The organism is Pedobacter sp. GR22-10 (assembly GCF_026239715.1).
Lineage (GTDB): Bacteria > Bacteroidota > Bacteroidia > Sphingobacteriales > Sphingobacteriaceae > Pedobacter.
Genome location: NZ_JAPIVR010000001.1, coordinates 1,384,116 through 1,499,458, shown reverse-complemented (window position 1 = coordinate 1,499,458; position 115,343 = coordinate 1,384,116). Strand labels below are relative to the sequence as shown.

Here is a 115,343-nt window from a genome sequence, read left to right as displayed (position 1 = left end):
CATACAAAATTGGACGTTATATAATGGATAAAAAAGGTCATTTTGATGGCAATATTGGTCTAAAACAGGCGCCTTACCAATTCAATTGGTAAGGCACTATCCCAACGGAAGGTCAATGAAAGCTTAGCAGAAATGTGGGGTGCTGAAAAAGTAAAATAAACTAACAGGCATTTGGCAAAAAAGCGGGTTCGGTGGTTAATTGAACATTCTACCTCGTAGCAACTCTTGTGCTGGGTTGACAGTTTTGTGCTTCGAAATCCGCTTCTTCGCCAAGCGCCAAAACATTACTAGTAATTGCCCGACCAAAAACACAATGGTTAATGAAAGGCAAGATTGACCTATCGTAAACTGCTGACCAAATGGGCGAAATTTCTGGTAGACTTAAGAAAAAAAACATACGTAAAATCGGCGAAAAAAACTTTCTGACCTAATAAATCGCATTCCGAAATTGGGGTTTCAATTGACCTAAAATTGCAATGACAGGATAATTAAATAATCTTTAATGCTGACCTAAAAAATCCAGCAAATATGGGGAAATCGACCAAAATTATCATAGTCTGAAATCAATAAAATATCGCAAATACTGAGCAATGAGATCAATAACAAAGTTCCGGCCATTGCAACTACTCGTAACCGCAGTTTTAAAAATCTTTTGGCGACGGGCGCTTTGCGGGTTTAGGTATTTATTATTAAGTTAGTGCTGTGGATTATTGGTGCAGGTAAACCAAAAATTCGCAAAGCTGCAAGCCGTTAGCGATAATTGCAAGACAACTTTCTGCAAATAACAGAGACATAGTTGACAACAAAACAAAAATGATAAAAACATTAGGTCTTGACCTAACAATTAGGAGACAAACTATATAAATATGAGTTATCTATCTATTGAGCCGTTTATTCCTTCGGGACAAGACTTTGACAAATCAAAACAGCTATTTCAAGAACTGGGTTTTGAAATAGAATGGGACGGCGGAGACCTTGTTGGTTTCAGAAATGGCAACTGTAAATTTATATTACAACAATACGACAATAAGGCGTTCGCCGAAAACCTGATGGTATCTGTTAAGGTACCAGACATAAATGAATTTTGGAAAAATATAAACATAAATGAATAGTAATCTATTGACGACTTTAGTTATAAACGCATTATTATGGCTAATTGGAAGAACAAAAATAGTAGTCCCGAGAAAGACCTTTCGTCAATAAGCGCAATGTTCGAAACCAACAAAATCAAAAAGATATACGATATTTCTGAGTTGTACCCAACTAAGATAATCAAACTTTTAGGTATCAATTCAGAAAGGTATTCTGTGAAGTTAGCTGACCCTGAAAAGTTTACCGTTTCCGAAGTGTTGCGCTTAGCTTACATACTTAATATTGACCCAAACCTGATCATCAATGTGATACAGACAGAAACCGAGAAGAAGATTATAAGCAAAATCAGCATAAATAAATCTAAGCACAGCAAATAGTGCTTAAGTTATACACTAAACGACTGATAATAAAACCTTAAAATCTGAATTTTGCAGATAAGTTATTTGCAAAGGCATTTCACTAATTAAAAGATTCTTAGTTTCATATAATGGGAAACAAAATAGTTTGTTTAGACTGTCAGAAATCCTTTAACCAGGGGAGTGACTTTAAAGATAGAAGAGAGGGCATTTGCCCAGAAAGAATTATAGAACAAAGTGATAACACACAAAAATGAGCAGGCCTGTAAAAATAGTGGTTATCGAACCAGTTGAATGGAATGCCGGCAATCTCTTTGGTGAAATCATTTCTGAACGTGATGGTAACAAGCTTAAGGTTCGGCTTACTCGAAGAATTAAAGGAAAAAGATTTTTCAGCGATATCTTGATGCTAACACCAAGTATTGAGAACGAAACCTTTAAACCATTGCATCAATATTATACTGTGCGTGTTAACGGAAGCATATTTGATGAGCAGACCAACGAACAAGAATGTGTATTTACAAGTAATATAACCTATGACTAATTTTCCCCACAAGGTTATTTCAACTTACAGGGTCTTGATGAAAAAGGCTTTTAACGAGGACATTGATGAGGGCTGGGTCGATTGGGCTTTAGAAATGATCCAAGCAGGCTACGAATCAGATAATCTATATATTCTTGCAGGAATAACCAGGCCTTATCATCAGTTTGAACTTCAAAGACTAACAAATAAAGTTTTGGCTGATCTTGATCTCGACTATGAAGATAAGCCGCAGATGATTAGGAATTATATCTATTACATTATTTCGTCTACCAAAAATGAACCGTCGAAGTACCTTTCGACCTTAAAAGATATTAAGGACATATGTATAGCACTGGATATGGAACAAGAATACATGGACTTTTATTTGCTGTATTTTGCAAAAGATGACCTTAATAGGTCAGAGGTACAATGGTACTGGGATGGTGCAGACAGGACAAATATCGACCGAATAATTGAGGAGGTATTTGAGAATTATCTAAATAGTAATAATAGCAAATAGTAAAAATCGGAAATTACACTCCGTCAACCGCAACTCATTTTGTCTTTTGAGCCAATTAAAATACTTCATATCTTAAGTTGCCGATTTGGTACCTTAAGATAAGATAGCTTATCACGAATTGTGATAAGCTATCTTGTGCAAATCTAGCGACTCATCCCTCTGCCACGGTCATTTTTCTGGCTATTTTTTGCTTCCTGAAGCTTACGGTATAATTCCCTGCTTTCTAATAGACGGGTATATTCATGTACCGCCTTTGAAATACTTCCCTGCACATCCCGCCATTTTAGCTTTGTGTCTATTAGTTTTACTGGAACATTAAAGTCGATATCGTTATGGTACATTAAGACGACTTAGCAGTGTTAGGATTTACATTGGGTATTTTTGGCAGTAGTAATCAAATATTTCATTCAAAGGCATTTCCATTAACAGGTAATGCATATCGATAAAATCCTTGATCCTTTGTCCGCTATTCACAATTGCATTGATTTTCATGGCCGATATATCCTGATTGGACATCATGCTTATGCCTTCGATTGTTTCTATTCGCCTGAGAGACGGGTACTTGTGCGGGATAAAATCAAAATCAACTTTGCCAATGCTAACACTTACATAGTTGCCCTTGTGGCGTTTTACATCTGCGCCATAGGTGTTCCTAAAATGTACGGCGAGTCCGTCACCATCAAAGTCCGATATCCATGGATTCCCTATGGCCAATCCTTAAAGATAGTGCGGCACCTCCAACAAGGTAAAAGGAGTTGAGCTGATGGTCTTGCATCAGTGTCTGGATCAGATCCAGTGTCCCTGGTGTAACTGTTTCTTTGTGTAACATCTGAGTTTTTCTTTGCTCAACTGAAAATATTTACAAACGGCCTCCATGGCCATATCAGAAAGATAGGTGATGTCTTCTTTGAGGGCTCGGATTACGTTTTCTCTACCATAAAACCTGATCATCACCTCCCAATCCATTGTATCGCCTTTATCAAGCACCCGTTCGATAACTGTTTTGTAACTCCTGCTCCAGTCCAGTTTCTCGAAATCAAAGTCCCAGAACAGTACCTTTGGAAGGTCTGGTCTTCTGACCTTTTGTATCAGGGGCTGTCTTTCAATTTTGATTTCATCGTTTCCACAGCTTTCCGGCAAGGTGCTTATTGCCGGCCTTTGGCTCCGGTGGTTGGTTGCGGTTGAATAAATGTCGTGTAAATGGTATTTCCGGTGCCAACCATAACTATTCATTTCTTTTGCTAAAAAGATAATTTTGCCATGCCATATCTGAGGGCAACATTGTTGCGTCTATTTCGTTTGTATCCATGATGTTAAAGGATGTCACTGGCATGCATCAATAGAATCTCAGTATTCAAAAAAGATAATTTGTGGCGTGGCCATCAGTCTTCTAAAAATATATGGAAAAACACGGGAACAGTAAACATATCGACGGTAAAGGCCTTAAACCAAATCTTTCCAGGATCGTTTTGGTTATGGCGGCTTCCTTGTTAATTATGGCCATGATCATTTGCTTTAGTTCCGGTTTTCGGACAGCAGTGCCGGAAATTATTGTTGCCTTATTATTCCTGACGATTGGCTTTAGGAATTTTACCTTATTAAAGGGCTTTAGTTTTACATTGCTGATCTGTGCAGCAGTGACGACATCTTTAAGTTATCCTGACTATTTTATCTCATATCACGGTTTTAAATTTGCATTGCTCATTACTCCCTTGATCCAAATCATTATGTTTGGTATGGGGACATCTATGCATGTGAAAGATTTTGTAAACGTATTAAAAATGCCTAAAGGAGTATTCATTGGTGTTTTCAGTCATTTTTTAATCATGCCCTTACTGGGGTTGACCTTGGCCAGTATAAGCGGGTTTAAGCCTGAGATTGCTGCCGGGATTATTTTAATTGGGTGTTCGCCTAACGGAATGGCCTCAAATGTGATATCATACCTGGCAAAGGCCAATCTTGCCTTGTCGGTTACGATCACAGCCGTTTCAACATTACTGGCACCATTGATAACGCCATTACTGATGAAAATGCTTGCGGGAGCATTTATTGACATCAATGTTGAAAATATGATGTTCGATATTGCCAAGATGGTGATTGTACCGATTGTTTTAGGTTTAATATTTAATCGATTATTGCGGCATAAGCAACAGTGGGTTGAAAAAATTATGCCTTTAATATCTATGTCTGGGATTGCGTTTATCATCATGATTATCACAGCTGCAGGGCATAACAGTTTATTGGATATAGGGTTCAAATTAATATTACTTGTACTGATTCATAATCTGACCGGATATGTTTTAGGTTATTGGTCAGGGAGGTTATTTAAAATGGAGGAACGTGACTGCAGAACTATGGCTATTGAGGTGGGCATGCAGAACGGCGGGTTAGCATCGGCCATAGCCAAAGAGATGGGCAAAATGGCCACTGTTGGACTTGCTCCTGCAGTATTCGGTCCTTTAATGAATATTACAGGTTCCTTGCTTGCTTCTTATTGGCACAGGAAACCAACTAAAGACGAGGTTGCTTATACGGCACCTTCACATTAGTTTTTAGTTTCTTTGAATGGAAACCAGACAATACTTATTTACCTGTAATTTTCTTAATTGCTCTGCCGTTTTTCCTGAATTTCCAGTTGCCTCACCGAGACTTATGGCTTGCCCGTAGCCATTTAATGCCAATTCGTATTACCTATTTGTATGATAGGCTTTCCCAAGACTATCGAATAGATTGGCATTATTGGCGAACTCTTTATTGCCAATACGGAGTTTGTCATCTTCAATGATTTAACTATATTTTTAATCACAAATTCCGCAAACGGTATTCCGCTTGCCTTTTCAATTATTCTTGCTTTTCTGTTCACATATCTTCCGTGAAAGAATTTGTTGTCGTATGATCTCCCGTACTTTGGGAGCCGTAGATACTTTATTAAAAAGGATTTGATAGATGCTGAATTTAGAAGAGTTGTAGCCAACTGATGCTTCTTTTCTGACCTATCCCTTTCGTATCCATCTATGGTTGCAGTTATCGAGGTCATTCCTGCTGGTTTGCAAACAATTTTTTGATTTTTAATTGTTCCTCAAAACATTTTTTCATCTTTGAATATGCTTCCGATTATTTTTTATAAACAGCCAACTAAAATATGACCAGTGAGCAAAAGGCATGGGATGAATTTCGGTACGGTGATGAGCGTGCGTTGAAATTTATATTTGATGCTTATTACGAATTGCTCTTTAATTATGGTCATAAATTTACACCAGACGATCATCTTATAGAGGACATTATACAGGATCTGTTTGTTAAGCTTTGGATTGACAGAGAAAAAATCAATGCTACAAATTCTGTAAAAAATTATATTTATAAGGCTTTCAGAAGGCGTTTAATCCGAAAATTGGATTATTTACCAAAGATTATGGCTTTTCCTGCGACAGAAGAAAAAATAGCCTTTAATATTGAACTGGGCCATGATCATCGCATGATCAGTGCTGAGCGAACCAGGAAGATTCAGGAAAATCTTGCAATTGCACTTGATAAAATGACGCCTCGCCAGCGGGAGGTTATTCACCTTCGTTATTTTGAGGAAATGGATTTTAATGAAATTGCGGATGTGATGCAACTTTCTACAAAAGCAACCTACAAACTACTTTACAGGGCGATTGATTCGCTAAAGCAACACCTGCCAAGGTTTGATTACTTACTGATACTTTACCTGCTGAATCTCTCCAGAAAGTAACTGCACTTACCAGCTCTTTTACTCCACTCAAAAAATAAATGAGTTGCTTGGGGTAAAATGTGAATTCTATGTGTATATAACATTAATAAATCATGAATAACTTGAAAGCAACTGATTACAGCAGCTATAGTGCGCTGGATTTCTTTGACGATGAAAACTTCATACAATACGTTTTGCATCCTGACCAAGCCAGTAAAATGCTTTGGCAAAAGGTAGTATCGGCACATCCCGACAGGGAAAAAGAAATGGCAGAAGCGGAAAGTTGGATACTGATGTTACATGGTCAGCAAATATACACTGCTCAAAATAGTGCTGAATCCATCTGGGGACAAATCAGCGAAAGGATTGCGAGACACGATCATTTGGAACGTTCTTATGTGATGCCGCTTAAACGTGCAGGCAAATGGATGTCTGCCATCGCTGCAGGCTTAGCCGTTTATTTTACTATCGCTGAACTGATGCAGCAAGGAAAACAGGTGGTCCGATCTGATTACGGAGAATTGCGCAGTGCGACACTTCCCGATTCATCTGATGTGATGTTAAACGGTAATAGCCGGATTCACTATATACGCAACTGGCGTTCTGATAAACCTAGGGAAATATGGCTGGAGGGTGAAGCTGCATTTGCAGTGAAGCACGTGGCGCTAAAAAACAGATTTCAGCAGGCCGACTCATTTAAGGTTCACGTAAACGGTTTAGAGCTGACTGTATTGGGTACTAAGTTTAACATTAAAGATAGACGAGGTCGTACGGAGATCGCTTTGCTGACTGGAGGCCTGAGAATTGAAAAGAAGGGACCATTTGCTTTCTCCAGGATCATGAAGCCGGGCGATGTATTGGTATACGATGGCAAACAGATTCTTAAAGAAACACAAAAAGTTGCGGCTGCAAGTGAGTCCTGGACAAAAAAAGAGCTCAATGTGGAAGGCTATACGATAAACGACATTGCCGAAATACTCGAAGATACCTATGGTTACGAGGTGACCATACATGCTGATGATCTCAAAGGTAAACGACTTTCGGGCGCAGTCCCTTCAGGTAGTGCAGAAGACATCCTTTTTGTAATTAAAAAAGTATTTGATGTAAAAGTTATCATCAATAAAAATCAACTCCTGATTACGCATGAGTAGACATAGACCTTACCGTATGAAATAGATTAACCTCAACAAACTAAACCAAACCAAACTAAATGAAAACAAAACTACTATTTATCCTGGGCTTTCTGCTCATTGTAACCTCCATGCGTTCTGTATTGGCGCAGGAGCAAATGACCCTGCAGAAAGCACTTTCTGAAGTTCAGAAAACTTATGGCACTAAATTTTCTTACCAGGCAGGCCTGGTGGATAACAAGATGGTAAGCCTAAAACTTCCCCTGGCAAAATCGAAAACTGTGGATAGCGTACTGAAGGCGATACTTTACCCCAATAAATTGCTTTTCCTGTATGTTCAGGAGAATTATTATACCATTGTCAGGGATTTACGGGAAGACGAAAAGCAGTTAGAAGCTGCCAGGCAAAAGATACCAGCGCCTAATTACAGAATTATAACTGGAAAAGTTACAGATCAAAATGGAAAGCCACTGATTGGGGCAACAGTGTTTCCCGAAGGAATGTCAGTAAGGGTGGGGGTAATTAGCAGCAGTGATGGAAGTTACACCTTGCGTTTACTTGAAAAAGCCGACGCCATTGTATTTACCTATGTGGGCATGCAACCACAAAAAATGACGTTGGGAAAAGGTAATGTAGTAAACGCCGTACTTTATAGTGAAAATAATACACTGGATGAAGTGGAAGTAGTGTCTACCGGGTATACCAAATTACCTAAGGACCGTGCGACTGGTGCTTTTGAGGTGATTAAAGCTAAAGATATAAAAAAGGTGCCTTCCGTGAATATCCTTGAAAAACTGGAGGGAATGGCACCAGGCGTTCAGGTTGATCTTAGAACCAATAGCATTAGTATTCGTGGCAATAACAGCTTCGGCAATTTATCTCCAAAGAGTCCTTTAATTGTAATTGATGGATTCCCTTTAATGGAAAATGAGGACAGCCGTGGTGAGTTATCGAAGGTCTCTTCAGGAAATGGTACCAGTGCAGGGGCAGTACTGAACAGGTTCAACCCTGATGATATCGAAAGCATTACGATCCTTAAGGATGCTGCAGCCTCATCAATATGGGGTGCCAAGGCGGCTAACGGGGTAATTGTGATTGAAACTAAAAAAGGGAGAAATACACCCCCTTCAATTAATTTTAGTACCAACCTTAGTGTTTCGTCTCCCGCTGATCTGAACAATATAAAGACAATGAACAGCGCGCAGTATATCGATCTGGAACGTGAACTAAAAGGGCTGGGATTTATCCTGGATCCGGCCGATACGCCAAGCTGGATGAGTTTTAATAACAACGCACCGCAAAGCGAGGCCTTAGAGTGGATGTTTAAGGTGGACCGGGGAACGGCAACGGTGGGAGAACGTGATGCTGCGCTGGCTGCGCTCGGACAGATTGATAATAAAAGCCAGATCAGGGATTTCCTGCTGCAAAGGGCGGTTTCCCAGCAATACAACCTGTCTTTATCAGGTGGAGCCAATAAAAGCAGTTATTATGTATCGACCAACTACACTAAAGATGTGCCTGTATTTAGAGGAAATCAAGCAGAGAGTTTCTTTGTGAATTCCAATCTGAGCAATAAATTGTTTAATGACAGGGTGAACCTTACTTTCGGGTTGAATTATAACTACTCCAGCACACTAAACAATCCAGCTGCGCAGAACGCAATGGGGAATGGAATGAAAGGATTAAAGCCATACCAGTTACTTCGCGACGCCAATGGAAATAACATTGCAAGATCCATCAAATATAGGGATGAAGTCATGCAGGACTTTTTAAATAAAGGTTATCTACCATGGACATATTCTGCTTTGGACGAGTTGGATAAAACGCACTACAATACGCAATCCAACCGCTTAAGGTTCAATATGGGTGTCGACACAAGAATTGTTAATGGAGTCAACTTCGCCGTATCCGGAATGTTGCAGCGTAATATCGAAGATACGGAAAATCTGGACCGGGCAGATAGTTATGACGTTCGTGATCTGTTAAATTTTGCAACAACCATCAATGATGAAGGAAAGCTTGTATACGGTATTCCTTATGGCGGAAAACTGGGGCTTATCAATTATAATTCCTGGGAATATACATTGAGGTCTCAGCTGAATGTAGACCGGAACATTAGAGACCTTTTGAACATTGCTTTCCTGGGAGGGGCAGAGATCCGGCAGAACAGCTATCAGTCTTCTGAGCAGTACCGTTACGGATTTAATGAGGATATTTATCAGGATAAGGCTTTTAACCCAACTGTGCCCTACAATACAGTTGAAGATTACACGAACACAATTAATGCTGATAATCCGTTGAAAAAGGGTATTAAGAGGGCATTGTCCTATTATTCGAACGTTGGACTGTCTTTTCTGAAAGGGAAATATGTAGCATCGGGAAGTGTTCGCTTTGATGATTTTACGATTACGGGAGCTGCACGTAATCAGCGGGCAAAGCCACTTTGGTCTACCGGTATAAAATGGAATGCCAAAATGGAGAATTTCGTTCAGGACATTAGTTGGCTGAATGCTTTGGATTTCAGGTTAACTTATGGTGTGGGCGGAACTTTACCTACCGGATCAGGTAACGTTGTGGTGATTAATACCAGCACCGACAACCAAACAAATGAGACGATTGCACAGATTTCAAGTCCTGCAAATAACCAGATCTCCTGGGAGAAAGTGAAGTCCCTGAACTTTGGGGTGGATTTTGCCCTGCTACAAAACCGCCTGTCCTTTAGCATCGACGCTTATAATAAAAACACATCAGACATTTTATATACCTTTCCTTACAACTCAACCTATGGCTGGACTTCTTTGCAATTCAACAGTGCAAGTATGAAAAGTCATGGTTTTGAATTAGGCATGCAGGTGAATGTAGTTAGCCAAAGGGATTATTCATGGAATTCGGTTTTTAATTTCTCTTATAATACAAATGAAGTTACGGACAACAGGCTAAAAAAGGCTGTAACCAGTAACCTGGTTGGTTCTTCTACGCCTACGGTTGGTTTACCTATGGATTATATGTATGCTTACAGATGGGCTGGACTGGATGACAAAGGTCAGTCACAGATCTATAATAAAAATGGAGACATCATCGGCACTGACATCGGAAACAATAAATTAACTGCGGATGACCTGGTATACATGGGCAGGACTACACCTCCTTATTTTGGCGGTTTTAATAACGACTTTAGGTATAAGCAGTTTACGTTGGGTGTCAGAATTGCTTATTCGATGGGCAACGTGGTTAGAAAACCGTCTGTAGAAGGCTATCCGGATTATTCACCTTACCAGGGATCCATAGGCATGCAGTCTGATCTGGCTTTACGCTGGCGTCAGCCTGGTGATGAAAAGCTTACCAATGTTCCGGGCTTGAAAGACATTTCATCCAATAGTATAGACAGGTATAAAAACTCAGATATTTTGACCATGAGTGGAAGCTATATTCGGCTTCAACAGGTCTCATTAGGTTATTCTTTCAGGAATGAACTGTTGAAAAAGACACCTTTTAAGTCGGCTTCAATCAATGCAAGTGTCAGAAACTTGGGGTTGATCTGGCGCAAGAACAAATACGGAGTTGATCCAAGTTATTTGGCCAGCAGCAATTACAATAACCTGGCTCCTGCGAAAGCATTTTTTATCAGTGTAAACACATCGTTTTAACAAACGTATCAAAATATTTAAAATGAAAGCATTAACTTATCAAATCTGGGTTGCATTGTTTATCCTAACAGTCAGCTCATCTTGCAGAAAGTATGTTGAGGTAGAACAATTCGGTCAGCGTACCTTAAAATACACAGATGATTTTCAATTCGTCATGAATGACAGGTCCACTATGGAGAAGTCTTATATTCTTCCATTTGTGAGCAACGATGACATGGCGACTACTGATGAAAACCATCAAAACTCTTTAAACGCTGAATTTAAGGCCGCCTATGTATGGGGATCAAATTACTATGGTGATACCCAGACAGACATTGGCTGGGGCAATTTATATAAAACCATATACACTTGTAATGAAGTTATTTACAGTGTAATGTCTAGTCTTAAAGGGACTGAAACGCAAAAGAAACAAATCTATGCAGATGCTTTAGTTCAAAGGGCGTTTGCGTATCTGATGCTGGCGAATCAATACGGCGAGGTTTATGATCCGTCGAAAGCTCAAACCCAGGTCGGGATTCCTTTATTGAAAACCCCGGATCTGTTCCTAAAGTTAGACCGGAGCAACCTGGATATTGTCTATAAGCAGATCTTATCAGACCTTCAGGAGGCTATCCCGTCATTGCCCGCTACGGCAACGAATAATGGCCACGCCGCGAAAGTTTCTGCATATGCCTTATTGTCAAGAACGTATTTGTATATGAGAAACTTCACGCTTGCAGGAGAATATGCTGATAAAGCCCTGGCGATAAACAGCTCACTCAAGACGCTGGAAAATTACATTGGTAATACAGTAAGCTTTCCAAGACGATTGGATGATCCGGAAATTCTTTTATCGAAGATTTCTGCCGGTACGTTTATGTCTGAGCTGAACCCGGAACTCCTCAGCTTGTTTCCTTCAGGAGATGCAAGGTTGGAACTGTTTACCGGTACCAGTAATGATGTGCCGGGCATTGCATACATCCGTCCGCAATTTAACGAGTTTTCTTGCCAGACCGGTCTGTCTGTACCAGAAATGATGCTGATCAATGCAGAAGTATATGCCCGGGCGGGTAATACCTCCAAAACGCTGGAGTGGTTAAACAAACTTAGAAAAACGAGGATAAAAGCCGCAGATTACCAGGATCTGGTGATCTCAAATCCTGCTGATCTTCTTCCGGCTGTCATCAACGAACGCCGGAGGGAATTTATGGGAATGGGGTTGCGTTGGTTCGATCAGCGCAGGTTAAACCTCGACCCTGAGTTCGCAAAGCCTTATGTGCGTACCTTCCAGGGGCAGCAATATACTTTAAGTCCGGGTAGCAACAGATTTATATACCCGATTGCCCCTGCTGTGCTTAATCTCAATCCTGAAATACAACAAAGTCCCAGATAAATGAAAAAAACACTTTTTACTGCTTTATTAGCCCTGTTTGCCATATTTACTTATGCACAACAGGGTAATGGTTTAACATTAAGCCCTGCTGCACCTACTGCAGGTAAACCCGTATCTATAAATTATAGTGCCAAAGGAACCGACCTTGAATTTAGTGATGAAGTATCGGCCGTAGCGCTTCTTTTTCAAAATGCTTCGCAATGGAAAGCACAGCCGCTGACGCTTAAAAAAGTAAACGGGTCCTGGACAGGCAGTTTGCTATTGCCTGCAGAAGTTTCCTTTTTCGCCTTAAGATTTTTTCAGGGAAGCGCAGACCATCCGGATGCGAAAGATAATAATAACGGAAAGGGGTTCTTTAGCCGGGTTTTGAGTCCTAAAAAGAAAGTTGTGCCAGGTAACTACCTTGGAGAGGCACTGCTCTATATGGCCGAACAGGAATTAAGCCCGTTTGCTAGTCCTCAAAATGATGCTGCAACCGTCGAGGCTTTATTGAAAAAGGAATCACAAATTCCGGGCGCAAAGCTTAAGGAGGATCAGTTGTCCAACATTCAGCGCTATTATCAGTTTATAGCTAAGGACGAATTGCGGTCTGAACAACTGAAATCGGAGATCCTAAGCCGTTTCCCGAAAGGTAAAATGGCAAGGTTTATTCGCTATCAGCAGGCTTTACAGGAACCCGATAAAGCAAAAATGACAGGGGCCTTAGAGCAATTTCTGGCAGAATTTCCAATCGTGGAATGGCGCAAAAATCCGGACGGGCAGGCTTACATTTATTATGAGGTATACCGTGGATTAGCAACTGCTTATTTTAGGCAGAAAGCATACGATAAATTTCTTGCCTTATTTAATGATTTCGATTTTAAAACCGCAAATGAGGTTTACCGCTTCAATGTAACCAAGATGGAAATGATAGGTTCTGAGGCTGAGAAGAAAGCTGTTCTGCCTTTGAGCCGGAAGATTATGCCTGTGCTGTTTAAATTAAAAAATGATGGTTCTTATGCAGAAGATTTTAGCGGCAATGACTCCCTGATCAATAACAATGTAGCGCAGCAATTGAGCGAACGTATATTCAGCCATGTGTCCTTGTGTAAAGCTGCTGGTGCTTACGATGAAGGGTTGGAATATATTGGATATCTTTCAGATCAGAAACGTTATGCCAGTGCAGAACTAAACGAGATCCATTTGTATCTTCTTGACCAATTAAAACAGACAGATAAGATTAAACCCTTACTGGAGGCCAGTGTGAAAAACATGGCTGTAACCCCGCTGATGTTTGATCGCCTCAAGACAATCTATTTGGCAGAGCACAACGGGAGCACTCAAGATTATGACAAATACCTTGCTTCATTAAATTCTTCAGACGCCGTGGATGCAATGCGCGTTCACGTAATGGAAAATATGGTAAAGCATCCGCTGATTCCTTTTTCCCTGGAGAATGCTGAAGGCAAAATGGTCAACTCCAGCGATTGGAAAGACAAGATCGTGGTAATCGATTTTTGGGCTACCTGGTGTCGTCCGTGTATTATGGCTTTTCCGGGAATGCAGTTGCTGATTGATAAATATGCGAAGGACCCGTCGGTTGCCGTATACATGATTGGCACCATGCAATTTGGCGACTACAAAAAGAAATCAGTTGACTTTGTTAAGAGCCAGGGTTTCCGGTTTAACTTATTACATGATGCCATTGGTGAAAATGGTGAGCAAAATAAGGTATTTAGAAGTCTGATTCCTTTGTTCCAGTCATCCGGGATTCCCCGTAAGATCATTGTGAAAAATGGTGAAGTAAGGTATAGCTCCGAAGGCTATTCGGGTAGCCCTAGTCAGCTCATGGATGAGTTATCAATGGCTATTGAAATCATAAGAACAGAAAAATAAGCAAATGAACAAGATACATAAAATAGCGCTGGCAGTAGTAGTCGCTTCGATAAGCCTGTTACAGGCGCAGGCGCAGATGAATCCAAAAGTAAAGCTTCAGGAAGCCTTAAAGCTTATTCAGGATAACTATGTGGATCCTGTTCAGGATGAGAAAATTGTAGACGTAGCAATCAAGGCCATGATCAGCGACCTTGATCCGCATTCAAGCTACATGAGTAGGGAAGAAGCAGAGGAGATGAATCAATCTATGTCGGGTAGCTTTGCTGGAATAGGGATTACTTTTGCGATGGTTAGCGACAGTACTTTTATCACTGCTGTAAACCCGGATGGGCCTGCATTTAAAGCAGGACTGCGTCAGGGTGATCAAATCATCAGTGTTGATGGTCAGCCGATCTTAGGTAAAGGTTTAAAAAATCAGCAAGTAATGCTGTTGCTCCGCGGCGAAAAAGGTAAGCAGGTGAGTCTGGGAATGATGCGTGGCAATACTACAAAACCAATGCTGATTAAAGTCACGCGTGAGCAAATTGCAGACTTGTCTATTCGTGCCAGTTACATGGTAAGCAAGGAAATTGGTTACATTTCGCTTGCGATATTTAGTGAATCTACACGCAGGGAGATGGATGCTGCCCTTAAAGCTTTAAAAGCAAAAGGCATGAAAAAACTGGTTTTAGACCTCCAGGGTAATGGTGGAGGATATGTAGAAGCGGCAATTGGTGTAGCAGATGAATTTTTGCCGAAAGAAAGTACTGTGTTTTATACCATTGGTCATGACGGCGGTAAGGATTATTTTGGCACAGGTGGCTTTGGGCAGTTTATGACCGGAGACCTGGTTGTGTTGATTGACGAATCAACGGCTTCCTCAAGTGAGATTGTAACCGGCGCATTGCAGGATTGGGATCGTGCAGTAGTTATCGGGCGCCGTAGTTTTGGTAAAGGGCTTATGCAAAAGCCATTGGTTATGACAGATGGTTCGGTGCTACGCCTAACCGGTGCCCGATACTATACACCTTCCGGAAGATCCATCCAGAAACCTTACACCAAAGGAAAAGCCGACTATTTTGAAGACTTTAACCGTAGACTGGCTTCAGGCGAACTAAAAGAACCCGGTCATTTCAATTTTCCGGATTCATTGAAGTTTAATACCTTAAACAACAAGAGAACTGTATATGGTGGCGGAGGAATCATGCCAGACCGTTTTGTGCCGATTGATACAAATTTATACAGCAACTGGATGACCTTAATCATGAACAGTGGAATGACAACTAAGGTAGGCTTTGATTTTGTACAGCAAAACAGGACTGCTTTATTACAAAAGTATCCCGATTTTCAAGCGTTTATTAAGAATTTTAAAGTAGATGATGCAGTGCTTGACAAGTTTATGGAGCAAGCGAAGGAACATATTAAAAATATGCCGGGGAAATCTGATACTGCAGCCCGGAAGAGCCTTGCGGTAGAACTTGAGTCGGAAATTGCCGCCCTGCTGTATGAAGGGTCTGACTATCAGCTGCGCGTACGTAACGAAGCGAATGAAAGCCTAAATGCGGCAGTTGAAGTTTTAAAAGACCAGTCCTTATATAATCGCCTGCTAGGTAGCTATGGGAAATCTAAAAAAGAGAATAAGAAATAGTAGTACATCATTAACAAATGAAAAAATGAGAAAGATAATTTTATGTTTATTGACAGGAATAGTGCCTTTTTACCTTAAGGCGCAAACGGGATACACCATTAAGGGGCAAATAGGAAAACTAAATGCTCCGGCGAAAGCTTTTTTAATGATTAAGTATGCTGATCGTATATCAACAGATTCAACAGAAATAGTTAACGGAAAATTCGAATTTAACGGAAAAATGGAATCTCCAACGGAAGCACGTGTAAGGGTGAAACATGATGCTACACCGGATAATCCTGCAAAAAGGTCTGGTTATGACATAAAGCCTTTATTGTTGTTTAATGAATCTATTATACTTACAGCTAAAGATTCTATTTCTAAGTCCGTAATTACAGGATCGGCAATCAATGCAGAAAATGATAAGGTAACGGCTTATTTGAAACCGATATACGATAAATACAAATCGTTAGACGCAGAATATAATGCACAACCAGAAGCAAAAAAGCAGGATAAGGCATATATTCAGACCTTAGAGACACGTGCAAAAGCTGTAGAAAAGGAAATTTTTGAAGCGAAGATGTCTTATATTAGCAAGAACCCGGATAAATATATGGCCGTAATGGCACTTAATTCATTGCTCGGGCCGGATTTTGATGCTTTGGCCATGGAGAAAACGTTTTTAAGTCTTAACGAGGATTTAAGATTATCCTATCTCGGAAAAGAAGTGGCAGCAAAAATTGCAACTGCAAAGAAAACACAGGAAGGTGTTGAGGCTACGGATTTCTCTCAACCTGACGTAGATGGAAAGATGGTAAAGCTATCTGACTACCGCGGGAAATATGTGCTTGTAGATTTTTGGGCCTCATGGTGTGCACCTTGCAGACGGGAAAATCCAAACCTGGTGAAGAACTATGAGCAATACAAATCAAAAGGTTTTGAAATTTTAGGCGTTTCAATGGATAAAGCAGCAGATAAAGCCAAATGGCTAAAGGCTATTGAAGATGATAAACTGATTTGGAAACAAGTTGGTGATTTAAAAGGCTGGGAAAATGAGGCCGGAGTACTCTATGAAGTTAAAGCCATCCCTACGAATTTTCTTGTTAACCCGGAGGGAAAGATCGTTGGAAAAGACCTGCGCGGAGAAGAACTTTCAAAGAAACTGGCTGAAATCTTTAAAAATTAATGGCAGTAGAAATTAAAGATAACAAACCGACTTCAACACCTTCAGTTAAATGGAACTTAAAATTATGAGGGTTTTTCACCCAATTGGACAGGGTGCGTTTTATTCCGAAATGCATTCCTGTCCGACTGGCTGTAAGCTACCCTGTTTTTCAGACCACTCAAAAGTATAATTTGTCCTCAAATTTCCTGCAATAATTGATTGGAGATTTGAAGCATATTAATCTATTTCTTCCCATTCAATTTTTTTGTTTTCTATACTCGATGGGATTTGGATGAGTATAGTTTCCTCGGTCATCTAGTTAAGACTTTCGACACACATTTCGTAGGTATGCAATTTAATTGATCCTTTTTTTTAATGGTGAATATAAGGATGCGAACCTGAAAGTAATGAATTTGACGATTTATTGGATCAAATGACTGCTGAAAGCAAAGACAAACCTGATCAGAAAAATGATAATACCGAATTTTTCCCACCGGATGGGAATAAAAATTAACAAAAAGTTAATCTTTTGCTTTTTATTTTCTGCTGGTTCAGGATGACATGATCGATGTCAGTTACTGCACAGCGGGTACCTGCTGATCTTTTACGATCTTGCGAATTCCAAAAAACGAGATCAGGCCTATTGTTACGCCTACGATGATTGCTGCTTTAAATGCCATAGCTAATAAACATGATTAAAGACCAATTGTTTGTTAAATTGATAATCAGTAAGAAAAACGGGGGGCATTGGGTTTCAGTTTATAGCTGCTTTCTTTTTTAGCCTATTTTTTTTACCTTGGAATAAAAAAGAACAGTATGTCAGATCATCAAGTTTCCAATAGCAGTCCAATACAGCATTTCGTTATGTTTTGGCTGAAGCCACAATTAACAAAAGCTGAAATAGAAAATTTCAAAAATTTCTTTGAGCACCTGCGTGCAAGTAAATATGTAAAAACGCTAAGTTATGGCCTTGCGGCAAATACCCCAATACGTCCTGTTACCGATAACTCGTTTACCTATTCGCTAACGGTCACTTTTAACAATATGGAAGATCATAATGCTTACCAGGAAGATCCGGTACACCTGGCCGCTATTGAAAAGTTTTCTGCAAACTGGTATAGGGTAGTGGTTCACGATACCGTGATTTCTTAGATCATTTTCTATGCCTTACAACCTGAATTCGATTCATATCTTGAGCATTTACTCCGATACAAAAAAAATGTAGGAGGGGCATTGATTCACGCATGAGCAAGCTAAGTTCAATTATGAATCGAATTTTTGTTTAATGTTTTAGTTCAAATAAAAGGCATGGATTTCATTTATTTGGCAAAAATAACTATCCAAATTATATTCTGATACAGTACATAAGTTTAAATTAATCAAATAGTTAAGTGTCATAGCCTAATATCTTTAAACAGATAAAAATTCAGATTTATATTATTTTATATCGCAAAAGCCAAATTAAATTCTGAAACAAAAAATAAAATACTATAATTCAGTGAGTTAAGACGATGATTTGATTAGAATTGATGTCTGTTATAAGCTGAAGTAAAATCACTTCTCATGAGCTTAAACCGGTTGATCACGGTAGTGATAAATTCTTCATCTAAAATCTCAAATACATCGTTTACGCCGCCACCGCTCAGATCAACTTCTGCCAGTTTATAACTTTGTTCAAAGGTACCTTGCTCAAATTTTACAATATACTTTTGGTTCATCGAAAAGATGGTGATCTTACATTCTGGATGTGGTAACTCTGCAATAACTCTCATTGGATTTAATTAGTTTAATGATTTAAATGATGGAATGGCTGATATTCATGTACTGATTTTCCGTTAAAAACACCTTCCATCTTCAGGATTTCAAAACGTGCAAACAAGTCTTCAGCATACCAATTTCTTTCTCTGGTAAGTTTGATGATATCAGCATGGTCAAATGATTTATAGGCATAATCTTTCATGCTTTCTGCATTTTCCCAAATAGAAAAGGTGGCCTGATCCAGGAAAGGATTTTCTCCCACACCGGCTGATAGAATAAAACCTTCTGATCTCCTCATTTGATCGGCAGCTCTTTTAATGTTTTGCTTAAACTCTTTTAATTTACTAAAACGAATCTTTGCCCTTGTAATGACGGCAATTCTACCCTGATCAATTTTATGATTCATACTAGACTTAAAAGGTTCTTTACCTGACCATAAACCATGGCTACTTAAAGGCTTTAATAAAATGGTAAATTCTTCATATCCAAAAAACCTAAACCATTTTATCGGAAAAGAACAGGCATAAAATTGATCGCAAAGTTCTTCGTCATCCCAGGTGGTGATGATGGCCCAGTGCCTGTAATCCGTAGCAAGGTCTACCTGCGCGTTTTTGCCACTCCCCATTAACTTCCAGAACCTGCAATTTCGATTGAGCCAAAGCGGCAGCCGGAGTATAGCCATACCGAGAAATGCAAATGGAATACTAAATCCGCGGTATTTGGTAATGGTTAAAGCTGCAATCATGTGATCAGGTGTTTAAGGCATCAAAACTAATTAATTTAACAGGATCATCACCTTCAATTTAATGTCATTATCAAATTATTAAATTAAAATGAATTAAATCCTGTTTAACTTTGGTACATGGCAGAAGATTTAACGATAGACAGGGCAATTCCAAAAGAAAAGCAATACCAATCACTTATTCCTCAAATAGAAGGTTTATTGTTTGGAGAAACAGATTTTGTAGCCAATATGGCTAATGTTTCTGCGGCACTGAAAGAACAGTTTAACTGGTTTTGGGTGGGTTTTTACCTGGTGAAAGATGAAGAACTTGTATTGGGGCCATTTCAGGGACCGGTGGCCTGTACCAGAATTAAAAAAGGAAAAGGGGTTTGCGGATCAGCATGGTTGCAACAAAAAACTTTAATCGTACCCGATGTAGATGAATTTCCAGGGCATATTGCCTGTGCTTCAGCATCTAAATCAGAAATCGTATTGCCATTGATTAAAGATAACCAGGTTATTGGCGTATTGGATGTAGACAGCGAGTTTCCTGATCATTTCGATAGTATAGACCAGGCTTATTTAGAGCAAGTTATTCATTTTTTGCTAAACAAATAATTTAGATTGATATTGAAATTAACGCCGGAATATTATCAGAATGAGGACGTAATTGCTTTGGCAAAAGACTTGCTGGGTAAAGTTTTATATACCCATATTGATGGTCAGATCAGTGCTGGCATTATCGTAGAAACAGAAGCCTACTATGGCATCAAAGACAAGGCATCACATGCCTATGGCGGCAGAAGAACCAATCGTACAGAAACGATGTACAGCGCGGGTGGTGTGGCCTATGTGTATCTTTGTTATGGCATGCACCATCTTTTTAATGTTGTAAGTTCGGTGAAAGATGATCCGCATGCGGTGTTGATCCGGGCTGTTGAACCCTTGATAGGGAAAGAACTTATGGAAGAAAGAAGGGGGATGCCAGTCTCCAGGCCTGCTGTTTCATCAGGACCGGGTTCTGCCGCGAAAGCATTGGGCATCGATCGTACTTTTAACCAGAAAGACCTGTCAGGCAATGAAATATGGATCGAAGATCACCAGATCCGCTATATGGATGAAGAGATTATTGCCTGCCCACGTATAGGTATTGCCTATGCACAGGAACATGCCTTACTACCCTGGCGTTTTTTTGTTAAGGGTAATCCCTATGTCAGTAAGCCAAATAAGGTGTAGTTAGTCAAACATTTTAGGGGCTATCCTGTTTTTCAATAAATACCAAAGCAATGAAAAACGAGAAAAACATATCGATTTTAAAAGAAATGGCAGAAAGTGTACGTACCTGTATGTTCACTACTTTTTCTGCAAGTGACGAGTTGGGCAGCAGACCAATGGGTACGGCCAAGATTGAAGAAGATGGCAGCATTTGGTTTTTTACCAATGAGTATTCGTTAAAGTCAAAAGAGATTTCGAAGGAAAATAATGTGTTACTGGCTTACAGTGACCCTTCAAAAAATACTTATTTAACGGTAAAAGGCAAAGCAGAGCTGGTGGATGATCAGGTAAGGAAAGAAGCTTACTTTTCGCCTTTTGTGAAAGCCTGGTTTCCGGATGGCGTAGAAGACCCCAGGTTAATTTTAATTAAGGTGACACCTGAGGAAGCTGAATACTGGGATGCCTCATCTTCAAAAATTGTAGTCCTGTTTAGCCTACTCAAAGCAGTTGTTACCGGCGATACGCCGGATATGGGAAAACATGATACGATGAAATTCTAAATCATAAATAAAAAACTATTTTTAAAAAGCAGGATTGGAAACAATACCTGCTTTTTTTGTAATATTGGCTAATGAATTTTGAAAACAATTTAGCGTTTGCTCAAGCGCAGGACCAGGCTGATGTATTAAAAGGTTTCAGGCAGCAGTTCTTATTTCCTAAACATCATGATCAAGAATTTATATACCTGTGTGGAAACTCGTTAGGGCTGCAACCTAAAGCAGCATTTCAGGTATTGAACAGGCAGTTATCCAACTGGGCAAATCTGGCAGTAGAGGGTTGGTTTGAAGGGGATCAGCCCTGGATGTATTACCATAAAGAATTAAAAAATCTGATGGCTCCTTTGGTTGGTGCTTCACCAGCTGAGGTTTGCCCAATGAATACGCTGACCGTAAATCTGCACTTGTTGATGGTGAGCTTTTATCAACCCAAAGGCAGACGTGTTAAGATTATTATGGAGGGTGGCGCTTTCCCCTCTGATCAGTATGCCTTGGAAAGCCAGGTCAGGTTTCATGGCCAAAATCCGGATGATGCTATCATAGAGGTTTTTCCAAGGGCAGGTGAAGATACACTCCGTACAGACGACATTATAGCTAAGATCAATGAAAATGCTGAAGAAACGGCATTGGTATTGTTTGGTGGCATTAATTATTATACTGGTCAATGGTATGATATGGAGAAAATTACGAAGGCAGGCCATGCCGCCGGTGCAGTGGTAGGCTGGGACCTGGCACATGCCGCGGGAAATGTTCCTGTAAAACTTCATGACTGGGACGTTGATTTTGCCTGCTGGTGTTCTTACAAATATCAAAATTCTGGTCCTGGAGGGATTGCCGGTATATTTGTTCATGAAAAGCATTTCCAAAACCAGGAACTCAATCGTTTTGCCGGCTGGTGGGGCTACCAGGAAGATAAACGTTTTAAAATGGAAAAGGGATTTATGCCTGAAGCTGGTGCTGATGGGTGGCAGGTGAGCTGTACACAGGTAATGCCTATGGCCTTGTACCACGCATCGCTGCAAATATTTGAGCAAGCTGGTTTTTTAACTCCGTTAAGAAATAAAAGTATTCATTTAACGGGTTATCTGGAATATATTATAAATGAGGTTAATAAAAATATTGGAAAGGAGCAATTTAAGATCATTACGCCAGCGAATCCACTGGAAAGAGGTGCGCAACTTTCTATTATTGCCGCTGAAAAAGGAAAGGCCATATTTGACGGACTGGTTGCCGAACACATACTCGGTGACTGGCGTGAGCCGGATGTGATCAGGCTTAGCCCGGTGCCTTTATACAATTCCTTTGAAGACATCTATCTGGCTGGTGAGGCCTTGCTGAAGGTGTGCAAAACTGTATTATAGTTCGTTTATTATGATCAATTACAATCCAAAAGACTGGTTTACCTTTATATTTCATTTCCATAAAGGCGATACACTTATTAAGCTTTGGCCGCTGATGATTTGTGTTTCAGTGGTTTCTGCAGGTATTGCATTCCTGGAACTGAACGTTTTTAAACTGTCAAAAAGCGATTACGTGAGCAATATTGGTATGATGCATAGCCTGCTGGGCTTTGTGATTTCTATGTTGCTGGTATTTCGCACCAATACCGCTTATGATCGCTGGTGGGATGGCAGAAAACTACTGGGCACACTAACTAACGTGAGCCGGAATTTTGCCATGAAAATTAAGGCATTGAAATTACCGGATGAACATTTACGTTTCTTTGAATACGGCATCCCAAAATATGCCTTCGCCATGAAAGAACACCTCCGCGAGAAGAAGTATTTTGGGAAAAACAGTTTTCTGATAGAAGTAAAAGACGGACAGCATATTCCCAATCAAATTGCCAGCAGTTTAATCACCCACCTTTATGATTTAGTGCGTGAAGGGCTGATCTCTCAGGAACAATTGATTGTTTTAACTCAGGATGTAAATCAGTTTACTGATATCTGCGGAGGCTGTGAAAGGATCAAAAATACACCAATTCCTTTCTCGTACAGTGCCTTCATCAAAAAATTTATCTTTATTTATGTGCTGACGATTCCCATTGGCTGGGTGTTTAGTTTGGGTTATTATCTGGTACTTATTGTTCCCTTTATCCTCTATGTATTAGCGAGTTTAGAACTCATAGCTGAAGAGATAGAAGATCCGTTTGGTTTAGATGCCAATGATTTACCCGTTGATACCATCTGCAATAACATTGAAAAACATGTAGAGGAGATTTTAAGCTGATGATCAAAATAGCTTATCATCATTTATACGCACATCCCTTACCCGAAGGACACCGTTTTCCGATGTTGAAATATGAATTAATTCCGGAACAACTGTTGCATGAGGGAATTATTGCCCCGACAAATCTTTTTGAACCAGAACCTGTAAGTGAAGAGATTGTGTTATGGACCCATCATCCTGACTACTGGATACAGCTCCGAGACCTGACGCTACCTGCAAAGGAACAGAGAAGAATAGGTTTTCCGCTAAATGCGCAATTATTAGCACGAGAACTGAGGATTACCCAAGGCACCATTGATGGTGCCAGATATGCCATGCAAAATGGAATTGCTTTTAACGTAGCAGGTGGCACTCATCATTCTGGCAGTAATTGGGGTGAAGGATTTTGCTTATTAAATGATCAGGCGATATCGGCTAATTACCTATTAAATAATAATTTAAGTAAGAGTATCTTAATTGTCGATTTAGATGTACACCAGGGAAATGGCACCGCAGAAATTTTTAGCAAAGAGAGCAGGGTGTTTACTTTTTCCATGCATGGTGATAAAAATTTTCCCTTCAGGAAAGAACAGTCTGATCTGGATGTTCCGCTTGATGATGGTGTGGAAGATGAAGAATATTTAGATTTATTGCGTAATCACCTTCAAATGGCCTTTGACCAAGCTAAGCCGGATTTTGTTTTTTATCTGTCAGGAGTAGATGTATTATCAACCGATAAGCTGGGCAAAATTGCGCTCAGCAAGGCTGCCTGTAAAGAAAGGGATCGGATGGTCATTCAGGCTTGTAAAACTAAGGGATTGCCTTTACAAATCAGCATGGGCGGGGGATATTCTACCGCTATCCGGGATATTGTTGATGCACATTGCAATACATACAAAGTTGCTTTCGATCTTTACCATTAAGGAAAGCCCTAAAAATTTGTCATGTTTGGAAGATAATCTTCTTCAGGGCTGTATTATCCGCGCCAGATCATTTATCTTCGCGGCCATATGCTGGAGATTATTTACGAAGACGATCATTTAATTGCCATTAACAAGCCACACGGCTTGCTTGTTCACCAATCACCAATTGCCAGAGATGCTACGGAATTTGCTTTGCAAATGCTTCGCGACCAGGTAGGCAGGCATGTGAGTCCGGTGCATCGTTTAGACCGAAAAACCAGCGGAATCTTATTGTTTGCTTTTGATAAAGAAACTGAAATTGCTATGCATCAGCAGTTTATGAATACGCAAACGATTAAAAAATATCTGGCTATTCTACGGGGTTTTGCACCAGAAAGCATGGATATTGACTATCCACTTGCGAAGGAAAACGGAACGATACAGGATGCTTTTACTTCTTTTAAAACCTTGCAGCATGCTGAGGTAAATGTTCCTTTCGGAAAACATGCCACTTCCAGGTATTCCCTGGTGGAAGCAACACCTAAAACCGGTAGAATGCATCAGTTAAGAAGGCATTTCAGTCACATATTGCACCCCATTATCGGCGACCGTACCCATGGATGTAACAAACAAAATAAATTTTTCCTGGAGCGGTGGAATATGTCTACCATGCTTCTTCATGCATCAGAATTAACATTTACGCATCCCGTTACTTCCGAATCCATTCACTTAAAAGCAGCACTGCACGACGAATTTAAAAGGGTAATGGACTTTATGAATATTCACCTTTAACACAATTTTTGCCTGAAAAATCTGTTTATTAAAAGATCTATGCTTAAATATTTACGTTTTATCCTTCCAATACTGGCGCTTTTTGCTGCTAGTTGTTCTTCTGTCTACATGCCGAATGTGCCCAATACCCCGATGCTAAGTAAACAGGGTGAATTTAGTGGCGGCGGACATATCTCCTTAAAAGGAAATGCCAGCATCAACGGGGCCTATGCAGTATCCAATCATATTGGCGTACTTTTTAGCGGTTCTGCCATGAACAACGATCGCCGGAGCAAAGATTTTGGCCATAAGCTTATTGAAATTGGCGGTGGTTATTATGATACTTTTGGGCCAGACAACAACAGGATCATTGAAATTTATGGTGGCGTAGGAAAGGGCTGGAGTGATATCACCTACAGGGATTATAAAAACGATGTACTGATCAGCAGTGAACTGCAGGAGGTTGATTACAGAAAATCCTTTTTGCAGGTCAATTATAGTTCAAAAAAGAAGAATAATCTCCGCTTATTCGGTACAGATTTCCCCATTAACTATGGAACAGCATTGCGCATAAGCCATGTGAGAATGGATCGTTTTTTTCTGAATGGTGTGGTGCAGCCTAAGGAAGATAACATTTTCTTTGAACCGATTTTCTTTACCAGGATGGCACTGAGTAAGGTGGTTCAGCTTCAATATACCACCAGCAGTAATATCGGCTTGAAAAGCCGTAAATACATGTCGGCCGGTAATTCTATCTTCACTATTGGTGTCGTGGTGAATGTGGGTGGAAAATAATACTAAACATCTTACAGATCAGCTGCCTAACCTGAACTGGCAGCTGATCTAAATATGATCCTTATGATGAGAAAGGTTCTGGTTTCATGCTCAGGGATTTGGTTTTATTCTGAAATCTTAAGAACAATAGGATAGAAGCTGTTAATAAACCTAACGTTAATCCGTACCAGATGCCATTTACGCCTAAGCCAAAATAGAAGCCTAAGAGGTAACCCACAGGTATTCCCACTACCCAATAGGCCAGAAAAGTAATGAAGGTTGGCATATTGACGTCACCAATTCCCCGCAGGACACCTAAGCCTACTACCTGCGTACCATCAAACAGCTGAAAAAATCCTGCAATGATCAGTAATTGCGAGGCAATAGCCACTACTTTTAAATCACTGGTATAAATAAAAGGCATCAGGTTGTTGGCCAGCATAAAGATAATGGCAGTGCATGACATGAAAAGTAGGATCACATGATAACTGGCTATGGCTGATTTACGTAAATCAGCAAAGTTGTTTTTACCAAAGTTGTTTCCGGTTTTAATGGTGGCTGCAGAAGCTATCCCGCTGGCCATCATATAAGTCATTGCGGCCAAACCAATGGCAATCTGATGCGCAGCCTGTTCTACGGCACCGATGGTACCAATCAGAATAGCTGCACCACTGAATGCACTGATTTCGAAAGAATATTGCATCGCCACCGGCGCACCGATTTTTATGATTTTTCCGGCTCTGATTTTATCAATGAAAGTGGCTTTGAAGCTAGCCAGGTATTTTTTAAAATGCTTTGACTTTAAAACATAAATAGCCATAACTGTAGCCATTAAACTTCTGTCAATTAAAGTACTTAAGCCAACGCCACTTACACCCATTGGTTTAATGCCGAACATGCCTTTTACAAAAATGATTCCGAGGGTAATATTTAACAGGTTTCCCCAAATGGAGACAAACATGGCCTGCTTGGTAAATCCCAAACCTTCAGCAAATTGTTTAAAGGTCTGAAAGACCAGCAAAGGTACAATAGAAGCTGAAAGTAAGCCCAAATAAGGTTTAGCATAGGCCACAACGGCAGGCGTTTGGTCTAAGTGATCGATGACCAATAACACACCAAAATGGACCAAAGCATACAGGAAAATACCTATAATAATATTTATAATTAAACTGTTGGATAATAGCTTTCCACATTCTTCATGATTTTGCCGGCCGTTTTCCTGCGCAATTAAAGGCGTTAAACCATAGGAAATCCCTAACCCAATTACCATGATCAATATAAAAATACTATTCACCAATGAAACGGATGCCAGCTGAGTGGTATCTGTAAAATGACCAACAATTACACTATCAGCCATATGAACCAAAGTATGTCCGACTTGTGAACCCACAATTGGCAGGGCTAAAAGCAGATTTTCTTTATAATATGGCTTGTATTTGGCGTAGATTTTAGAAAACATCGTTCGCAAAGGTCGGGTTTTTAAATCTCAATCAAAGCAGGTAAAATAAATTTTAATTCAGGTGAGTCGTCAAAAGCAATTCATCGTAAACCGTCATGGCGAACCGAAGTCTCGGGCGGAGCGATGGCGTGAAGCAATCTTTATCATGAAAACAGATTGCTGAGTTGGCTGAAAAAGCCACCTCAGCAATGACGGAGAAAGATTAACTGTTCAAAACTACACTGATTTCACCGCCGTAAAATACTCTTCTTTTTCAGTCGTATGGATCTTAATCACGTTCGTAATAATCAGGTCGACAAGTATTTTTTGTGCCTTCCGGTAAGAACAACGTAATAATTTACTCAGTTCTTTGAGGGTAATTCTTTCTTTGCGGTCCAAGTATTCCAGCAGTTTTTTTTCATTATCTGAATAGGAGATCAGCACCCCCTTGTCTTTATGGCTATTCTTTAAAACCTCCACAATGATCTTGCTGGCGAGTACACTTTTATCATCAATGCGGATGTAGGCCCACCACTTTTTCTGGTCATCGAGAGCATAATGAGGTTTGGTATCGCTTTCGGGGATGTTTACCACCAGAACCAGCTTATCATCCACATAGATTTCTTCAAAGGAGGGCTCTATTGCCGGTTTACACAACTGGTGTGCAGCAGTTAAGATCATATATTTTTCCTCTTCTTCTGACTTTACTCCTTTAATGCGACCATCATCGGCTACACCAATAAGAAGTTGCCCCCCTCTGTTGTTTGCAAATGCAACCAGGCTTTTTGCAATTTTTTCTGTATTGGTAATGGTTTTTTTAAAGTCGAGCTGAACGCCCTCACCCTGAAAAATCAAACTTTTAATGCTCGGCATATCATCAATTAATAAGCAACGGTAGGCCATTCGCCCTGATGCAGGTTTCGGATATAAACTTCATTCATTACGGTGGCACATAACTCACCTTTTTTATTGGTAATTTCCATCGGGTAGGCTTTTACAAACTTACCTGCTGTTCTTAAAGCCTGTTCTGCTTCAGCAAGCATATCATCGGTAATTTCAATGGTGAAATATAAGTGAGATCGGCCAGGTTTCAAGTAGTGAATGGAGGCACTTTTTAACCATACCCTGACTTTAAATCCTTTGCGCTGCATCAGCTGATCAAATAACAAGGCGTAAAAAGGATCTGTAGCAGCGTAAATGGTTCCGCCAAAAATAGAGCCATTATAGTTTTTATTCAGAAAACTCTTATTAATTTTTACCGTACAGCTTCTAAAGTCATCTCCGAATTTCTGAACCCAAATGCGTTGAAAGAACAATGGTGGATAAAGGCGCATTACCCATTTAAGGGTGTTTGGAGAAATTATCATATATCACTAATATCAGAAAGTTTTATCACCTTTTAAAGTTTTCAGGTGATGTTTTAGTCATATTTTATTTGCTTGATTCAACAGCTGTAATTATTTATTTTAACAGGGATTCATTAGACAGGAGGAATTTTAATATCAGTAAAATAATTATTGCCCTAGAGGTAATTTTGAAGGTAACAATCTTGTTTTAGATACCGTTTTACGATAAAAATAAATGTATTAGTGTATGTTTTACACTCAAAAAATCGAGATTTTAATTGATTTAATATATTGATATACAGTTTTTTGAAAAAAAATATAACTATTTTGAGCCAAAAAATAAAACCAAATGGTAACATCATTGTTAGAGATTACAGATAACAATAAGAAACTATGAAAAAAATAATCTTAAGTCTTGCTTTTGCTGGTACGATCATGATTGCCACTTCAGCATGCAATTCGTCTAAAAACATGGCTGGTTCTTCAGACAGTACAAAGATGGATTCAACTACAACGACTCCAATGGATACAACAAAAACAACTACACCTCCGGATACTTCAAAAACAACACCACCGGATACAACAACAAAAACACCTCCAATGTAGGAGAGATAAAAGCCATCCCAAACCGGATGGCTTTTATTTTTAATTTCTGTTTTTTTTATTTGGCCTAATTTGTACTTTCAGCAATTAAACCAAATAGCTAAATGGATTCCCAAACCAAATCAAACAACCGAAATGTTATCTTCCTAGTTATAGTAGCCGCCCTGGGTTATTTTGTTGATATCTATGATCTCGTTTTATTTTCAGTAGTCAGGCTAAAAAGCTTTTCAGATATTGGTGTTTCACCAGAACATATGCGAACTGATGGCGAGTATGTCATCAATATGCAGATGTTTGGTTTGCTTCTCGGTGGATTATTATGGGGCATTATCGGAGATAAATTTGGCCGGATTAAAGTGTTATTTGGTTCCATCTTGATGTATTCTCTGGCCAACATTGCGAATGGTTTTGCCACAGATGTGCACACCTACGCCATGATCAGATTTGTTGCAGGTATTGGCCTGGCAGGTGAACTGGGTGCCGGGATTACTTTGGTTACTGAAACCATGGATAAGGAAAAGCGTGGATATGGCACCATGGTGGTTGCCGGAATTGGCTTATTAGGGGCTGCCGCTGCCGCTACTATCGGTAAGCACTTTACCTGGCAAACTTCTTATTTCGTGGGTGGCGGTATGGGTTTATTACTGCTGCTGCTTCGTGTCGGAACATTTGAATCAGGAATGTTCAAACATGCAGAGCAATCTGCACATGTTTCAAAGGGAAATTTCTTCATGTTGTTTTCAGACCGGAAAAGGTTTCTGAAATACCTGGCCTGTATCTGCCTGGGTTTACCGCTTTGGTTTATTGTGGGGATCCTTGTGACACAATCACCAGAAATTGGTAAGGCATTGGGGGCTAAAGAAGTGCTGAATGCAGGTACGGGCATTATGTATACTTATTTTGGGATTGCCATAGGGGATGTGGTGTGTGGTTTCCTGGCTCAGATGCTCAGATCACGCAAAAAAACAGTGCTTATTTTTCAAAGCTTATCTGTGGTTGCTGTTATAATTTACCTCACCAGCAATAATCTAACAGAAAGCAGCTTCATTCTCATTTGTCTGGTTATGGGCTTTGCGGTGGGTTACTGGGCTACTTTCGTCACCATTGCTGCTGAGCAGTTTGGTACCAATATCCGTTCTACCGTAACCACTACCGCACCCAATTTTGTACGTGGTGCTTTGATACCCATTACCTTGATTTTTGAATTTTTTGTTCATCAATACAGTATTGTGACGGCAGGATTTATCGTCATGGGAATGGTTACCATTATTGCGATGATTTCTGTCGCATCTCTGAAAGAAAGCTTTTACAAAGATTTGAATTACCTGGAAGAATAACTGTGTCAATAAAATGTACTATCTGCAGATAAATCAATATCACTGACTGAATAGCCTTAAGTTTGTAGTAAAGGTAAATACGATCATGATATTTAAAGAAGAGGTAGCATCGCGTTATAGGCAGATTCAGGATGAAATTTGCAAAGGATTAGAGATGGCAGATGGCAAAGGAAAATTTGAAGAGGAATTATGGGAGCGAAATGGTGGGGGAGGTGGCCGTACCCGGATCATGCAAAATGGCTCTATCATTGAAAAAGGTGGCGTAAACTTTTCGGCTGTTCACGGCAAATTACCTGAGCCGATAAAAAAGGCTTTTAAAGTAACGGAAGATGATTTTTTTGCCACAGGAGTTTCCATTGTGATTCATCCCAATCATCCGCTGGTTCCCATTATCCACATGAATATTCGTTATTTTGAACTCAATGAAGAAACCCGCTGGTTTGGTGGCGGAATAGATTTGACACCTCATTATGTGTTCGAAAATGATGCAAGGTTTTTCCATCATAAATTGAAAAATGCCTGTGATGAATTTAATCCTGAGTTTTATCCAAAATTTAAAGAACAGGCCGACAATTATTTTTTTATCAAACACCGGGAAGAAACACGCGGTATTGGTGGCATTTTTTACGATAGACTAAAGCCCGAAAATACAAACTTATTCTGGAATGGTATTTTAGATTTCTCTGCCAATATTGGTGAAACTTTTCTACCTATCTATACCGAGTTGCTGGAACGGAACCGTGATAAGGAATTTACGGATATTCAAAAGGAATGGCAGTATCAACGAAGAAGCCGGTATGTGGAATTTAACCTGGTGTATGATTCAGGAACTAAATTTGGTTTAGAAACCAATGGCAGAATTGAATCGATTTTAATGAGTTTACCACCACAGGCCAATTGGGGATATAATATTCAGCCAGAAGCTGGCTCCGAAGAGTATCAAACTTTACAGTTGCTCAAAAAAGGCATCAACTGGATTTAAAACAGGGTAAGGGGCTGGTGTTGAATATGATGGCCAGCCTTTAATTTACCTGTCCTGAAATCGTTTACAATATCATGAATCAACCGGGTTGGTTCTGGTATTCTGTAATTTCCAATACATTTTTTAATTACGGCCAAAGCCTGTTCATTGGTAATTAAGTGCCCTGCAGAGATATAAACCGGTTTGTTATTATCTTTGGTTCTTAAAGCATAGCCCAATAATTCACCATGACTTTTAATTTCTGCCGTACTGAACTTAGATCTTTCCGGTAAATGGTTGTCGCCATATAAAATACTCTTGGCACAGCCAATGGTGGGTTGACTGGTCATCACGCCAAAATGCGAGGCAACACCCATTCGCCTGGGATGCAGAATGCCATTACCATCTAGCACCACAACATCAGGTTTTACCGGAATCAAATCCCATACTTTTAAGAGCGCAGGTACTTCTTTAAAGCCCAAATATCCAGGTTGATAAGGAAAAGTAGTTTCATAGGTTTCGAGTGCGTATGATTGAATCACCATTCCCGGGAAACTTAAAATGACTATTCCGGCATACATGGTTGAACTGCCTTTATCAAAAGAAATATCAGCACCCGCAATGGTATGAATGGCTTGAAGAGGTTTAAAAATAAGTTGCCTGGATAAGGCGATCTGTAAAGCATCAGCTTCAGGAAAGGTGAAATGATCATACATGTTAGCACAACAAAAAATGAAGTATTTGGTTGTACAAATCTGCTAAGATTGCGTACGGAAAGTTTCGGAATGTTTATCACTGAGCAGCTTTAAATATTAAGACTGCTCAGTGATAAACTAATTACGGAATTTTATTCTACCCAGGCAATGGGAACATAAACGGTTACATAACCATCGGCGTCAATCATTTCCGGAGATAAGGTTACGGTGACAGATCCATAACCCGTCCAGTTTCCTTGGCCACGTTCAGCTGAGAACTCATAGGTTCCCTCAGGTAAACCAGTCATTATCCCCGGCAATTGATAAGGTAAAAATGTGCCGAATGAAGATGGTCCATTTTCACCATAATACTCATCACCACTTTCCTGGTTATAAGCAGTAAATCCTGGCGATTCTGTGGATACTGAAGTGGTTAAGCTGCCATCAAGATTTCTGTAGCCTAAACGGATGTTGTAAGTGGTTACTTTAGCTTTAGTAGTGCTAACTGGTTTTGGTACTTCTGGTGTAGCGTAGGTGGTTAAGGAAACCATACATAATACCAGCATGCAGATTGAAATGATCTTTTTCATAATAAATGGTTTTAGTTTATCATAAAGATCATAAAAAAAATCTTTTTATCTATTAATCCAGGATTATTAAAGTATTAATAAAAGACCTTGAAGTATGTTTAGTTTAAAGAAGTGATGATGTTCGAACAGACAATCTAATAAATAATAATACTAGTCTCATAATTAATATTATGTTAAGTTAGTATTTAAAGGCTTCCTCTTTTCTTGCGGTTTGAGTCCTATTATAATTCCTGAAGTTTGCGGTTTAGTTCCTGTACTTTGTCCGTATCTTTTTTACGGGAATAGATATCTGCCAATAGCTGAACCGTTTTTTTATCGTTGGGATTAATTTCATTTGCCCGCTGCAAAGCAAACTGTGCACGGTTGATTAATGAATTATATTTAGCTGCTTTTTCAGGGTCACTTTTTTTCAAAGTTTCATTAGCCGTATTGATATATGCCAGGCTTAACTGATACAAAGCATCAAAGTAATTTTGATCTGTAGCCAGCGCTTTGTCATAAGCCAGGATTGCAGTCGAATTATTTCCACCGGCCTGTTGTAGATATCCATATAAGAAATAAAGCAGTTTGTTCGCCTTTTCAACTTTAAGGTTGCCTTCAATCAAACTGGTTGCTTTGGCGTAATTTTCTGTATCTAAAAGCAAATTGATATACTCATTGGTCAGATTATGATGAAACGGATTTTTCAATAACCCCTCTTCAAGGGTTTTAATGGCTGTTTCATTGTCGTATTTTGATGCATATAACTGAGCCAGCTTTTGAAACATTGATGCATTGCGAATGCCGTTATCCTTAGCCCTTTTAAAATAGTTAATCGCCTCATCATAATTTTGAATATTCAGTGCACAAATGGCTGTATTTAAGGCCAAGGTAGTATCGGCAGGAAAACTGTCGCTAACCTCTTTTAAATCATCATAAGCTTCCTTAAAATCATTATTGAAATAAGAAGCATTGCCCAGCTCCTGTTTTTTGATCAGGATATTGTGGTTGGAAGCCTTAATCAGACCAGAATTATCTTCATATTTATCTAAACCTCTGGCCTGTTTAATGGCAGCATTTGCGGCTTCGTAAAATTTATCTGAATTGGCAGCATCGGTATCAATAATTGCGGCATAAGATGTCAGGTATGATTTCAGTGACCAGGTTTCTGCCCAGTTTTTTGTTTTATTATCCTTTTCTGCAGATTCAATAGCTTTTAAGCCTTCCGCAACAATGGAAAGTTGTTTCTTCTCATCATCCTTATTGGCTATGGAAGCCTGAAGTTTCCCAACCGAATTTCGGGCAATGAGAATCTGACTTTTCTGTGCAAAAGAATGTAGTGAGGCGGAAACTAGAATTGCTGTGAATAGCTTAAAACCATTATGCATAGTAAATCAAATATTGATAGGTATAAAAAATGCTAGTTCGGTAAAATTAAGCAAAAAAAAAGAGTCCCGACTTAAATCAGGACTCTTTTTTAAATTTTAGCTTTCAACTATTGCTTTGGCAAGGCATCTAATTTTGCCTTTACATCATTATAGTTTTTAGTATCGTTTCTAAACGCATAAATGGTTTTTAACGTTTCTAAAGCACCAGCATTTTTCGGATCGATTTCCAAGGCCTTTTTATAAAATGGCAATGATTTATCCAGTAAGCCATTCATTTTAGTGGTGATTTCGTTAAATTCTTTCACCTTTTTCTGGTCAATTTTATTCCGGTCTGCCTGAAGTTTCAATGCTTGAGAGAAATAAATATTTCCCAATAAAACCTGATAGCTGGCATTATTTGGTTCTTTTGTGGCTAAAGTATTTAACATCTGCTCAGATTTCGCTACATCTCCCCTGTCGATATAAATCTGTGTTTCGGTTTTGATCAAATCAGCATTATCAGGATATTTGGCTACTGCTTCAGCAATTAAAGCCAGCGCAGCGGTAGTATCCTTTTGTTTTCTTAACGTGACATCAACCAATTCATTGTACAAATCTTTAGATTGTGGAGAGTTTAAAGAGATCACCTTTTTAAACTGTTGAATCATGCCTGGATAATCTTCCACATTTCTTGCAGCAATTCCCGCATTCAGGTACATAGAAGTATCTGCAGGATTGATTACAGTAGCCTGAACAAATTTAGCATAAGCCGTTTTATAATCTTTTTTATTATATGCCAATACACCGGCATTTCTTACCGCATTTGACACATTGGTTTCTGCAAGTGTAATGTTTTCTTTTTCTGAGCCTTTGGTATCCAGCTTTTTAGCTTCTACCAATGCATCCTGAGCGATTTTTAAATTCGCGTCTGCATTAGCTGCATTCACGGTATCTAAAATGGCAGCTGAAGAAGCAAATAATGCACGATATGTCCAGGCTTCAGGCATTACTTTAGACTTTTCATCTGCAATGGCTTTATCTGTATGGGCTAGACCGGTTTTAATTGATTCTAGTTTTTTATCTAAAGGTGTTGCACCTTGTGTTGTTAACTGAAAAATTCCCCATGCTTTTTTAGCTTCATTAACCTCACTTTTCTGAGCAAATGCAGCGCTTACCGCTCCTGCTAAAATTATACCTAGAAATACTCTTTTCATAATTTTTATTCTAATTTTTATTTTAGTTAAACTTATTCTTCTGTTGTTTCATCGGCATCATCTTCGTCCTCTTCCGTTTCTTCAGCAGCAGGGTCAGCTTCCAGTTCTTCACCATCAACAACCAGTACGCTGTCTAAATCAACTGTTTCTTCTTCATCCTCTTCATGATCGATCTTTGTTACTGATGCAATCTCATCATCACCCTTCAGCGAGATTAATCGTACCCCTTGCGTGGCACGTCCCATTACCCTTAATGCTGAAACAGGGATCCTGATTACAATACCTGAACGGTTAATGATCATCAGATCTTCGCTATCTGTAACGTCTTTAATGGATACTAATTGCCCGGTTTTCTCGGTAACATTGATCGTTTTTACACCTTTACCACCACGATTGGTTACGCGGTAATCTTCAATGTCCGTCCGTTTTCCATATCCCTTTTCTGATACTACTAACACCGTAACTTCCGGATTGTTTACAGCAATCATGCCAACAACCTCATCTTTATCGTGCGCAAGCCTTACACCACGCACACCAGTTGCTGTTCTGCCCATCGGACGAACTGTACTTTCATTAAAACGAATGGCTCTGCCAGAGCGTAAAGCCATGACAATTTCACTCTGTCCGTTAGTTAAACAAGCTTCTAATAATACATCTCCGTCATTAATATTGATGGCATTAATACCATTTACACGCGGACGTGAATAAGCTTCAAGAGAAGTTTTCTTAATGGTACCTTTTTTAGTACACATAATAATGAAATTGTTCTCCAGGTATTCCTGATCCTTCAGGTTTTTCACCTTAATGTAAGCCTTGATTTTCTCGTCTTTCGGAATGTTGATGATATTCTGTATCGCCCTTCCCTTACTGGTTCTGGAACCTTCCGGAATTTCGTAAACCCTCAGCCAGAAACATCTACCTGCTTCGGTAAAGAACAACATGTAATTGTGGTTGGTGGCCACCAGCATATGTTCAATAAAATCTTCATTTCTGGATGTGCTTCCTTTCGATCCTTTTCCACCTCTACCCTGCGCCCTGAATTCAGTTGCAGGCGTACGTTTTACATAACCTTCATGAGATATGGTAATGACTACCTCTTCATCATCAATGAAATCTTCCATGCTCATATCTTCGGCAGAGTGAACAATCGTTGTTCTACGCTCATCGCCAAATTTTTGTTGAATTTCTGCCAGCTCATCTTTGATAATCTGCATCCGCAAACCTTCATCAGCCAGAATAGATTTCAAATACTCGATGGTTTTCATTAATTCTGCATATTCTTCCTTGATTTTATCACGCTCTAGTCCTGTTAAACGACGAAGCGTCATATCCAGAATGGCACGTGCCTGAAGATCACTTAGACCAAATTTCTCCATCAAGCCCAAACGAGCCTCTTCCGGAGTTTCTGATGCACGGATTAATTTAATTACTTCATCTAAATGATCTAAAGCAATTAAATAACCTTCTAAAATATGTGCCCGTTTTTCAGCCTCAGATAATTCATATTTGGTACGGCGAATAATCACATCGTGTCTGTGATCCACAAAATGTACAATTAAATCTTTCAGATTTAACATTTGCGGACGCCCTTTTACCAATGCAATGTTGTTTACACTGAAAGAAGTTTGTAGTGCAGTATACTTATATAAGTTATTTAAAACGATTGAAGCATTGGCATCACGTTTAATTTCGTAAACGATCCGGATACCATCTTTATTGGATTCATCTTTAATGTTCGAAATACCTTCCAGTTTTTTCTCGCCAACCAATTCAGCCGTACGCTCAATCATCTGTGCTTTGTTTACCTGGTAAGGAATCTCGGTTACGATGATCACCTCACGGTCTTTAATGCTTTCAATTTCGGCTTTGGCACGCATCACGATACGTCCACGACCTGTTTCAAAAGCTTCCTTTACCCCGGTATAGCCGTAAATGATCCCGCCTGTAGGAAAATCAGGGGCTTTAACAAACTTCATCAACTCCTCAATCGTGATATCATGATTGTCAATATAGCCTACAACGCCATCTATTACTTCAGTTAAGTTATGCGGTGCCATGTTCGTGGCCATACCTACTGCAATACCTGAAGATCCGTTTACCAGTAAATTAGGGATTTTAGCAGGTAATACTGTTGGTTCCTGTAAGGTATCATCAAAGTTCAGCTGGAAATCTACTGTATCTTTATTAATGTCAGCTAGCATTTCCTCTGCAATTTTAGAGAAACGGGCCTCTGTATAACGCATTGCAGCTGGTGAGTCACCATCAATGTGACCAAAGTTTCCCTGTCCGTCAACCATCGGGTAACGCAAACTCCAGTCCTGAGCCATACGAACCATGGTGAAATATACGGATGCATCACCATGTGGGTGATACTTACCTAACACTTCACCAACAATACGGGCAGATTTTTTATGTGGTTTATTACTGGTAACGCCCAGATCAAGCATGCCATATAAAACACGGCGGTGTACCGGTTTCAATCCATCACGTACATCAGGCAAAGCCCTTGATACGATTACCGACATTGAATAGTCAATGTAGGCCGATTTCATCTGCTCCTCTATATTAATCTGGATGATTTTGTCGTTTTGTTGATTTTCTAAATCTTCTGCCATAAATTATTATTCTCGTTATCAAAAACGATGTTTCAAAAAGCTATTCTTATAACCTTGCGAATTTAGCAAAAATATGCCGAAATAAGGCATTGTGGAAAAGTTTTGGCTGTAGCTAAAGGTTTTTAGATGAAAGTTTTTTTTGGTGTTCTTACAGTCGTATTTAAATAAGTTTTTTTTTTATGCAAGCCATTTAATTTATTTTTCCTCATTAAAATGATAACACTTAAAAGATTAACTTCAAAATTCTATTTTTGTATATAATGCAAACTTATGGCTAAGCAGAAACAATCGGCGATGATCTTCATCATGATTACGCTTTTGATTGATTGTACAGGATTCGGAATTATTATTCCGGTGCTGCCAAATTTAATAAAGGAATTTACCGGCGGAAGTACAAGTGTTGCTGCAGATTATGGCGGCTATTTAATGGTGGCTTTTGCACTGCCTCAATTCATCTTTTCTCCCATATTGGGCGGCTTGAGTGATCAGTATGGCAGGCGGCCTGTATTGCTTTTTTCTTTGTTTGGTTTAGGAATCGATTATTTATTCCTCTCTTTCGCCCCATCTATTTTTTGGTTTTTTATTGGACGAATTATAGCCGGAATTACCGGAGCGAGTTTTACAACCGGAATGGCCTACATTGCCGATATCTCTACGCCTGAAAAAAAGGCACAGAATTTTGGTTTAGTTGGTGCGGCATTTGGCCTGGGTTTTATTTTGGGATCAGTAGGCGGCGGTTTGCTTAGTCAGTTTGGTTTACGCGTTCCTTTCATGGTTGCGGCAGGCTTGTCATTGATCAACTGGTTATATGGTTATTTCATCTTGCCTGAATCTTTATCAAAAGACAAAAGAAGAAAATTTTCTTGGAAACGTGCCAATCCTGTAGGTTCATTTATCAATGCATCAAAATATCCTGCCATTTTAGGCCTGCTTGCTACGCTGTTACTTCTTTATATCGCCAGTCATTCCGTACAATCAAACTGGTCATATTATGTGATTGAAAAATTTCAATGGACACCAACCATGATTGGTTATTCGCTGGCAGTGGTTGGAATAATGGTTGCGCTGGTTCAGGGTGGATTGATCCGGATTATCATTCCAAAAATCGGGAACAGAAAAGCGATCTATTTTGGGTTGATGCTTTATGTAGTAGGTTTCGTATGTTTTGCTTTTGCCAAAAATGGAACCATGATGATGTTATTTATTATTCCATATTGCCTCGCCGGAATCGGCGGACCAGCGATGCAAAGTATTATTTCTAACCAGGTGCCTGAAAATGCGCAGGGCGAAATTCAGGGAATCACCACCAGTTTGCAAAGCCTGGCAGCGATTATCGGTCCTTGGCTGGCCAGCCATATCTTCGTCTATTTTATTCAGGACGGGACTCCCCTCTATTTTCCAGGAGCACCTTTTATCTTAAGTGCATTTTTAACTATGATCGGACTCTTCATTGCGATTCGTGCCTTGCGGAAATATCATTAATAAATTATTCCCGTAGTTCATTCAGGGGCGTCATGGCAAAGAGAAACAACGAATTAATTTTCTCTTAAATCATATCAGACACAAAATTGCCTCAATCGATTTTATCGGTTAAGGCAATTTCAGCAAATGGATTTATTAAAATTTATACTTCGTTCAGCAGGCAAATTAACCTTGTGGGATGAAACTTTCTGCTTTTTCCAGTACCGAGGCTAAGCCTGCAGGGTTTTTACCACCGGCAGTAGCATAAAACGGCTGACCACCGCCTCCTCCCTGAATTTCCTTTCCTAATTCACGAACGATATTGGATGCATTCATGCCTTGTTTTACCAGTCCATCAGATAACATCACCGTAATACCTGGCTTGCCGTCAATTTCGGTCGTAAATACCAAATAAAGATTATCAACCATATCCTTTAGTGAGAAGGCGAGATTTTTAACCGCATCAGCACTTTGTAAATCCAGGTGCCGGGCAATCAGGTTTACCCCGTTTATGCCCCTCACATGATGCACAATTTCATTCTTTAAATTGCCAACGCGCTCTAAAGTGGTTTTTTCTATTTCCTTTTTTAGCTTAGCATTTTCATCCAGCAAAGCCTGAACAGCGGCAGATAAATCCTTTGAACCATTTAATAAGGCCTTTAAATGGCCAAGTTCTTTACGCTGATCTAAAAAATATTGTTCGGCTTTGTCGGCAGTAATGGCCTCAATCCGGCGTACACCTGCTGCAACTGCACTTTCAGAAACAATTTTAAATGAACCGATTTGCCCGGTTGCTTTTACGTGGGTACCACCACAAAGTTCTTTGGAGAAATGGTCATCAAACGTAATCATCCTAACAAAATCACCATATTTTTCACCAAATAATGCTGTAACGCCACTTTCAATAGCATCTTGGTAAGGTACGTTTCTTTGTTCTTTTAGTTTGATGTTGGCCCGGATCTTCTGGTTCACAATGACTTCAATCTGCGCCAGTTCTTCATCGGTTACTTTAGCAAAATGAGAAAAATCGAAACGTAAGTAATCGGCATTCACCAATGAACCTTTCTGGTTCACATGCTGACCTAAAACCTGCTTTAAAGCCGCATGCAACAAATGGGTTGCGGAGTGATTATCTTCAGTGAGCACACGTTTATCTTCATCTACCACTGCCCAGAATTTCCCTTCCAGGTTATCGGGCAGGATATCTGCAAAATGCACCGTTAACCCATTTTCTTTTTTAGTATCTGTAATGTCTACCCAAAATTGGCGGCTGTGATCCTCTAAGCGGCCTGTATCGCCCACCTGACCGCCACTTTCAGCATAAAAAGGTGTCTGGCGCAGTACAATCTGGTATTGCGCCTTCCCTTTTGCTTTAACCTTGCGGTATTTTAAAATTTCTGTTTCAATTTCCAGCTCATCGTAACCCACAAATTCACTTTGATCATCGGTATTCACAATTATCCAGTCACCAGCATCAATGGCTGTGGCTGCACGAGAACGATTTTTTTGTTCACCAAGGTACTTATTAAAGCCTTCCATATCGACACTCCAATTTATTTCTCTAGCCATCAGCTCTGTTAAATCTATTGGAAACCCGTAAGTATCATTAAGTTCAAATGCAAATAATCCAGAAATAACCTTCGATTCATGATTTTTTACTTTTGTTTCATCTACAGGATATTTTTCAGTGTTTGGACCAAGAAAACTTACGATACCCATTTTTTGTATGGGATTAATATATTCAATAAATCTTTTTATACCTGCTGATAAAGTTCTCAAAAAAGAAACTTCTTCTTCCAAAACCACTTTTTGCACAAAATCCTGTTGTGCAACCAATTCATCAAAAACACCTTTAAACTGTTCAGCCAGCAGAGGTACCAGTTGATTCAAAAATGGCTCTTTGAAATTTAAAAAGGTATAGGCATAACGAACTGCACGACGTAAAATCCTGCGGATCACATAACCCGCTTTGTTATTGGATGGCAACTGACCATCGGCAATCACAAATGAGATCGCACGAATATGATCGGCCATTACACGCATGGCGATATCCGTTTTTTCATCAGCACCGTATGGAATACCTGATTTCTCCGCAATAAACTGAATCATTGGCTGGAAAACATCCGTATCGTAATTGGAATTTTTTTGTTGTAAAACGCGTACCAAACGTTCGAAACCCATTCCGGTATCAACATGTTTTGCGGGTAAGCTTTGCAACGAACCGTCTTTCAGGCGGTTAAACTGCATGAATACATTGTTCCAGATTTCTATGACCTGCGGATGATCGGCATTGACCAAAGTAGCGCCACTGACCAATGCTTTTTCCTCATCCGTACGGCAGTCTACATGAATTTCAGAACATGGTCCGCAGGGACCGGTTTCACCCATTTCCCAGAAATTGTCTTTCTTATTCCCGGGTAAAATATGGCTTTCATCCACGTATTGTTTCCAAAGGTCGTAAGCTTCCTGATCTTTTGCTAAACCCTCCTTTTCATCACCTTCAAAATAGGTCACATATAATTGCGCTTTAGGTATTTTATAAACTTCAGTTAATAATTCCCAGCTCCAGGCAATGGCTTCCTTTTTAAAATAATCGCCAAAACTCCAGTTGCCCAGCATTTCGAACATGGTGTGGTGATAGGTATCAATCCCTACTTCTTCCAGATCATTATGCTTTCCTGATACCCTTAAACAACGTTGTGTGTCTGTAACTCTTGCATATTTAATGGCAGCCTCACCCAAAAACAAATCCTTAAACTGGTTCATCCCGGCGTTGGTAAACATTAAGGTAGGATCGTTTTTAACCACTATGGGTGCCGACGGAACAATATGATGTTGTTTCTGTTCGAAAAAATGAAGGAAGGCTTGTCTTATTTCTTTAGCTGTCATTATTTTAAATGTTGGAGGAACAAAATTAAAATTTTATTGCGTTAATCAGGAAAAATCGAGCTACATTTGAAAGCTTTAATTAATCGATGTAAACCCTTAACAATCAAGCACAAGTTATGCCGTACAAAGAAAGAGACATTAATAAAATGTATTATACGATGGGCGAAGTGACTGAAATGTTTAATGTTAACGCCTCTCAAATCCGCTTTTACGAGAAGGAATTTGATATCCTTCAGCCCAAGAAAAACAAGAAAGGCAACCGGCTTTTTACACCGGAAGACATTGAAAACCTTAAAATCATCTTTAATTTAGTGGATGAAAAAGGCTTTACCTTAAAGGGCGCTAAGGAACATTTAAAGCACAATAAATCAGATGTGAAGGAAAATCAAAAGATTATTGATTCTTTAGAAAAACTAAAGGGCTTCCTGGTGAATTTGGCAAAAGAACTTTAGCCATACGTTAAGATTTTAATTTTCTCCTGTTTAAGTTTTTGGGTAGTATTTTGATAAAAGCCGTTTTATATCGTGCAAGCAGATCCCAAACCCAGCGATTACTGTCTACACTCCGTTCCCCGCAGTCTACTACCTCGGCACGTTCCAATAACTTATTGACCAGATTTTGAATGTATTTAATTTTCACAACACGATTAAATCTTAAACCAATATAATCACAATACACGTGAACCAGAATCTCTACAATCAGAGAATCGTTGCTGATCTTTAATGCTTCCCCGTAATGTGTCAGGTAATCTGCTTTAATGGTTTTTACTAAAATCTCAAATCGTGTACCTGTATCATTTTCCAGGAATGCCCAAAGTGCAGCATCACTAAATACCCTGACTAACCTTGGTTCAAAATGGACCAGAATTTCATGATTAAATAGGTTATACTGTTTTTCCATTCATATGCTAAGATTAATAAGGCTCACAATTGTTACTAAAAATATATGGGCCTAACACGCAAAGCAGCAAAATGTTTAGTGCACAAGACTTTACAGTGTGAGTAAAAAATTAAGCTGCTGATGACTTATTTTAGCGATATTTGGGGTTTGAAAAATAAGCCCCATTCATGAAGATTGTAATTGCAGAAAAGCCCTCTGTTGGTCGTGAACTTGCTAAAGTTTTCGGGGCCACTACCAGAAAAGATGGATACATTGAAGGTAAAGGATATTCTTTTACCTGGGCTTTTGGGCATTTATTACAACTGGCCCCACCGCAGGATTATGGCTTTATTGGCTGGAGAAGGCAGCATTTACCGATGTTACCGGCAAAATTTAAACTGGCTATTCGCAAAATCAAAACCAAAGATGGTTTTGTAGAAGATCCGGCGGTAAGAAAACAGTTGGATACCATTAAAAAACTTTTTGATGAGGCCACTGAGATCATTGTGGCAACGGATGCCGGACGCGAAGGCGAATTGATTTTCCGTTACATCTACTACTACCTGAAATGTAAAAAGCCCTTTAAAAGGCTTTGGATTTCCTCACAAACTGATGAAGCCATTAAAGATGGATTCAGGAATTTAAAGCCTGGAACGGATTATGACACATTGTTTAATTCTGCACACTGTCGTTCCGAATCAGATTGGCTGGTGGGCATGAACGCCACGCAGGCGCTCAGTATTTCGGCCGGGAACAGAACGGTTTTATCTTTAGGAAGGGTACAAACACCCACTCTGGCCATGATTTGTGCCCGCTTTCTGGAAATTAAAAACTTTATACCGCAAACCTACTATCAAATCAGTATTCTGCTGGTGAAGGATGAACAGGTTTTTAAAGCGGTTTCAACCACCAATTATAAAGAGAAAGAAGAAGCTGAAAAATTATTTTCGCTTGTGGAAGATGTTCCCTCAGGCTTTCCTGCTGGTGGAAGAATTACGGCTGTGGAGGCTAAACCCAGAAAAGAACCGCCCCCGTTGCTGCACGACCTCAGCAGTTTACAACAGGAAGCCAATAAAAAGAAAGGTTATACTGCCGATCAGACACTGGGCATATTACAAAATTTATATGAAAGCAAACTGGTTTCTTATCCGCGTACTGGTTCGAGATATATTGGAGATGACGTATTTGCAGGCGTACCGGATTTAATTGATAAATTCACCAATCATCCGGATTTTGGTAAACAGGCACAGTTTTTACAAACCATTAAACTCAATAAACGAAGTGTAAATGCAAAGAAGGTGACTGATCACCATGCGGTTTTACCTACTGGTGTAGAAGCTTATGGATTAAGTAGCGACAGGCAGGCCGTTTATGATATGGTGGTAGGCAGAATGATTGAGGCCTTTCACCAGGAGTGTCTGAAAGAAATTACTAAAATTACCATTCAGTCTGGATTAACTTTTCTGGCCAACGGAACAGTTATACGTTCAGCAGGATGGCGTGCTGTTTTCAATGAAGCAGACGATGATAAAAAGGATGAGGATAATGCGGCCCTGCCGAAGGTAGCTGTAGGTGAAGAATTGCCCATCACTGAAAAATCTTTACTGGAAAAACAGACTAAACCAAAGTCTATGTACAATGAGGCATCTCTGCTTAAAGCGCTGGAGACCTGTGGTAAAGAAATTGAGGATGAAGAGCTGCGTTATGCGATGAAAGACAGTGGGTTAGGTACGCCGGCAACACGGGCATCCATTATTGAAACGCTCATTACCCGAACCTATATTACACGTGAAAAAAGAAACCTGGTCCCTACTACCAAAGGATTAGCCGTTTACGAGGTAGTAAAAGACAAGCAGATTGCACAGGCAGAACTTACCGGTCAGTGGGAAAAAAGACTGGAGGAAATCAGGTCCGGCTCATCTGTCAAAGATTTTAAAACTGAAATTACGGAATATACCAAAATGATTACCAATGAACTGCTGATTGCCGGTGCTTCCATTTCAGGAAAACTGGAAGATCAAAAGTTAGAAGTTGTTGGTTAACACTTCATTCAGTGATGTCGCTATATTGTTGTCTTTTTGGATATAACCGATAGCACCGGCATTGCGATAAGCCTGTTCGAGTGTGCTTTTATCATTGCCTGAAAACATGCAGACTTTAATATTCTGCTGTATGGACAGAATTTCTCTTACAGTATCCGGATTACTATCTCCTTTGGGCATGTTGATATCTAATAGAACAAAATCGAAATCCTTTTTGGCAAGGAGGTTAAAAGTTTCTGATAAATCAGGCGTTTCAGAAATTTCGAATCCAGAAAGAAACTTCTTTAAAAAACCTTTGATAACCATTCGCATTAATTCGCTGTCATCCACAATTAAAATTTTCAGGCCTTGATTCATTGAAACAGATTATTTAGATGCTGTGATATTTAAATCCCCGAACGCGGATTCAAATGGATTACAATCAACCTTACTTTGCCTTAATGTATAAAATCCTAATGAATTGAAATCCAGCGTAATCAGTTCAAAAATAATAATTTACGACTATAAAAAAATGACATTATGCATAAATCTTCTTATAGGTCCATAAATTCCCATGCACTGGAATAAGCATTGCGTTTTTCGGTATAATTTATAAAATCTGCATAAAATTTAGCCTTCGACAGTGTAGAGCTGTCGCCAATCACGATTAATTTCTTTTTAGCCCTCGTCATGGCTACATTCATTCTTCTGGTATCAGCTAAAAAGCCGATACTTCCTGCTGTATTGCTCCTGGTTAAACTAATATATACCACATCACGCTCCTGCCCCTGAAAACTATCAATGGTGTTCACCGCAATCTTATGCTGGTATTTCAAAAATAATGTTTCTGTTGAAAGTAATTCTTTCAAAACCTGGATCTGCTGTTTGTATGGAGAAATGACCGCAATGCTTGGAAAATCTGGGATAGTATAATTAGTTTCCAATCGGCTGAGCAGATGAATCAGTTGTCTGACCAAAAATGCGGCCTCATCCGGATTGATGGTACTGGTGCCTTCCAGCTTTTCGTCATAGCTGCAACCCGCAGTATCAATAAATTTTATCGGCTCGTCACCATCAAAAAGCAATTGGCCAGAAACGGACGGGTGTGCAGTTAAACGGTCCTCGTAAAATACTTTTGATGAATAACCCATAATGCTGTTGTTCATTCGGTATTGTTCATTTAAAAGCACAACAGATTCAGGGTGAAGACTTACCATTTTCTCCAGCAAAGTATTACTTAATCCTTTTCTTCCTGCCTCTGTAGATTTTATGGTTGGTGGTAATTGAAAATGATCTCCTGCTAAAATTAATTTTTTGGCTTTTAAAATCGGAATCCAGCAGGCAGGTTCTAGTGCTTGTCCTGCTTCGTCAATCACCACGGTACCATACTTAAGGTGTCGAACTGTATGGTGATGGGCACCTACTAATGTAGCTGTAATGACTTGTGCTTTATTAAACAGCTGATCCATCATGTAGGCTTCGGTCTTTTCTACCTCTCTGCCAATTTTATGCGCTTCATCAAAAAGTGCCTTTCGTTGGTCACGCTCAGCCTTTCCAAAACTGCGCTTATACTTATGTGCCATGTTCTTATATTCATTGGCCTGTTTTTTCAGCGCTTTGATCATTTTCATTTCCGGATGATCCGCCATTTGATGATCTAAAGTTGCTGATAGCAGTTTTTCTGAAACCCGTGCCGGATTTCCTATGCGGATTACATGTAAACCCTCAAGTACTAATTTTTCCGTCAGTAAATCTACTGCCGTATTGCTAGGGGCCACGACCAGAATTTTTTGATTATGGTGTTTGAAAAGTGACTTTATCGCCTGAACAATGGTAGTGGTTTTGCCTGTTCCTGGCGGACCATGAACAATAGCCAGGTGATCTGCAGCTATAATCTGATGTACAGCACGTTGCTGCGAGGCGTTAAGCAAGTTTGGAATGGTGAATTTTACTTCCTGTTCAAATGAAGGTTTTTCACCAAGCGTGATGATTTTAATGAGCTTATTTTCAGCAGTTTCATCTGTAAGGTTTGTAGCCTGCTTCAATGCATGTTGCATTTCATCATAGCTATTATTATCAAAAAGTAAGTCAACACCCAGTTTACCATCCCTCGTCCAGTCTGGCAGTTCATCTATCCGAAAACTAACTTTCATCCTGTTCCCGCTTTGATGGGTGACGATGCCTTCCACCTGGTCTGCTTTCGGATCATGATTGGAAAATATAACCACGGCAGCACCAAACCGGAACTGATGAGACAGCTCCTGATGCGTGGTACGTTCCAGTTCTACTGATAAATAATCACCTTTTCCAATTTCTGTATTCCTGATGGCTATGGGGTACCAGGTTAATCCGAGGGCTCTCCGGTCTGCAGCTGAGGTATTTTGAGTAAGTTTTAAATACGATTGTAAATCTTCTTCACGCTCCATATGAAGCAAATCCTGAAGGTTTTTGAAATATTCTTTTGACAAGGGAATGTGCTTAGGTATAATAGATTTATTAATGCGGAAATTAAAGTACCAGCTCCTGATGTAACCTGATCATGGTTTCTTCCGCATCCATACAAAAGCCAGGATGAACTTTTGAACATTGAACCACTGTACTTCTGGTGGCTGTTAACCAGCGAAACCTGGAAGCCTGATCATATTCACCGATTGGACCTGATCCTTTTGCGCCCACGCTGATTCTTTCGAAAGCAGTTAAGTTCGCAGATAATTCTTCAAAGTCAATTTTTTTGCAAAATGTCCTGACCTTAAGTTCGTCCAGAAAAAAGATGCTTTTTAAAAACTTTTTCTTTGCGCAGAACAAAATGACGCCCACATTCAAAAATTCTTCGCGTTCTACCCTTGGCATCACACGGATCACAGCATACTCAAATAAGAATCTCTCTGGCATGCTGTGCTTCTTTTAAAAACATTTGCGAATTATTCAGACGGGTTTGCAGGAAATAAGCATAGGCTTTTCTATGGGCCTCTTTAGTCGGGAAATTGCTTTCCCCCTCCAGCCACTCATCAGGAATTAAATCTATGATGGCGGCAATTTTTTCTGCGTTAATAATAGCGTGAAATTCCTGGTCAACCAGTTCCAGTTCGGATGCCCATGGAAGCAACACATGATCCTTTATTAAGAAAAACGGCCGGATGGCCTGCTCCTCCCAGTTTTGCCAGGAATGGTGAAAATATAGAGATGCACCATGATCAATTAACCAGAGTTCTTTGTGCCACATCAACATATTGGTATTGCGGCAAGTCCGGTCCATGTTCGTGAGAAAACAATCCAGCCACACAATTTGAGAAGCCAGCTTAGCATCAACAACAGTTACCGTTGGATCAAAAGTAATGGCACCTGAGAGGTAATGTAAGGCCAGGTTTAAACCTACGCTGGCCTTCAGTAAATCCTGAATTTCTTCATCTGGTTCTGTGCGGCCAAAGGCCTCATCCAGCTGAGCAAAAACCAGTTCTGGTACCCGAAAGCCAAGTATTCTGGCTATTTCACCACCAATCAGTTCTGCAATCAGCGCACGTGGCCCTTGTCCGGCACCACGAAATTTCAATACATATAAAAAACCGTCATCTGCCTCAGCAATGGCCGGCATAGAGCCACCTTCGCGCAGAGGCGTAACGTATCTGGTTACATTAACCGTTCGGAGTTGAAAATCGTTCATAAGTGTAAGCAGAATCGGCATCTATCGATCTGCCTGATTTCTAAACTTAGCACAAATCTAAAAGATTTAATCTATAAATCGGTTTAATTTCATACACCCGGATCCAGTTAATCGTGTCCCAAATAAGCAATTCCTGCAGGTGTTATGGTTGCTGCCCATTGTGCGGCATCCCTGTTAATGGTAATTAATCCCATACTTTCCAGTTCCTGATAATCGTCGTCCCGGCCACCCAAAACTGAAGAACTCACCTGTTGATTGATTACTTCCAGCAGGTCTAATATTTCTGATCTTTCCATTATATTTTAATATTGATTAGCTGATTAACAATGGAGGGATAAAAATGTTTAATACACGCATTAAACATTTAATCAATTTTCAGGTTATTATTATTGAAATCGTTTACCGCGAAACTATTTACCCCTTATGGAATCACCTATTTATTACCTTTTCGTACTGGCTTTACCGGTTGCCTGTATTGCCTGGACCGTTACCAAAGAAGAAATATTCCGGGAGGCCAGAGAATTTTGCGTTGACCGTTCTAAAAACTGTAATCGCCTGGTGAAAAGAAAGTTTTTCTATGTATTTACTTGCGAATATTGTTTTAGTCATTACGTTACCCTGATCATCCTCTTTATCACCAAATATACCTTGATTTATCCAGACTGGCGTGGTTATATCGTTTCTTTTTTCGCTATTGTATGGATCGCTAATGTGTATATGAGTTTATATAACATCATCAGGATAGACCTGAAGAAAGAAAAGATAAGGGCAGCTAAAGAGGAATCTGAGCTGCACGCGAACGATTAATTAAAAGGTTAATAATGCCATCGTCCGTAATCAAATATTTTAGCTAACAGCCAGCATTAAAATTACTCACCATCACATTTGTAACAGGATTGGTTTATCAGTACCTGGATGTTCCGGAAAGAACTTTTAAATTATTTAAGGCAGCCACATCTAAAGGGCGATATTTCAACTATCACATTAAGAAAAGATTTAAGTTTGAAAAAGTTGAGAATTGATCTCATTTCTCCAATCTCATTTAGCTTTAGAGATTATCTAGTCATAGACCATTTATAACCATAATGAAAAAATTGGTAGGGTTTATTTTGAGTAAGATAAAAAAAATGAAGCTTAAGCTAAAAAAAATATGACTATTATTTATTTAATAACTCGCTAATTAATAAATGGTTATATCATATTAACTTGATCTTAATATTTTTTTATATAATCTTAAAGTAAAAGAAATATTAAATCATTTGGAATTATACAGATTCTGAACGTATATTTGCTGCCGAGAGCGTTAATTTAGATACGGGTATATGGCTTAGGCTGTATGCCCGTTTTTATTTATATTCTATTGCTACATGCTCAATGACCTTATCCAGGCATATTTTTAACCAGGGTGTATAAGCGTCGGGATGATGAACCAATTCTTCTTTGAGCAGTTCTAAATTAATATACCTGAAGTTTTCCACCTCATCCTGATTTATCACCGGAAGCAGGTCAGATTGTCCAAAAAAAACATGATCCAGCTCATACTCTGTTAAGCCACTTTCAAATTCGGCACGGTAAATAAAATTAAACCCATAATTTAAATTGGCTTTCAGGCCCATTTCTTCCATAAGTCGGCGGTTGGCAGCATCAAGATTATCTTCACCCGGCCGTGGATGACTGCAGCAGGTATTGGTCCATAAACCTCCGGAATGGTACTTATCTAAGGCACGCTGCTGTAAAAGCAATTCTCCTTTTGTATTAAATATAAATACAGAAAAAGCACGGTGAAGTACACCTTTCTGATGGGCTTCCAGTTTTTCCATTTCCCCTACCGGAAAATCATTTGCATCGACAAGAATAACCTGTTCTTTCATGAATTTTAAATCACATTTAATTTATGTCTGATCATGGAATCAAACATTAAACCGATTTTAAGATGGTTCGAAATTCTGATCCGTTCCATCATGATTTTCTCTGCACTTAAACCTTTAATTTTAGAAAATAACTTTTTGTAGTAGACGTAGGAAAGATAAACGCCATTTCTGGAATTTGCAGGCAGCATCTTAATTCCAATCAGCGCATTGGCAAATTCTGCTTCTATTTCTTTTTCAATGGCCCTTTTATCAAGGTCACAGAACTTGTTGAGGTTTACATCCGGGAAATAGCATCTGTTTAAACTTTGATAATCAGCTTTCACATCCCGCAGGAAATTAACTTTCTGAAATGCAGAGCCTAATTTCATTGCATAAGGTTTTAGCTGCTGATATTCTATTTCATCACCACTTGTAAAAACCTTTAAGCACATCAGGCCTACCACTTCAGCAGAGCCTAAAATGTATGTTCCGTATAACTCTGGTGTATAGGTTTTTTCCAGAAGATCCATTTCCATACTGTTTAAAAAGAGTGAAATCAATTCATGATCAATCTGATACTGATTCACCACTTTCTGAAAGGCATTTAAAATGGGATTTAAACTGATTCCCAGCTCGATAGCTTCAAAAGTGTCCTGTTTAAATTTATCCAACAAATATTTTTTATCAAAATCATGAAAGCTGTCTACTATTTCATCGGCCAGGCGCACAAAACCATAAATGGAGTAAATGGGCTGACGTAATTCCTTACCCAGGAAATAAATGCCTAATGAAAAACTGGTACTGTAACGTTGAGTAGTGAGTTTACTAAAGTCGTCAGATAGCCGGTCAAATATTTCTTTCATGTAATGATGCTGCGCTTTGGATGTGTTATTAAAATACACCAAGAGGTTTAACACAATTGATGCGGCTGATGTTTTTTTATACTGAGATAATGCGATTATTCCTGATCAGAAAATAAGTAGAATTAACTACTCACCTCTTGCAATAAAAGTATACTTCATTTTTGCTTAAATATATTTAATAAAACTTAAACATGAAATAAAATCAGGTTCTAAAGAGGTGCTGAATTGTTTAAATATTGTGACAATAGGATAAAGTAACTCTATATCAGCTGAAAAGCTAAAATAATTTTACCAGAATAAACAGATATAAAATTTCACCTACAAAATAAATCCCTATCTGTCAAAACTTACAGGAATGCTTATTTGTTTTTATCATTAAATGGTTAGAAGCAGAATGATCTGATGTAAGAAATAATGACAGGTGATATCATAACCGTTTATAAGATCGTTTCCGTAAGCAATACCCCACGTTCACCGTTTCCGGTTTCAATGGAATGTACATTTTTATAACATTGTCCAAAGAAGTCGAAGCCATGTTCCAGCATTCGGATAGATACACTGTTAATGGTATGATGGGTATTGGTTTGCATGCAGAGTAAGCTTCCGTTTGCAAGTAAGAGGAAATCACAGTCATATCCGCGCTCCTGAAGTTCAATTACCTTATTGGTAATGGAAATATTTAAAAGATTAATTTTGTTTTTCATGGGATTAGGTAATTGATTAAAGCCTGTTGATTATATAGGTTATTTTAAAGTTAAAATATTGTATTTCAATATATTAAATATAGTTATTTTATTTATTTTCGTATAGGATTATTTAATCTGCTTATCATTCCGAATGTTGTGTGTTATTCATCCACCCAATATGGAATAGTCCTGGCTGTTATTTTCTTTTCCTGCCAAAACATTCTTAGCGAAAAATTGTATTAGCATAGTCCAGTTACTTATTAATCCGATTACCCATTTTGAAAAGAATTTTAGTTGTAGATGATGATCCTGATATTTTGGAAGTCTTTCAACTTGCATTAGAGGCAGAACAATATGATGTTTACCCTTTATTATCACCCAGGTATATATTTAAAACGATTAAAGAATACCAGCCCGATCTGATTATATTAGATATCATGTTAAACGGAATGGATGGCCGTGCGGTATTTAAAGAGCTCCGCTTAAATATGGAAACTGAAAACATACCAGTCATATTAGCATCAGCACGATATGATGAAAATTATATCACTTCGCAACAGTATCACCCGGATGATTACCTGGAAAAACCGTTTAACATGACAGACATGTTGCAAAAAGTAAATAAACTAACAAATAACTAATATATGAAAATCAGATTTTTAACACCGATCATAATGCTGTGTGCCGCATTATCTATGAATGCGAGTGCACAAACGGGCAGACCAGACAAGCTTTACAGCATGAGTGGTATTGGCTTTGCCTTTCCTATGGGACAGACCTCAGATTATTTTAAGCCTAAATTTTCCACCTCACTGGGGATCAATCTGGGTTTGGGTGATAGCGGACTTTTTCTTTACCCTAAAGTGAGTTTGCATGCTTTTACCTTTAATCAGATTACACCAGATCCCGGATATACCTATACCATCCAGAAAGGCCGGTCGACTACTTATCTGTTAAATATAGCCCTGGGTTATCGTAAAATTGTAGATAAGTGGGCTTTTTATGGTTTTGCAGGTGCCGGCGGAGGTTTTATTCTTACCCCACAGGCTGCGGTGAATGCGGGAACATTGCAGGTAGAAATGAATAACAGATCAAATAGTTTAGGGATTGCCGAAGGTGGTGCAGGAATTGAATATAATATTGGCGGGGCAAATTTATTTGTTGAGGCAGGTTATATGTATGGATTCAAAAAGATTCAGGACAGAACTTTCAATACTGTTCCCATTTCCATTGGTATTAAGCCCAATCTGAGTAAATTATTAAATAAACTTTAACAGTCAGAAAATAAAATACGGGCGGCTATACAGTATGTAGCCGCTTTTTTTATGCGCAATAAAAAGCCCAAACATTGGAATACTAATTATTTTAGTATAAATTTGTATTTCAATCAAGCCTAAATGTTATACGCAGTTGTAGATATTGAAACCACTGGTGGCCATGCGTCAGCAAATGGGATTACAGAAGTTGCCATTAATATTCATGATGGCAATCAGGTGGTGGAATCATTCAGCACACTGATTAATCCTGGCATTCCTATCCCTGATTATATTACTGCATTAACGGGAATAGATGCTGAAATGCTGGCTGATGCACCTGCTTTCGAAGATGTTGCCTTGCAAATTTATCAGTTGTTGCAGGATAAGGTTTTTGTTGCCCATAATGTGAATTTCGACTACTCTTTTCTTAAACATCATTTGGATAAAGCAGGTTTTGATTTGCAGTGCCGAAAATTATGTACGGTAAGGTTAAGCCGGAAACTAATACCCGGAAAACCATCTTACAGCTTAGGTAAACTGTGCAGCAGCCTGAATATCCCCATTCAAAACCGCCACCGCGCTGCGGGTGATGCCGATGCCACGAGCATTCTTTTTAACCTGCTTCTGGATCACGATCAGGAAGGCGTGATTGGTGAGATGCTTAAAAAAACATCTAAGGAACAGATTTTACCACCAAACCTTAATAAAGCCTCTTTTTTACGTTTGCCCAATCAGCCAGGTGTGTATTATTTTAAGGATGCTAAAGGAAAAATTGTGTATGTAGGGAAAGCCAAAGACCTTAAAAAACGGGTGGCCAGTCATTTTTCAGGAAATAAGGCCAATAAGCAAAGGCAGGATTTTCTGAAGAATATTCACCACATTGATTATGTACGTTGTGGTACCGAATTAATGGCTTTAATCCTGGAGGCTAACGAAATCAAACGGCTCTGGCCAGAAAATAACAGGGCCATGAAACGTTATGAGCATAAATTTGATTTATGTGTTTTCGAAGATCAGAACGGTTACCTGCGCCTGGGGATTGACAAACATCAGCCAAACCGCAAAGCCATACAAAGTTTTAACAGTTTATTGGATGGTTATAATTTTTTGAACCTGATGATCGAAAAATATCAGCTTTGCGACCGGCTTTGTTACCTGCAGAAAACAGCTAGCAGGTGTAAGGCTCATGAAAATGGTCAGTGTTTTGGTGCTTGTAGCAGCATAGAAACTGTATCTGTTTATAATAAGAAGTTAAATACTGCACTGGAAGAAATTCAGCAGCTGCAGCCCAGTTTTGTTTTGGTAGATGAAGGCAGAGAAGAAGATGAAATGAGTTGTTTACTCATTGAAAAAGGAAAATTTTATGGCATGGGCTATTTCAGAAATAAAAATTTCCTTTCAGATGGTATCGATCCGCTTAAAAATGACCTGGCTGTTTACCAGTCAAATAGTTACATTTTAAACCTGATCCTGAATCATGCCGAACAATTTCCGCAAAAGTTATATCAATTATAATTTAGATTTGCCTTTTAAGTTTTGTATAATGTAAAAAGTTGATTTAAACAGATTAAAAGCAGATCATTCTGCTATACATGAATTTTATATACCATGAAAATATCAAAATTGATGTAAGTTTGCCTAATCAAATCCGAATACCATTCTATTGATCGATTAAATTAAACCTAATAATATGACACCAGATTCCTTCAGAGATCTTGCGCTATCATTTGAAAATGTTGCTGAAGCACCTAACGCAAATAAAAACTCATTCAAAGTAGACGATAAAATTTTTATCACCATTGATAATTTAAACTTAAAGGCAGTATTCAGGTTAACGCCTAAAGACCAGAATAAATTTTCTGATTTAGATCCTTCAGCCATTTATCCGGCCCAGGCTGGATGGGGTAAACAAGGTTGGACCATTTTTGAAATTAAATTTATTGAACCGGAAACATTAAAAGATGCTTTAACCAAATCATATTGCACGGTAGCTCCGGAAGAATTGAGCAAAAAATATAAAAAGAAAGCGACCAAAAAATAAATATAATAAAGCTGTATCATAATCATTAATTTAGATTAATATTTATCATGTTGATCTTGTCGAAACACCGTTAATGGTAATTTTTCACAAATCCTTCCACAAGCTCATGATGATATTTCAAATTTATGATACAGCTTCCTCCATCTCAGTTAGATTATTTATTAAAGCCAAAATACCATGATCAGATCAATCTGGATTAATTTGCCCGTTAAAGATGTGCATAAATCAAAAGCTTTTTTCACGCATATTGGCTTTACACCCAATTCCAGTTATGGTGTCCGCGATGATTCCGCTTCTTTCCTGGTAGGTGATGGTCAACTGGTAGTTATGCTTTTTGAAAGGTCTTCTTATGAGGGTTTTGCCGGGGTGGATCTTCCAGCCCACCTGAATGGTGCAGAAGTTTTATTTTCAATCGATGCCGAAAGTCCTGAAGAAGTAGATGAACTCGCCAGAAAGGTAATTGAAGCCGGAGGTTCCGTTTATGGCGAACCCGCTTATAAAGATGGCTGGATGTACGGTTGCGGGTTTATTGATTTAGATGGCCAGCGCTGGAGTGTGCTCTATATGGATACCAGTAAAATGCCTTTGGGTTAAGTGTAAGCAATTGAATGTCTGGATTATTTTGCAAATTGATCTTTAAGCATCCGGGCAACCACCTGGTCTGTTTTAAAAGTAATATCATCTATTACCAGATCTGCAATGTTTACCCAGCGAAAAGCCTGTAGAATTTCACCTTCCGAATCAAAATCAAAAACTTTAGTTTTAAAAGCGAGCTGCAATGGTGCTTTTTCCTGAACAAGGTAATAAATGCTGATTAGCTGACTATCATTAAAAGAAGATTTTTCATAAAAGTCGGTGGTGTAAAAATGACGGATAATATCAATTTCTGCCTGACATTCTTCCATAAATTCCCGTTTAAGTCCGTCTAATAAACCCTCACCCAATTCCAGTCCACCGCCCGGGAATTTGCTGAAACGAACACCATACTCCTCTTCATCACTCACGAGGACTTCGTTTTGCGGATTGATCAGTAAACCATATACCCTGACGTTAAAGTAACTCATTTTCGAAGTGTTTTTTATTTTTAATTACAATTTCAGGTGTCCATACAATTTCGTGCTTAAAAGCCTCTGCCCTCACCTTACACTCGCTCATATGGCAATAGTGGCAACATTCGGGTAAACAAGGGTCAGCATGAATAAACAATTCAGCCTTTCTGAATCCGTTTTTATTGATTAGTTCATCTATTTGTGAGATCTCACGATGAACCTGGTTTAAGTCGAAATAGTAAGGCAAAGTAACGTGGCAATCAATATGAAACTCAGGACCATATTGCTGGGTGCGGAGGTTATGTACGTCAATCCACGGATTGTGCCTGTTTTTCTGCAAAACATCAACAACCTCTTCCACCAAAGTAAAATCACTTTCATCCATCAGTCCACCAACTGAGCCGCGGGTAAGCTGATAGCCCGAATAGATAATATAAAAGCCAACCATTACCGAAAGCAAGCTATCCAGCCAGATAATATGGGTCAGCTGAATCAAAATTAGGCCGGCTACAATGGCCGCACTGGTATAGGTATCGGTTAATAAATGTTTACCATCTGCTTTAAGTGTTACAGAGTGCTCTTTTTCACCAATACTGATCAATTTTAAGCCTACAATCATATTAATTAAACCCGTAATACCGATGATAAGCGTACCTTCCAGGAGTTTACCAACTGCGTGGGGATAAATCAGGTTATAAGAAGATTTAAAGATAATGATTACCCCTGCAATCAGGATTAAGATTCCTTCTACAAAGGCTGAAAAGAACTCTACCTTACCGTGACCATATGGATGATTTTCATCCCGGGGCTGGGTGCTCAAATAAATACTATAAAATGCAAAGCTACCTGCTATTACATTCACAATACTCTCGGCTGCATCTGTTAAAATAGCGTTAGAGCCTGTAATGAAATAGGCTACAAATTTAGCCAACATTAATAATACACTCATTGCAAGTGAAATGGCTATTGCTTTTTTCTTAATGGTCACGATTTTTTTTGACAAAAATACGTTTATCACTTAAATTAAATGATAAAAAGATGTGATTTTTAGTGCAGAATAATATTTGGTTTATATATTTGCCTGTAAAGTAATTAACCATGAGCACCTTATCCAGAAGAATCAACAATCTGTCAGAATCTGCAACCCTTAAAATGACGAAACTTGGTCGCGAATTAGCATCCAAAGGCATTAACATCATTAGTTTAAGTGTTGGTGAACCTGATTTTAACACGCCAGATCACGTAAAGAATGCCGCTAAACTAGCATTAGACGAAAACTACACCCGCTACTCCCCTGTTCCAGGTTACCCTGACCTGCGCCAGGCAATTGTTAAGAAGCTGAAGACAGAAAATAATCTGGATTATGACATCTCACAGATTGTAGTTTCGACGGGTGCAAAACAGTCCCTTTCAAACGTGATCCTCACATTGATTGATCCTGAAGATGAAGTGATTATCCCTACCCCTTACTGGGTTTCTTATTCAGAAATGGTAACACTTGCCGAAGGAAAATCGGTTTTTATTGATACAGATATTGAAAGTAATTTTAAAATAACCCCTGAACAATTAGAAGCAGCCATTACGCCCAAATCTAAATTGTTTATGTTTTCATCACCCTGCAATCCAACCGGTTCAGTATACAGTAAAGATGAACTTGCCGCATTGGTGAAGGTTTTTGAGCAGCATCCTGAAATCTATATTTTATCAGATGAGATTTACGAACACATTAATTTTGTAGATAAACATGAATCAATTGCCCAGTTTAAAAGCATTAAAGACCGCGTGATTGTGGTAAATGGTTTCTCTAAGGCTTTTGCCATGACGGGCTGGAGATTGGGTTATATTGCTGCAAATAAAGAAATTGCAGCAGCCAACGATAAATTACAGGGACAAACTACCTCGGGTACTTGTTCCATTGCGCAACGTGCAGGCATCGTAGCTTATGATCAGGGTTTGGAAAGTGTAATGCAAATGAAAGAAGCTTTCCTGCGCAGAAGAGAATTGGTATACAACCTGTTAAATGAGATTCCCGGCGTAAAAACCAATCTTCCTGATGGCGCATTTTACTTTTTTCCGGAAATCAGTGCTTTTTTTGGAAAGAAAGATGCTGATGGAAATGTAATTAAGGATTCTTCAGACCTGGCCTTATATTTACTAAACGTTGGTCATGTGGCAACAGTGGGCGGCGATTCATTTGGCAATAATAATTATATCCGCTTATCATATGCCGCATCTGATGAAAGCCTCGTTGAAGCTTTAAGAAGAATTAAAGAAGCATTGGGTAAATTGGCCTAAGCCATCTTAGTTGATTGCAAATTATATCAAAACCCTGATTAATTCATTTTAGTCAGGGTTTCTTGTTTTATATCGAAAAAGCATCATTAATAATAAACAGCAAAAAATCATGAGGCACAGCATAGCTTTTTGAAAATGGAAGCCGGTATTTCATCGAATCTTGCAGCCCTCCTTTCCGTTACAAGTCCGCACCTGATGAAAGATCAGGCTTGCGGGCTTTCCACTTCAATAAGGTTTATGAACAAAGATAAATGCGGTATAAAAAGTAAACTAACTTCTGATCGCTTCAACCGGGTCCAGCCTGGATGCTGAATAAGCCGGCCAGAATCCGGATATGGTACCAATGATGATGGAGATTCCGATACCCAGAATAATATTGTTTAATCCTAAAATGATATTAAAGCCTGTAGCCAAACCAATTAATAAGGCCAGCAGATATACCAGTATCAAGCCTAATAAACCTCCGAGAATACAAAGTGATATCGACTCAAAAATAAATTGCAGTAAGATAAAATAATTCTTAGCACCTAAAGACTTCTGGATGCCGATGATATTTGTTCTTTCTTTTACCGATACAAACATGATGTTCGCAATACTAAATCCGCCAACGAGAATAGAAAAACCACCAATGATCCATCCTGCCCAGTTCACCATGGTAAACATAGAATCTAATTGATTGGAAATAATAGTCGTCTTATTTAGCGCAAAATCATCTTGCTGGCCAGGTCTGATCCGGTGGATTGACCGCATTAAGCCCTGAAGCTCGCTTTCAATTTCTTCAAGCGATACCTGGTCATTTCCACGAACGGTAATCTGCGGATTATAACGTTCATTCTGAATGTCTAAGATCCCCTTGGCAAAGTTTACCGGAACATTCACATTTTTATCCAGGGTCGTTCCAAACATATCTTCCCCCTCTTTTTTAAATACCCCAATAACGGTTAGCCGACGGCCTAAAATCTGCACTTGTTTCCCAATCGGATCTTCTGATCCAAATAAGCCTTCGGCAATATCCGCGCCCATTAATAAAACCGGGGAACCATTATTGCTCTCACTTTCGGTAAAATAGCGACCAGCCTGCAGTTCAAAATTCCAGGTCTTGTCAAAATCGTGAGAAGCGGCTGATACCGTAATGCCTTCCACAGAACTGCTCCTGTATTTGATGGTTCTATCGCTTGTTGATATTTCAAAGGTAATTCCCTGGGCGTTTTCCATGCGTGTTCTTAACATTTCAAAATCACGTAATGAAGGCTGAGGGCGATTCATATACTTCCACCATGGGTAATTGTCGCCAAAACTCCATGGCCATTTTTGTATGAAGATGGTATTGGAGCCCAGTTTATCTACGCTTGACTGAAGTTTGCCGCGAAAAGTATCTACTGCAGAAAAAACAGTGATGATGGTAAAAATACCAATGGTTATCGCTAACAGGGATAACATGGTACGCAACTTGTTCTGGCGCAATGCATCAAATGCAAAACGGAAACTTTCACCTATTAGCCTAAAAATAATCATAATTGTTAATTAGATGCTATAGACTATAAAAGGTTACAGCAGAATATCAAATCTAATGAATTTTGTTTAAAAGGATTTCCAAATCAGTGCTGAAAGTAAATAATAGCTGCTCAAAAACATAATATACTTAATTGCGTTTGATAAAATACGGAAAAGAAAAATTAAATTCGTATTTTTGCACCTCAAAAAATTCATCAAGAATGAAATTATCACAATTCAAATTCAACTTACCAGAATCATTAGTGGCCAACAATCCGGCTGAACAACGCGATGAAGCCCGCTTAATGGTCTTACATAAAGACAGTGGTAAAATTGAACATAAAATTTTCAAAGACGTACTCGGTTATTTCGATGACAAAGACGTTATGATATTAAATAACACCAAAGTTTTCCCTGCCCGTTTATACGGAAACAAAGAGAAAACCGGTGCTACAATCGAGGTTTTTTTACTACGTGAATTGAACAAAGAATTACGTTTGTGGGATGTATTGGTTGATCCTGCACGTAAAATCCGTGTAGGTAATAAACTTTATTTTGGCGATGACGACTTATTAGTAGCTGAAGTAGTAGACAATACTACATCACGCGGACGTACCATTCGTTTCTTGTTTGAAGGAACAGATGAAGAATTCAGAAGAAACGTAGAAATTTTAGGTGAAACACCACTACCTAAATACATTAAACGTAAAGCAACTGCTGAAGACAAAGAACGTTATCAAACCATCTTCGCGAAACATGAAGGTGCTGTAGCAGCGCCAACTGCTGGTTTACACTTTAGCCGCGAGTTGATGAAACGCCTTGAACTTAAGGGTGTTGAGTTTGCAGAAGTTACTTTGCATGTTGGCCTTGGTACATTCAGAACGGTTGAGGTGGAAGATTTAACGAAGCACAAAATGGATTCTGAACAGTTTATCATTGAGCCAAAAGATGCAAACATCGTAAATAAAGCCCTGGAAGAAAAAAGGAAAATCTGTGCGGTGGGAACCACTTCCATGCGTGCCATTGAATCAGCTGTTTCAGCTAACCGGACTTTAAAATCAGCTAATGACTGGACCAGTAAGTTTATTTTTCCGCCTTATGATTTCAGCATTGCCAATTCAATGATTACCAATTTCCACACCCCGGAATCTACTTTGTTAATGATGGTTAGTGCATTTGGTGGTTATGAAAATGTAATGAACGCTTATGAGGTGGCCGTAAAAGAAAAATATAAATTTTACAGCTACGGCGATGCCATGCTAATTATCTAGATTTGAGTAATGAGATATGAGATTTGAGTTAATCAGATCTCCTATCTCATATCTATAATCTCATATCTTAAAAGATGAAATACTACGCTATTATTGTAGCAGGCGGTTCTGGCAATCGGATGCAGACGGAAACCCCGAAACAATTTTTACTGCTAAAGAACCTCCCGGTTCTGATGCATACCATTAAAGCTTTTGCACAAAGCGATACACAACCTAAAATATTACTGGTTTTAAACAAAGAACAACAGGCATACTGGAGGAGGCTTTGTGAAGAATTCAACTTTCGTATTCCACACGAGATCATCGATGGCGGCATTGAACGTTTCTATTCTGTTAAAAATGCAGTTGATTACATTAAGGAGGAAAGCTTTGTTGCCATTCACGACGCTGTACGTCCTTTAGTTACAAAAACATTAATAGATCACTGTTTTAGACAAGCTGAAGAAAATGGAAATGCTATCGCATCCGTGAAATCAAGCGACAGTGTGAGGATGCTCAGGAACAATCAATCATCTGCTTTAAATCGCGATGAAATCTATCTGGTACAAACACCACAAACCTTTAGCTTAAGAACACTGAAGACTGCTTATGAGCAGGAATTTTCTACGCGTTTTACTGACGATGCCAGTGTGGTCGAATCGCTTCATGAAGAAATTCATATTGTAGAGGGCGAACGAAACAATATTAAAATCACCTATCCTATTGATCTGGAATTAGCGGAACTGTTACTGAAAAAATAAAGTTACAAAAAAGGCATTCCATAAAAATGAAATGCCTTTCTTTAATTTATCCTATCTAATTGATTAGAAAAAGGTAAATATTTCTTCATGTATCTTAGGTTGCTCTGCCAATGACTTTTAGCAAGATTGCAATTACTGCGATGACTAATAAAACGTGGATGATGTTACCTACATCTCCGAAGCCGTGGAATAAAAATCCGATGACCCATAATATAACCAAAACGACTGCGACTAAATACAATAAATTTCCCATAGTGTTAATTTTTTAAGTAAATGTTGATGTATTAACACGGTGGCTATAATTTTGTTTAAAAAATGTAAATAATTTTTAAAATCACAACCCTAATACTTGCTTTTCAATAGTTAAAGTATTCGTAATCTCTTGAATCAGGAGACTAAAATCTGGTCAGATTTGACAGGAAGACATAAGTCGTAAAAAACTAAACCTACAAAAAAGCCGCTTCGTATGAGGAAGCGGCTTATATTCTTTTAATCCTAGTATTCGTCTTCATTAAAGAAGAAGTCTTCTTTAGTCGGATAATCCGGCCAGATCTCTTCTATCGTTTCATAAGGCTCACCATCATCTTCCAGTGCCTGTAAATTCTCAATTACCTCTACAGGGGCACCAGAACGGATACCATAATCAATTAATTCATCTTTAGTTGCAGGCCATGGTGCGTCTTCCAAGTGCGATGCTAATTCTAATGTCCAATACATATCTTCAATTCAATTAAATTCTTATTCTTTATAATGCGCAAAGTATATTAAAATTTTTGAGCAAAACAAACTTATTTTTCCACTTTTAAACACGGGGAATCCAAATATTTTCTTCCGCTGCAAAATCCATATTCAGTTTTCGTGCCAAAACAAACAAATAGTCACTTAAACGGTTTAAATATACGGTAACACGCTCTTCTACAAAGCTGTCTGCTGCAAGTGCTACTGTTAACCTTTCTGCTCTCCGGCATACACACCTAGCAATATGGCAGTAAGAAACGACAGTATTTCCACCTGGCAGCACAAAATGTTTCAGGGCGGGTAAGATTTCGTTCATCGCATCTATCTCATTTTCCAACAATACAATGTCGGCGTCATGCAAATCAGGAATTTTCATTTTTGATTTTTCAGGATCTGCAGCCAGTGAGGATCCAATGGTAAACAAGCGATCCTGAATTTCTTTTAACAATAATTTATGTTGCGGATCAATATCCTGGCACATGATTAATCCCACGTAGGAATTCAATTCATCCACGGTGCCATAACTTTCAATGCGCAAATGGAACTTAGGCACCCGGGTACCACCTATTAATGAGGTTTGCCCCTTGTCGCCGGTTTTAGTGTAGATTTTCATACCACTGCTCTCCCCTTTGAGGGGAAATTATTTTGTGAGTCCTAAGTCCTCTTCAGGGGATTTAGGGGGTTAATTAATTTTTTCCCAGTCGCTGCCGCTGTCTTTTAGGGCTTGTAAACGAGGTGAAACATTTTTAACGTCAGTATTCAGGTAATCATTTTCAATTAAACCATCACGCATACGCACTATTCTATGCGCATGTTGCGCAATATCTTCTTCGTGGGTAACTAAAATAATGGTATTTCCTTTACTGTGAATTTCCTCCAGCAGGCCCATAATTTCAATAGAGGTTTTGGTATCCAGGTTACCAGTAGGCTCATCCGCAAGAATAATGGAAGGATCATTAATCAGTGCCCTGGCTACGGCTACACGCTGGCGCTGACCGCCTGACAATTCATTGGGTTTATGGTCCATCCGGTTGCCCAGGTTTACATTTTCAAGTGCTTTGGCTGCCCTCTTTTGGCGGTCTTTCTTGCTGGTGCCGGCATAAATGAGTGGCAGGGCCACATTGTCTAACGCAGTAGAACGGGGAAGTAAATTAAAGGTTTGAAACACAAACCCTATTTCTTTATTTCTGACTTCTGCCAATGCATCATCAGTCATCTGACTTACATTGGTTCCATTCAAAATATAAGTGCCGCTTGAAGGTGTATCCAGACAGCCCAGAATATTCATTAAGGTAGATTTACCAGAACCGGATGGACCCATTAAAGCTACGAATTCCCCTTTATTGATATCCAGAGAAACCGATTTCAGGGCATGGATAACTTCAGATCCGATGACATACTTACGCCCGATTTCTTTAATGGTAATGAGTGGTTTCTCCATGTTTTTTCTTTTTTAGACAGGATTTAGGGCTAAGATGTTACAGGATGCATTAAAAAATACGAAGCACCTGCAGAAACGAACTTCTATAAATGACTTTAAACCTTATTTTTCTATAATTTTCGGAACCATAAAAAACTGATCAGTATGCTTGGCCGCATTCTTTAATCCGTCAGCAGTAGAAATTTCCTGTTTAACAGTATCTTCCCGCCAAACATTGGTAGATTCATTCAGGTATACCAATGGTTTTACGTTAGTGGTATCCAGCTCATTTAATTTTTCCATGAAAGATAAAATCTTATTCATTTCCGGAATAAGGGTATCCACTGATTTTTCATCAATATGGATCCTGGCCAGATCGGCAATCTTGTGTATGGTTTGGGCGTCTAAATTCATTTTACTAATTTACTATCTATTAAATGAAAAACCTGCTCTTTTAAAACATCAGCATCATCTATCACAAGAGCAGCGGTGTTAATGGGTTTATGGACGTAAATATCGCAAATTCCGGGCTTACTTCCATACTGCGAACCATCATCCCAGCTAATTTTCCATACATTGGTAATGCTCACCGGAACCAATGGGATATTTTGGTCAATGGCCAGACGAAAGGGACCGTTTTTAAATTCGCCCAGTTTAGGCGGATAATGCACATCTATTTTGCCTTCCGGGAAGATCACCAGGCTCATTCCTTTTTTTAAATTTTCACCAGCCTTTTTAAATGCCCGGAAAGCTGAAATTTTACTGTCGCGGTTCACGGAGATATCAATTGTTTTAAAAAAGATGCCCAGTACCGGGTTTTTGAGCAATTCATCTTTTCCCATAAAATGATATTTCCCCTGCCCCATGATACAGAAAATTATGATATCAAGGTTGGAACTGTGGTTGGCGCAGTAAATATAGGTTTGGTTTTTATCAAGCTTTTCTTCGTAGGTAAAAGAAAAAAATATGCCTGACAGGCAACTGGATAAAAAACTATTGATCTTCCGGCAAAAATTAAGTATTCCATAATACTTTTCATTTCTGGAAGTCAGGTAATAAAGTGGATAAAACAAGGCAAAGAAAAATACAATCCAGAAAAGATACCATATTCTGTGAAATTGCCTTAAAAGTTTAATCATAAGCTTCAAAAATATAAAATAGCCAGACAATTACAATTGCAGAAGCTAATTTTTAATTATGCCGGTGAGATTTAATGGCATATAGCGCATTTGAAATAATTAAACCCTGTGGATATAAAATTGACCCGATGTTGTACATTGCTTGGTTTTTATTTTTAATTTCGTGCCATTATGAAAGAAACCGTGGTGAGTGGCATCAGGCCAACAGGAAAGCTACATTTAGGAAATTATTTTGGTGCGGTAACCAATTTTGTAAAAATGCAGTATGATTATAACTGCTATTTTTTTATTGCCGATCTTCACTCTTTAACCACGCATCCCACTCCTGGCGATTTACATGGTTATGTACGCCACGTTTTGGTAGAATACCTGGCCTGTGGCATTAATCCGGAGGAAACAACCATTTATGTGCAAAGTGATGTACCTGAAGTTTCAGAACTTTATTTATACCTGAATATGAATGCCTACCTGGGCGAACTGGAACGCAGTGCATCTTTCAAAGAAAAAATCAGATCGAACCCGGATAATGTAAATGCTGGTTTATTAACCTATCCCACCTTAATGGCTGCTGATATTTTAATTCACCGCGCAACCAAGGTTCCGGTAGGTAAAGATCAGGAACAGCATCTGGAAATGACCCGTAACTTTGGCAACCGTTTCAACAGAATGTACCAGTCGGATTTTTTTCCTGAATCTTTTGCCTTCAACTATGCCGAAAACCTGGTCAAAGTACCAGGCCTGGAAGGAAAAGGAAAAATGAGTAAATCAGATGGTGATGGAAATTGCATTTATCTGTCAGACAGTCCGGAGGTTATCCGTAAAAAAGTTGCCAGAGCGGTGAGTGATAGTGGCCCGACAGAGGAAAACCAGGAAAAGCCGGAAGCCATTCAGAATTTATTTGATTTAATGAAGATTGTTTCTACAGCTGATACACTGGAGCATTTTGATGGTTTATATAATAAAATGCAGATCCGTTATGGCGACATGAAAAAGCAATTGGCCGAAGATATGATTGTTTTTAATTCACCCATCAGAGAACGCATTGAGGCACTATCCAAAGATGATCTTTACCTTAGGCAGGTAGCCAAACATGGTGCGTTAAAAGCACGTGAAAGCGCACAGCATACCATCAGGGAAGTTCGTAAATTAATTGGTTTTAAAAGTTTTTAACTGGCGTTAGGTGCCATGCGGTTAGCGTACATAACGCTCGTCACATCGCGTTCACCGCAAAACATAATAAAAAATGCACATTGCAATTGTAGGAAATATCGGTGCCGGAAAAACAACACTCACAGGTTTACTGGCCAAAAATTACGGATGGGAGGCGCTGTATGAAGCCGTGGATAACAATCCTTATCTGGAAGATTTTTACAGCGACATGAAGCGCTGGAGTTTTAACCTTCAGATTTATTTTCTGAACAGTCGTTTTCAGCAGATTACCGATATCGAGGTAAATAAGCGCAATGTAATTCAGGACAGGACCATTTATGAGGATGCGCATATTTTTGCAGAAAACCTGCATGATATGGCATTAATGACCACCCGCGACCACGATAATTACAGGGCCATTTTTGATAACATCACTTCCTTTATTAAACCACCTGATTTATTGGTTTATTTAAGGGCTTCCGTTCCTACTTTGGTTAATAACATCCAACGCCGCGGCCGTGAATATGAAGCAGGCATCCGGATTGATTACCTATCCAAGCTGAATGAAAAATATGAAGCCTGGATTAAAGGTTACAACTTAGGTAAACTTTTAATTTTAGACAAAGACAAATTAGATTTCACCAATAATCCTGAAGATCTGGGTACGGTAATCCAGTCGATAGAAGCAGAAATAAACGGGCTGTTTTAACCCGGCCCCCTGAACGGAGGCTAAAGGCAAGAGGGAAAAGCAAAGTTGTATAAGAATGTTTTAATGTGCTGAGATTTTAATTAAATCCTGGTGTGAAGGCAAAGATTCTTTAACACTGTTTCAATTTTTTAAAAACGATATATGAACAATGGAAAGGAAAAGTCTCCTTTAGTGGATTTGAGGGTAATAGGCATCATTCCTGCACGTTATGCTTCTACCCGGTTCCCGGGGAAGCCATTGGTTGATATTGCAGGTAAAACAATGATTAAGCGGGTGTATGAACAGGCTTTAAAAGCAAAAAGCTTATCGAAGGTGGTTATCGCTACTGATGATGAGCGGATTGCGGATGAAGTAAAAAAGTTTGGCGGTGAATTTGTTTTTACATCGCCACAACACCAGAGCGGAACAGATCGCTGTGCGGAAGTGAGTGAGCAATACCCCCATTTTGATATCGTGATTAACATTCAGGGTGATGAACCTTTCATCGAGCCTGATCAAATCGATTTATTGGCGAGTTGTTTTCAGGAGGAAAAAGTTCAATTGGCTACACTGATCAAACCCATTCAAAGCCAGGAAAGTATTTATAACCCGAACAGCCCCAAAGTGGTGATTGATGTAAACGGCAGGGCCATGTATTTTAGCCGCAGTCCGATTCCTTTTATCAGAAACGGCGAACCCGGTGTTTGGGCAGAAAAGCATCAGTTTTATAAGCACATTGGCATTTATGGTTATCGGAAAGAAGCTTTATCGGCCATTACCAAATTACCACCGTCATCTCTGGAAATTGCAGAAAGCCTGGAGCAATTGCGCTGGATTGAAAATGGTTTTTATATTCAGACAAAAGTAACTGATTTTGAAACTGTTGCGATAGATACACCAGACGACTTATTGAAATTAAATCATCTGCTTGAAGCCTTAAAGTTAAAATAATTAATCCACTGGTTTATTAGCGGTTTCATGATTTAAAAGGACAATCTTATTCCGATTATTTTAACACCAGTTCCATCTGAATATTACACCGGGCATAAGGTGTGGGTTTGCCAGCTACTTTTTTGAAACCGAGTTTATGGTAAAGATTTATTGCTGGTTTCAAAACCGTATTGCTTTCCAGGTAAATTTTTGAAGCATGCAAAGATTTTGCCCGTTCTATGATGGCAGTAGCCAGAAGGAACCCGATATTTTTGCCTTGAACTGCGGGTGCAACCGCCATTTTAGCCAGTTCGAAATCATATTCCCCGTCGCTCATTTTAATTAAAGCGCAAACACCTGAGAGCACACTGTTGTAAACGGCCACCAAAATATAACCACCCTTATCTAAAATATAACTTTGTGGATGATCAAGCACTTTGTAGTCAGAATCCTCCATTGTAAAATGAGTCGAAATCCATTCCTCATTTAATGATTTGAATGCTTCCTGATGGGCTGGTTTATAATCTACAATTTCAACCTGTAAATTATTGTATTTTTTGTGTGCTGTCATAACTTGTTTGAATCTGATTTCGATGTAACTTCCCATATGGACCAATGTTCATTGGTAAAAGACCGCATAAATGTAATGTGCTAATGTTTAATTTCATAAACCATGCAAATATTTGTATCATTCAACGGCAATATTAAATCATATCAATTTAAATAAATAAAATAAGTAGCTAATCAGGATTTAAGTATTTAACAGAAGCTTAAAATTTGTATTTTCGGAAATGAGAAAATTATTGCTCCTGATAACCATAAGTACCTTGTTTTTGGCTTGCCAACCAGGCAACAAAGCTAAAGACGATGCTGTTAATTTTAAGAATGTGAATCAGCAAATGACCAAATCATTCTCTGATTTAAATGCACAAGATACCTTCAAAATTGAATTAAACGGAAGAAAGCCTGAAAACATGGTTTTGGTGTTTAACATTAAGAAAGCAGGTGGGAAGGAAATTTATCATGTTCAATTGAAGGGAAGTGATCTAATTGGAGATACTGATCCCAATCTGGATCTTTCTAAAGAAAAAGATCAGATGACTTTTTTAAAAACGATTGCTGATAACTTTTTTGCGGAGGACAATTTCCTGGAACCTGCCGTGTTACCTGAAGATAAGGCAGATAACTATGTGCCAGATAAGGCTTTATATGAGGAACTCAAAAAATCCCGGTTAAATGGTTTCAAGTATCGCTTAGGCAAAGAAAACAACGTGTATATTGCCTGGAGCGAAAAGGAGCAGAAAGTGAAGATCTATTATAAATGTTGTTAATCGACTTTCTTAAAACCCACTTATATTAAAGTGATCAGACATCTTACCAACGGTATTTCTATTGTATTTATTTCATGGATTATTGGAATGATAATCAATGCCTTTCTGATCAAAACAACACGCTATCAAGAAAAATTAACAAATTTAAATTTTATTAAGAGCAAAAAAATCAACAAACTTATCGGAATTGTTTTGATTAAATGGACTGTAAAAAATACTTTCTTCAAATTCTTCAATCCTAAGCTTAGGATAAATAATAAAGTTGAGCCAAATGATTTGAATATTTTGCGTAACGAAATGACACTTGCAGAAATCAATCATTTAATTGCATTTATTGCTGTGGCTATTTTTGCTTTATCTATGGTTTTTAAGGGGAAGTACTTACCGGCATTCATCATGATGATGTTGAATACATTGATGAATTTATATCCCTCATTATTACAGCAAGAAAATAAAAGACGGATTGATAAATTAAAGAAAGTATTTACCAGGAATCATGTTAGTGTTACCGCAACTGATGTATAAAGCTTATAAATGAGTTAGCTAAACCTGGTTGGAGCGATATACTTTTTTGTTGCAGTATTTATCATTCAGTGCAACTGATCGCAAAAAAGATTTAGCGGAAAAGGACTAACATTCAACCTTTACACCGGTTTTGCTTTTCACAAAACAATAAATAAATCTTAAATAGCAGCTAATTTTCTGATAAACATTACATTATCATTTTTAAAATATCTAAACATTAAAACAGCAAAAACGAGGAATTTTCATACCTTTGTATCCCGTACAAAAAGCGGCAATATTTACCATTTGCCGTAAAAAATCACAAACATGACTAAGTATATTTTTGTTACGGGCGGTGTTACTTCCTCATTGGGTAAGGGCATCATTTCCGCATCTTTAGCTAAACTTTTACAGGCACGTGGCTACCGTGTAACCATTCAAAAATTCGATCCGTACATTAATATCGATCCGGGAACATTAAATCCTTATGAGCATGGCGAATGCTTTGTTACTGAGGATGGTGCCGAAACCGATCTGGATCTTGGTCATTACGAACGTTTCTTAAATGTTCCAACTTCTCAAGCCAATAACATCACAACTGGTCGTATTTATCAAAATGTGATCAGCAAAGAGCGAAAAGGTGAATATTTAGGTAAAACGGTTCAGGTGGTACCGCATATCACTGATGAAATTAAACGCAATATGCGTATTTTAGGGGATAGCGGCGACTATGATATCGTAATTACCGAGCTTGGTGGTACCGTTGGTGATATTGAATCACTTCCTTTTATTGAAGCTGTACGTCAGTTTAAGTGGGAAGAAGGAAGCTCAAATGCCATTGTGATTCACTTAACCTTAGTGCCATACCTGGCCGCTGCAGGTGAATTAAAAACCAAACCTACTCAACACTCGGTTAAAGCTTTATTAGAGTACGGTATTCAGCCTGATATCCTCGTTTGCAGAACTGAGCATCACCTGGGTCAGGATCTGAGAAAAAAAATCGCCTTGTTTTGTAACGTTAACATCAATGCCGTAGTCGAATCGATGGATGCATCCACTATTTATGATGTGCCATTGCTGATGTTAAAGGAACAGTTAGACAAAACGGTTTTAGCCAAATTAAAATTACCAACCAAGAATGATCCGGATATGGAAAGCTGGAAAGATTTCCTGGGACGATTAAAAAATCCAACAGCCGAAGTTAAAATCGGTTTGGTGGGTAAATATGTGGAATTACCTGATGCCTATAAATCAATTATCGAATCTTTCGTACATGCAGGCTCTAAGAACGAATGTAAAGTACGGGTAGAATATATTCATTCAGAAAGCATTTTCCCTGATAATGTACAGGAAAAGTTAGGGCACTTACAAGGTGTTTTGGTGGCACCTGGTTTTGGAAGCCGAGGCATTGAAGGTAAAATTGATACCATTAAGTATGTACGTGAACATCAGGTGCCCTTCTTTGGCATTTGCTTGGGCATGCAATGTGCAGTGATTGAGTATGGCCGTAATGTTTTAGGACTGAAGGGTGCACATACCACAGAAATTGATCCTGAAGCTGAAAACCCGGTGATCAATATGATGGAAGAGCAGAAAAGCATCGTAAACATGGGTGGTACCATGCGTTTAGGCTCTTACCCATGCGATATTAAAAAGGGTACCAAAGCTTTTGGCATTTATGGTAAGGCACATATTAATGAGCGCCACCGCCACCGTTATGAGTTTAATAACGACTATTTAAAGCAATACGAAGATGCCGGTATGATGGCTTCAGGAATTAATCCTCAAACCAATTTAGTCGAAATAGTGGAACTTAAAAATCATCCGTTTTTTGTGGGCGGACAATTTCACCCAGAATTAAAATCAACAGTTGCTAATCCTCACCCACTTTTTGTTAAATTTGTCGCCGCTGCGATGGAGTTTGCGAAAAAGAAAACGAATTAAAAGCAGTACAAACACGTATAATGGATAGAAATACCTTCACAGGATTGTTCCTGATCATGATCATTTTGGCAGGATCATTTTATTTTTTAAGGCCCAGCGAGGCTGAAATTAAAAAAAACAAAGAAATCGAACGTTTAGATTCTTTGAAAAAAGCCGGTGTTGCGCCTGCTGTTAAAGATACTGTCGCCAAAACTGCAGTTACCAATAGTCCCGTTGTAGATTCGCTTGCGTTAAAAGGTCCGTTTGGTACTGCATTAACCGGAACGGCATCCACTACTACATTGGAAAATGAAAATCTATTGATCACTTTAAGTAATAAAGGCGGCCGGATTTCTTCCGTTCAGGTGAAAGGGCAGAAAACTTATACCGGAAAGCCCCTTATTTTATTTGATGGCAACCAGAATAAGTTTGGTTTAAATCTGAATGCTGCCGGAAAAATCATCAATACCAATGATTTATATTTTACCGCCAATAAAACCGGAAATACGGTAACTATGCGTGCCGATTATGGTTCTGATGCATATATAGAATATGTATATAACCTGAAAGGCTTAAGCAATAAGGTCGATTTTAAAATTAACCTGGTGGGTTTACAACAAGTAATTGCAGGCAATACCATCGGTTTGAACTGGCAGACGACCCTGTTACAGCAGGAAAAATCAATAGAAAGCGAACACCGCTATTCTGCTCCGTACTACAAATATGTTGATGGTGATGTTGACCACCTTAGCGTATCGAAGGAAGAGAAAGAAGAATTAACCAAAGGTAAAATCCAGTGGTTCTCTTTTAAACAACACTTTTTCTCTGCTTCGCTGATTGCCAAGCAACCTTTTGAAAAAGGCAGTTTGGAAGTAAAGATTCCAACGGAACCTGGTTTGGTGAAGTTTTATGATGCCAATATGCAATTGCCATATGCCCATACGGCAAATCAGGCATATGATATGGAATTTTATTTCGGTACAAATAAATTCTCTGCTTTAAAAGATCAGGGTTACGATCTGGAAAAACAAGTGGATTTAGGTTACTGGCCTTTAAAATACATCAACCGTTTTATTGTATTGCCGGTATTTAATTTCCTGAATAATTTTGGCTGGAACTTTGGTTTAATCATCCTGGTATTAACCATCTTGTTAAAAGTGGCCTTATCTCCGCTTACCTACAAGTCATATCTTTCGATGGCTAAAATGAGGGTTTTAAAACCTGAAATGGATGAAATTAAAGCAAAGGTTGGTGAAGATAATCCTACCCTGGTACAACAGGAATATTTAAAACTATATAAAAAGGCAGGCGTAAATCCTTTGGGTGGATGTTTACCTATGGTTTTACAATTACCACTGGTGATGGCTTTCTTCTTCTTCTTCCCGAATTTATTTGAATTGCGTGGAGAGAGCTTTCTCTGGATGAAAGATTTATCTACTTATGATGAGTTTATCAAATTTGGTGTAAAATTACCTTTTATTGGTGATCACTTAAGTTTGATGTGTGTATTGATGACCATCTCTACGCTGATTATGACTTATTTTAATAATCAGACCTCGGGTGCTACCGGCCAGATGAAATACATTGGTTATGTCATGCCGGTAATCTTCCTGGGTGTTTTGAATAGTTATCCGGCGGGTTTAAATTATTATTATTTCCTGGCTAACTTAATGACTTTCGGTCAGCAGATCTTAATTCGTAAAATGGTTGATGATGATAAAATTCATGCTTTAATTCAGCAGAATAAAGCAAGGCCGGCAGATGAGAAAAAGAAAAAATCTAAATTTCAGCAGCGCCTGGATGACTATATGCGCCAGCAGCAGCAAGCTAAAAAATAAAAAAAAAGGCACCTGAAAAACGGTGCTTTTTTTTGACTTCAATTTTAACATAACATTTTCGTTACGTATATTCATCCCATTAAAAAAATACTGCAATCAAAATGAAATTGCCTAAATTTATTGTGCTACTGCTATTCAGTCCTCTTATAGGCTTCGCGCAAAACCAAATGATCGATACTTCGAAATTTACCTATTCACCGGCATTTGAACTTTTAAGGTCTACACATGGCAATCTGTTTTATGCCTCATCATTAAAAGTGAATTATTTATTGGAAAATGGCTTGGAGCCAGGTTTTGGTGTAGAATATTCCGCTACCCGCATACATCATGATAACGGATATACCTTACATAAGCTCTGGTTTATACCTGTTTATGCAAACCTGAAATATCAATTTAGCCCTTCTAAGAAAATAAAACCATTTGCAGAAACTTCTGTTGGTGTATCCTTTAACAAATACCATATTGCACATGATGAAAGACCAGACAAAATTTCACGTAACCGAGAGCGGGGAGTATATGTTTACCTGGGCTTTGGGGCGAAATATGCGCTGAGTTCCAGCACCAGTACTTTTGTAGGTATCGGCTTTAAGGGTTATAAAATGAGTACCAATGCCATGGATATTAACCCCCATGGCTTATCCTTCATGTTTGGTTTTACTTTTATTTAATAGGATGAAAAATAAGCTGCTTCTTTTAATCGTATGTTTAATCTTAAGCAGCTGTGCCCTATTTAAGCGCAATAGAATCAGTGAAAATAAGGGAATTGAAACCATAGAATTTAACCTGCCTGTTTTTCTGTATCCCGCTCAAAAATTACCTACAAAAAGACTGCTAATATTTTTTTCGGGAGATGGTGGCTGGATGAAATTTGAAGATAGCTTATCCTTAAAGTTTGCAGAAAATGGTTTTCAAACCATTGGCATTAATTCACGGAGTTATTTCTGGAAACAGAAAACACCTGAACAGACTAAACAGGATGTGCTTCAACTCATCAGAAAATATGCCTTTAAATATCATGCCCACCAGGTTTACCTATGTGGTTATTCTTTTGGGGCAGATGTGATTCCCTTCATTTATAACCGACTGCCTTACCGCGCCAAAAAGCATATTAAGGCTTTAGAAATGCTCTCGCCTTATACCACAACGGATTTTGCAGTTCATCTTTTTGACCTCACAAATATTTCATCAGATCATTATCGTTATAAGGTTGATCTGGAAGTACAAGAAATCACCATTCCGGTATATTGTTTTTATGGTAAAGCTGAAAATGAAAAGCACCTGAAAAATATTTCCCTTCCTAATTTTCAGCTGGACAGCCTGGAAGGCAATCACCATTATGAAGAAAGCAGTTATGATAAAATTATTTCTGCGCTTCCCATTCAAAAGTAATCAACAAGCCATGCGCCATTTTTCATTATTGATCCTGCTGCTTATGCCTGCATTTATTTTCGCTCAGGATATATCTCAATACCCATTAAGCGGCTCTGGTAAAGGCAATGCCAAAACATTGATTTTCTACATTAGCGGAGATGGTGGCATGAACAGTTTCTCTCAAAAAATCGTAGATGAAATGGTGCAGAAAAATTATTCAGTGGTAAGCCTGGATAGCCGGAAATATTTCTGGGCGCAGAAAAGTCCTGATCAAACGGCTCATGATTTTTCAGAAATCATTCAGCACTACCTAAAAGCCTATGGTAAGGAAGAATTTAGTTTGGTAGGTTATTCCTTTGGTGCGGATGCGGTTGCTTTCAGCGTCCCAAGATTGCCGAAAGAGTTGTTTAAAAAGCTCAGGTCATCTGTTTTACTGTCGCCCTCATCTTCTACTGATTTTGTGGTGAGGGTAAGCGATTTAATAGGATTTGGAAGCAGAGAGGCCAAATACAAAACCCTGCCTGAGTTGTATAAACATACTTCTACAACGTACTGCATTTTTGGTAAGGAGGAAGACAGCGAATTTTATAAACTGCTGAAAGACCGTAAAAACCTGAATAAAACCTTAATACCCGGGTCACACAAATATGATAATGATATCCACAAGGTAGTAGCTACCATTTTAACCGGAATCTAAATTTAGCTACCTTCTGAAATTCTTTTTAATGCACGCGGAACCTGTAATAAATGATAATGGTGACTGTAAATCAAATATTTCTTTTTCCAGGTAGGATAAAATTTTTCTTTATAACGGCGCAAACCTTTAAACTGGGCAAATATCTTTAAATGATCATAAGCGTATTTAATGGTTTTTTGCGTTACATCAACCCCGTCAATGCCTGATAATGGTGCCAGTCCCATGTTTACACTGGAATAACCTTGCTCCTTAAGGTATAAAAAAGTTTTAGCCAGCAGCATATCCAGAATGCCGTTCGGGGCATCTGTTTCTTTCCTGATCATATCATAGGTGGCTTCTCCCGGGGCATAATCAGGAACCAGGTTTAAGAAGGCGTAAATTTTTTCTTCCTGATCCTCGATGGTTAAAATGGTTTGATTTTTTAAAATGTTCTTATCAAATATGCCCTGTGTAAAGGCTACCTCTTTCTGATTCAGTTCCCGGAGCCAGTGATCAGATACAGTTTGTAATTTTTGTAACAGCCCCTCCTTTTGCGGTCCGTGATAAACCTTAAAGATAAAACCCTCTCCACCCAAACGGTTAATGGCACTTCGGGTGGTTTTCATTTTGCCTCCATCAATAGTAAAGGTTTCCAGGTTTAAAATGGCCTCCTCGCCCACCGGGATAGATTTCTTTCCTATGGATTTATAGAAAGGCAGCGACTCTTCCGGAACACGGTAATAAGCAGCAATAAGGCCATTTTCTTCACAACGCGCCTCAAATTTCTTAATCATCTCCAGTTTCTGTTCTACTGATTCAGCAACCGGATCTTCCAGTACCATAGCAAAATGACGGGTAATTTTAAAACTGATAAAGGCCGTCCGGTCTTCATTGAAATAAATAAACTTATCCGGGTAAGTTTTAAAGTAATCCAGGGCCGATATACCTTTCTGCTGCAGCAGGCTTTCGGCATCTGCAAAATCCGCTTCAGAATTGTATGGCTTAAAGAAATAAGGTTTAAACAAATCGAACACAATAAATAAGATTACGAGCCCGCTTGCACAGTAAATGGATTGTTCAAAATGTGATCCGAACCTGGTTAAAGGATGCAGCGCTTTATCATCTATAAAAAATATGACTTTCAACACGGCTTTAACCGAATCTATAAATTGAAATTCCACACCAAAATGGCGCTTATCAATAAAATAAAAGCCAATGACACCGTAGGCAAAAACAGCTAAAATGGCAAATAGAAATATTGGATAACCTACCTTTATCAATTTGGAATGTGTTTTAAGCTTGTAATTGGCACGGGTGTAAAAAAGGGATAAAAAAGCCACTAAAGCTAAAATGGCTTCTTCATAATCTGCAGCTTTAAATAAATGTCCTAAAACAGAAATCAATGTTAATGACACGGCTACGTACCAGGCACGTTTAGAACCCTGGAGTAAGAAAATGCTGATCATGACCAGGATAAGCCCGAATATTAAAACAATGGCATTACTGGTCACAATCAGGTCTTCCGGAAAAATATTCTTCACTAAACGAAGTCGGGCTGGTATCGCCGGACTGATAGATGATATAATATTAACTACGCCCAAGATCAGGATAATAAATGCAGGCATGATTCTTAAAACAATGCTGTCTTTTCTGGTAATGAAGCTGATGATACCTCCGATCAGCGGAAGCCAGAATTCGAAGAACCTGAACATTAAGGTAATGGTAGCAGCAGCAATTACCGGAAAGCCAAACTGACTCAGGATAAATGTTAATGAAACTTCTATGGTACCCAGGCCACGTAGAAAGGGAGAAGCAATCAGCAAAATAACCATTACAATATATCCGATGATGGCCGCAGGTATACTGGCATGAAAGCCCAAAGCAAGCATGCAGATATAAAGATGTATAATGCCAATAAATTCTATTCCGATGGAGGTGAACAAGGTTAGCCAGAAATGTTTCCGGCTGATCCGTTCATCGATCATATCATCCAATACAGTTGATAAAGATGGTCTTAACTTCGAAAGCCATTGATATGCCCAGCCTTTTTTAGATATGGAATATATCACAACAAATAAAAATACCGTCAGTAAAAGCAGAAAGGCAAAACTTAAAATTTCTACCAAACCGAGTTTGGTGCTTAAAATTGCGATCCCCAATACAGGTATAGCTACGATAACGACTGAAAGAATGCCACAGAAGGCGAAAAGCGTTGAAGAAAGGTGGATTTTGGATTTAGAGATGCCCTCTTCTTCTATTCCTTTGGTAAAAAATACCAATGATGAAAACCCTCCTGCCGGGAGAAAAATGCTGATCAGGTTCCGCTTCAGAAACAGTATAATGGCATTTTGCAAACGGATAGGCACGTTCAATGCTTTAAAACTATACACGTACATTTGTCCTTGTGCAACGACGTATAAAATAGTAAGTAGTATGCCAATAGCAATATAAACCGGCACGGCTGTATTTAACTGCGCCCTGATTTGTAAAACTTCCACATGTTGTGCACGGATAAAAAAAATAGCGGTACCCAGCATAAAAATAGCCAGGAAAAACTGCCAGAAAAACTTATTGTAAACTAACCGGGATAAAAACGACTTCGCTTTATACATAACAGGTACGGAATCTGAAAATAACTATAACACAGAAAAGTTGCGTTTTAATCATTTTATATTTTGCCGGATTAAACCGTGCAAATCATCAGGTAAATAATAATTAATTAAATATTACACTTCATTTTGAAGCCTCTAATGTAATGAGTTTTTTACAAAAGAAAATATTAAACCTCATTCTTTTTATTTCACCAAATTGAGATAATGTAATATTTGGCATACATGTTTCATAATGAGGCAGAATTTTCCAATTTTAGATGCTTGAATTCAAAACCAACAAATTAATCTATTAAAAAAAATGCAAAAAAGACTATCTATTATACTTTTTTTAGTTGTCAATTTTGCTTACGCGCAAAAGAAACCTTTAGATCATACGGTGTATGATACCTGGGAATCAATTGGAAGTAAGCAATTATCAAATAATGGCACGTGGGCAATGTATGGGGTTTTACAGCAGGAAGGTGATGCCCAATTGTTCATCAATAATCTTAAAACCAATGCTAAACTTGGGATACCAAGAGGAATGAACGCACAGTTTAGCAATGATTCCAAATTTGCGGCATTTAGCATCCGCCCTTTTAATAAAGATCTCCGTCAGGCCAAGATCAAAAAGAAAAAACCAGAAGATATGCCAAAAGATTCACTGGGGATCGCCAATCTGACCACCAATGCAATCACCAAAATTGCCCGTGTCAAATCTTTTAAATTTCCTGAAGAAGGTTCAGGAGTGATGGCTTATCTGACAGAGAAGCCTGATACCGCTAAAAAAGTTAACAAACCAGCAGAAAACAAAGATGACGCGATAGATTTTGTTGCCGATGAACCCGCAGGTAAGGGCAAAACGGAAGAAGGAACCGATCTGGTAATTAAAAACCTGAGCACAGGAACTGATCAGACCTATAAATTTGTAACCGATTATGCCTTTAGTAAAGATGGCAAGCAACTGGTTTTTAGCTGCAGCGGATCCAAAAAGGATAAAACTGCTCCACAGGGTGTTTATTTATGGAATACCGAAAAAGGAACCTTAAAAACCTTGATCAAAGGCAAAGGAAGCTTTAAAAATTTCATTTTTGATGAGGAAAGTGAGCACCTGGCATTTGTGGGTGAACAAAGTCCGGAAAAACAGGAAATTAAAAATTACAATGTTTATTACAACTCGCTGAGCCTGGATACCGCGCAGATCATCGTGGATTACGATATGCCGGGCATCCCTGCCAAATGGACGGTAAATGGCGATGGAAAAGTAACCTTTAGCAAAGACGGGAAAAAATTGTTTTTCGGGATTGCTCCGGTTAAAAGTCCGAAAGATACCAGTATTGTTGATTTTGAAGTAGCTAAGGTAGATGTATGGAATTATAAGGATGACTACCTGCAGCCCATGCAGCTTAAAAATGCAGATCGCGATAGCAAAAAGAGTTATTTATCCGTCATTGATGTGTTTAGCAGCGATCCTAAAGTGATTCCCTTAACTGACCTGACAGTACCTGATGCGAACCTGATGGCCGAAGGAAATGCCAATGCTGTGCTGGCCTATACAGATTATGGCCATAGAATTGAATCGCAATGGAGTGGATCAACTTCAAAAGATTATTGCCTTGTTGATACGAAAACAGGTCAGCGTAAAAAAATAATTACCGAACTGAATGGTTATGCCATGGCTTCTCCGGGTGGAAATTATGTATTGTATTTCGACAGGAAAAGTGGCAACTGGTACACTTATAGTATCTTAACTTCAAAAACCACCGCACTTACTGAACGTTTAAATGTGAAATTTGTAGATGAGGATAATGATGTGCCTGATCTGCCTTCTGCTTACGGCGTAGCTACCTGGACCGCAGATGACAAGGCTGTTATCTTAAATGACCGGTACGACCTCTGGTCGTTTTCACCTGATGGAAAATCGGAACCTAAAAACATTACCGCAGGTTTCGGCAGGTCCAATCAGATTACTTTCCGTTATGAAAGGGTATTGCCAGAAAGCAGGCAGGAAAGAAATACAGATAATAAATTTATAAAATCTAATGAAGTGATCTGGTTAAACGCCTTTAATAATGTAACCAAAGAAAATGGTTTTTACCGTACCAATGTGGGTACAGTGAAGGCACCTGAACCAGTTGTAATGGATAAATTCAAATATTCTAACCTGGCTAAAGCTAAGGATGCTGAAATTTACATTTATGATAAGGCCAGTTATGTAGCATCGCCAAATGTCTATGTAACTACTGATTTTAAAACCGAAACAAAATTAACCAATACCAATCCTCAACAGCAAAACTACAATTGGGGTACAGCGGAACTGGTTAAATGGACAACGCCTAAAGGGTTTAAGGCAGAAGGTATTTTATATAAACCGGAAAATTTTGATCCGAATAAAAAGTATCCGATGATTGCTTATTTTTATGAAAAGCTAACAGATGGTTTATACAATTATCAGGCACCTGCTCCTACACCTTCCCGATTGAATATCTCCTTTTTTGTAAGCAACGGCTACCTGGTTTTTGCACCGGATATCAATTACGATAATGGACATCCTGGCCAATCAGCTGTAGAATACATTAACTCTGGTGTAGAAAGCCTGAAGAAAAGCAGCTGGGTTGATGGTACAAAAATTGGTATCCAGGGACAAAGCTGGGGTGGTTACCAGGTGGCTTACCTGATTACGCAAAATAACATGTATGCAGCGGCATGGGCAGGTGCTCCGGTAGTAAATATGACTTCAGCCTATGGTGGAATCCGTTGGGAAACCGGGATGAACCGCCAGTTTCAGTACGAGAAAACGCAAAGCCGTATCGGGGCAACACTTTGGGAAAAACCTGAATTATACATCGAAAATTCGCCTCTTTTTATGTTTCCAAAGGTAAATACACCCGTAGTCGTCATGGCGAATGATGCGGATGGAGCCGTGCCCTGGTACCAGGGAATTGAAATGTTTACAGGTTTACGCCGCCTGGGCAAGCCTGTTTGGATGTTAAATTACAATGGCGAAGCGCATAACCTGGTTCAGCGTCAAAACCGTAAAGATATTCAGATCCGTGAGCAGCAATTTTTTGATCATTATCTAAAAGGTGCGAAAGCGCCGGTATGGATGGCCAGCGGAATCCCTGCTACAGAAAAAGGCAAAACATGGGGCTTCGAGTTAACAGACAATAAACCGTAAGTTAGTTCAGAGTTAAAAGTATCAGTGCCGAATATAAGTCCATCATCCTTGCTTGAAAAGTTAAAGATGATGGGCTTTTTGATTTTTATGCACCTGGAACTCACTACTCCCGACTAAAAACTCTAAACTCCCTTTTATACTTTCATTTAAAAAAGTTATTTTCATCCCGTTAAAATAAACTAAACAAACCCAATGGCATTAAGTAGGATCTGGTCTGCATTCATTATCGTTGCCATTGTAGTGGCTGGTATAAAGTGTTTCTTTTTAGGGCAAACTGACATTTTCAGCTGGATGGTGATTGGGAAAGCGGATGATGCTGCCAATCCACTCAAATTGGATGGCATCATTCAAACCTGTTGGGTTGCGGTAGAACTTTGTCTTAAATTAATTGGTATTCTGGCATTGTTTATGGGTTTGATGAGTATTGCCGAAAAGGCAGGCGGCATCAGGTTGCTCTCCAGAATTGTTGGGCCATTTTTCTCTAAGCTATTTCCGGATATTCCAAAAGGACATCCTTCCATGGGCCACATGATCATGAACTTTTCTGCCAATTTACTGGGACTTGATAATGCCGCAACACCTTTCGGATTGAAGGCGATGGAAAGTTTGCAGGAACTGAATCCGCAAAAGGATACGGCTTCCAACGCACAGATTATGTTTTTATGCCTGCATGCAGCTGGTTTAAGTTTAATTCCGGTAAGTGTAATTGCCATCAGGGCTTCACAAAATGCCTCTAATCCTACTGATGTTTTTATTCCCTGCCTCATTGTAACTTTTGTAGGTACCATGGCGGCTATGCTTATTGTTTCATTTAAACAGAAAATTAACCTCCTGCAACCGGTGGTTATCTGCTGGATTTTCGGATTATCTGCCGTTATCGCCAGCCTGGTACTTTACATCAGGTCACTGGATGCCGCTGGTATTCAGTCTTTCTCCGGTATATTAAGCAACGGCTTAATCTTATTGATTTTTCTGGTTATTGTATTGGGAGCCTTATATAAAAAAATAGATGTATTTGATGCTTTTATTGAGGGAGCGAAAGATGGATTTAAAACGGCAATCAATATTATTCCCTATTTAGTGGGCATGCTGGTGGCCATCAGTTTACTGCGTACCAGTGGTACTTTCGATGTGGTGATCAATGCCATTAAAAGTGTTTTTGTTTATTTTGGAACGGATACACGTTTTGTAGAGGGACTTCCTACCGCATTAATCAGGCCTTTGAGTGGCGGTGCTGCTAGGGGCATGATGGTGAGTACCATGGAAACCTATGGTGCTGATTCTTTTGCAAGCCGGTTATCCGGTATTTTCCAGGGTGCATCTGATACTACTTTTTATGTTGTTGCGGTTTATTTTGGATCCGTGCAGATTAAAAATACGCGCTACGCCATCGGATCAATGTTACTTGCTGACTTGGTTGGAGTATGTACAGCGATTGGCATTTGTTACCTGTTTTTTGGTTAAGTAACAGTATGATTTGCATATGAATGCTAAATTGTTTTTTGATCAGTTCAGCTCGTAGCACTCCATCTTAATAAGGTATTAAATAAAAAATCCCTGATCCGGTATGGGTCAGAGATTTTTTATGTGATGAGCACTACGGGTCAGGATTTAAGAAACTTGCGGCGGAACTGAAATTCTGTTGATAATTTCATCAATCGCATCGGGTTCAATTGCTATATGTTTAGAAGCACACCATTTTTCTGTCTTGTGGTCTAACCAGATACAAAAAGAATGGTAACCGTCTAAAACAACAGCATAAGTTTCATGAAAATCGTCTTGAATGCGCATGCAAAATCCTTTAAAAATCTTGCCTCTCACAATGAATTGCAGGGATGAATAATTTTCTAACATGGCTCATTATATTTCTGGTTAAGATACAACAAGAAATCACAATGAATGTTTCATCAGTTTTAAGGAATTAATAAATAATCGCAAAGCCTGCAGGAATAAGTTAACCTATGTTTAACATATTGGAATAGCCTTTAGCAATCAGCCGTTTTCTTGAAGGTAAAAACACTTCACATTGTAAATTTAAAATGGTTCTCCCCCGTTTAACAACTGCTGTTTCGGCCACAATCTCATCGCCTTCTGCTGCCGGGGCAAAGTAATCTATATAGTTATTTACTGTGGTATACCGATCATTCAGGCCCATGGTGTACACTGTTGCACCAATTAAATCATCAATAATTCCGGCAGTTACACCGCCATGTAAAATCTGGTACGGATTTGTCATTTCCTTTCGAATGGTATACCTGCAAACCAACACACCACTTTCTGCTTTAACCAATACCGGAGCCAGCCAGTTCATATAGTTTGATGGTGAATTGGTCATGACTTTTCCAACAGATTGCCTTAAAAAAGCCAGTCTCTGTTCACTTAATGATTCTTCCATAAGATATAAATATAGAAAAATCGGCAACATATTCATGCTGCTGATTTCAAGTTCAGTTAAAACGGAACAATCATTTTAAAGCTGATGTTTCTGCCCATATTATAAATGCCTGATCTTCCACCTGGCGTGGCGTTATAATATTCAAAATATTTAAGGCGGTTCAGGTGTGACTGATAAGCCACATTGAATACGTTATCCACTTGTATAAAAATATCCATCAGTGTTTTTTCCTTTTTGGATTTGATGGTAGAGCCGATCCCCAGATTAATCAGGGTATAGCCTTTGGTAAAGGTTTCGGTATTATCCAATGCATAAAACCTGTTTTGATCAGCAAAAATAGCCGCATCTATCTTAACATAAGGCTGGTTTAAAAAACCGATGGGATGCTGAGCAGTTGCTTTCAGTTCAGAACGGATTTGCAGGGGTGGAATAAAAGGTAAATACTTCGCATCCTGACCGTGAAGATCTAGCAAGGTTTTATTTTTATTCAAACCAACCACATAAGCCAGGCTATTATTAAAATTTAACCATTTAAACTGTGAAGGGTGAAGATTGATGCTGAACTCAGCACCATAAAGCCTGGCCTTTGATTGCTGGTACTGGTACGTTAAATTACCGGGCACAATCACCACCGGGTTGCCATTATCATCTGTTAAGCGCGACTGATAAATGTAATTCTGAATATCATTATTGAATACTTCCAGGCTCAGATCAGCATCTTTCAGGTAGGCAATGATACCCAGATCCTGTTGCAGGTTAAATTCTGGTTTAAATGTTCTGTTGCCCAGGTAAACAATGTGTGCGCCAGGATCAAGTCCGTTTGAGCCGATTTCGGTAATATTCGGCGCGCGGTAACCACGGGCAATATTGGCTTTGATTAATAGTTTTTCTGATACATTGTAGGTAAGTCCAAGGCTTCCGGACAGGCCATAATAATTCTTACTGAATGCAGGGAATTGTAAATCGCCATGGGGATCAGTGTCGGTAACTTTTTTACCAAAACCAGTCTGCGGATCCGTACCCACATAAAAATTATTCCAGCTGATATTTCGCCGATCTACCCTTAAGCCACCTGAGATATCTATTTTTCCAAATGATTTACGGGCAAAATAAAAGGCACCGATATCAAACAGGTCATAGTCCGGAATGGGAAAATCGGTCGCCGCCTTACTCCTGTTGCCCTGGAGCATTCCATTTATGCCTAAAGTGCTTTGAATGCCTGAAAAATCTGGCAGGTTATATTTAAGATCATAATTAAAGGTATTCAGCACCACATATAAACCAGCCTGGCCAGACATTGTTGGATGATTATATTCACGGCGAATACTTTGCTGGCCACCAATAAGCACATTTAAATCACCGTTACCAAGCTTGAACTGGCTGGTGTTGTACAATCTGAAATGCTGGATATGCTGATGCAAAGGGTTGATCGTATAGCTATTTAATTCGCTTTCAGGTACTATCGGGCGGTTCTTGATGTCATCGCCATCATCAAGTATCTGTCTGGTAAATTTTCTGCTGAGTGAATCCCTGCTCCCATCCGGAATTTCCATCAGGTTATCATAGTATGTAACTGCCGTTTTGGAATAGCCCCAGTTTTTATCTACCCTTGCGCCTGCTGATAAATTATATTCTCTAAAAGCTGTTCCGTAAACCAGTCCGTCAACCTTGTTCTGGTAATTATGTGCGGTTTTTCCACTGGCCCTGAAGGTATATTTCCAGTCTTCTTTTCTATAAGCCAGGCCCAGCGAGGCGGCAACCAGCCCATTATTGCTTTGGTAGTTAGTGGTGAAATCACCCACCAATTTTTCATTTTCCAATGCAGGGTTCAATGGAATCATATTGATCACCCCAGCCAGGGCATCAGATCCATAAGTTAAACTGGCCGGACCTTTTACCACTTCTGCTCTCGAAATCCCATATTCGTCCACCTCTATACCATGCTCGTCTCCCCATTGCTGGCCTTCCTGCCTCAGTCCGTCATACAGGGTAAGTACACGATTGTAACCCAATCCGCGAATGAATGGCTTGGAAACATTTGGCCCGGTGGTTACTGCCGTAACGCCGGGAATTCCCTTAACAATGGCATCTATTAAATTGGTATTTACCTGCTGATCCATGTTTTTTTTGGATAAAACAGCAATCGGTACCGGGCTTTTCCGCAATGCTGTCGCCCTGTTCACGCCGGTAATGACCACATCGTTTAAATCAGCCGCCTGGGCTTTCAGGTTGATGTCGTACTGAAAGCTGTTTCCGCTGACTGATAGTCTCACCATTTCAGACTGAAATCCAACACCAGAAAACTGAACCAATACCGCTTCGTTTCCTTTATAATTAAGTGTGTACTGACCCAAATGATTTGATTTTGTAGACTGACCGGTACCCTGTATTTTAACTGTTATGTTTTCCAATGGTATCTTTTCGCTGGTAATGCGGCCACTAATGGTTCTGGTTTGCCCATAGACCAATGTAGAAAAAAGGGTAAAGAGCAGCGACAGTATAAATTTCATAATTCAGTTTATCTAAAATTAAATTTAGACAAATCTAAATTTAATTTTAAACTAAGCAAATTTTATTTTTAGAATTTAGTCGGTATGTCAGATTACCTGCTCAAAAGGATTTTCAAAAAGCAAATTATTTCGGTAGGCCCCGATTTCTGAATCGGTAATTAAACATTTCTGCAATTCATTTTTTAAAGCGTCAATATCAAGTTCCTGTCCGATAAAAACCAGCTCTGTTTGCCTGTCGCCAAAAATCGGATCCCAGTTGCTAATAACCATTTCTTTATTTTCAAGGTAATCATCATGACTATTTCTTTCGGCTTCATTCATGCTTGCCCACCAGGCACCTGCATATTCTATTCTTAACGAACCGCCGGCCTGCGAGAAATTGATGGCCACATTGCGCATGGCAGCTATCCAGAAAATACCTTTTGAACGGATAATATTCGTCGGAAACTCCTGGTTGAGGTAATTCCAGAATCGTTCCGGATGGAAAGGTCTTTTTGCTGTAAAAACAGTGGAACTGATGCCATATTCTTCTGTTTCAGGCACATGAACTTGATCCAGTTCATTTTTCCAGGCCGTACCTGCAGAAGCCTCTTCGAAATTAAACAGATTGGTATTTAAAACGCATGCCGGATCCAGTTCACTAAAAACTGTCCGGTGAATTTTGGCCTTTGGGTTTAATTTTTTAATTAAAGCTTCAATTAAATTGGCGTCATGAGTTGTTACCAGATCCAGTTTGTTGATCAGGATGACATCTGCAAATTCAATCTGATCCGTTAACAGGTTAACAATGGTTCTTTTATCTGCCGAATCATCGGCCCAGTTTCTGTCCAGCAATATTTCGGCGGTACCAAAATCCCGGTAGAAATTAGATGCATCAACCACCGTAACCATGGTGTCCAGATAGCTGAACCTGCCCAAATCGATATTTGATGCTTCATCCACAAAAGAGAAAGTTTGTGCAACCGGAATCGGTTCGGATATGCCACTGCTTTCAATCAGTAAATAATCAAATCTGTTTTCTTTGGCCAGTTTTTCCACCTCGAGCATCAGGTCTTCCCTTAGGGTACAGCAAATGCAGCCATTGCTCATTTCCACCAGTTTTTCTTCTGTTTTAGATAAACTTCCTTCACGATTAACCAGTTGCGCGTCGATGTTGATTTCGCTCATGTCATTTACAATCACCGCGACTTTCAAACCTTGTTTATTTTTTAAAATGGCGTTAAGTAAGGTGGTTTTACCACTTCCCAAAAAACCGCTTAATACGGTTACAGGCAATCTCTTTATCATAATAATGCAATTAAGTTGCAAATATAACTACAATTTTAATAATGCAACAATATTGCTTTTATATTTGTATCAGTAATCACTTATGAAAATGATCAAAGCTATAAACCTCGATAAACTCGGGATTACCGCATCTACTGCCTGTGCCATACATTGTGCACTGCTTCCTTTTATTTTAACCTTATTGCCGTTATGGGGACTGGAATTTCTGGCGCATCCCATTATTGAAATCTCCATGATTTTATTTTCGATGGTTTTAGGCATATGGTCTTTAAGTAAATCATACAGGAATACGCATCGCCGGAAACTACCCATTATAATCCTGATCATGGGTTTTATATTCATCTTTACCGGGCATTTTGCGGGAATAGATGTGCTGGAACCCATACTGATTCCGGCCGGAGGTTTCGCCATTGCCTTTGCGCATTTTCTGAACATCAGACTGAGCAAGAGTTGTACACATTAATTTTTTGTATCAATTTCGATTTAACGTCCTTCTAAAAAGAAAACAAAATATATTTGCAGCCATGAACAGAAAGATTAAAGTTTTATTTATCACTGCCCTGAGCGCAATCTGCATGATGAACCCCGCCTGCCGGCACGCAACCAACGACGGGCAGGAAATTTATCGCCGTTATGCCATTAAAAATATCCGTTTAATCTCACGCCACAAATTATGATCAGCATCCAATCTCTAGTTCATCAATATCACCAGGCACCATCGATGCAGTTTCCCGACTGGGAAATTAAAGATCAGGAACAATGGTTGTTACTTGGATCGTCTGGTAGCGGAAAAACAACTTTACTTCATATCCTGGCTGGTTTATTGAAACCAAAGAGCGGACATGTACAAATTGATGGTACCAATCTGTATGCTTTGTCTCCTAAAAAAACCGATCAGTTCAGGGGGCAGAAAATAGGTGTTGTTTTCCAGCGGCCACACCTGATCAAGACTTTAAACATCTATGATAATATTGCTATTGCTTCTTCCTTTGCAGGTTTACCTGTGGACGGAAAGCGGATTCTGATGTTGCTGGATACGCTGGGGCTAGCTGGCAAAGCCAAAAATTTTGCAAGTGAGTTAAGCCAGGGGCAGCTGCAGCGGGTTTCTATCGCAAGGGCATTAGTTAATCATCCCTCGGTGCTGATTGCTGATGAACCAACCTCCAGCCTGGATGACGAAAATGCTGAACATGTGATATCATTGTTAACAGAACAGGCTGCATCAAGCCGCGCGGCTTTAATTGTGGCTACACATGATAACAGAGTGAGAAACCGTCTAAGTCAAGAATATCTATTATCATGAACATATTAAAACTAAGTACAAAAAACTTATCCGGAAATGCGCTCACTACCGTTTTAAATATCATCCTGGTGGCGTTTGGAGTAGGTATTTTGTCAATACTTTTTCTGGCCTCCACACAAATCGGCAATAAACTGGAAAGCAATTCTAAAGATATTGATCTGGTGGTAGGCGCGAAAGGCAGTCCGCTGCAGCTCATTTTAAGCAGCATTTATCATATTGATTTTCCGACAGGCAATATTCCGGCTAAAGATGCGCAGGAGCTGATGCAGAACCCGATGGTAAAACGTGCCGTTCCGCTGGCACTTGGTGATAATTATCAGGGTTACCGGATCGTGGGCACAGATTCTACGTTTACAGGCTTATATGGTTTAAAAATAGCTGAAGGGACTTTCTGGAATAAAGATCTTGATGCCACTATTGGCAGTGCGGTAGCACAGGAATCAAAATTAAAGGTTGGTGATAAATTTTTCGGGGCGCACGGTTTATCTAATTCCGACGATGAGCATAAACAACATGCCTATAAAGTTACCGGCATCTTGGCACCCCAGGGTAACGTAACGGATAATCTTATCCTGACCAATATTGGCAGTGTTTATAAAATGCACGAACCCAGTCATGAAGAAGAAAAAGCGCATCATGGCGAAGAGGAAAAGGAAATTAACAACCGGGAAATTACTTCCTTGCTGATCCAGTACCGTTCGCCCATGTCGGTAGTGGTATTTCCGAGAATGGTAAACCAGAGTACAAATATGCAGGCGGCTTCTCCGGCTATGGAAAGCGCCAGGTTATTTTCATTGATTGGTGTGGGTATTGATACCTTGAAATGGTTTGCCATTCTGATTATGGCCATATCTGCATTGAGTGTTTTCATCAGCTTATTTAATTCCATGAAAGAGAAAAAATACGACCTGGCTATTATGCGTTGCCTTGGTGCTTCCAGAATCAAAATCTTTTTTCTGGTGATGCTGGAAGGCTTGCTGATTACCTTAACAGGAGCTATAGTGGGTTTAGTCATCGGCCATGTGGCTTTAAGTATGATTGGTCATTTCCAGGAATCTGCCCAGGCACGGCTTACTGGTGCCTATTTTGTGGCTGATGAATTATACCTCATAGGCGCAGGTATGGCTATAGGCATTATTGCAGCGATTATTCCGGCGATACAAACCTACAGGGTTGATATTGCCAGTACCCTTTCAAAAGATAAATAATGAAATACGTATTGTTGATTGCCTTCTTTTTTTTCAGCTGCGCTGGACTTCGTGCCCAGGTAAAAGTACATAAAGATATGCGTACACCCACCTGGAATTTAATCGGTTTGCGTTATGACAAGCAGGTAGAGCACTTAAAATGGGTAAGTGTCTTCCCTCCTGAACTGATGGCCTTAAATAACAAAGTGATTGAACTGCCGGGCTACATCTACCCTACTAAAGTGGGCGCAAAATTTTCAGAGTTTATGCTGTCTATTGTACCTATAGAATCTTGCCCGTTCTGCGGCAGTGGAGATATTCCCTCCATGATTGAGGTGAAAATGGTATCAGCCATCCCTTTTACAGATAGGCCGATTAAAATAAAAGGGAAATTTGTGATCAATAATTCTGGAGATGACCGTTCTGAATTCTTTTTATTAGGTGCTAAACAAATCCCATGAGAAAGCTGACTGTAATTATTTTATTTTTTTATGTAAATTTTTGTTCGGCACAACAGAAACCGCACCGGCCGGGTGATGAACTGCGGTCGCTAAACTGGGATGTGATTGGTAGCGTTAAATTTGAACTGAACGATAAAAATGAGCTCCTCCCGATTTACGGACCGACCATCAATCGTTTTAAGGATGCAGAGTTTGATTTGACTGGTTACCTGATTCCGGTCAAAAGCGGTAAAAAACAACAAAGGTTTTTATTGGCTACCCTACCCATCAATCAATGCTTTTTTTGCGGGCAGAATGGTGTGCCCATTATGATTATGGTGGAACTCAGTGATCCGGTTGATTTTACCGATAAACCCATCCGGGTAAAAGGAATTTTGAAGCTGGCCAATACCAACGCCACTTATGAACCGCCTGTATCCATTAAGAATGCCAAAGTAATTCGTTAATTTTACATTATGAACCAGAAGGAAACACAGCAATATGAAGATCTTTTAGTTAAAAACGGACTGAAAAGGACAGGCGCACGCTTACAGGTTTTAGATATTTTATCTCACCGTGATTCTGCCACCTCTCAGCCTTATCTGGAAAATGTGGTGGGCAAGGAAATTGACCGGGTAACCCTTTACCGGATTTTAAAAACTTTTGAAGAGAAAGGCATTATCCACCGCGTTTTAGATAATCAGGGTACGGCTAATTATGCCATCTGCTCCAATTCCTGTTCGGAACATGACCACCATGATGAGCATGTGCATTTCAACTGCAGCAAGTGTTTACAGGTTTATTGCCTGGATGAGGTGAAGATTCCGTCATTAAAAATTGAAAAAGGCTTTAAAATTGAAGATATGAATCTGGTTGTTTCGGGAATTTGCAAGGCCTGCAATAAGGCTAATTAATTCGCTATGAATTGGTTATTCCTGCGAATTTAAAATCATTGAAAATTCTTTAAAATATATTTTTGCTTTATAGATAGAACTTCTATATTTGCAGCTCATTAAAAAATGAGCCTCGGTAGCTCAGCTGGATAGAGCGTCGGTTTTCTAAACCGAGGGTCAGGGGTTCGAGTCCCTTCCGGGGTACATTTAAAGGTCTTTAGTTTGCTAAAGACCTTTTTTTATACCAGAACTTTTCAGGTTTTCTCTGGCTCCGTTATTATGTCCAATACGATATTTTCGCTAACGCTTTTATAGAACATAAAAAAGCCGCTTCGAAATAATTCGAAGTGGCTTAATTACCTAACCTAATTACACCTTACATTTTCGCAGCAGCTTTTTTAGCTTTGTGATGATGTTTGGTATGCGCTTTTTTTACATGTGTTTTTTCTGTTTTTGCTTTAACAGGTTCTTTGGTTTGAGCATTTGCTGCATTTACAGCGAAAGTAGCTACCAGGGCGATCATTAAAACTTTAATTGCTTTCATTTTGATATGATTTAGGGGTTAATAAACCTTGTTAATTGTTTAATAAATTTCCACATATCAAATGAAGAATTGATGAATTTATCCCTTCTTTTAAATTAATTATTGTTGGTGCTAATCTATGGCAATCAACTGGTTAAATACGGCCATGGTAGCTACCGGAGCATCCGCCGGGTAAGTGGTATAATGAATGGTCAGCTTATGCTGATCAATGGAAAACTTTCCGCTATCAAATAAAATATAATTTACCGGGGTATTCGTGATGATTTTGCCCGTAGCAGATTTCTCAAGGTTACTCGCAGTATTCACAATTAAACGATCTCCGGAAATCGTATATTTCCCAATCACTTCCATTTGCCAATATTGATTATTCTGATCTCTGATTTGCATGGAGAATTGACCTCCTGTTGCGAAAAGCAATCTCCTGCTATATGCTTTTTGAGGTGTTTCTTCCCATGCCCCGGTTAAGACATCCTTTGGTACAGCAGGTATTTTGTCTTTCCTACAAGAGACGATGACCAAAGAAAGTAAAAGTAGCAACCCGCTAATTGATCGTAATTTATGCTTCATATTTTTATTAGTTTACATGATAAACGGTTATAAGATCATAAAACGCTACAAAACTGAAGTATATTTATTTAAAATCAATCAGGAATAAACGGGAGTTTGAATTTATCGCTAAATGCTAAGCATCTTCACCATTCCATACATCATCATCAGCTTGCTTAATTTCATCATGACTGGATGTGGCCGATTTAAATTCTTCATGGTGATAATTGCGTTCGGGATTTTCAGGTAGCATATCCTCGTGGTTCGGAATCGTTTTCCTTAAATGTTCTGTTTTTTTTACCTCTGGCAAGTCATCATGAATAACGGAAGGCGTTAAAATCTTTTTTTCGGGATGCAGGTTATTTTCCATAATGATTAAAGGGCAAATTTCAAGCCACAAGCAAAGATGCATTTAAAATAGGATCAAATAACAAAAAAGTTAGATGTACTGATAGCGTTTGTGGAAGGAGATTTTATGATACTCCTAAATAAAAATGAGGCCTTTTGAGCCTCATTTTACACGACCAATGTTTAATAGTTACCGGTCACCCCTACTTCCAGTCCGCGCAATTCTGCAAGTCCCCTTAATCGCCCTATGGCCGAATAACCAGGATTGCTTTGCTTGGCCAGATCATCCAGCATCTGGTGGCCATGATCCGGACGAAATGGAATTGACCGGTCTCTCAGGGCATTTTCTGCCGAAAGGGCTTTCATGATTTCGTACATATTTACATCGCCGCCCAGGTGGTCCGCTTCGTAAAAACTACCATCTTCATCTTTACTCACGTTGCGTAAATGCGCAAAATATATTCTGTCTTTTACAAGGTTAAAAATTTCCAGGGCATTGTTTTTCATTCCGGCACCTAATGATCCCGTGCAGAAACATACGCCATTAAATGCTTGGTTAACTTCTTCTATGATATATTTAAAATCTTCCAGCGTGCTGGCGATGCGTGGCAGTCCTAAAATCGGATAAGGCGGATCATCAGGATGAATGGTCATTTTGATGCCTTCTGCTGTACATACATTGGCAATAGCATTTAAAAAATATTTCAGGTTTTCTTTTAAACCCTGCGTTCCGATAGCAGCATATTCATCAATACTGGTCCTCAAGGTTTCCAGTTCAATTTCCTTTTCATTTGGGATGCCCATTAAAACGTTAATCCGCAGATCAGTTAGTTCCTGTGCACCCATTGTGGCATATTTATCTGCTGCACGTTTTAAAATCGATTCGGAATAGTCCTCTCTGGCACCTGCCCTTTTTAAAATATACAGGTCAAATATGGCGAGGTCAATCCAGTTGAAATATAAAGCTTTCGAGCCATCTGTCATTTCCAGATCAAGCTGTGTACGGGTCCAGTCTAACACTGGCATGAAATTGTAACACACAATTTTTATTCCACAGGCCGAGAGGTTTTGAAGGGAAATTTTATAATTCTCCAGGTAGTGATCTGCATCTGCCCTTCGGGTTTTAATGGCCTCATGTACCGGTACACTTTCTACTACAGACCATGTCAAACCGGCTGCTTCAATAATGGCTTTCCTTTCTTCAATGTCTGCCAATGGCCAGATTTCACCATGGGGAATATGATGAAGTGCTGTTACAATCCCCGTTGCGCCTGCCTGCTTCACATCTTGCAAACTTACCGGATCAGCAGGACCATACCAGCGCCAGGTTTGTTCTAATTTTTTATAATTCATGTTATATTTGGTTAATCTATCCGATCCTTTAAGAGCCTTGCGTTAAATCTGAAATTTTTAATTAAACACCAGAAAATGCGCAGAAACCACCATCTACGGTAATGTTTTCTCCGTTGACAAACTTCGATGCATCACTTAAAAGATAAACCAGCGCCCCAATTAATTCTTCAGGTGCACCAAAACGTTTAAACGGCGTTTTAGTAATAATGGCATTACCTCTGGCAGTTAATGAGCCATCCGGATTGGTGAGCAATGCCCGGTTTTGGTTGGTAATGAAAAATCCGGGTACGATGCCATTGATTCTGATTTTATCCTGATAACGGTTAGCGAGTTCTACCGACATCCATTTGGTATAACTGTCAACAGCAGATTTAGCCATGGAATACCCCAATACCCTGGTGATGGCCTGTGTGGCAGAAACCGAAGATATATTGACGATACTGCCCCCATTTTTAGCAATCTCCTGACCAAAAATTTGAGTTGGGATAATGGTTCCGAACAAGTTTAAATCGAAAACCTGTTTCAAGGCTGAAATGTTAAGGTCGAAGATGTCGCTTCCCGGCTGGATTACGGCCTCGGCTACATTGCCTCCCGCTGCATTCACCAAAGCATCTATTTTGCCATAGGTTTCCATGATTCGTGTTTTGGCTGCCAGGAGCGCCTGCTCATCCAGCACATCTGCGATAATATAAATGGCTTTGCCACCGGCATCGGTTACTTCTTTCGCACGGAGTTTCGCTACCTCCTCATTTCGGCCAATAACCACAAGACTTGCTTCCGCGGCATGCAGGCCCTGAAGAAATGCTTCACCCAGTACGCCTGTTGCGCCGGTTACCACCACTACTTTATCTTTTAAAGAGAAAAGATTTTCGATTTTTTTGATCATGTTTAGGTTTTTATCTGGTTTATTCTACCACTAATGTGGTAATGGAATGTGGCAGGCTGGTGGTATTCGCAGCCTCTCCCTTAATCCACAAACTATATTTTAATTTCTCATCTGACTGATTCATCACCACCACCACTAATTTGCCATCGGTATTCAGGAAAGCAGTTGATTGCAATAAATCTCTGCTGGAAGCTACGCCTACTCTTTTAGCACCAGGACGGATAAATTTGGAAAAATGGCCCATATAATAATAAGCATTGGTATAGATAAGCTTATCTTTTTTAAGATCTGCATGCACAGGTGCAAAACAAAAATTTCCCACATGGTTTGGTCCGCCCTTTTCGTCTAAAAGAATATTCCAATCGGTCCAGGCTGCAGTTCCGGTATTAAAATCATTGATCATGGAATAGCCATAACGCTCTCCCAAAGTCCAGTCATCCAATTTATTTACATCAAATTTTTCTTTGCAACCTTCAGTAAAAATCAATGCCTTATCCGGATAAGCCTCATGTGTTTGGCGTACGTTACCAAACTGCATGCCGCTGCCTGTCCAGGTTTCATACCAGTGGAAACCGATGCCCCAAACGTATTTAGCAGCATCTTTATCGTTTAGAATGGTACTTGCCCTCTGGAAAATCTGATCACGGTTATGATCCCAGGCGATTAACTTTTTAGATGCCAAGCCTGATTTTTGCAGAGTTGGACCTAAGAAATTCTTGATAAAATCACGTTCTTCTTCAGCTGTATATACACATGATTCCCAGATCTGTTTAGCCATGGGTTCATTCTGAACAGATAAACCCCAGATCGGAATGCCCATTGCTTCATAGGTTTTAATAAACTTTACATAATGGTTAGCCCAGCTCTGGCGAAATTTAGGAAGCAGGTGTCCGCCTTTAATTAAGCTGTTGTTATCCTTCATCCAGGCGGGTGGCGACCAAGGGCTTACAAATAAAGTTAATTTACCGCCAGCGGCAGCAGTGGCCTGTTTGATTAATGGAATTTTAAACTGCTCATCATGTGCTACACTAAAGGTTTTTAAATCTTTATCTCCATCTTTCACATAAGTATAACTGTCGCTGGAGAAATCGCAGCTGGCAATATTGGTCCGGGCCAGTGTATAGCCGATTCCCTTATCTTTATTATAATAGGCTTCCAGTAATTCCTGCTGGTTCTTTTTAGATAGCCTGGCAAACGTTTCAGCCGAGGCATCAGTTAAGGCACCGCCGATTCCCACCATGGTTTGATACTTTACCGTGGGGTCTACAAAAATGCAGGGTTCTGTTTCAAAAGGTTGCTTATTTTCTATGAAATTTAATGTTTCTGTTTTACTGATCCGGTATTCAGACTTTTCAGCTGTGGTGTAAACAGTTACTTTTTTATTTCCGATGCTATAGTTTGCGGCGGGCCTGGTTATCTGTTTCTTTTGCTGTGCCGATGTACCAAAAGCTGTTGCCAGAAGCAGTAAAACACTTAAATGTTGTTTCATTATTATTTCTTTAATTTACGTTTAGATCTTCAAAGAGATCTCAGGTGAATGATTGCCGAATTTCAGGATAAAACCATTGATTCTACCCAGGCAAACATCATTTTAACGTATCTTTTTTATGGATGATGTCTGTTAACCGCCTAACAGGCTATCCCTTAAAAAGATAAATTTTAATTATTTATATTTCGCTTGCATTTGATCATAAAAATCTTTCACAATAAAAAAAGCTTTCTTTTTCTTCCCGGTTTCACTGATCAGCCCTTTGCGGTTCCAGAAATTCTGATAAACAGGGTGCTGCCTTCTCGGCGACCTGAAATCAGCCAGAATCCATGGTGTTACCCCGCGCAATGCATTGATTTTACTTAACATGCTAAACTGATTTTTATAAAGTGCTTCCTGGTATTCTTCACTCCAGCGGGTACTTTCATCACCGTGAAATCCACCCAAAGCATCTCCGCCAAATTCACTGATGACTACTGGTTTTTTATATTTGATATCAAAAGTATATTTAGACAGTTCTGCCGGTGTGCCGCCCCAGTACCAGCCTGCATATTCATTAAAGCTCACCAAATCGATGACTTCACCCAAAGGATCATTTAAAACCATGGTATTGCCCTCACGGTGAACTTCCAATGCTGCAGCCACCAGTCGACTGTCGTCAAGCATACGTGCTGTTTCGGCCAGGTTTCTCATGAAACTCAGGCGGGCTTCGCTCAGTGGTGTTTCATTTCCAATTGACCAGATGATTACACTTGCACGGTTTTTGTCTCTTACAATTAAATCGGTCAGCTGTTGTTTCGCATTGGCGTAGGTGGAAGGATTGGTCCAGCTAATGGTCCAGTACACCGGCACTTCGGCCCACACCATTAATCCCATTTCATCGGCTAAGCGCAGCATTTCTTCGTTATGGGGATAATGTGCCAGGCGAACATAGTTGCAGTTCATGTCTTTTGCCCATTGCAGCATCATCCTCATATCACCTTCCGAACGCAAACGGCCTGCCAGCAATGGGTTTTCATCATGAATGGAAACACCACGCAGGAAAGTGCTTTTACCATTCAGGAGAATAGAATCACCCTTTACCTGAATGGTTCTGAACCCGATTTTATCGTTGATGTCTTCCTTATCGCTTTTAATATTCACGCCATACAACTTCGGGCTTTCAGGCGTCCAAAGGGATAAATTATTCCAGGTAAATTCATCATTGATTTTTCCTTCGGCATCAGTTTTATATTTCTTTTCAAGCTTTAATTCTGGGATAGACAGGGTAATGTCCTGCCCTGCTGTCGCGTCAGACAGTTTCATAGAGAAATTAAGCAGGTTATTATTTCCCTTTACAAGCTGGAGTTTATAGTCACTGATGAAATGATCCGGAAATTCGGCCAGATAAACATCGCGTGTAATTCCACCATAATTCCACCAGTCGGTATTCACCGTAGGGATTTCATCAGGCTTACGGATATTGTCAACTTTCAAAATCAGTGTATTTTCACCTGGCTTTAAACCAGCTGTAACATCAAACTGGAAAGGCGTAAAACCACCTTTATGGATGCCCAGCTTTTTACCATTCAGGTAAACATGTGCCTCATAGTTCACAGCTCCGAAGTACACATAATATTTTTTTCCCTTTTCTGGCTTAACATCAAATTTTCTGCGCAGCCAAACATTACCCTCGTAAAGCGATAATTGTTCTGATTGAGAATTCCAGTCTCCGGGAACATTCATCTGTGGCGAGAGGTCAAAATTATATTCTATTAATTCTGTTTTGTCTTTCTGTACCCGGTCATCATAATACCCTCCCGTTCCACTTTTAGATTCATCAAAAGGCTGATGACGGTAATCGTAATAACCGTTTTCATAGGGATCAACAATATAATTCCATTTACCATTTAAACTCTGGATTTTTCTGCCCTGAATGTTCTGGATAGCACTAACCTGGGCATTGGCGATAAATGAAAAGCAAACAAAAAGTATGATATAACCTGATCTAAGCATAATTATTTTTCTTTAATGTGTAATGAACTGATCCAAAACTAACAATTAATTAACAGACGGTGTTTCCAAAAGGGAGGTAATTTGAAGAAAATTTATGTTAAAAGACTTTAATTGATTATTTTTTCTGATATCACCATTCCACTTATTCCCCTGCAAATGATACATTATTATAGCTGATCAACTGCATGTATTACGTTGGAAAGATTCGGTTATGGATAAAATTCCGGGCATAGAAAAAATAATGATCATAGGTTATTATTTGCAGAACGAATTTAAAAAAGCTTCATACAGGATCTGATTAAAGTAGCATATAAATAAAGTAAATCGGTTTCCATCACCATTTCAAACGTTTGAAATAATTGCAGATTTTGCTTAACTATGCGTAGAGATTTAAAAGATGATTCGCAACACACCCGTTACGCTGAAATTCCTGGCCGAAAAACTAAAAATGTCGGTATCTACCGTTTCTAAAGCGCTGAACGATTATCCCACCATTAATGCCTATACCAAAAAGCGCGTTCAGGAAATGGCCAGGGAGCTGCACTTCACCCCAAACAAATCAGCCATTAATTTACAGGAAAGAAAATCACGGATCATTGGCATTATCCTGCCCAATCTTTTAGATCATTTTTTTACCAGAAGCATTTATGGTGTAGAGCAATTTGCCACCGCAAACGGCTATAACGTAATCATTAAACAAACCCACGATGAACTGGAAAAGGAAATTCAGGCTGCAGATATGCTGCTGAAAAGCCGGGTGGATGGATTAATTATTGCCATTTCTAAAAATACACAAGATTTTGCGCACCTGGGCCAGTTCGAAAACCTGGGAATACCTGTGGTTTATTATGCCAGAAATCCAAGTTTCAATTTAAGCTGTCATAAAGTGCTGGGCAATACTTTTCAGGGTTGTTATGAGGCCACCCGTTTTTTAATCCAGCGAAAGCACCGGCAGATTGCCTACCTCGGCGGCCCTAAAATGATCAGTTTTACGCACGACCGCTTTAATGGATATATTCATGCCCTGAGAGATCATGCCATCCCTTTTAATGCCGATCTGGTGGCCTATACGGATTTTGATCAGCAGAGTACGATAGCAGCTATACAGCAATTATTCTCGAATACCGATTATTTACCTACAGCCCTGGTGGCGTTTAAAGAATCCGTTTTGTTTGATGCAATTAAATACCTGCGCGCTGTAAATTATGCCCACCTTCGGAATATGGAATTTATAGGTTTTGGCAATCATGCCTTTATCAGTTACCTGGATATTCCGCCTGTTGCCTCTGTAGAAGAACAGCCGGAGGACGTGGGTGAAAATGCGGTGAAACTACTGCTTCAACTGATGAATAAAGAAATTGACCACTCAGAATACCAGAAGATCATGGTAGATTGCAGGTTGGTTGTTCATGAGTAGTAACAATAAGCCCTGCCTGAAAACATTGAATTAACTCATGTAATCATTCTGCCGCATCAGGAGTGCCCTGTATTTATTAAAAATGGCGGTTTTAGAAACAAATCCCTTATAATGATTGGCCTCATCCGTTACCGGTAAAACCCATACATTATCTTGCTCCATTTTCTGCAAAACCACTTTTAAATCGTCATTTTCAATCACAGTATTTGGCGCTGCCTGCACCAGGTTGGTAGCCAGCAGGTTTTCCTGATCCGGATGGTTAACCATTTGACTGAAAAGCTCTTCTATATAGATAATTCCTTTAAAATCTCCGGTTTCATCCGTCACTGCACAAATATTTTTATGCGACTGCACAATCTCGTTCATCTTTAAAGCAATCTGATCGTTCATCTGTAACTGGGGATACGTTTTTTCAATAAGGTATTTGAGTTTCATCTGGTTCAAAACCGTAGTGTCTTTATCCTCATGAGACAATAGTTCGCCTTTATCCGCCAGTACCTTAGTGTAAATAGAATGTTTTTGTGAACTGCGGTTTATGGCATAAGAAATGGCCGTAGTAATCATTAAAGGAACCATCAGGATGTATCCACCAGTAATTTCTGCAATCAGAAAAATGCCCGTTAACGGCGCATGCATAATAGAACCTAATGCAGCAGCCATACCCGCTACAATAAAATTAGATACATTTAAATGTGCCAGGCCCGAAAGATTTACCACGTAGGCGAAGATAAAACCGATTAATCCGCCCATAATTAAACTGGGCGCGAAGGTACCACCATTACCGCCGGCACCCAGCGTGATGAGGGTAGCCAGTGATTTCATAAAGATCGTAACCACCGTAAATAACACCACCATGGCCGGAATGGAATTGTAACTTTCAAAAATACTGTTGTTAATGACAGCCAGATAATCTCCCCTCAGCAGATTCTTCATCGTGATATAACCTTCTCCATACAAGGTGGGAAAAAGAAATACCAGAAAGCCAAGCATTAAACCACCCACCACTACTTTGGTGTAGGGATGTTTAATTTTATAGAACAATCCCTTTACCGCATAATTCGCTTTTGTAAAATAGATGGAAAAAAGGCCAATTAAACCAGCCAGTAGCACATAATAAAATAATGCATTGATCTGCCAGCCTTCGGTTACCAGGAAAAATAATTGCTGGGTGTAAAAGATCCGGGCCACTACCGCTGCTGTAGCTGCTGAAAGTAAAAGCGGAATAAAAGCTGGGATGGTAAATTCTGGCAATAAAATTTCAATGGCGAAAACGATTCCGGCTACCGGACTGTTAAAAGCACCGGCAATACCTGCCGCGGCACCACAGGCTACCAGCATGGTAATCTCCCGGTAAGATAAGCCCAGAAAGCGACCAAGATTAGACCCTATCGATGCACCACTGGTGACAATGGGCGCTTCCAGACCTGTAGAACCTCCAAAACCCACTGTGATGGCCGCTGTGATAATTTGTGAATAAATATTATGTGCCTCTACCCGGCTTGATTTTTTGGAGATGGCGTAAAGTAAAGGAGTTAAACCCGTTTCAAATTTACTTTTACGAATGAAATATTTGATGTATAAAACCGTCAGAAAAATACCAATCATCGGAAAAATAAAATACAGGTAATATTTGTATTTCCAATGCCAGTCTGACTGGAGAAATTCTTCAATATGATGGGTTAAACTTTTAATTGCCGCTGCCGCAAGTCCGGCGAGAACACCAACAATTACGGCCAGTATAATGAGGAAGTTACGGTTTGATATTTTTGATTTTCGGTACTGATTAATGTTATCAAGGTAATTGACAAAGCGGATATACATTCTATTGAATTTTAATATAGAGCGAATGTTCCAAATGTAGGTAAAAGTGATTATCAGGTCAACTTTTAATGCATTATTTAAGCGTCAAATTTATCCAAAAGCTTGATAAGGGTAGCAAAATCTTTCGGATAGGGTGCCTCGATGGTAATATCCTGATCATCCAGGCCTTTAAATACCAGATGCCTCGCGTGTAAAGCAAAACGTTTCATTACCGGCTGCTCTTCTTCTCCTTTAGTGAGCTTATATCCGCGTTTGATGGAAGAGAGAAAAACAGGTTTTCCTTTGTACATCTCGTCACCTACAATGGCAGCCCTTTGCGTAGCCAGGTGAATCCTGATCTGGTGCATTCTTCCGGTAATGGGCTTGCATTCTACCAGGGTGTAGTGTTTATAATATTTTAAAGAATCAAATATGGTTTCTGCCCTTTTGCCTTCAGCCCGATCGATGGTTACGTTTTTGTTTCCATCATTCAGAATTGGTAAATCAACCAATAACTGATCGAAGATCACATGGCCATCTACTACTGCATGATACGTTTTATTGACTTTCCGTCTTTCAAACTGCATGGAAGCATGGCGGTAAGCTTCCGGATTTTTAGCAATAATCAAAGCACCAGAGGTTTCCTTATCCAACCGGTGACAAACCTGTGCATCATCACTGTATTGTTTGGCCAGGCGTAAAACATTGGTTTCTCCTGAACCGCCCCTTTCATCAAGTGAAGCCAGGAATGGAGGTTTATTGATCACGATAAAATTATCGTCTTCGAATAGGATAAGGTCTTTAAAATTGGGATACTTCAAATTGTGTATTGGTTAATGCGCCGCAAAAATACAATTTTATTTTTTAATGCTTTAAACTCGTGAAAAGAAAGATTGCTTCACACCGTCGCTCAGCCCGCAACTTCAGTTCGCAATGACGGTTTACGGTGAATTCGTCATTGCGAGGCGGCTTTTTCAGCCAGCGAAGCAATCTGTTTTGTCGTTTTTACGATAGAGATTGCTTCACACTAACGCTTAGTTCGCAATGACGATAGCACTTGCCGTCATGTCCTATATATAAAAAACAGAAGCCGCAAACGCGCTGAATGTCATCTGCGAATTTGCGGCTTTTAATTTCGTTGTGGTCAGTCCATGTTGCTGACTTCAGACGTGAATAACTATCTAAGAAAGTTCGAACTTGTAGCCCACGCCTTTTACGGTTGACACATAGGTTTCACCCAGTTTTTCCCTGAGTTTACGGATATGCACATCAATGGTTCTGTTGGTTACCACTACTGAATCTTCCCAGATATTTTTAAGGATAGATTCACGGGTATACACTTTTCCCGGTTTAGAAGCCAGCAGATATAACAATTCAAATTCTTTCTTTGCCAGCACCACCTTGTTACCACCCTGAAATACCAGATAAGCTTCACGGTCGATTACCAGATCCCCAATTTCCAGTTTATTCTCTGAAATTTCTTCTGTGCCTGAATTTCTTCTGAGGATGGCATTAATGCGGCTGACTAAAGCACGTGGTTTAATCGGTTTGGCGATGTAATCATCTGCGCCAACATTAAAACCGGCTATTTCTGAGTACTCTTCACTCCTGGCGGTTAAAAACACCATAAATGTATTTTTAAATTCAGGAATAGCACGCATCAGGCGGCAGGCTTCAATGCCGTCCATCTTAGGCATCATGATATCCAGGATAATCAAATCAGGATGAACTTTCTTGGCTACCGTAATTCCTTCCTGACCATTTGAAGCTGTAAAAACCTGATAGCCTTCCTTTTTCAGGTTATATTCAATCAGTTCCACAATGTCTGGTTCATCATCAACAATTAATATTTTCTGACCTGGATTATTCATAGTTAAATATTTGTTACGAAAGTAGTATCTCTGATGTAACTCTTCGTTAAGCCTAAGTTAATAAATTGTTAACGACTTAAATTAGTTTAACATTGAATTTCTTTTAACGTAATGTTTTTCCTAAAAAAGCATCCAGTTCCTCTCCACGCAAGTTTTTAGCTGCAATTTTTCCTGAAGGATCAATTAAAAAGGAAGCCGGAATGGCCTGAACCTGGTATTTTTTGACCGTTTCGCCGTTAAAATCTTTCAATTCTGATACATGTGTCCACATTAAACCATCCGCTTTAACCGCACCCAGCCAGGCTGCTTTATCGGTATCCAGAGAAATGCCCAGGATGTCGAAATTTTTACCTTTGTATTTATTATACACCTTTACCACATTCGGGTTTTCCTGACGGCAAGGCTGGCACCATGAAGCCCAGAAATCCACCAAGACGTATTTCCCCTTATAATCAGCTAAACTCACTGGCCTTCCATCAGCGGTATTAATGGTAAATGCCGGAGCAACCTGGCCTACCTGAACGGCCTTTAACAAAGCCATTTGTTTGATAAAGGCATCCACTGTAGCATTTCCTTTAATCTGGTCTTTAATTTCATCAGCGAAAGTAACCAGTTCTGCTTCAAATTCCTGCGGACTTAACGTATTCATGGCATAAAAACTGGCCAGCGTACCTTTGTTATCCTTTGCAAATTTAAGGATGGAAGTATTTAGCTGGTTGATGTAAGATTCATACTGGGGTTTCATTTCTTCCAGTACAGCCGCCCTGTTTTGTGGTTGTTTGGCAACTTTTGCTTCAAAATCTGCCTGCAGCTTTTCTACCTGTTTCGCAAAATTATTCCGAAGTGCATTCAGTTCAGATAATTTTTCCACTTCATTGGCTCCTGAAATTTTGTAGGCCATTGTTTTATCAGCAAGGTCTGCTTCCAGTTTGATGTCATCTCCGTTTTTGGCAATCAGCATAAATTCATGATTGCCTATAGAAACCCTGAAAAAATCAACAGATGGTGTTTTTCTGATAAATTTGAATTCGCCTTTTTCTGATAGATTGGTTGAATCTATGGCCACCATCTGGCTGTTTTGCATGCCAAAGAGAAACACTTTTTTCTCAGTTCCGGGGTTCTTGAAGATACCATCAATAGTAAAACTATCCTTGGGTTTACATGCCGTGAAAGCAATTGCGATCAATATGATCAGGCTTAAGTTTTTCAATTTCATTATTTCAGTTTTTCTAATATTAATTCGTTGAGTTTTTTGGCATCCGCCCTGCCTTTTGCCAGTTTCATGACGTCGCCAACAAAAAGGCCCAAAACACCCTTTTTACCTTTTTTATAAGCTTCTACCTGTTGCGGGTATTTGTTCAATACTTCATCAATAAATCCATCAAGTTCGTTGCTGTTTTCACTGATCAGTAAGTTCAGGCGTTCTGCTAAAACAGCAACATCAACACCAGTACTTTCTTCAGCTGCCGGTAATAACTGCTGAATGGCAATTTGCTGGGTTAATTTTTTATCATCAACCAGATTGATGGCTTTCGCGAGCTGATCCGGCTTAATTTTATAGGCTCCAATGGCAATGCCCTTTTCACTTAAAACTGCTCTGATAGGGCCAATTAACCAATTAATCAGTGTTTTTTTGATCTTTACTTCGGGTAAGGTTTGATTAAAATAATGAAGCAAATCCGTGTCTTCTGCAAATAAAGTCGCATCAGCCTTGCTGATACCAAATTCAGCAATTAACTGAGTGGAGATCTCATTTGGCAAAGCTGGCATGGCGGCCTTAATTTCGGAGAGCCATTCATCAGAAATATAAATGGGTGACAGATCCGGATCAGCAAAATACCGGTAATCATTGGCCTCTTCTTTGGTGCGCATGGGTGATGTGGTACCTTTATCGGCATCAAAATTCAAAGTGCTCTGGATAATTTTTCCACCCTCACTGATCACCTTAACCTGTCTTCCAAATTCAAATTCCATGGCCCTGCGTACATTTCGCATAGAATTCAGGTTTTTAACTTCACAACGTGTGCCAAAGCTACTGGTACCCTTTTCACGGATGGAAATATTCGCATCGCAACGCAGGCTGCCTTCTTCCATATTGCCGTCACTCACATTTAAATGCCGAACCAGTTTCCTGATTTCGCTCAGTAATGCAGATGCTTCTTCCGCACTGCGGATATCGGGCTCGGTGACAATTTCAATTAAAGGCACACCTGCACGGTTTAAATCAACCAGTGAATACTGGTCATCCTGATCGTGGATGCTTTTGCCTGCATCTTCTTCCAGGTGAATGCGGTTAATACCTATTTTCTTTTTTGAACCATCATTTAATTCCACCTCCAAAAATCCGTTGATGCAAATGGGCTGATTATCCTGCGTAATCTGGTATCCCTTTGGCAAATCGGCATAGAAATAGTTTTTACGGTCGAAATGATTCAGCTGGTTAATGGTACAGTTTAAGGCCAGGCCAATGCGTACAGCCTTTGCCACAACTTCTTTATTCAGCTTCGGCAAAGCACCTGGTAAAGCCAGGGATACGGTAGAAATATGTTGATTCGGTAAAGCCCCGAAAGATGCACTGTCAGCAGAAAATATCTTGGTATTGGTATTTAACTGAACATGTATTTCCAATCCTGAAACAAGCTCGTATCTGCTTTCGGGTGTCCCTAAACTCATATAAAATGATGCCTTTTAAATGTATGGTGATTGCAAATATAGCAAACAATGTGAAATAGAATGACCACAATTTAACTGAACCTCCTTTTAATCTTGACAGGAAAAACGGGTGAAGTGTTTTCTGTTTTGGCTCCTGCTTAAAAGCGTTTTAAAGATGTTATGCCAGGAAGGGTAAATTTACTGATCAGTATTAATCAGATTGGTTCGCCAGAGCAAGTAGCCGAGGCGACCACAACATGCCGCCACAAAATATTCCACATTGGCAGGCACATCATTTACGATGCGGTAACGTATTTTAAATTTAGGGTTATAACTGATATAAATTACCAGGTCATCCTTTGAGAAGCCACTTCCGGTTAATGCTTTAAGGTGTACTTCAGCAAGTTCCTTTGCGGCACGCTTTAAACGCTCATTCATGATTTTAGCCAGGTGTTTAGCCGGAACAAAATCAGTCTCCGGGATGGCCAGCACAGTCACAGTCATGCCGCAAATTTATAGGGATAATCGACTTTTGCAAATGGCTGATGCTAAATTATTGAAATTGAGAGCTATTAATTTTGACACCCGGAAAGCAGATTGCCCTTGGCCATGGTCATCATTTTTACACTTCCAAAACTTTTTACTTTTAAAATTTGTTGCCTAAATATGAAATCTTTCAACCTTGAAGTCATTCTGGATGGAGAAAATACAAGTATCACCGTCAGCGAAGCAGATGGTATTTTTGAGATTATCCATGAGGGGCATATTGTTGCGGCATTGAGGCCTCCGGGCGAAGACTGGCAATTGCTTCCACTGGATGAATTGATTGAAAAGGTTTCTTTGTTCGAAAGTGATCTTGCCCCGCAAAGCCACCACATTGCCCTGCATTCGCCTGTTATCAATCAGATTATTGCCGAAATTGAAACCCGCTCACACCACAGCCTTCTATAACACTACCGGTCTATTCCAACTCAATCATCAGTGCACTTTCTGCATAACCAGGCTGAGCAATTTAATTTATTTTATTCCTGACAAGTTCATTTCCAGGCTTTAAGCACTACTTTGTTTATATACATGATACGGGCGGACAGAATTATAGAACTTTTGTTTCAATAATACTGTTCTCCTTGAAACATGTCTTAACCAGCATTATGATTCTATCCTTATCTAAAAAAAACGTTATTCTTTTCTCCACATCACCAGATCCCTTTTTGCGTTTATCAGTTATTGTTCCGGTTAAAAATGAGGAAGCTTGTATTGCCCATACATTGGATGCCATCCGTATGCAGGTTGATCCATCTGGAATCCCTGTTCCACCCAAATATTTTGAAGTTTTGGTGCTGGCCAATAATTGTACTGACCGTACTTTTGAAATCTGCCGGAATTATCAGCTTCAATACCCTGAACTGAGGTTGCATGTGGCAGCAATCACGCTGGAAGGTAAAGCGGCTCATATTGGCACAGCCAGGAGATTACTAATGGATGCCGCCTATCAACGGCTGATAGAAGTGGCCGGATACCGTGGTATCATTGTTTCTACAGATGGTGATAGCCAGGCTGATCCGCAATGGTTATATCACATTATGGACGAAATGGAAAACGGTGCGGATGTTGTGGGTGGTAGAATTTTACCCAGAGATACACCACTTCAATCTAAATTGCACCACCTGCGTGATGTGACGTACCGCTTGTTTACAAGCCGGCTGGAATCCGTTCTTGATCCATGTATATCCAATCCATGGCCAAGGCACTTCCAATGCTATGGCCCAAGCCTGGCGGTTACTTGTGAAATGTATGATCGTTCGGGAAGATTACCAGCCATCCCATACCTCGAAGATGAAGAATTCAGAAAACGTTTAAAAAGAATAGATGCCAAAATCAGGCATTCTCCAAAAGTGAAAATCTATACTTCCTCGAGGCTTAATGGCAGGGTGGAATTTGGATTTTCGGTACAATTACAACAATGGCAGGATATGAGTACCAAGGGAGAGCAACAGTTAGTGGAATCACTGGAAACACTGATTTTTAAACTAAGCACTAAAAATTCACTCCGGAAACTCTGGACAAGCCGCAAACAATGTCCTGCCTTCTATACGGAACTCAAGGAAATGGCTGCTGCACTGGCCATTGATTTTCATGCACTTAAAATGGCTGTACAAAACAATCAGTATTTTGAAAGCTTGTGGGAACAGATGGAGGAACATCTTTTATCTTCCGGACATCAGCAGATTATCATGGAACCTATTTCTAAGGCCATCAGTTCGGTGAGACAATATTTTTCAAAAACCATTCGACAACCTATGCCTGCCCCTATGATCATCACTGAAGCAGATGATTTGCAGGGTATCGCCGTTTAAAGTGTTTTATGATATCTGTTTTAACCATTGTAAAAGGACGGGCAAATGCATTGATCAACTTGCTTAAAGGATTGGAAATGAATACCGTTCTACCTGATGAAGTGGTAATTGTTTTTATGAACGAGCCGATCAGGAACATCCCGGCACTGCCCTTCCCGGTGCATTGCCATACTATCCTCAAGAATGGACAACTGCCCCTTGCTGCAGCCCGGAATTTGGCAGCAGAGAAAGCAAATGGCGATTTCCTCATCTTTTTAGATGTTGATTGTATTCCGGGTGCCACGCTTATTGCCGACTATCAGCGACATCAAAACGCAACAACATTGTGGAGTGGAACAGTCAGGTATCTTCGTAAAGACGCTACTGAACAAGATGGTTTTTTAACGTCTATGGATTTTTGGAGCGATCCTGATCCGATTCGGGGTGAAATGAATGAGATACCTTATGCACTTTTCTGGTCTTTAAATTTTGCCTGTGCCAGATCCGTTTACCATCACATTGGCGGATTCGATGAAGGCTATGAAGGCTACGGTGCAGAGGATACTGATTTTTCCTTTACAGCCTCAGAAATGCATGTTCCGCTAAAACATATTCCGGCCATCGCCTACCACCAGTACCATGAAAGCTTTTCACCGCCGCTTAACCACCTCAAAGACATCGTTGGCAATGCTAACCGTTTCTATCAGAAATGGAAAAAATGGCCCATGGAAGGCTGGTTGAAGGCCTTCAGCGATTTAGGTTTAATAGAATGGCATCCAACCCGGATTATCCTGAAGCGGCAACCTGCTGAGCAGGAAATCATTGCTGCCTTAAAAAAATAAGTTAACCATATATTTTTCGGCCTACAGCCACAATTGCTTCTGCGGTACTTGCTAGTGCATTTTCCGCTATTATACCATCCCACACAGGCTGTTGAGCTTGCAGCTGGTGCAAAACCTCGTTCCAGTTGGTTTCATAAAGCGATTCGGGTAAAATCATCATTACGCCGGGAACGGACTGGATGGCCCTGGCCTTATCCAATTGTTCATCAAACGGACGTGATTCCGGAATGGCAATAAATCGCTTATTCAGGCTGGCCATTTCCATTACGGTATTGTGACCGGTATTGCCAATTACCATGCTGCACTGCGCTAACAGCATTCCCGGTTCATCCTGATGTCCGTAATAGGTGACATGAGGCTGTACTATAGCTTTCCCGTCAATTTTTCCGATAATGTAAAAATGAAAATCATGGGCAGCATTGGTAAGGAATCCTATAAAATCCGCATCGATGGAGGTACCACCACTTCCTACAATGACAGCAACATGACGCGGCTTTTCTGCTGCAGAATTGCCTTTATCAAACCGCGAGAAACCACCAACATATTTGGTTTTATCTGTGATCCATTTTGCAGAGTTGGGGGATATGGCAGCAGGAAAAGGAGCAATCAGTAGTTCAGCGCTCTGATAGGCCATCAGGTGTGGCAGGTCATCTCGAAGCCCGTGCTGACGCATCAAAATGGTTGGAATACCCGCTAACCGGGCCAGCAGGGTCACCTCTACCGATACATCAACCACCAGCAATAAGGGATAGGCCGATTGGAAAAAGTTGGTCATCATGGCTGCCCGTTCACTGATTCCTTTTATATTCAATGGCGCATAGTGAAAGGCATCAACTGCATTTCCATTACTATGGTATACATCATTTTGATCCGGCGTATCCATAGGAAGATGGATGACATTAGTCTTTTCAGGGAGTAAATGCTGGTAGGGTTTCAAATTACTACCAAGCAAAGTAATATGGAAACCATGGAGATGCCTGATGATTTGTGCGGTTCGGGTGAAGTGACCGGCACCATGATGGTGAACATAAAAAGCAAGGTTAAATTTCATAAAATCTATTCCTGCTTTTTGTACACATCCAGCCGGTAATCTGCCGTCCTGCTGCCTTTCAAATGTCTGAGGTTAGCCTGGTCAAAACAATGGTGCACTTCATCGCCACTCAATGGATAATCAGCTACAAAATGTGTCCAGTGTACCAGTACCAAAATACCATCAGGTAATAATGAATTAAAAATAAGTTCCCTGGTGGCTAGAAGATCTTCTTTGGAAAGGTAATAACCTACTTCACTCATGACAATGAGATCAAAACTTTCATCCGGAAAATCGGCCGGAATTCCACCTTGAATAAAGGCGACTGCTTTTTGATCTTCCATACGCTTTCTGGCTTTTTCCAGCGCAATTTCACTGATATCCATTGCGGTCAAATGGTCACATTTGGAGCTCAGCATTTGTGTTAACACGCCGATGGAACAGCCAATCTCCAACGCTTTCTGGTATTGTCCATCCGGGATGGCCGATATGGTAGCCGCATATTTATGGCTTTCATATGCACTGGTTTCGAATGACCATGGATCTGAATGCGTGCTGTAAAGTGTTTCGAAGTAGTCTTTAGAAAGCGTGCCGGCCGGATTGATTTTGTTGCGCTGCATAAAATATTCTTTCCCGTTTAAAAAATTTCCCATCATTTCTGCTGTTAACCTAAATCCGGATGGGTCATCATCAATGAGTTGGGTGGTTTGAGATTGATGTGCCTGAATGGCTTTCTCTTTTTTATGCAGATAACCATGGATGTCTAAAAACTTAAGTTCTCCGGCTTCCAGTTTCGGAATATCACTTTCACTGGCATTTTCATAAAGCCAGATGGGATATTCCCAGATCACGGGCTTATAATTGGCTACATTTTTTAACGCGGATAACAGCAATTGAAAGGTTGCCCGGTGGTCGCGGTGTGGATCAAGTTCATAAGGAACTAAAATAAGTTGCGGAAGAAAATGAGAAAGATCAGCATGAAGCCTTTCAGATAAGGTCTCAAAACCGGGTTCACCTTTAGCCGGCATAGCAGAATCTTTACTTTGGTAACCTTTAAGCTGTTGCGGATCTATGCCTAAACAATCCAGTGCAGTAATCATTTCTCCATACCGCAATGCAGCCAGCTGATCAGGCGGATAGGTAGCTGACCGATGTGACTGGCTTCCATCAGTGGTGAGGATCACCCGCACTTCGGTACCTTGCTGAAGCAGCAATTGAATTAAACCACCACAAGCCAAAGATTCATCATCAGGATGTGGTGCTAAAATCAGGCATCTTTTGATCGTGAGGAGAAATTTTTCCTCCACGCCTGTTGCTGATGACCTGAAGGCTTTTTTGTCAAATATCATCGTCGAAAGAAAAATCGTTTTGTATAAAAAAATCGGCAGCCTTCAGTCTGGTGGCATCCGGTGCGGGCTGGCGCAGGTAGAATGTCAGGTCGCGGTGCAGGCGTTCCAGTTCAAAAGGCTCCATTAATCCTCGTGCACCTACACAACGGTTGCTCTCATCCATTATCTTTAAGCAGATTTCTTCAATGATCGTACGGGTCATATTGGCAAAAGCAATCAATGCATCATCATGTGTACCTGCTGCAACCCATCGATCATAATACTTACCGGCACGGTTCAACCACAATTGCCCGGTGGTGAGTTCACTCATCATATGGTATATGCGCATCTGCTGGAAAGGATCATCTGTGCGCTTCAACTGTTTTAAATAAGAAAGGGTATGCGCTGCAATGGCTTCGGCACCACCCAGATGTACGGCTGCAAAGCGAATGGCTCCGGCATTAAAATACGGCTGGGTTAAATAAGTACCTGGGCGGGCCAGTAAATCCTCATCGTAAATGAGGTAATCGCTAAAATTTACTTTGTAACTGCCAGATGCCTTCATGCCCAAAGGTTTCCAGCTATCATAGTCAATTCTATCCTGTGGCAAATCTTCCATATTGATGACCAGCAATTGCCAGCCTTTTTCACCATCTCGGTGAATATCTCCAGAAATCAGTGCACGGTTGATGATGGCAGCGCCAGAACAGAAGGTTTTGCTTCCCTGAACGCGAAATCCCGAATCAACTGCTTCAAGCGAAATGCCATCTGCAGCCTGGGTATTCCATATGCCAAACAACAGGCCTGCTTCTGCTTCTTTGTACCACCGCTCACGCTGTGCTTGTGCAGCATATAAATGGATCAGGTAAAGGGTATTAATATGCCCTTCATAGATTCTTCCTACAGCTAAATTGGCTTTGCCCATGTCTTTCAGAAGACGCAGCAACTGGGGTGTTTTAGGCAGATTAAAATCCAGTTCATGACCAGGAAGCACAATGGATAGTGCCCCGCATTCATGCAGCCATTTAAATTCTGCTACCGGACCATCAGGCTGATGCTCTGTAGCCGCGGCACTTTCCGCAATTCTTTTCAACACCTCATCAATGGAAGGCTTGCTGATTGCTTTGTGAAATACTTCGGTTGTATCTGTGATCATATGGCTACCAGATTTTTCTTGATTTTACCCTCAGCTACCGCTGCCAGCATATCTTCATATTTTTCAACCATTTTTTCAATATCAAACCGCTGCCTGGCATAATTACTCACCGTCTTTCTGTCTAGTTTCATGGCGTCTTGTATAGCAGTGGCCAAATCATCAACGGCAGGATAATCAACCAGGATACCGGTTCCTGTGGCTATAATTTCGGATAAAGCACCCATTTTAAAACCAGCTACCGGCGTACCACAGCTCAATGCTTCTGCAACCACTAAACCAAATGGCTCCTGCCAGCACGGACTCACAATACATACGCTTGCTCCTCCGATCAGGGCGTTTAATGATTTTTGGTCCTGTAGGCCTAATAGCGTTGTGCTTTCATCCAGCAGTATGGCTACCTTTTCCTTAAAATATTTCTGGTCCGCAATTCCACCGGCAATTTTCAGCGGAATGCCGGCTAGCTTTGCAGCCTGTATAGCCAAATGGAGGCCTTTATCCGGATGGATTCTTCCAAACCAAACGGCATATTTTTCTTCACTTGCTTCCGCATAGACCTTCCACTGATCCAGATCAATTCCGTTTTCAATCACCTCACAACTGGAAACAATATTGCTCCAGTTCGCTGCACTCTGCTTAGACACAGTAACGTATTGAATCACAGGATTTTTTTGTTCTGCCTTAATGGCCAGTTGCAGTTCGTAAAATGGTGGGGTATGCAAAACGGTTAACATCGGTGTGTTTAACAGATTGGCCATGGTAATCGGGATATAGTGCAGGCTGTTATTGAAAATGATGTCCAGGTTATAATCATCAATTTTCGACATCAAACCAAAATAGGCATGATGCTCAGCGATATATTCTGAAGGCAAATCCCTTTTTTTGATCCGCATCCCTGTTTGCTGATCATAATGTTCATCAGATAGAATCGGATCAACAGGAAGATTTTCATCAGAACTTGAACTGGCAAATAGGATCACATCGTGACCGCGAGATACCAGTCTACGGGTTATTTCATGTGTAAATACCTCCAGTCCGCCTGCAAACGGGGCAATTATGGGGTGTTTTAAGTGAGCGATAATTCCGATCCTCATATGTTTTGGCAATGGTTAATGATATAGTTTCATTCATTAGACATTTTTTTAGGCATGAAGGTTTTATATTTCTGATACGGCACAACGGGTATTCGTAAAAAAATACCGTTAAATTTTCCCAGATCGTACTGCTTTTGGCAGGAAGAAGGTATCCGATCACTGAAAGAGAAGGTATTGACAGTTGGTACAAAGATGGAATCGGCAAGCAAGCCTTTAGCAGCAATGGTTAAAAAACATACGCATTATGCAACAGTCACGCCAATACTCAAACTAAGATACGCGTGCCCATCCCCTACTTCAAAAAATGCCATCTTCGGGGCATAATACAGTGGAAAATAAAAAAGCGACTTTAAGACACTTATAATTGGTTTTGAATGATAAAATTTTCAGCCACTCAGGATATACTTATTTTCCATAACATAAAAGTTAAGGATGGGTTTTCTCCGATACTGCTTCGACTATCCTTCGGGAAAACGGCCTTTAAAGCATTGTGAAGAGAACAAACCTCGAACAACAGTCGAACAAAGCACCATTTAACCGGACAATGTCAGACAATTCCAGACAAATACCAACAGGTTTGGTAGCATTGAAGAGCGATAAGTACTTTTGCCTGAGCAATAAAGCCAAAAAGATGGGTACAAAAAAAAGCGGTTATTT

The 115,343-nt window shown here is 39.6% G+C and carries 115 protein-coding genes, 1 tRNA gene and 1 pseudogene (1 of these 117 only partly in view); 62 read left to right on the top strand and 55 right to left on the bottom strand.

Annotated features, from left to right (window positions below):
* Positions 1–866 precede the first annotated feature (866 nt).
* From OQX64_RS06480 to OQX64_RS06465, 4 genes are all read left to right on the top strand, one after another.
* A complete protein-coding gene (locus OQX64_RS06480) occupies positions 867–1,112 on the top strand; it encodes a hypothetical protein (RefSeq protein ID WP_265818101.1) in 246 nt (81 codons plus the stop codon).
* A 36-nt stretch (positions 1,113–1,148) separates the two neighbouring features.
* A complete protein-coding gene (locus OQX64_RS06475; RefSeq protein WP_265818100.1) occupies positions 1,149–1,469 on the top strand; it encodes a hypothetical protein in 321 nt (106 codons plus the stop codon).
* 232 nt (positions 1,470–1,701) lie between these two features.
* Positions 1,702–1,992, top strand: coding sequence for a hypothetical protein (locus OQX64_RS06470; RefSeq protein ID WP_265818099.1), 291 nt, complete (start codon positions 1,702–1,704; stop codon positions 1,990–1,992).
* A complete protein-coding gene (locus OQX64_RS06465) occupies positions 1,985–2,491 on the top strand; it encodes a hypothetical protein (RefSeq protein WP_265818098.1) in 507 nt (168 codons plus the stop codon). The genes OQX64_RS06470 and OQX64_RS06465 overlap by 8 nt, the downstream gene beginning before the upstream one ends.
* 143 nt (positions 2,492–2,634) lie before the next feature.
* On the opposite strand, the gene OQX64_RS06460 is transcribed toward OQX64_RS06465, so the two are convergent.
* The 3 genes from OQX64_RS06460 to OQX64_RS06450 all read right to left on the bottom strand — a co-directional run bounded on the left by OQX64_RS06460 (position 2,635) and on the right by OQX64_RS06450 (position 3,724).
* Entirely contained in the window at positions 2,635–2,832 is a 198-nt protein-coding gene (locus tag OQX64_RS06460) for a hypothetical protein (RefSeq protein WP_265818097.1), read from the bottom strand.
* A 25-nt stretch (positions 2,833–2,857) separates the two neighbouring features.
* Positions 2,858–3,205, bottom strand: coding sequence for a hypothetical protein (locus OQX64_RS06455; protein ID WP_265818096.1), 348 nt, complete (start codon positions 3,203–3,205; stop codon positions 2,858–2,860).
* A 72-nt stretch (positions 3,206–3,277) separates the two neighbouring features.
* Positions 3,278–3,724: a DUF6922 domain-containing protein gene (locus OQX64_RS06450; protein WP_265818095.1), complete on the bottom strand. Its 447-nt coding sequence runs from the start codon at positions 3,722–3,724 to the stop codon at positions 3,278–3,280.
* A 167-nt stretch (positions 3,725–3,891) separates the two neighbouring features.
* On the opposite strand from OQX64_RS06450, the gene OQX64_RS06445 reads away from it, so the two are divergent.
* From OQX64_RS06445 to OQX64_RS06405, 9 genes are all read left to right on the top strand, one after another.
* Complete coding sequence (locus OQX64_RS06445) at positions 3,892–5,040, top strand: bile acid:sodium symporter family protein (RefSeq protein WP_265818094.1); 1,149 nt, start codon at positions 3,892–3,894, stop codon at positions 5,038–5,040.
* Positions 5,041–5,633: 593 nt separating this feature from the next.
* Positions 5,634–6,224, top strand: coding sequence for an RNA polymerase sigma factor (locus OQX64_RS06440; RefSeq protein ID WP_088301747.1), 591 nt, complete (start codon positions 5,634–5,636; stop codon positions 6,222–6,224).
* A gap of 92 nt (positions 6,225–6,316) precedes the next feature.
* Positions 6,317–7,354, top strand: a complete 1,038-nt coding sequence (locus OQX64_RS06435) for a FecR family protein (protein ID WP_265818093.1) — start codon at positions 6,317–6,319, stop codon at positions 7,352–7,354.
* 59 nt (positions 7,355–7,413) lie between these two features.
* Positions 7,414–10,980 carry a SusC/RagA family TonB-linked outer membrane protein gene (locus tag OQX64_RS06430; protein WP_265818092.1) on the top strand — a complete coding sequence of 1,189 codons (3,567 nt, stop codon included), beginning with the start codon at positions 7,414–7,416 and terminating at the stop codon, positions 10,978–10,980.
* A gap of 22 nt (positions 10,981–11,002) precedes the next feature.
* The gene (locus OQX64_RS06425) at positions 11,003–12,352 is read left to right on the top strand and encodes a RagB/SusD family nutrient uptake outer membrane protein (protein WP_088301744.1); all 1,350 of its coding nucleotides are present in this window, start codon (positions 11,003–11,005) and stop codon (positions 12,350–12,352) included.
* Positions 12,353–14,227, top strand: a complete 1,875-nt coding sequence (locus OQX64_RS06420) for a TlpA family protein disulfide reductase (protein WP_265818091.1) — start codon at positions 12,353–12,355, stop codon at positions 14,225–14,227.
* Between the two features lie 4 nt (positions 14,228–14,231).
* Positions 14,232–15,854 carry a S41 family peptidase gene (locus tag OQX64_RS06415; protein WP_265818090.1) on the top strand — a complete coding sequence of 541 codons (1,623 nt, stop codon included), beginning with the start codon at positions 14,232–14,234 and terminating at the stop codon, positions 15,852–15,854.
* A 25-nt stretch (positions 15,855–15,879) separates the two neighbouring features.
* Positions 15,880–17,019 carry a TlpA disulfide reductase family protein gene (locus tag OQX64_RS06410; protein WP_265818089.1) on the top strand — a complete coding sequence of 380 codons (1,140 nt, stop codon included), beginning with the start codon at positions 15,880–15,882 and terminating at the stop codon, positions 17,017–17,019.
* Positions 17,020–17,814: 795 nt separating this feature from the next.
* Positions 17,815–18,150: a Dabb family protein gene (locus tag OQX64_RS06405; protein ID WP_265818088.1), complete on the top strand. Its 336-nt coding sequence runs from the start codon at positions 17,815–17,817 to the stop codon at positions 18,148–18,150.
* 368 nt (positions 18,151–18,518) lie between these two features.
* On the opposite strand, the gene OQX64_RS06400 is transcribed toward OQX64_RS06405, so the two are convergent.
* Together OQX64_RS06400 and OQX64_RS06395 are read right to left on the bottom strand one after the other, a co-directional pair.
* Positions 18,519–18,770 (bottom strand): hypothetical protein, encoded by a 252-nt coding sequence (locus OQX64_RS06400; RefSeq protein WP_265818087.1) that lies wholly within the window; start codon positions 18,768–18,770, stop codon positions 18,519–18,521.
* Positions 18,771–18,784: 14 nt separating this feature from the next.
* Positions 18,785–19,501 carry a DUF3291 domain-containing protein gene (locus tag OQX64_RS06395; RefSeq protein WP_265818086.1) on the bottom strand — a complete coding sequence of 239 codons (717 nt, stop codon included), beginning with the start codon at positions 19,499–19,501 and terminating at the stop codon, positions 18,785–18,787.
* 117 nt (positions 19,502–19,618) lie between these two features.
* On the opposite strand from OQX64_RS06395, the gene OQX64_RS06390 reads away from it, so the two are divergent.
* The 8 genes from OQX64_RS06390 to OQX64_RS06355 all read left to right on the top strand — a co-directional run bounded on the left by OQX64_RS06390 (position 19,619) and on the right by OQX64_RS06355 (position 25,931).
* The gene (locus OQX64_RS06390; protein WP_265818085.1) at positions 19,619–20,098 is read left to right on the top strand and encodes a GAF domain-containing protein; all 480 of its coding nucleotides are present in this window, start codon (positions 19,619–19,621) and stop codon (positions 20,096–20,098) included.
* Between the two features lie 6 nt (positions 20,099–20,104).
* Positions 20,105–20,716, top strand: a complete 612-nt coding sequence (locus OQX64_RS06385) for a DNA-3-methyladenine glycosylase (protein ID WP_322974931.1) — start codon at positions 20,105–20,107, stop codon at positions 20,714–20,716.
* A 50-nt stretch (positions 20,717–20,766) separates the two neighbouring features.
* Entirely contained in the window at positions 20,767–21,255 is a 489-nt protein-coding gene (locus OQX64_RS06380) for a pyridoxamine 5'-phosphate oxidase family protein (RefSeq protein ID WP_088301735.1), read from the top strand.
* Positions 21,256–21,326: 71 nt separating this feature from the next.
* Positions 21,327–22,613, top strand: a complete 1,287-nt coding sequence (gene kynU / locus OQX64_RS06375; RefSeq protein WP_265818084.1) for a kynureninase — start codon at positions 21,327–21,329, stop codon at positions 22,611–22,613.
* A 10-nt stretch (positions 22,614–22,623) separates the two neighbouring features.
* Complete coding sequence (locus tag OQX64_RS06370) at positions 22,624–23,484, top strand: bestrophin family protein (protein WP_265818083.1); 861 nt, start codon at positions 22,624–22,626, stop codon at positions 23,482–23,484.
* The gene (locus OQX64_RS06365) at positions 23,484–24,386 is read left to right on the top strand and encodes a histone deacetylase (protein ID WP_265818082.1); all 903 of its coding nucleotides are present in this window, start codon (positions 23,484–23,486) and stop codon (positions 24,384–24,386) included. Before OQX64_RS06370 ends, OQX64_RS06365 begins: the two co-directional genes overlap by 1 nt.
* A gap of 87 nt (positions 24,387–24,473) precedes the next feature.
* Entirely contained in the window at positions 24,474–25,157 is a 684-nt protein-coding gene (locus OQX64_RS06360; RefSeq protein WP_265818081.1) for a pseudouridine synthase, read from the top strand.
* 39 nt (positions 25,158–25,196) lie between these two features.
* Positions 25,197–25,931, top strand: coding sequence for a hypothetical protein (locus OQX64_RS06355; protein ID WP_265818080.1), 735 nt, complete (start codon positions 25,197–25,199; stop codon positions 25,929–25,931).
* A 61-nt stretch (positions 25,932–25,992) separates the two neighbouring features.
* On the opposite strand, the gene OQX64_RS06350 is transcribed toward OQX64_RS06355, so the two are convergent.
* From OQX64_RS06350 to OQX64_RS06340, 3 genes are all read right to left on the bottom strand, one after another.
* Positions 25,993–27,369 carry an MATE family efflux transporter gene (locus tag OQX64_RS06350; RefSeq protein WP_265818298.1) on the bottom strand — a complete coding sequence of 459 codons (1,377 nt, stop codon included), beginning with the start codon at positions 27,367–27,369 and terminating at the stop codon, positions 25,993–25,995.
* 216 nt (positions 27,370–27,585) lie between these two features.
* Entirely contained in the window at positions 27,586–28,221 is a 636-nt protein-coding gene (locus OQX64_RS06345) for a helix-turn-helix domain-containing protein (protein WP_265818079.1), read from the bottom strand.
* An 8-nt stretch (positions 28,222–28,229) separates the two neighbouring features.
* On the bottom strand, positions 28,230–28,715 hold the full coding sequence (locus OQX64_RS06340; protein WP_265818078.1) for a PaaI family thioesterase: 486 nt from the start codon (positions 28,713–28,715) through the stop codon (positions 28,230–28,232).
* Between the two features lie 372 nt (positions 28,716–29,087).
* Here OQX64_RS06340 and OQX64_RS06335 point away from each other — a divergent pair, with 372 nt between their 5' ends.
* The 3 genes from OQX64_RS06335 (at position 29,088) to hemF (ending at position 31,616) form a co-directional block, all read left to right on the top strand.
* Positions 29,088–29,300 (top strand): coproporphyrinogen III oxidase, encoded by a 213-nt coding sequence (locus OQX64_RS06335; protein ID WP_088301726.1) that lies wholly within the window; start codon positions 29,088–29,090, stop codon positions 29,298–29,300.
* Positions 29,301–29,401: 101 nt separating this feature from the next.
* A complete protein-coding gene (locus OQX64_RS06330; protein WP_265818077.1) occupies positions 29,402–30,634 on the top strand; it encodes an MFS transporter in 1,233 nt (410 codons plus the stop codon).
* Positions 30,635–30,719: 85 nt separating this feature from the next.
* Positions 30,720–31,616, top strand: coding sequence for an oxygen-dependent coproporphyrinogen oxidase (gene hemF / locus OQX64_RS06325; RefSeq protein WP_265818076.1), 897 nt, complete (start codon positions 30,720–30,722; stop codon positions 31,614–31,616).
* Here hemF and OQX64_RS06320 read toward each other — a convergent pair.
* The 5 genes from OQX64_RS06320 to gyrA form a co-directional block, all read right to left on the bottom strand.
* A complete protein-coding gene (locus OQX64_RS06320) occupies positions 31,613–32,311 on the bottom strand; it encodes an endonuclease V (RefSeq protein ID WP_265818075.1) in 699 nt (232 codons plus the stop codon). The two genes, hemF and OQX64_RS06320, sit on opposite strands and share 4 nt — an antisense overlap.
* Positions 32,312–32,442: 131 nt before the next feature.
* Positions 32,443–32,880, bottom strand: a complete 438-nt coding sequence (locus OQX64_RS06315; RefSeq protein ID WP_265818074.1) for a hypothetical protein — start codon at positions 32,878–32,880, stop codon at positions 32,443–32,445.
* 221 nt (positions 32,881–33,101) lie between these two features.
* Positions 33,102–34,247 (bottom strand): tetratricopeptide repeat protein, encoded by a 1,146-nt coding sequence (locus OQX64_RS06310; protein WP_088301714.1) that lies wholly within the window; start codon positions 34,245–34,247, stop codon positions 33,102–33,104.
* A gap of 107 nt (positions 34,248–34,354) precedes the next feature.
* Positions 34,355–35,440 carry a tetratricopeptide repeat protein gene (locus OQX64_RS06305; RefSeq protein ID WP_088301713.1) on the bottom strand — a complete coding sequence of 362 codons (1,086 nt, stop codon included), beginning with the start codon at positions 35,438–35,440 and terminating at the stop codon, positions 34,355–34,357.
* 32 nt (positions 35,441–35,472) lie between these two features.
* Positions 35,473–38,055: a DNA gyrase subunit A gene (gene gyrA / locus OQX64_RS06300; RefSeq protein WP_265818073.1), complete on the bottom strand. Its 2,583-nt coding sequence runs from the start codon at positions 38,053–38,055 to the stop codon at positions 35,473–35,475.
* 270 nt (positions 38,056–38,325) lie between these two features.
* Between gyrA and OQX64_RS06295 the strand changes: the two genes are divergently transcribed.
* The gene (locus OQX64_RS06295) at positions 38,326–39,537 is read left to right on the top strand and encodes a TCR/Tet family MFS transporter (protein ID WP_265818072.1); all 1,212 of its coding nucleotides are present in this window, start codon (positions 38,326–38,328) and stop codon (positions 39,535–39,537) included.
* 165 nt (positions 39,538–39,702) lie between these two features.
* Here the strand turns inward: OQX64_RS06295 and alaS are convergent, their stop codons facing one another.
* Entirely contained in the window at positions 39,703–42,405 is a 2,703-nt protein-coding gene (gene alaS / locus OQX64_RS06290) for an alanine--tRNA ligase (RefSeq protein WP_265818071.1), read from the bottom strand.
* Positions 42,406–42,521: 116 nt separating this feature from the next.
* On the opposite strand from alaS, the gene OQX64_RS06285 reads away from it, so the two are divergent.
* A complete protein-coding gene (locus tag OQX64_RS06285) occupies positions 42,522–42,857 on the top strand; it encodes a MerR family transcriptional regulator (RefSeq protein WP_088301709.1) in 336 nt (111 codons plus the stop codon).
* A gap of 7 nt (positions 42,858–42,864) precedes the next feature.
* Here OQX64_RS06285 and OQX64_RS06280 read toward each other — a convergent pair whose 3' ends face one another.
* The gene (locus OQX64_RS06280) at positions 42,865–43,305 is read right to left on the bottom strand and encodes a hypothetical protein (RefSeq protein ID WP_265818070.1); all 441 of its coding nucleotides are present in this window, start codon (positions 43,303–43,305) and stop codon (positions 42,865–42,867) included.
* Between the two features lie 167 nt (positions 43,306–43,472).
* On the opposite strand from OQX64_RS06280, the gene topB reads away from it, so the two are divergent.
* On the top strand, positions 43,473–45,326 hold the full coding sequence (gene topB, locus OQX64_RS06275; protein WP_265818069.1) for a DNA topoisomerase III: 1,854 nt from the start codon (positions 43,473–43,475) through the stop codon (positions 45,324–45,326).
* Here the strand turns inward: topB and OQX64_RS06270 are convergent.
* The 5 genes from OQX64_RS06270 to OQX64_RS06250 form a co-directional block, all read right to left on the bottom strand.
* The gene (locus tag OQX64_RS06270; protein WP_088301706.1) at positions 45,309–45,683 is read right to left on the bottom strand and encodes a response regulator; all 375 of its coding nucleotides are present in this window, start codon (positions 45,681–45,683) and stop codon (positions 45,309–45,311) included. The genes topB and OQX64_RS06270 overlap by 18 nt on opposite strands.
* Before the next feature lie 176 nt (positions 45,684–45,859).
* Positions 45,860–47,773: an AAA domain-containing protein gene (locus OQX64_RS06265; protein ID WP_322974930.1), complete on the bottom strand. Its 1,914-nt coding sequence runs from the start codon at positions 47,771–47,773 to the stop codon at positions 45,860–45,862.
* Positions 47,774–47,813: 40 nt separating this feature from the next.
* A complete protein-coding gene (locus tag OQX64_RS06260; RefSeq protein ID WP_265818068.1) occupies positions 47,814–48,197 on the bottom strand; it encodes a DUF3037 domain-containing protein in 384 nt (127 codons plus the stop codon).
* Positions 48,175–48,966, bottom strand: coding sequence for a HipA family kinase (locus OQX64_RS06255; RefSeq protein WP_265818067.1), 792 nt, complete (start codon positions 48,964–48,966; stop codon positions 48,175–48,177). Before OQX64_RS06255 ends, OQX64_RS06260 begins: the two co-directional genes overlap by 23 nt.
* Positions 48,967–49,073: 107 nt before the next feature.
* The gene (locus tag OQX64_RS06250) at positions 49,074–49,262 is read right to left on the bottom strand and encodes a hypothetical protein (RefSeq protein WP_265818066.1); all 189 of its coding nucleotides are present in this window, start codon (positions 49,260–49,262) and stop codon (positions 49,074–49,076) included.
* 127 nt (positions 49,263–49,389) lie between these two features.
* Between OQX64_RS06250 and OQX64_RS06245 the strand changes: the two genes are divergently transcribed.
* Positions 49,390–49,773 (top strand): hypothetical protein, encoded by a 384-nt coding sequence (locus OQX64_RS06245; protein ID WP_088301702.1) that lies wholly within the window; start codon positions 49,390–49,392, stop codon positions 49,771–49,773.
* Positions 49,774–49,835: 62 nt separating this feature from the next.
* Positions 49,836–49,988: pseudogene (locus tag OQX64_RS22430) on the top strand (KTSC domain-containing protein); the annotation flags it as partial.
* 324 nt (positions 49,989–50,312) lie between these two features.
* On the opposite strand, the gene idi reads toward OQX64_RS22430, so the two are convergent.
* The 3 genes from idi to OQX64_RS06225 all read right to left on the bottom strand — a co-directional run bounded on the left by idi (position 50,313) and on the right by OQX64_RS06225 (position 52,383).
* Positions 50,313–50,837 carry an isopentenyl-diphosphate Delta-isomerase gene (idi, locus tag OQX64_RS06235; protein WP_265818065.1) on the bottom strand — a complete coding sequence of 175 codons (525 nt, stop codon included), beginning with the start codon at positions 50,835–50,837 and terminating at the stop codon, positions 50,313–50,315.
* Positions 50,838–50,842: 5 nt separating this feature from the next.
* A complete protein-coding gene (locus OQX64_RS06230) occupies positions 50,843–51,679 on the bottom strand; it encodes a phytoene/squalene synthase family protein (protein WP_265818064.1) in 837 nt (278 codons plus the stop codon).
* Positions 51,680–52,116: 437 nt separating this feature from the next.
* Positions 52,117–52,383: a hypothetical protein gene (locus OQX64_RS06225; protein WP_088301698.1), complete on the bottom strand. Its 267-nt coding sequence runs from the start codon at positions 52,381–52,383 to the stop codon at positions 52,117–52,119.
* Positions 52,384–52,643: 260 nt separating this feature from the next.
* Here OQX64_RS06225 and OQX64_RS06220 point away from each other — a divergent pair, with 260 nt between their 5' ends.
* From OQX64_RS06220 to OQX64_RS06200, 5 genes are all read left to right on the top strand, one after another.
* Positions 52,644–53,006, top strand: coding sequence for a response regulator (locus tag OQX64_RS06220; RefSeq protein WP_172406519.1), 363 nt, complete (start codon positions 52,644–52,646; stop codon positions 53,004–53,006).
* A 3-nt stretch (positions 53,007–53,009) separates the two neighbouring features.
* Positions 53,010–53,639, top strand: a complete 630-nt coding sequence (locus OQX64_RS06215) for an autotransporter outer membrane beta-barrel domain-containing protein (protein ID WP_088301696.1) — start codon at positions 53,010–53,012, stop codon at positions 53,637–53,639.
* 123 nt (positions 53,640–53,762) lie between these two features.
* Positions 53,763–55,136, top strand: a complete 1,374-nt coding sequence (locus OQX64_RS06210) for an exonuclease domain-containing protein (protein WP_088301695.1) — start codon at positions 53,763–53,765, stop codon at positions 55,134–55,136.
* A 175-nt stretch (positions 55,137–55,311) separates the two neighbouring features.
* Positions 55,312–55,662 (top strand): MmcQ/YjbR family DNA-binding protein, encoded by a 351-nt coding sequence (locus tag OQX64_RS06205; RefSeq protein WP_088301694.1) that lies wholly within the window; start codon positions 55,312–55,314, stop codon positions 55,660–55,662.
* 177 nt (positions 55,663–55,839) lie between these two features.
* Positions 55,840–56,256: a VOC family protein gene (locus tag OQX64_RS06200; RefSeq protein ID WP_265818063.1), complete on the top strand. Its 417-nt coding sequence runs from the start codon at positions 55,840–55,842 to the stop codon at positions 56,254–56,256.
* Positions 56,257–56,279: 23 nt separating this feature from the next.
* On the opposite strand, the gene OQX64_RS06195 is transcribed toward OQX64_RS06200, so the two are convergent.
* Together OQX64_RS06195 and OQX64_RS06190 are read right to left on the bottom strand one after the other, a co-directional pair.
* Positions 56,280–56,726 (bottom strand): NUDIX domain-containing protein, encoded by a 447-nt coding sequence (locus OQX64_RS06195; RefSeq protein WP_265818062.1) that lies wholly within the window; start codon positions 56,724–56,726, stop codon positions 56,280–56,282.
* Positions 56,713–57,699 carry a cation diffusion facilitator family transporter gene (locus OQX64_RS06190; protein ID WP_088301832.1) on the bottom strand — a complete coding sequence of 329 codons (987 nt, stop codon included), beginning with the start codon at positions 57,697–57,699 and terminating at the stop codon, positions 56,713–56,715. The genes OQX64_RS06195 and OQX64_RS06190 overlap by 14 nt, the downstream gene beginning before the upstream one ends.
* Positions 57,700–57,809: 110 nt before the next feature.
* Here OQX64_RS06190 and OQX64_RS06185 point away from each other — a divergent pair, with 110 nt between their 5' ends.
* Entirely contained in the window at positions 57,810–59,006 is a 1,197-nt protein-coding gene (locus OQX64_RS06185) for a pyridoxal phosphate-dependent aminotransferase (RefSeq protein WP_265818061.1), read from the top strand.
* A 270-nt stretch (positions 59,007–59,276) separates the two neighbouring features.
* Here the strand turns inward: OQX64_RS06185 and OQX64_RS06180 are convergent, their stop codons facing one another.
* On the bottom strand, positions 59,277–60,521 hold the full coding sequence (locus OQX64_RS06180) for an ABC transporter permease (RefSeq protein WP_265818060.1): 1,245 nt from the start codon (positions 60,519–60,521) through the stop codon (positions 59,277–59,279).
* A gap of 200 nt (positions 60,522–60,721) precedes the next feature.
* Here OQX64_RS06180 and queA point away from each other — a divergent pair, with 200 nt between their 5' ends.
* Positions 60,722–61,771: a tRNA preQ1(34) S-adenosylmethionine ribosyltransferase-isomerase QueA gene (queA, locus tag OQX64_RS06175; protein ID WP_088301690.1), complete on the top strand. Its 1,050-nt coding sequence runs from the start codon at positions 60,722–60,724 to the stop codon at positions 61,769–61,771.
* A 74-nt stretch (positions 61,772–61,845) separates the two neighbouring features.
* Positions 61,846–62,511 carry a 2-C-methyl-D-erythritol 4-phosphate cytidylyltransferase gene (locus OQX64_RS06170; RefSeq protein ID WP_265818059.1) on the top strand — a complete coding sequence of 222 codons (666 nt, stop codon included), beginning with the start codon at positions 61,846–61,848 and terminating at the stop codon, positions 62,509–62,511.
* 94 nt (positions 62,512–62,605) lie between these two features.
* On the opposite strand, the gene OQX64_RS22425 is transcribed toward OQX64_RS06170, so the two are convergent.
* The 6 genes from OQX64_RS22425 to OQX64_RS06140 form a co-directional block, all read right to left on the bottom strand.
* Positions 62,606–62,764, bottom strand: coding sequence for a lmo0937 family membrane protein (locus OQX64_RS22425; RefSeq protein WP_010603502.1), 159 nt, complete (start codon positions 62,762–62,764; stop codon positions 62,606–62,608).
* A 242-nt stretch (positions 62,765–63,006) separates the two neighbouring features.
* A complete protein-coding gene (locus OQX64_RS06160; RefSeq protein ID WP_010603503.1) occupies positions 63,007–63,228 on the bottom strand; it encodes a DUF2795 domain-containing protein in 222 nt (73 codons plus the stop codon).
* An 85-nt stretch (positions 63,229–63,313) separates the two neighbouring features.
* Complete coding sequence (locus tag OQX64_RS06155; RefSeq protein WP_265818058.1) at positions 63,314–63,862, bottom strand: cob(I)yrinic acid a,c-diamide adenosyltransferase; 549 nt, start codon at positions 63,860–63,862, stop codon at positions 63,314–63,316.
* Between the two features lie 69 nt (positions 63,863–63,931).
* Entirely contained in the window at positions 63,932–64,690 is a 759-nt protein-coding gene (locus OQX64_RS06150) for an ABC transporter ATP-binding protein (protein ID WP_088301687.1), read from the bottom strand.
* A 102-nt stretch (positions 64,691–64,792) separates the two neighbouring features.
* Positions 64,793–65,083, bottom strand: a complete 291-nt coding sequence (gene gatC / locus OQX64_RS06145) for an Asp-tRNA(Asn)/Glu-tRNA(Gln) amidotransferase subunit GatC (RefSeq protein WP_265818057.1) — start codon at positions 65,081–65,083, stop codon at positions 64,793–64,795.
* Positions 65,080–65,808 (bottom strand): lysophospholipid acyltransferase family protein, encoded by a 729-nt coding sequence (locus tag OQX64_RS06140; RefSeq protein WP_265818056.1) that lies wholly within the window; start codon positions 65,806–65,808, stop codon positions 65,080–65,082. The genes gatC and OQX64_RS06140 overlap by 4 nt, the downstream gene beginning before the upstream one ends.
* A 171-nt stretch (positions 65,809–65,979) precedes the next feature.
* Here OQX64_RS06140 and trpS point away from each other — a divergent pair, with 171 nt between their 5' ends.
* The 3 genes from trpS to kdsB all read left to right on the top strand — a co-directional run bounded on the left by trpS (position 65,980) and on the right by kdsB (position 68,596).
* Complete coding sequence (trpS, locus tag OQX64_RS06135; RefSeq protein WP_088301684.1) at positions 65,980–66,978, top strand: tryptophan--tRNA ligase; 999 nt, start codon at positions 65,980–65,982, stop codon at positions 66,976–66,978.
* Between the two features lie 73 nt (positions 66,979–67,051).
* Positions 67,052–67,666 (top strand): deoxynucleoside kinase, encoded by a 615-nt coding sequence (locus OQX64_RS06130; RefSeq protein WP_025144984.1) that lies wholly within the window; start codon positions 67,052–67,054, stop codon positions 67,664–67,666.
* A 177-nt stretch (positions 67,667–67,843) separates the two neighbouring features.
* The gene (gene kdsB, locus OQX64_RS06125; protein WP_265818296.1) at positions 67,844–68,596 is read left to right on the top strand and encodes a 3-deoxy-manno-octulosonate cytidylyltransferase; all 753 of its coding nucleotides are present in this window, start codon (positions 67,844–67,846) and stop codon (positions 68,594–68,596) included.
* 55 nt (positions 68,597–68,651) lie between these two features.
* Here the strand turns inward: kdsB and OQX64_RS06120 are convergent, their stop codons facing one another.
* The gene (locus tag OQX64_RS06120; RefSeq protein WP_265818055.1) at positions 68,652–69,146 is read right to left on the bottom strand and encodes a GNAT family N-acetyltransferase; all 495 of its coding nucleotides are present in this window, start codon (positions 69,144–69,146) and stop codon (positions 68,652–68,654) included.
* A gap of 220 nt (positions 69,147–69,366) precedes the next feature.
* Here OQX64_RS06120 and OQX64_RS06115 point away from each other — a divergent pair, with 220 nt between their 5' ends.
* From OQX64_RS06115 to OQX64_RS06085, 7 genes are all read left to right on the top strand, one after another.
* Positions 69,367–69,906 carry a hypothetical protein gene (locus OQX64_RS06115; RefSeq protein ID WP_265818054.1) on the top strand — a complete coding sequence of 180 codons (540 nt, stop codon included), beginning with the start codon at positions 69,367–69,369 and terminating at the stop codon, positions 69,904–69,906.
* Positions 69,907–69,936: 30 nt separating this feature from the next.
* The gene (locus OQX64_RS06110; RefSeq protein ID WP_265818053.1) at positions 69,937–70,431 is read left to right on the top strand and encodes a hypothetical protein; all 495 of its coding nucleotides are present in this window, start codon (positions 69,937–69,939) and stop codon (positions 70,429–70,431) included.
* 306 nt (positions 70,432–70,737) lie between these two features.
* Positions 70,738–72,354, top strand: a complete 1,617-nt coding sequence (locus tag OQX64_RS06105; RefSeq protein ID WP_088301680.1) for a CTP synthase — start codon at positions 70,738–70,740, stop codon at positions 72,352–72,354.
* Between the two features lie 20 nt (positions 72,355–72,374).
* Complete coding sequence (gene yidC / locus OQX64_RS06100; protein ID WP_088301679.1) at positions 72,375–74,171, top strand: membrane protein insertase YidC; 1,797 nt, start codon at positions 72,375–72,377, stop codon at positions 74,169–74,171.
* A gap of 101 nt (positions 74,172–74,272) precedes the next feature.
* Positions 74,273–74,839 carry an outer membrane beta-barrel protein gene (locus OQX64_RS06095; RefSeq protein ID WP_088301678.1) on the top strand — a complete coding sequence of 189 codons (567 nt, stop codon included), beginning with the start codon at positions 74,273–74,275 and terminating at the stop codon, positions 74,837–74,839.
* A 4-nt stretch (positions 74,840–74,843) separates the two neighbouring features.
* Positions 74,844–75,560, top strand: coding sequence for an AcvB/VirJ family lysyl-phosphatidylglycerol hydrolase (locus tag OQX64_RS06090; protein WP_265818052.1), 717 nt, complete (start codon positions 74,844–74,846; stop codon positions 75,558–75,560).
* Complete coding sequence (locus OQX64_RS06085; protein ID WP_265818051.1) at positions 75,523–76,239, top strand: AcvB/VirJ family lysyl-phosphatidylglycerol hydrolase; 717 nt, start codon at positions 75,523–75,525, stop codon at positions 76,237–76,239. The genes OQX64_RS06090 and OQX64_RS06085 overlap by 38 nt, the downstream gene beginning before the upstream one ends.
* Positions 76,240–76,241: 2 nt before the next feature.
* On the opposite strand, the gene OQX64_RS06080 is transcribed toward OQX64_RS06085, so the two are convergent.
* Positions 76,242–78,830 (bottom strand): phosphatidylglycerol lysyltransferase domain-containing protein, encoded by a 2,589-nt coding sequence (locus OQX64_RS06080; RefSeq protein ID WP_265818050.1) that lies wholly within the window; start codon positions 78,828–78,830, stop codon positions 76,242–76,244.
* Positions 78,831–79,128: 298 nt separating this feature from the next.
* Here OQX64_RS06080 and OQX64_RS06075 point away from each other — a divergent pair, with 298 nt between their 5' ends.
* A complete protein-coding gene (locus OQX64_RS06075) occupies positions 79,129–81,987 on the top strand; it encodes a prolyl oligopeptidase family serine peptidase (protein ID WP_265818049.1) in 2,859 nt (952 codons plus the stop codon).
* Between the two features lie 192 nt (positions 81,988–82,179).
* Positions 82,180–83,451 carry a nucleoside recognition domain-containing protein gene (locus tag OQX64_RS06070; protein ID WP_265818048.1) on the top strand — a complete coding sequence of 424 codons (1,272 nt, stop codon included), beginning with the start codon at positions 82,180–82,182 and terminating at the stop codon, positions 83,449–83,451.
* Between the two features lie 147 nt (positions 83,452–83,598).
* On the opposite strand, the gene OQX64_RS06065 is transcribed toward OQX64_RS06070, so the two are convergent.
* From OQX64_RS06065 to OQX64_RS06050, 4 genes are all read right to left on the bottom strand, one after another.
* Positions 83,599–83,841, bottom strand: a complete 243-nt coding sequence (locus OQX64_RS06065) for a hypothetical protein (protein WP_088301672.1) — start codon at positions 83,839–83,841, stop codon at positions 83,599–83,601.
* A 100-nt stretch (positions 83,842–83,941) separates the two neighbouring features.
* The gene (locus OQX64_RS06060; protein ID WP_265818047.1) at positions 83,942–84,382 is read right to left on the bottom strand and encodes a PaaI family thioesterase; all 441 of its coding nucleotides are present in this window, start codon (positions 84,380–84,382) and stop codon (positions 83,942–83,944) included.
* A gap of 56 nt (positions 84,383–84,438) precedes the next feature.
* Positions 84,439–86,892 (bottom strand): TonB-dependent receptor, encoded by a 2,454-nt coding sequence (locus OQX64_RS06055; protein WP_265818046.1) that lies wholly within the window; start codon positions 86,890–86,892, stop codon positions 84,439–84,441.
* Positions 86,893–86,979: 87 nt separating this feature from the next.
* Positions 86,980–88,179: a GTP-binding protein gene (locus OQX64_RS06050; RefSeq protein ID WP_265818045.1), complete on the bottom strand. Its 1,200-nt coding sequence runs from the start codon at positions 88,177–88,179 to the stop codon at positions 86,980–86,982.
* 82 nt (positions 88,180–88,261) lie between these two features.
* Here OQX64_RS06050 and OQX64_RS06045 point away from each other — a divergent pair, with 82 nt between their 5' ends.
* From OQX64_RS06045 to OQX64_RS06010, 8 genes are all read left to right on the top strand, one after another.
* A complete protein-coding gene (locus tag OQX64_RS06045) occupies positions 88,262–88,642 on the top strand; it encodes a MerC domain-containing protein (protein WP_265818044.1) in 381 nt (126 codons plus the stop codon).
* Between the two features lie 61 nt (positions 88,643–88,703).
* Complete coding sequence (locus OQX64_RS06040; RefSeq protein ID WP_172406514.1) at positions 88,704–88,856, top strand: hypothetical protein; 153 nt, start codon at positions 88,704–88,706, stop codon at positions 88,854–88,856.
* Positions 88,853–89,482, top strand: coding sequence for an ABC transporter ATP-binding protein (locus OQX64_RS06035; protein ID WP_265818043.1), 630 nt, complete (start codon positions 88,853–88,855; stop codon positions 89,480–89,482). Before OQX64_RS06040 ends, OQX64_RS06035 begins: the two co-directional genes overlap by 4 nt.
* The gene (locus OQX64_RS06030) at positions 89,479–90,690 is read left to right on the top strand and encodes an ABC transporter permease (protein WP_265818042.1); all 1,212 of its coding nucleotides are present in this window, start codon (positions 89,479–89,481) and stop codon (positions 90,688–90,690) included. The genes OQX64_RS06035 and OQX64_RS06030 overlap by 4 nt, the downstream gene beginning before the upstream one ends.
* Positions 90,690–91,130 carry a hypothetical protein gene (locus tag OQX64_RS06025; RefSeq protein WP_265818041.1) on the top strand — a complete coding sequence of 147 codons (441 nt, stop codon included), beginning with the start codon at positions 90,690–90,692 and terminating at the stop codon, positions 91,128–91,130. Before OQX64_RS06030 ends, OQX64_RS06025 begins: the two co-directional genes overlap by 1 nt.
* A complete protein-coding gene (locus OQX64_RS06020; protein WP_253249025.1) occupies positions 91,127–91,576 on the top strand; it encodes a hypothetical protein in 450 nt (149 codons plus the stop codon). The genes OQX64_RS06025 and OQX64_RS06020 overlap by 4 nt, the downstream gene beginning before the upstream one ends.
* 9 nt (positions 91,577–91,585) lie before the next feature.
* Positions 91,586–92,023, top strand: a complete 438-nt coding sequence (locus tag OQX64_RS06015; RefSeq protein ID WP_088301665.1) for a Fur family transcriptional regulator — start codon at positions 91,586–91,588, stop codon at positions 92,021–92,023.
* A gap of 109 nt (positions 92,024–92,132) precedes the next feature.
* Positions 92,133–92,206 (top strand) — tRNA-Arg (locus OQX64_RS06010).
* A 172-nt stretch (positions 92,207–92,378) separates the two neighbouring features.
* Here the strand turns inward: OQX64_RS06010 and OQX64_RS06005 are convergent.
* The 7 genes from OQX64_RS06005 to OQX64_RS05975 form a co-directional block, all read right to left on the bottom strand.
* Positions 92,379–92,546, bottom strand: a complete 168-nt coding sequence (locus OQX64_RS06005; RefSeq protein ID WP_172406513.1) for a hypothetical protein — start codon at positions 92,544–92,546, stop codon at positions 92,379–92,381.
* A 111-nt stretch (positions 92,547–92,657) separates the two neighbouring features.
* Positions 92,658–93,113 carry a hypothetical protein gene (locus tag OQX64_RS06000; RefSeq protein ID WP_140418675.1) on the bottom strand — a complete coding sequence of 152 codons (456 nt, stop codon included), beginning with the start codon at positions 93,111–93,113 and terminating at the stop codon, positions 92,658–92,660.
* A gap of 115 nt (positions 93,114–93,228) precedes the next feature.
* Positions 93,229–93,462: a hypothetical protein gene (locus OQX64_RS05995; protein WP_265818040.1), complete on the bottom strand. Its 234-nt coding sequence runs from the start codon at positions 93,460–93,462 to the stop codon at positions 93,229–93,231.
* A gap of 161 nt (positions 93,463–93,623) precedes the next feature.
* Positions 93,624–94,793 carry a mannonate dehydratase gene (gene uxuA, locus OQX64_RS05990; protein WP_265818039.1) on the bottom strand — a complete coding sequence of 390 codons (1,170 nt, stop codon included), beginning with the start codon at positions 94,791–94,793 and terminating at the stop codon, positions 93,624–93,626.
* 61 nt (positions 94,794–94,854) lie between these two features.
* On the bottom strand, positions 94,855–95,679 hold the full coding sequence (locus tag OQX64_RS05985) for an SDR family oxidoreductase (protein ID WP_265818038.1): 825 nt from the start codon (positions 95,677–95,679) through the stop codon (positions 94,855–94,857).
* A gap of 19 nt (positions 95,680–95,698) precedes the next feature.
* Positions 95,699–97,168 (bottom strand): glycoside hydrolase family 30 protein, encoded by a 1,470-nt coding sequence (locus tag OQX64_RS05980; protein ID WP_265818037.1) that lies wholly within the window; start codon positions 97,166–97,168, stop codon positions 95,699–95,701.
* Positions 97,169–97,342: 174 nt separating this feature from the next.
* Positions 97,343–99,163: a glycoside hydrolase family 2 protein gene (locus OQX64_RS05975; RefSeq protein ID WP_265818036.1), complete on the bottom strand. Its 1,821-nt coding sequence runs from the start codon at positions 99,161–99,163 to the stop codon at positions 97,343–97,345.
* Between the two features lie 397 nt (positions 99,164–99,560).
* Between OQX64_RS05975 and OQX64_RS05970 the strand changes: the two genes are divergently transcribed.
* On the top strand, positions 99,561–100,580 hold the full coding sequence (locus tag OQX64_RS05970) for a LacI family DNA-binding transcriptional regulator (RefSeq protein WP_265818035.1): 1,020 nt from the start codon (positions 99,561–99,563) through the stop codon (positions 100,578–100,580).
* 30 nt (positions 100,581–100,610) lie between these two features.
* Here OQX64_RS05970 and OQX64_RS05965 read toward each other — a convergent pair whose 3' ends face one another.
* From OQX64_RS05965 to OQX64_RS05940, 6 genes are all read right to left on the bottom strand, one after another.
* The gene (locus OQX64_RS05965; RefSeq protein ID WP_265818034.1) at positions 100,611–102,401 is read right to left on the bottom strand and encodes a chloride channel protein; all 1,791 of its coding nucleotides are present in this window, start codon (positions 102,399–102,401) and stop codon (positions 100,611–100,613) included.
* A 77-nt stretch (positions 102,402–102,478) separates the two neighbouring features.
* A complete protein-coding gene (locus OQX64_RS05960) occupies positions 102,479–103,201 on the bottom strand; it encodes an RluA family pseudouridine synthase (RefSeq protein WP_088301656.1) in 723 nt (240 codons plus the stop codon).
* Positions 103,202–103,561: 360 nt separating this feature from the next.
* A complete protein-coding gene (locus tag OQX64_RS05955) occupies positions 103,562–104,251 on the bottom strand; it encodes a response regulator transcription factor (protein ID WP_088301655.1) in 690 nt (229 codons plus the stop codon).
* A 103-nt stretch (positions 104,252–104,354) separates the two neighbouring features.
* A complete protein-coding gene (locus tag OQX64_RS05950; RefSeq protein ID WP_265818033.1) occupies positions 104,355–105,467 on the bottom strand; it encodes a peroxiredoxin family protein in 1,113 nt (370 codons plus the stop codon).
* Positions 105,467–106,924 carry an Asp-tRNA(Asn)/Glu-tRNA(Gln) amidotransferase subunit GatB gene (gatB, locus tag OQX64_RS05945; protein ID WP_265818032.1) on the bottom strand — a complete coding sequence of 486 codons (1,458 nt, stop codon included), beginning with the start codon at positions 106,922–106,924 and terminating at the stop codon, positions 105,467–105,469. The genes OQX64_RS05950 and gatB overlap by 1 nt, the downstream gene beginning before the upstream one ends.
* Before the next feature lie 177 nt (positions 106,925–107,101).
* A complete protein-coding gene (locus OQX64_RS05940) occupies positions 107,102–107,407 on the bottom strand; it encodes a hypothetical protein (protein ID WP_265818031.1) in 306 nt (101 codons plus the stop codon).
* 162 nt (positions 107,408–107,569) lie between these two features.
* Here OQX64_RS05940 and OQX64_RS05935 point away from each other — a divergent pair, with 162 nt between their 5' ends.
* The 3 genes from OQX64_RS05935 to OQX64_RS05925 all read left to right on the top strand — a co-directional run bounded on the left by OQX64_RS05935 (position 107,570) and on the right by OQX64_RS05925 (position 110,081).
* Positions 107,570–107,854 (top strand): hypothetical protein, encoded by a 285-nt coding sequence (locus OQX64_RS05935; protein WP_088301651.1) that lies wholly within the window; start codon positions 107,570–107,572, stop codon positions 107,852–107,854.
* A gap of 200 nt (positions 107,855–108,054) precedes the next feature.
* Positions 108,055–109,260 (top strand): glycosyltransferase, encoded by a 1,206-nt coding sequence (locus tag OQX64_RS05930; protein ID WP_265818030.1) that lies wholly within the window; start codon positions 108,055–108,057, stop codon positions 109,258–109,260.
* Between the two features lie 8 nt (positions 109,261–109,268).
* Positions 109,269–110,081: a glycosyltransferase family 2 protein gene (locus OQX64_RS05925; RefSeq protein ID WP_265818029.1), complete on the top strand. Its 813-nt coding sequence runs from the start codon at positions 109,269–109,271 to the stop codon at positions 110,079–110,081.
* A gap of 1 nt (position 110,082) precedes the next feature.
* On the opposite strand, the gene OQX64_RS05920 is transcribed toward OQX64_RS05925, so the two are convergent.
* The 4 genes from OQX64_RS05920 to OQX64_RS05905 are packed head-to-tail and all read right to left on the bottom strand — an operon-like array spanning position 110,083 to position 114,686.
* A complete protein-coding gene (locus OQX64_RS05920) occupies positions 110,083–111,132 on the bottom strand; it encodes a glycosyltransferase (protein ID WP_265818028.1) in 1,050 nt (349 codons plus the stop codon).
* A gap of 5 nt (positions 111,133–111,137) precedes the next feature.
* Positions 111,138–112,460 carry a bifunctional PIG-L family deacetylase/class I SAM-dependent methyltransferase gene (locus tag OQX64_RS05915; RefSeq protein WP_265818027.1) on the bottom strand — a complete coding sequence of 441 codons (1,323 nt, stop codon included), beginning with the start codon at positions 112,458–112,460 and terminating at the stop codon, positions 111,138–111,140.
* On the bottom strand, positions 112,450–113,595 hold the full coding sequence (locus tag OQX64_RS05910) for an acyl-CoA dehydrogenase family protein (RefSeq protein ID WP_265818026.1): 1,146 nt from the start codon (positions 113,593–113,595) through the stop codon (positions 112,450–112,452). The genes OQX64_RS05915 and OQX64_RS05910 overlap by 11 nt, the downstream gene beginning before the upstream one ends.
* Entirely contained in the window at positions 113,592–114,686 is a 1,095-nt protein-coding gene (locus OQX64_RS05905) for a glycosyltransferase (protein ID WP_265818025.1), read from the bottom strand. The genes OQX64_RS05910 and OQX64_RS05905 overlap by 4 nt, the downstream gene beginning before the upstream one ends.
* 490 nt (positions 114,687–115,176) lie before the next feature.
* Here OQX64_RS05905 and OQX64_RS05900 point away from each other — a divergent pair, with 490 nt between their 5' ends.
* On the top strand, positions 115,177–115,343 hold the 5' portion of the coding sequence (locus tag OQX64_RS05900) for a hypothetical protein (RefSeq protein WP_265818024.1). 4 nt of this gene lie beyond the right edge of the window; the window shows 167 of its 171 coding nt (coding positions 1–167); the start codon lies at positions 115,177–115,179; its stop codon lies off the right edge, out of view.

Coding starts and splice junctions, on each gene's coding strand:
- OQX64_RS06480 (WP_265818101.1), top strand. CDS start 867: ATGAGTTATCTATCTATTGAGCCGTTTATTCCTTCGGGACAAGACTTT.
- OQX64_RS06475 (WP_265818100.1), top strand. CDS start 1,149: ATGGCTAATTGGAAGAACAAAAATAGTAGTCCCGAGAAAGACCTTTCG.
- OQX64_RS06470 (WP_265818099.1), top strand. CDS start 1,702: ATGAGCAGGCCTGTAAAAATAGTGGTTATCGAACCAGTTGAATGGAAT.
- OQX64_RS06465 (WP_265818098.1), top strand. CDS start 1,985: ATGACTAATTTTCCCCACAAGGTTATTTCAACTTACAGGGTCTTGATG.
- OQX64_RS06460 (WP_265818097.1), bottom strand. CDS start 2,832: ATGTACCATAACGATATCGACTTTAATGTTCCAGTAAAACTAATAGAC.
- OQX64_RS06450 (WP_265818095.1), bottom strand. CDS start 3,724: ATGAATAGTTATGGTTGGCACCGGAAATACCATTTACACGACATTTAT.
- OQX64_RS06445 (WP_265818094.1), top strand. CDS start 3,892: ATGGAAAAACACGGGAACAGTAAACATATCGACGGTAAAGGCCTTAAA.
- OQX64_RS06440 (WP_088301747.1), top strand. CDS start 5,634: ATGACCAGTGAGCAAAAGGCATGGGATGAATTTCGGTACGGTGATGAG.
- OQX64_RS06435 (WP_265818093.1), top strand. CDS start 6,317: ATGAATAACTTGAAAGCAACTGATTACAGCAGCTATAGTGCGCTGGAT.
- OQX64_RS06430 (WP_265818092.1), top strand. CDS start 7,414: ATGAAAACAAAACTACTATTTATCCTGGGCTTTCTGCTCATTGTAACC.
- OQX64_RS06425 (WP_088301744.1), top strand. CDS start 11,003: ATGAAAGCATTAACTTATCAAATCTGGGTTGCATTGTTTATCCTAACA.
- OQX64_RS06420 (WP_265818091.1), top strand. CDS start 12,353: ATGAAAAAAACACTTTTTACTGCTTTATTAGCCCTGTTTGCCATATTT.
- OQX64_RS06415 (WP_265818090.1), top strand. CDS start 14,232: ATGAACAAGATACATAAAATAGCGCTGGCAGTAGTAGTCGCTTCGATA.
- OQX64_RS06410 (WP_265818089.1), top strand. CDS start 15,880: ATGAGAAAGATAATTTTATGTTTATTGACAGGAATAGTGCCTTTTTAC.
- OQX64_RS06405 (WP_265818088.1), top strand. CDS start 17,815: ATGTCAGATCATCAAGTTTCCAATAGCAGTCCAATACAGCATTTCGTT.
- OQX64_RS06400 (WP_265818087.1), bottom strand. CDS start 18,770: ATGAGAGTTATTGCAGAGTTACCACATCCAGAATGTAAGATCACCATC.
- OQX64_RS06395 (WP_265818086.1), bottom strand. CDS start 19,501: ATGATTGCAGCTTTAACCATTACCAAATACCGCGGATTTAGTATTCCA.
- OQX64_RS06390 (WP_265818085.1), top strand. CDS start 19,619: ATGGCAGAAGATTTAACGATAGACAGGGCAATTCCAAAAGAAAAGCAA.
- OQX64_RS06380 (WP_088301735.1), top strand. CDS start 20,767: ATGAAAAACGAGAAAAACATATCGATTTTAAAAGAAATGGCAGAAAGT.
- kynU (WP_265818084.1), top strand. CDS start 21,327: ATGAATTTTGAAAACAATTTAGCGTTTGCTCAAGCGCAGGACCAGGCT.
- OQX64_RS06370 (WP_265818083.1), top strand. CDS start 22,624: ATGATCAATTACAATCCAAAAGACTGGTTTACCTTTATATTTCATTTC.
- OQX64_RS06365 (WP_265818082.1), top strand. CDS start 23,484: ATGATCAAAATAGCTTATCATCATTTATACGCACATCCCTTACCCGAA.
- OQX64_RS06360 (WP_265818081.1), top strand. CDS start 24,474: ATGCTGGAGATTATTTACGAAGACGATCATTTAATTGCCATTAACAAG.
- OQX64_RS06355 (WP_265818080.1), top strand. CDS start 25,197: ATGCTTAAATATTTACGTTTTATCCTTCCAATACTGGCGCTTTTTGCT.
- OQX64_RS06350 (WP_265818298.1), bottom strand. CDS start 27,369: ATGTTTTCTAAAATCTACGCCAAATACAAGCCATATTATAAAGAAAAT.
- OQX64_RS06345 (WP_265818079.1), bottom strand. CDS start 28,221: ATGCCGAGCATTAAAAGTTTGATTTTTCAGGGTGAGGGCGTTCAGCTC.
- OQX64_RS06340 (WP_265818078.1), bottom strand. CDS start 28,715: ATGATAATTTCTCCAAACACCCTTAAATGGGTAATGCGCCTTTATCCA.
- OQX64_RS06335 (WP_088301726.1), top strand. CDS start 29,088: ATGAAAAAAATAATCTTAAGTCTTGCTTTTGCTGGTACGATCATGATT.
- OQX64_RS06330 (WP_265818077.1), top strand. CDS start 29,402: ATGGATTCCCAAACCAAATCAAACAACCGAAATGTTATCTTCCTAGTT.
- hemF (WP_265818076.1), top strand. CDS start 30,720: ATGATATTTAAAGAAGAGGTAGCATCGCGTTATAGGCAGATTCAGGAT.
- OQX64_RS06320 (WP_265818075.1), bottom strand. CDS start 32,311: ATGTATGATCATTTCACCTTTCCTGAAGCTGATGCTTTACAGATCGCC.
- OQX64_RS06315 (WP_265818074.1), bottom strand. CDS start 32,880: ATGAAAAAGATCATTTCAATCTGCATGCTGGTATTATGTATGGTTTCC.
- OQX64_RS06310 (WP_088301714.1), bottom strand. CDS start 34,247: ATGCATAATGGTTTTAAGCTATTCACAGCAATTCTAGTTTCCGCCTCA.
- OQX64_RS06305 (WP_088301713.1), bottom strand. CDS start 35,440: ATGAAAAGAGTATTTCTAGGTATAATTTTAGCAGGAGCGGTAAGCGCT.
- gyrA (WP_265818073.1), bottom strand. CDS start 38,055: ATGGCAGAAGATTTAGAAAATCAACAAAACGACAAAATCATCCAGATT.
- OQX64_RS06295 (WP_265818072.1), top strand. CDS start 38,326: ATGGCTAAGCAGAAACAATCGGCGATGATCTTCATCATGATTACGCTT.
- alaS (WP_265818071.1), bottom strand. CDS start 42,405: ATGACAGCTAAAGAAATAAGACAAGCCTTCCTTCATTTTTTCGAACAG.
- OQX64_RS06285 (WP_088301709.1), top strand. CDS start 42,522: ATGCCGTACAAAGAAAGAGACATTAATAAAATGTATTATACGATGGGC.
- OQX64_RS06280 (WP_265818070.1), bottom strand. CDS start 43,305: ATGGAAAAACAGTATAACCTATTTAATCATGAAATTCTGGTCCATTTT.
- topB (WP_265818069.1), top strand. CDS start 43,473: ATGAAGATTGTAATTGCAGAAAAGCCCTCTGTTGGTCGTGAACTTGCT.
- OQX64_RS06270 (WP_088301706.1), bottom strand. CDS start 45,683: ATGAATCAAGGCCTGAAAATTTTAATTGTGGATGACAGCGAATTAATG.
- OQX64_RS06260 (WP_265818068.1), bottom strand. CDS start 48,197: ATGCCAGAGAGATTCTTATTTGAGTATGCTGTGATCCGTGTGATGCCA.
- OQX64_RS06255 (WP_265818067.1), bottom strand. CDS start 48,966: ATGAACGATTTTCAACTCCGAACGGTTAATGTAACCAGATACGTTACG.
- OQX64_RS06250 (WP_265818066.1), bottom strand. CDS start 49,262: ATGGAAAGATCAGAAATATTAGACCTGCTGGAAGTAATCAATCAACAG.
- OQX64_RS06245 (WP_088301702.1), top strand. CDS start 49,390: ATGGAATCACCTATTTATTACCTTTTCGTACTGGCTTTACCGGTTGCC.
- idi (WP_265818065.1), bottom strand. CDS start 50,837: ATGAAAGAACAGGTTATTCTTGTCGATGCAAATGATTTTCCGGTAGGG.
- OQX64_RS06230 (WP_265818064.1), bottom strand. CDS start 51,679: ATGAAAGAAATATTTGACCGGCTATCTGACGACTTTAGTAAACTCACT.
- OQX64_RS06225 (WP_088301698.1), bottom strand. CDS start 52,383: ATGAAAAACAAAATTAATCTTTTAAATATTTCCATTACCAATAAGGTA.
- OQX64_RS06215 (WP_088301696.1), top strand. CDS start 53,010: ATGAAAATCAGATTTTTAACACCGATCATAATGCTGTGTGCCGCATTA.
- OQX64_RS06210 (WP_088301695.1), top strand. CDS start 53,763: ATGTTATACGCAGTTGTAGATATTGAAACCACTGGTGGCCATGCGTCA.
- OQX64_RS06205 (WP_088301694.1), top strand. CDS start 55,312: ATGACACCAGATTCCTTCAGAGATCTTGCGCTATCATTTGAAAATGTT.
- OQX64_RS06200 (WP_265818063.1), top strand. CDS start 55,840: ATGATCAGATCAATCTGGATTAATTTGCCCGTTAAAGATGTGCATAAA.
- OQX64_RS06195 (WP_265818062.1), bottom strand. CDS start 56,726: ATGAGTTACTTTAACGTCAGGGTATATGGTTTACTGATCAATCCGCAA.
- OQX64_RS06185 (WP_265818061.1), top strand. CDS start 57,810: ATGAGCACCTTATCCAGAAGAATCAACAATCTGTCAGAATCTGCAACC.
- OQX64_RS06180 (WP_265818060.1), bottom strand. CDS start 60,521: ATGATTATTTTTAGGCTAATAGGTGAAAGTTTCCGTTTTGCATTTGAT.
- queA (WP_088301690.1), top strand. CDS start 60,722: ATGAAATTATCACAATTCAAATTCAACTTACCAGAATCATTAGTGGCC.
- OQX64_RS06170 (WP_265818059.1), top strand. CDS start 61,846: ATGAAATACTACGCTATTATTGTAGCAGGCGGTTCTGGCAATCGGATG.
- OQX64_RS22425 (WP_010603502.1), bottom strand. CDS start 62,764: ATGGGAAATTTATTGTATTTAGTCGCAGTCGTTTTGGTTATATTATGG.
- OQX64_RS06160 (WP_010603503.1), bottom strand. CDS start 63,228: ATGTATTGGACATTAGAATTAGCATCGCACTTGGAAGACGCACCATGG.
- OQX64_RS06155 (WP_265818058.1), bottom strand. CDS start 63,862: ATGAAAATCTACACTAAAACCGGCGACAAGGGGCAAACCTCATTAATA.
- OQX64_RS06150 (WP_088301687.1), bottom strand. CDS start 64,690: ATGGAGAAACCACTCATTACCATTAAAGAAATCGGGCGTAAGTATGTC.
- gatC (WP_265818057.1), bottom strand. CDS start 65,083: ATGAATTTAGACGCCCAAACCATACACAAGATTGCCGATCTGGCCAGG.
- OQX64_RS06140 (WP_265818056.1), bottom strand. CDS start 65,808: ATGATTAAACTTTTAAGGCAATTTCACAGAATATGGTATCTTTTCTGG.
- trpS (WP_088301684.1), top strand. CDS start 65,980: ATGAAAGAAACCGTGGTGAGTGGCATCAGGCCAACAGGAAAGCTACAT.
- OQX64_RS06130 (WP_025144984.1), top strand. CDS start 67,052: ATGCACATTGCAATTGTAGGAAATATCGGTGCCGGAAAAACAACACTC.
- OQX64_RS06120 (WP_265818055.1), bottom strand. CDS start 69,146: ATGACAGCACACAAAAAATACAATAATTTACAGGTTGAAATTGTAGAT.
- OQX64_RS06115 (WP_265818054.1), top strand. CDS start 69,367: ATGAGAAAATTATTGCTCCTGATAACCATAAGTACCTTGTTTTTGGCT.
- OQX64_RS06105 (WP_088301680.1), top strand. CDS start 70,738: ATGACTAAGTATATTTTTGTTACGGGCGGTGTTACTTCCTCATTGGGT.
- yidC (WP_088301679.1), top strand. CDS start 72,375: ATGGATAGAAATACCTTCACAGGATTGTTCCTGATCATGATCATTTTG.
- OQX64_RS06095 (WP_088301678.1), top strand. CDS start 74,273: ATGAAATTGCCTAAATTTATTGTGCTACTGCTATTCAGTCCTCTTATA.
- OQX64_RS06090 (WP_265818052.1), top strand. CDS start 74,844: ATGAAAAATAAGCTGCTTCTTTTAATCGTATGTTTAATCTTAAGCAGC.
- OQX64_RS06085 (WP_265818051.1), top strand. CDS start 75,523: ATGATAAAATTATTTCTGCGCTTCCCATTCAAAAGTAATCAACAAGCC.
- OQX64_RS06080 (WP_265818050.1), bottom strand. CDS start 78,830: ATGTATAAAGCGAAGTCGTTTTTATCCCGGTTAGTTTACAATAAGTTT.
- OQX64_RS06075 (WP_265818049.1), top strand. CDS start 79,129: ATGCAAAAAAGACTATCTATTATACTTTTTTTAGTTGTCAATTTTGCT.
- OQX64_RS06070 (WP_265818048.1), top strand. CDS start 82,180: ATGGCATTAAGTAGGATCTGGTCTGCATTCATTATCGTTGCCATTGTA.
- OQX64_RS06065 (WP_088301672.1), bottom strand. CDS start 83,841: ATGTTAGAAAATTATTCATCCCTGCAATTCATTGTGAGAGGCAAGATT.
- OQX64_RS06060 (WP_265818047.1), bottom strand. CDS start 84,382: ATGGAAGAATCATTAAGTGAACAGAGACTGGCTTTTTTAAGGCAATCT.
- OQX64_RS06055 (WP_265818046.1), bottom strand. CDS start 86,892: ATGAAATTTATACTGTCGCTGCTCTTTACCCTTTTTTCTACATTGGTC.
- OQX64_RS06050 (WP_265818045.1), bottom strand. CDS start 88,179: ATGATAAAGAGATTGCCTGTAACCGTATTAAGCGGTTTTTTGGGAAGT.
- OQX64_RS06045 (WP_265818044.1), top strand. CDS start 88,262: ATGAAAATGATCAAAGCTATAAACCTCGATAAACTCGGGATTACCGCA.
- OQX64_RS06040 (WP_172406514.1), top strand. CDS start 88,704: ATGAACAGAAAGATTAAAGTTTTATTTATCACTGCCCTGAGCGCAATC.
- OQX64_RS06035 (WP_265818043.1), top strand. CDS start 88,853: ATGATCAGCATCCAATCTCTAGTTCATCAATATCACCAGGCACCATCG.
- OQX64_RS06030 (WP_265818042.1), top strand. CDS start 89,479: ATGAACATATTAAAACTAAGTACAAAAAACTTATCCGGAAATGCGCTC.
- OQX64_RS06025 (WP_265818041.1), top strand. CDS start 90,690: ATGAAATACGTATTGTTGATTGCCTTCTTTTTTTTCAGCTGCGCTGGA.
- OQX64_RS06020 (WP_253249025.1), top strand. CDS start 91,127: ATGAGAAAGCTGACTGTAATTATTTTATTTTTTTATGTAAATTTTTGT.
- OQX64_RS06015 (WP_088301665.1), top strand. CDS start 91,586: ATGAACCAGAAGGAAACACAGCAATATGAAGATCTTTTAGTTAAAAAC.
- OQX64_RS06005 (WP_172406513.1), bottom strand. CDS start 92,546: ATGAAAGCAATTAAAGTTTTAATGATCGCCCTGGTAGCTACTTTCGCT.
- OQX64_RS06000 (WP_140418675.1), bottom strand. CDS start 93,113: ATGAAGCATAAATTACGATCAATTAGCGGGTTGCTACTTTTACTTTCT.
- OQX64_RS05995 (WP_265818040.1), bottom strand. CDS start 93,462: ATGGAAAATAACCTGCATCCCGAAAAAAAGATTTTAACGCCTTCCGTT.
- uxuA (WP_265818039.1), bottom strand. CDS start 94,793: ATGAATTATAAAAAATTAGAACAAACCTGGCGCTGGTATGGTCCTGCT.
- OQX64_RS05985 (WP_265818038.1), bottom strand. CDS start 95,679: ATGATCAAAAAAATCGAAAATCTTTTCTCTTTAAAAGATAAAGTAGTG.
- OQX64_RS05980 (WP_265818037.1), bottom strand. CDS start 97,168: ATGAAACAACATTTAAGTGTTTTACTGCTTCTGGCAACAGCTTTTGGT.
- OQX64_RS05975 (WP_265818036.1), bottom strand. CDS start 99,163: ATGCTTAGATCAGGTTATATCATACTTTTTGTTTGCTTTTCATTTATC.
- OQX64_RS05970 (WP_265818035.1), top strand. CDS start 99,561: ATGATTCGCAACACACCCGTTACGCTGAAATTCCTGGCCGAAAAACTA.
- OQX64_RS05965 (WP_265818034.1), bottom strand. CDS start 102,401: ATGTATATCCGCTTTGTCAATTACCTTGATAACATTAATCAGTACCGA.
- OQX64_RS05955 (WP_088301655.1), bottom strand. CDS start 104,251: ATGAATAATCCAGGTCAGAAAATATTAATTGTTGATGATGAACCAGAC.
- OQX64_RS05950 (WP_265818033.1), bottom strand. CDS start 105,467: ATGAAATTGAAAAACTTAAGCCTGATCATATTGATCGCAATTGCTTTC.
- gatB (WP_265818032.1), bottom strand. CDS start 106,924: ATGAGTTTAGGGACACCCGAAAGCAGATACGAGCTTGTTTCAGGATTG.
- OQX64_RS05940 (WP_265818031.1), bottom strand. CDS start 107,407: ATGACTGTGACTGTGCTGGCCATCCCGGAGACTGATTTTGTTCCGGCT.
- OQX64_RS05935 (WP_088301651.1), top strand. CDS start 107,570: ATGAAATCTTTCAACCTTGAAGTCATTCTGGATGGAGAAAATACAAGT.
- OQX64_RS05930 (WP_265818030.1), top strand. CDS start 108,055: ATGATTCTATCCTTATCTAAAAAAAACGTTATTCTTTTCTCCACATCA.
- OQX64_RS05925 (WP_265818029.1), top strand. CDS start 109,269: ATGATATCTGTTTTAACCATTGTAAAAGGACGGGCAAATGCATTGATC.
- OQX64_RS05920 (WP_265818028.1), bottom strand. CDS start 111,132: ATGAAATTTAACCTTGCTTTTTATGTTCACCATCATGGTGCCGGTCAC.
- OQX64_RS05915 (WP_265818027.1), bottom strand. CDS start 112,460: ATGATATTTGACAAAAAAGCCTTCAGGTCATCAGCAACAGGCGTGGAG.
- OQX64_RS05910 (WP_265818026.1), bottom strand. CDS start 113,595: ATGATCACAGATACAACCGAAGTATTTCACAAAGCAATCAGCAAGCCT.
- OQX64_RS05905 (WP_265818025.1), bottom strand. CDS start 114,686: ATGAGGATCGGAATTATCGCTCACTTAAAACACCCCATAATTGCCCCG.